The following is a 115,343-nucleotide window of genomic DNA, read 5'->3' as shown; positions in this document are numbered from 1 at the left end:
TGTCCCTGAGTTCTTATCACTGAGTTCTGAGTACAGCCAAATTAAAGTAATAGTTTGAAAAGCAAACAAAAACCCGAGATTGCCGACAATTTTACGAGTAAGAGTGAAAAACAGAGATTCTTCGATTAAATTATATATGCGCATATAAAAACTCATATTGGGCTCTTCACTGTGCCACTTTATTTGTCTCAGTATAGATGAGCGAGCTTGTTTGACAATGCTAAAGCGATCAAGCTGTTAGAGAACCTAAAATTGGCAATGTAGGTTGATATTATTGGCCAACATTGCATTTAAATACATAATGCTGTTTATGGACCTACTCTACCAAGCTTACTTCAGATTGGAAGTGATTTGCTGTAAATACATTTTGCTTTGGCACGGGTAATTGGTAAAAATCCCGTCAACACCCAATTCAACCATCCGGTCGATTTCTGATAGCTTATCGACCGTATACACAAAGACTTTCAGCCCTCTACTTTTCGCGTCATCGACGAATGCCTGATTGATAAAATTAGCATCAATGTGGATGCTATAAGCATTCAGGGTTTCTGCAAATTGAGCATACTGTAACGGAATCGATGAGGTCAGTGCGGCCACTCTGACTTGTGGGAGCGCTTGTTTAATTTGTAGGACTAAATGATGGTTGAAAGAAGATATAAGAAGTTGATCTAACTCGATGATATCTTGCTTAATATGCTTTTGCAGCTCGTGGACTAGTATTTCTACCGACTGTATGGTTTTGAGCTCAAGCTGAATACAGGTTGTTTTGCCAATCGCTGTTAAAGCTTGCGAGAGAGTTGGAACTGCTTGTCCATTCCCTGCATCCAAGGTCGCAAAGAAATCTTCTGCAAACTGCTCGACTTTTCCTGCGCCATTGGTTGTTCTTTCTAGGTAACTATCGTGAATAATGACAAATCCATTTAGACAGCTGTACACATCTAACTCAATCGCATCTACACCCACCCTCAATGCGGCTTCAATTGCTGCAATGGTATTTTCTGGGTAACTGCCACTTGCTCCACGATGTGCTATGACTTGCATTATTTGCTTTTCCTTGTAATTGACCAAGTTTCAAAACAGGCGGCACTGACGACTAAAATGCCTCCTATTAAGGTGGTGAACGAAATATCTTCTTGCAGCAGAATAAAGGCAAGTAACGTTCCATACAACGGTTGTAAACAAGATATTAACCCGACGGTGGTCGCCGAAAGGTAACGTAGACTTGACGCAAAGAGTGCATGTGGCAGTGCGGTAAATACACTACCTGCTAGCAATAGCAGCCATAAATCACGCTCTGGCACTTCGGTTAATGGGGTGTCAACAAAACACACCAACATCAAACAAGCGACCAAAGTTTGGTACAGCATCGTCTGTGGTCCGCTGTACTGAGAAAAGTACTTTTTTTGTAATAGATTACGAGTAGCAAATAATGCTCCCGATCCTATACCGGTAAGAATTCCTAGCGTTACTTGATTTCCGAGGCTAGCTTCGGGAACCAGTAGGTAAATTCCAAATAACACCAGAAATGCACTGAACAAATCTCTGATTTTTAATCTAGTACGAGTAAACAAAGGTTCTAGAAAAACGGTCATCACTGGATAGGTAAAAAAGGCGATGATACCAACCGCTACTCCTGCCATCTGCATGCTGGCGAAGTAAGTTACCCAATGCAAACCGACAATACTACCTAACATAATTGCGGTTAAGTAATCCTTTTTTCGTTTCAGTAATCTTGGCTTACTTTGTAGGGTTAAAATGAACAGTAGTACCGCAAATGCAATACCTGTGCGGTAAACCGTAATATCCAATGCAGATAAAGCGATGAGTTTAGAAAACAACGCTGTGCCGCCAAATACAATAACGGACAGATGAAGCGTTAGCAAAGCTGAGTGATTTGTTTGCATGGAAATGATGAGCGCATATATTTTTTGCTCAGTCTAGCATGCGCATGATGGAGGTTGAATTAATTTTAGTAGCGGTTGAAAGCAACAATGTATCTGTAATTTGGTCGTTCAATGACAAAGTTTTTAACCTGTGCCACAAAAATTTACCGTTTGTTCCTCTAAAATATATCGTCATTAGCTAAATCTGAACAAATAATTCGATTAATTCTTCAAAATTGGTTGATGCAATAATATACTGCGCTCACAAACTAATAATTATGTATTAATTTTCTTATAGACATGGCTGATCCGATACTTTTGATCCAAATACTCGCGTTAACAACCTGCATTTGCGCTATTTTTATGGCGGTAAACTGGATCATTAACAAGGGATTGGCAGGTACACAACAATGGTCTTTGTTTGCTCTGCTTATGGCTTTAGCCTGTATTGCTCATGCCGCTGTCCATCTACCGATTACGATTTCTATTTATTTTCCTAACATAATCTTTGGGGTGGGATTATTTTTGCTAGTCAGAGGTTGTGATGCCTTTTTCGAAGTAAAGAGTATTACTTGGCCGTGGTACCTTATTGTTAGCCTAGGTGGCAGCGTTTTCACTTATTTTTTGTATGTGGATTTTAATTTTATCGCTCGGGTGATAGTGAATTACAGTATTTGGTCCTTGGCGATGCTAATGTGCTTACGTGCGCTATATCTTGGCAAAGATAGAAATACCAAACGGTTCAGTGCTGCCCATTGGGCGTTTGCGCTGTCATGTATCAGTCTATTAAGTGTGTTTACTTTCAGGCTTTTCATGCTCGGAAGCTACGCTGTAGACGATAGCCTAGTGAGTATGCATTGGGTCAACCTGTTCTTTTCTATTTCACTCATAATCATGCCATTATTGCTTTGTTTTTCACTTTGCCTACTGTGTAGTTGTAGAAAGGAGCAGGAATTACTGGGATTAAAACAGCAAGCGGAACAAAGCTCTCAGATTAAAGGACGCTATCTAACTTTATTGAGTCACGAGCTGAGAACTCCATTGAATGCCATAGTTGGGAATGCTGAGTCGTTGAAACGGATCCCTAGGGAACCTGCTAAACATGGTCAACTATGTGATGTTATCGTCAATGCTGCGATGTCTTTGGCTAACCTTGCAAATCAAGTGTTGTTACAAGCAAAAGGGGAGCATTGTGTGCAAACTCCCTCGCGAATATCAATTAGTCAACATACACAAGAACTTATCCGCTTAATGCAGCCATTGGCACAGGCCAAGGCGCTTGATTTACGTCTATCTCTGAAAGGGATTGCACCGGATGAACAGCATCTGCTTGAACAAGATACCTTGAGTTTGGTGCTAAGAAATCTGTTATCTAATGCGATAAAGTATACCGATAAGGGGGGCGTTACATTATCGGCTGAAGTGATAGCGCAGCAAGGTGATCAACAACAATTGCGATTTGCCGTGACGGATACCGGTCGAGGGTTAACTGGGGCGCAAAAAGAGGCAATTTTCCAGCCTTTTATGAGTTTCTCAGATGATGACTCTATTGCCAAAAGTGGTGGTATGGGTCTGGCACTGTGTAAACAGCTATTAGATGACGTTGGCTCTGAACTTAAGATAGACAGTGAATTGGATAAAGGGACTTGTTTTAGCTTTGTAATGTCGGCCAAAAAGTGCCAAAAAGTGGTGTTCACTTCACCTAAGCGAATGATTGAATTACCTTTGACTGTATTAGTGGTTGAGGATAACCAGATGAACCTTGAAGTGATTTCTGGTTATCTTGAAGATATGACTCTGGACCATCTTGTTGCTCAGAGTCTTTCTGAGGCCGAACAGTGCTTATCTTCACAGCACATCGATGTGATTTTGCTCGATATGAATTTACCTGATGGTAATGGCCTAACATGGTATCGCGAGAAGTTACCTAACCTGACTCTAAACCGCATACCAAGCGTGATAGCCTTGACAGGCGATGCGGATCCTCAACTTAAAGAACAGTGCATTAACGTAGGGATGTTTGCCTGCCTGACCAAGCCAATTACGGCAGAGCAGCTGTATTCTATTATTGAAAAAACGCCCATGCACCAAGCTGAAGTCATCACTGAGATGGACTTGGTCAATGAGTCTATTTATCTAGACTATCAACGGCATAATGAGCTGCAAACAATTAATACTAAGCTTATGAATTTATCGGATCATTTTGATTATGAGCTTGCTCAAATCAAAGGGTTGGTTGCGCTTTCAGTGATCCCTTTAGCGCAAGATAAACTGGAGTACTTAGTTGAAGAAGCGCATAGGATGGGAATGACAATGCTGTACACAAAGCTACAACAAACCAAAAAGCGCATTGCACAGCAACCGGAAAATGTAGAGTGGGAGCAGGTATCTGCGCTAGCAAGACGCTCAGTAGAGAAAGCACGGGAACTCAGTGATTCAAACTCGCGTCAAGCTGCAATCAAAGCGCTGGATAGTGAAACGTCTTAGAAGTTTCACTAACAGTCCCTAGGTCATCGCTCTGTTTTGGGTTAAAATAACAACATAACTTATTTGATAAGAAAGTGATGTCAAAACAGGATCCTTATCTCGATAGAGAGCAACAAAAATACGACAATCCAGTGCCTAGTCGTGAATTCATTTTACAACATATAAAAAATGCCGCGAAATCAACGTCCTTCAGTCAACTTTGCAGCGCATTAAACGTTTTTGAAGAAGAGCGACAAATCGCTTTCAAACGTCGTCTGCGCGCAATGGAACGCGATGGGCAGTTACACTTCAACAAATTCAAATGTTACGTGATCCCAACCGACGATGGCCTAGTTAAAGGTCGAGTTATCGGGCATCGTGATGGATTCGGCTTTTTGGAAGTTGAAGGCGAAGCCAAAGATTGGTTTATCGCTAAACACCAGATGGATAAAGCCCTACATGGCGATTGGGTGCTTGCAAAGGCAGCCAGCAGAGGCTCAGGTGGTAAAGTTGAAGCGCGCATTGTTAAAGTCTTGGAAAGTGAACGTCCACCAATCGTAGGCCGATTTTTTGTTGAGCATGGCATGTCTGTTGTAGTGCCTGAAGATCCTAGAATTACCCAAGACATCATTATCTTGCCGGGCCAAGAAAACGGTGCTCGTCATAACCAGATGGTGCAAATCGAGATCACACAAAGCCCATCCAAACAGATGAATGCGGTGGGAAGAGTGCTTGAAGTGCTTGGCGAGCATATGGCCCCGGGTATGGAAATCGAAGTAGCATTGCGCAACCATGAAATTCCCCATGTTTGGCCTGAAGCGGTTGAAAAGCAAGTTAGTCATCTTGGCGAAGAAGTTGAGGAGTCAGCCAAACAAGGGCGTATTGATCTTCGCGATTTGCCGTTAGTAACCATTGATGGAGAAGACGCACGAGACTTCGATGATGCGGTGTACTGTGAACGCAAAAAGTCTGGTGGCTGGCGTTTATGGGTAGCCATTGCGGATGTATCGCACTATGTCCCTAAGGGGTCAGCATTAGATAAAGAGGCGATTGAGCGCGGAAACTCGGTATATTTTCCAGAGCAAGTGATCCCCATGTTGCCAAAGGTGCTGTCAAATGGGCTCTGCTCACTGAATCCAAACGTAGATCGTTTGTGTATGGTTGCCGAAATGACGGTGTCCGACGCCGGCAATTTATCTGGCTACCGTTTTTACCAAGCGGTGATGAATTCCCATGCTCGTCTGACGTATACCAAAGTGCATGCAATGCTGCAGGGGGACGAAAAGCTGTGTAAAGAATATCAGCATTTGTTGCCACATCTAACCGATTTACAGCAAATGTATATGGCTTTGAAGTCAGCACGCAGAGAGCGTGGTGCCATTGAGTTTGAAACCACAGAAACCCGTTTTGTATTTAATGCCCATAGAAAAATAGAGTCTATCGTGCCGTTAATACGAAATGACGCCCATAAGCTGATTGAAGAATGTATGATCTTGGCAAATGTGGCAGCGGCAAGGTTGCTAGAAAAGCACGAAGCTCCGGCGTTATATCGTGTGCATGATGAACCGGACCCAGAAAAGCTCAGTCATTTTCGACAGTTTTTGCAGGATATCGGAATCGAGAGCCGATTACCTAACAATCCAACACCGGTAGAATTGACCCAAGCGCTGAATGCGTTAGGTGAGCGACCTGAGCTAGACCTGATCCAAACGATGTTGCTTAGATCAATGAAACAAGCGGTATATCAACCGGACAATATTGGCCACTATGGTCTGGCGTTAAATGCCTATGCCCACTTTACTTCGCCGATCCGCCGTTATCCTGATTTAGTGGTACACCGCGCCATAAAAGCGATTTTGGCTCGCCAAGGTCAGCAGGTAAGTGGTGAATATAGTTATGATATGGATGAAGTTGATCGTTTAGGTGAACAGTGCTCAATGACTGAGCGCCGTGCTGATGATGCCACTCGTGAAGTAGCAGATTGGCTGAAATGTGAATTTATGCAAGATCATGTTGGCGATGAGTTTAAAGGCGTTATCTCTTCGGTAACCAACTTTGGCTTGTTTGTCAGACTAGAAGACTTGCAAATAGACGGCATGATCCATATTAGTAATCTTGGCCAAGAGTATTATCATTACGACGGTGCTAAACAATGCTTGATTGGTGAGCATAGTCGCAATGTTTTCCGCCTAGGTGATGAACTAAGCGTCGCCGTTGCCTCGGTCAGTTTAGATGAGCGCCGTATCAATCTCGCGTTGGCCGGTGAAGTGACACCAGATCGCTATGCGCGTCGCAGACAAGCTGCAAAACGCGGTGAAAGCGGCAGTGTTAGAGAGCAATTAAGGGCCGGAAAAATCCCTTCAGAAAAAGACCGCGAGTCTGAAGGAAGTTCGGTTCGTAAACCTAAAAAAGATGGTAAACCTAGCGCAAAAACAGGCAGGCATGGACCTGCCAGTAAAGGTAAGAAAAAGACGGTTGCTAAAAAGGTAAAAAGCGGCAAAAAAACCAAAGCAAAACGTCCAGGTAAGAACGCAAGAAAACAGAAAAAGTCATAAAGCGGGAGCTTTACAAAGTGAGCAATGAGTTAATTTTTGGCTTTCATTCCGTGGAAGCCATATTACAAAACGCGCCAGAGCGTTTTTTAGAGATCTACGCCCTAAAAGGTCGTGATGACAAGCGTTTAACTGAAGTTGTCAACGAAGCAAGAAAGTTTGGCATCTCAGTACAATTTATGCAGCGCAAAGCCTTAGACAACAAAGCCAATGGTGAACAGCACCAAGGGATCATTGCCAATGTGAAGGCGGCTCGCGCATACAGTGAAAAAGATTTAGATGAAATTATTGCCAGAGAAACCACACCGTTTTTCTTGGTACTTGATGGCGTGACAGACCCGCACAATCTGGGTGCTTGTTTACGTAGCGCTGATGCGGCAGGTGTGCATGGTGTGATTGTACCAAAAGATAAATCCGCAAAGTTAAATGGCACAGCCAGAAAAGTAGCTTGTGGTGCGGCTGAAACCGTACCTCTTATCCAAGTTACTAACCTCGCCCGAACGTTACGTGAAATCAAAGAAGCTGGTGTTTGGGTAGTAGGCACCGCGGGTGAAACCGACACCACATTATTTGAAGCAAATCTGACTGGTCCAATGGCGGTGGTGATGGGCGCCGAAGGCGACGGTATGCGACGCTTAACCCGTGAACACTGTGATGCGTTAGTCAAAATCCCAATGGTTGGTACTGTTTCTAGCTTGAATGTCTCTGTCGCGACAGGGATCTGCTTATTTGAGGTATTGAGACAGCGCAGTACTGTGGGTTAAGTCGATAGTATTAATCAATATATAAACGTTGCTTCCTACTAGATTTAATTGTTAGGAAGTAACGACTTTCTTATATCTCGTCCACTTCTAATTTCTCGGTTGTCGCTTATTTTTAGTGTTATGTACGATGTCCTATCAAATTTTTACTATGGTCAGTTGAAAGTCTGGCTAGAAGCAAATGAAAACGTCTCAATGAGTGACTTGCAGTTAGTATTCAACTCTCTACACCACCTCTACGCTTTAGTGCTACAGTTGAGAATCAGTTAATTCACATCGTAAAGCAATCACAATAGTAACGGAGGCCCCAATATGAAGAGATATTGGGGCATCAATATAATGAAGTCATTATTATTTAAATTCAGCATCAGAAAAAATTGTAGCGATATATTATTCTTTTGTTCTTTATTGATGTTAGCAGGGGCAGGGGTTTTATTTAATGAGCAAGTTTCGGGATGGAGTAATGAAGAGAGGCTTTTGAGTGATCCTAAACTTATGCTTGCCTTTAGTGGCTTAATGCTTATCGCTTTATTATTTTTGACCATTCCTTTTTTTCCAGTATCACTACAAAGCTAATTTTAGATGTTGAAAATACCAACCTAAAAATTAAATATTTATTTACCTCAAGAATGAAGATAATTCACTTCGCCTCTTTTGATAACTTAAGAGTGTATCAAGACCCCACAGAGGAAGAATCATTTGGTATTGTCTGCCTAAAAGATGTTGATGGGGAGATTGACCCTCATGACAGCAAAGGATATCACTGGGAACTTCCTTCTGAGCAGGTTGATGAACTGATGCAAATGATTGCAAAATACAAGTTAGATCAAGGAGTACCACATTGGGAAAAATGATTGCTTGGATACAAATAGACCTTCACCGCAAAGAGAAGGTCTATTTATATCCGAGAAGCGAAATATGCGCGATCAAACAACCGAATGCTGGGGTTCACTCAAGATAATTGCTTGCAATTCGCTTAAATGTTTTATGGTATAAGTTGGCTTGATATGGGCTGGGCAGGCTTGACCCGGATGTTTGAGCCAACAGCTGTCGATACCAAAGTTATTGGCACCTAAAATATCGCTCGATGCGGTATCGCCTACCATCAACACTTTTGATTTATCTGGGTTACCAAGCAACTTAAGTGTATGGGCAAAAATCGCGGGATCCGGCTTTGCGGTTCCTAATTGCTCAGATATTACCACTTCCTGAAAGCGATCAACTAAACCAGTATATTCTAAGCGACGTTGTTGCAGCTCTGTAAAGCCGTTGGTGATGATAGCCAATGTGCAATAAGGTTGTAGTGCATCGAGCAACGCTCGGGCACCAGGAAGAGGCTGGCAAACTTCCGCCATCGCGTGTAAGAAGCCGGTATTGAGGGTTTCTGCTGAAACATTCAGGCGTTCAGCCCACAGTTTAAAGCGTGTCACTTGCAATGTTTTAGCGTCTATTTCGCCACTTTGGTAAGCAGGCCAAAGAGGCGCGTTTATTGCCTGGTACTCAGTATAATCGGCATCACTAAATGTTACGCCGTAGTGAGCAAACAGTTTTTGTAGTCCTTTTTGTGCGTCAAAACTAAACAGGGTTTCGTCAGCGTCAAATAAAATGTGGCTATAGTTCATCGTTAACCTTGTACAACTCAGGATAATTAAAAGGGGCCATTGCCAGCAACAAGGCTTGGGTGTAGCTACTTTCGCGGGTCGCGAGATGATTAGTTAATAAGCCTATGGCGCCACCTTGTTGCTTAATGTTGTTGGTGTTAAATAGCTCATCCATCACATGACCTAGCTCTTTGCCTTGTTCAAGTTGTTGATAAACTTGAACTGGCAACGGTAGGTTGCAGCTGCGGCCAACACTGGTTCTGTGAGCATTGGCGATAACAACGTAGGCAAACGTGGCGGCACCATATTCAAAGTGAGCTGCTCCGCCTTCCATTGCACAGTAATAATCAGCGTCAAACTGTTGTTGTAAGTAGGTTACACGGTTTTGTGCACCTAGACGGGTTTCAGTTTCCCCAAGCGGTTGCGCTGGTACTAAACTCGGCGCATCTACGCCTTCACATTGAATTTCTGAATCAGGAAAGTAACGCGTAAATATTTCCTTAGCAGCATTGATTTTTACAGGGTTTTTGGAGCCAACCAGAATGCGTAGCTTGTTCATACAGTATACTTCCACTGTCATCTAAAAGGTGACAGTGTAATGAGCAGCGAAACGGGTTGCAAGTGAGTACGTTGTTCAGATTAGAGTAGTGACTCTTCTAATCCTCGCTTTTTCTGTAGTAGCTCTTTGATCAGTGGAGTGAGTACTAATTCCATTGCCAGTGCCATTTTGCCACCAGGAACAACCAAAGTATTCATGCGTGACATAAAGCTGCCGTCAATCATCTGCAAATAGTATGGGAAATCGACGTCTTCAATACCGCGAAAGCGGATCACCACAAAACTTTCATCCAGCGATGGAATGTCTTTGGCACTAAATGGATTCGAAGTGTCGACGGTGGGGACGCGTTGAAAGTTAATATGGGTGCGCGAGAACTGTGGCGTTATATGATTAATATAATCATCCATAGAGCGCACAATTGAAGTCATAACGGCTTCATGAGAGTGACCGCGCTCGTTGGTGTCTCGGATCAACTTTTGGATCCACTCAAGGTTTATGATCGGCACCATGCCTATTAGCAAATCAACGTGTTGTGCGACGTTGTGCTCTGGTGTGACGACACCACCGTGTAACCCTTCATAAAAAAGCACTTCGGTGTTTTCTTCAAGCTCTTGGTAGGGAGTAAAGGTTCCGGGTAACTGGTTGTATGGCACTGCGTCATCAAAAGTATGCAAATAGCGTCTAATCTTTCCTGCACCGGTATTTCCATACTCTGAAAATAAAGACTCTAGTGCACCAAAGTCATTGGCTTCTTGACCAAAATAGCTTATGTGTTTGCCTTCTTGTAGTGCTTCACGTTTGAGCTTATCCATTTCAGGACGCGTATAGCGATGAAAACTATCACCTTCGACAAAAGCCGCCTTAGCGTTGAGGCTACGAAAAATGTGTTTGATGGCACCGGTTGTAGTAGTGGTGCCAGCACCGGAACTACCTGTAATCGCAATGATCGGATGCTTTTGTGACATATAGGTTAGCCTCAATAACTGGTTATATTTCTTCTATGAAGGTACTTCGATGTTACTTGAGGAAAATTATTTGGCAAGCGCATGGCATCATTAAGAGCTTTTTATGAGTCAAGATAACGACACAGAGATGAGGAACAAAGTCAAAAAATGGGACTTTTTTAGGCTACTCACAAGTTGCTACGCTTGGTATCATAAAAGAAAAAGGGAAAAAACATGATAGCACTTGCTCGTTCGTTGTTTTGCTTTGTATCGCTTGGAATTATTGTCAACACAGCGCAGGCTGCGATGCCAAAAAGTCAAATTTGGCTTGCAAATTGGCAGGACGAGTTCACTGCTCGTTCGTTAACACCAGATGATGCTTATTATAATCAGCCGTTGGTCACTGAAAAAGGGGTGTACTTTACTCAGGAAGTTAAACAACAGGCACAAAGTCAAACCGATATTTTCTTTTATGATTATCAGACTCAGCAGGCGATTAATTTAACTGAAAGCGACACTTCTGAGTATTCTCCGACATTGCACCCAAGTGGCAAAGGTTTGTCGTTGATTGTAGTGGAAGCCGATGGAGCACAAAAACTATGGTTTTATCCGTTTGATAAGTCTCAGCCACGACAGCGTGTATTTGATCATATTGCGCCGGTAGGTTATCACGCTTGGGGTCAAGCTAATGATATCATTATGTTTATTCTTGGCGCTAATGAGTACTCACCGCACACGCTCCAATATACAAAACTATCTGGCCATTTACCGCAAGTGATCGCTGAGGATATTGGTAGAACATTGGCATTTAATCCGAGCCTTTCTGCATACTCGTTCACTTATAAAGTCAGTGACAAAACGTGGTTTGCGACTTATGACCCTAAAAAGGACCTGATCCAGCGACATTTTGCACTACCTGAAGGGGTTCAGGACTACGTGTGGTTAGATGATTCTAAGGTGCTGTATGCATTAGACAATCGCGTGTATTACCGTGAAATTGACTCACCAAAACAAGTGCACCTGTTTCGCAATTTGAAAAGTTACTGCCAGACCAAAATCACCCGTTTGAGCGTACAAGGCGACTCCATGGCATTTGTTTGCCAAGTGAAAGACTGAGCATCTGTTCATTGCCATAAGTAATGCGTAAAATAGAGATAATTTCAGAAAGATAAAATAAGGGAACTCATGGCAGTCTTAGTGACCGGCGGCGCTGGATATATCGGGTCTCATACAGTTGTTGAATTACTTAATCAAGGGCATCAGGTGGTCGTGGTAGATAACCTCAGTAATTCACAACAAATATCCTTGCAGCGCGTCGCTGAAATTACTGGTAAACAAGTACACTTTCATCAAGGTGATATTCTTGATAAGCCATTTCTTGACTCTGTATTTCAACAGCACAACATCAGCGAAGTGATCCACTTTGCGGGTCTCAAGGCTGTCGGCGAGTCAGTAGTCAAACCGATCGAATATTATCAAAACAATGTACAAGGTACGTTAACTTTGCTTGATGCGATGCGTGATGCTGGTGTATTTAAATTGGTTTTTAGTTCATCAGCAACGGTTTACGGTGATCCAAGCAGCTTACCAATACGGGAAGATTTTCCGGTGGGGGGAACCACCAACCCTTATGGTACTTCTAAGTTGATGGTAGAGATGCTGTTGCAAGATGTGGCAAAATCTGATCCGCGCTGGGGCTTTGCGATTTTACGCTACTTCAATCCAGTCGGAGCCCATGAATCAGGGAAAATCGGCGAAGATCCCAACGGTATTCCAAATAACCTACTCCCATATATTTCTCAGGTCGCAGTCGGTAAGCTGGAAAGCTTAGGCGTGTTTGGTGACGATTACCAGACTATAGATGGAACGGGTGTGAGAGATTACATTCATGTTGTGGATTTAGCATTGGGTCACTTAAAAGCCTTGGATAAGCTGAATGCACAAAATGGTACCCATATTTATAATCTAGGGACCGGAAATGGTTATTCGGTTTTAGAAATGATCCGTGCGTTTGAAAAAGCGTCGTCCGTTACTATTCCATACCAAATCAAGCCGCGACGCAGCGGCGATATTGCAGCCTGCTATGCTGCACCAGAAAAAGCCATGAAGGAGTTAGGTTGGCAAGCCCAACGTGGCATTGATGAAATGATGGTAGATACATGGCGTTGGCAAAGGAATAACCCCAACGGCTACCGGTAAGCTTCAGAAAAATATTTAAAAAAGCCTCAATACGAGGCTTTTTTGCTTTTTAGGGCAGATGCTTGAATACTTGGTTATATCATCAGTTAAGTGTGTGGCATAAGGACAGTCAGTGATTTATACATTTTTGGCTTTTACAGGGTTATCCATTTTTATCTACTCCATCAGTGCCAGACAACTTGACCGCGCTGAGTTAACTGCGCCTATGTGGTTTGTGGTCACTGGGGCTATCATTGGTTTGCTGTTTCCAAAAATGGCTAATGGTGATGGTGCTATGTTGACCTTGAGTAACTTACAAAATTTACTGCCCGTCATTGAATTAGTGTTAGCTATTTACCTTTTTTCCGATGCAGCCAAAACGCGCCTAAGAGTGTTGGCACATAGTTTTTCTTTGCCGGTTGTGCTGTTGTTGGGACTACCGTTTACTTTGCTACTAGCTGCAGTGAGTGCTCACTTTATGTTTGAGCTAAGTTGGTTATCGTGCTTTTTAATTGCTGCTGTGATCACGCCGACGGATGCGACTTTATGTAAGACTTTTATTCGTGATAAACAAGTACCTTCTCGATTGCGTGAAGCCATCAATGTTGAAAGTGGATTAAACGATGGATTGTGTGTTCCCGTGTTTTTATTTTTCTTAGGCGCCGTAAGTCACCGCTTGGATGCAACCACAGGCTCTCTTATAAAAGTGTTTATTACCGAGATAGGTGTGGCATTGCTACTCTCGGTGGTGCTGACATTTACGGTAATTGGTGTGCTTAAAAAAGCCTATGAGCATCACTTATTTGCACTAAAAAGTAGCCCGTATTTATTTGTTGGAATTGCAATATTGGTATTTTCTGTGACACAGGTATTACATGGTAGTGGTTTTGTAGCTGCGTTTATTAGTGGTCTTATTTTTGACAAGTATTACCAAGATCCATTTAAAGATCAGCTTATTGAAGAAGGGGAGCATTTAGCTGAATTTTCTGCCTATTTGATTTGGGTGGTGTTTGGTGTCGCGACAATTACGGTGTTTTCTTCAGGCACATCTTGGAGTGTATGGTTGTATGCGCTGTTGGCTACTACTTGCTTTCGACTCATCCCCGTTTTTATTTTACTCTTTGATAAAAAATTGACGGTAAAAGAAAGGTTTACACTCTCTTGGTTTGGCCCTAAAGGGCTAGCTTCTGTGGTGCTTATTTTACTTTTATTGAGTGAAGTAATGGCCGAAGGGCGGTTAATGACACAAATAGCAGTGGCTACCGTGCTGTTAAGTATTTTTGTTTTTGGTTTCTCTAGTCGACCAATTTCTCGACTTTTCTCTCATGTTAAAGACAGTTAGCGACATGATGTTGAATTAAATCTGTCATGTTCCTGAAATGAATTATTCATCTTTAGCTCCTATTATGGGGCCCGATTTTGAATATATATTACAATTTAGGAACAATCTCATGAATAAGAAATTGCTATCTATTGCTGTTTCAGCAATTTTACTGTCAGCGTGTAATGACAACGACAAGACTGTTGAAGTGATAAAAGAAGTTGAAGTTATCAAAGAAGTCCCAGTTGAAGTCGAACAGATCACAAAAGTGAAAAATGTAATTCTTATGATTGGGGATGGCATGGGTCCACAGCAAGTCGGTTTACTCGAAGAGTATGCGCAGCGTGCACCAAATTCGACCTACAAATCAAAAGGTTCTCAAACAGCACTGTCTAAGCTAGCAAATCAAGGTCACCTTGGTCTTTCTCTAAACGCGCCTCATGGTGCATCAGGCAGTTTGGTGGTTGATTCCGCTTGTTCTGCTACTCAGCTTGCAACGGGTATCGCAGCTGGTTCTGAAATGATTGGTCTAGACGTAGATGGTAATAAAATTGAAACTATCCTTGAGAAAGCAAAAGCTGCTGGTAAAGCGACAGGTCTAGTTTCTGATACGCGTATTACCCACGCAACACCAGCGGCGTTTGCTGCGCACCTTCCGCATCGTTCATACGAAGCTGAAATCGCAGAAGAGCTGATCAGTAGTGGTAATGTTGATGTGATGCTTTCTGGTGGTGCACGTGTATTTGTTCCTAAGGATATCGCTGATGATACAGCAGCTAGAGAGAAGCTAGCAGCACTAGGTATGCCTGAAAGTTCATTCGGCAGCTCAAAACGTGGCGACAACAAAAACCTAATCGTTGAAGCGAAAGAAACGCATGGCTATGCCTTAGCGTTTGATAACACGCAACTAAGTGCGCTTGAAGGTGACAAGGTGCTTGGTCTATTCGCAAGTTCAGGTATGAATGATGCAATCGCTCAGAAGAACTGTGAGAAAGCAGGTACTTGTACTCAGCCCACATTAAAAGAAATGACTGTGAAAGCGTTAGATATTTTGTCTAAAGACGAAGATGGCTTCTTCTTGATGATTGAAGGTGGCCAAATTGACTGGGCAGGTCACGCTAATGACGCTGGTTGGATGCTAAATGAATTGCTTAAGTTTGATGAAGCAGTAGAAGCAGTGCACGAGTGGGTAAAAGATCGTAACGACACACTAGTTGTGGTAACCGCTGACCATGAAACAGGTAGTTTTGGCTTTAGTTATTCAAAGCACGAGCGTCCTTCACAAGGAGAAGCGTTATCTGGTGATGGTATGTACGTCAATAATGAAGCGGTATTGTACAAGCCTAAGTTCAACTTTGGTTCTCTTAATCACTTAGACAAGCTTTATAACCAAACGGGTACTTTCTTCGATGTAATGTCTACAGCGTCTAAAAATGTTGAGAAAAAACACTACCATGCTGTTGACGGAGCGGATTGGAAGAAAGCAATTGATGAGTTGACCTCTTACACAGTAACAGAAGCACAAGCGGGTAAAATTAGTCAGAGTATTTATGACGATAGTGCTGCAACTGAAATTCCAGCATTTGAAGATTTTTCTGATTTCTATGTATATGGCAAAGATGATTACACAGGTAAAATTGCTCGCGCTCTAGCTTCACAACAAAATGTGGTTTGGGGAACTGGTACTCATACAGCTGCACCTGTACCGGTATATGCATTTGGCCCAGAAGGGGTTACTAAGCAATTCTCAACAATGCAGCATCATGTTGATATTGCGACTAAGATGATCACGGCACTTGATTTAGACAATTAAGCTGGGTTTATTTTTCAATAAAAGCCACGCTAGGTCGTGGCTTTTTTACGTTCAATATCCACAATCCTTAAAATAAGAATAATAGCGTCACTCACCGTTTTACCACCAAAATATTTGAACGCTTTTTAAACACTTTTGAGCTATTAATATAGCGAAAATGTATGGATTTTTAAGCGTAAACATAAACCTTATTAGTAGGTTGGGAGAACGCAAATGATTAAAATTTTTCATCCCTGTCGTGCGAAATAAACGTCATATTTCTTCCGTAATTTTAATCAATTTTATCTTTCCCACTTTTTTCCACCAAATTCAGGATCTTCCGTAAATCCCGCGTTTTTTCTGGCTTTCAAAGGCGTGAATGCGTTCGACTATGCTTGACAAAAGTGCTTGTCAAGCCCTAGACTGTACTACTGTGGTAAAAAGTGGGTTTTAGTGGATCTAACTGGATCAGTAACCCAATAATGGGGTTGGTAGATAGGATCGCAGATGTTTAGAGGTGCAAGTTCGCTAGCTTTGGACGACAAAGGGCGTTTTGCGGTACCCACTAAGTACCGCCAACCGCTGCTGTCTGAAGAACAGGGAACAGTGATTTGTACTATTGCTATTAACGAGCCTTGTCTGTGGCTTTATCCACTCTCCGAATGGCGAGATATTGAGTCTCGTTTAAGTCGGCTCTCCAATACCAATCCCAGAGTACGACGTTGGCAACGTATGTTGCTGGGTCATGCTACAGAATATCAACTAGACAAAAATGGCCGAATTTTACTCGCACCTGCTCTCAGAGCACACGCAAATTTGGATAAAAAAGTGATGTTGATTGGTCTTTTGAACAAATTTGAAATTTGGGATGAAGCGCGCTGGTATCAGCAAATGCAACAAGATACCGAAATTGAACATACAGGCAATTTTGAGGAAAGTCCTGAATTAGAGAATTTCTCTTTGTAACGGGGCAAATAAGATAATGAGCGAAGAGTTTAAGCATATTTCGGTTTTAATGACCGAGACACTTGATGCCTTAGCAATCAAACCAGATGGTATCTATATCGATGGCACATTTGGTCGTGGGGGCCATTCAGGTGAAATCCTCAAAAGACTAACGTCTGGGAAATTGCAGGCCATTGATCAGGACCCGCAGGCGATAGCTGCCGCACAGCGCTTTGCCGATGACCCGCGCTTTGCCATTGCTCATAGCCGTTTCTCCAACTTGAAAGAAGTTGCTGAGCAAGCGGAAATATTAGGCCAAGTAGATGGCATTCTATTGGATATTGGCGTTTCCTCACCACAGTTGGATGACGCGGACCGTGGTTTTAGTTTTATGAAAGACGGTCCCTTAGATATGCGCATGAATCCAGAGGCTGGACGGAGTGCAGCGCAATGGCTGGCTGAGGCTGAACTCGAAGACATGATCTTTGTGATCAAGAAATACGGCGAAGAAAAGTTTGCAACGCGTATTGCACGTAAAATTGTTGAAGTTCGGGAACACACCCCAATTTTAACGACTGCACAGCTTGCGACGTTAGTTGATGAAGCGGTACCCGTAAAAGACAAACACAAGCATCCCGCGACACGTACTTTCCAAGCGATCCGAATTTATATTAACAGTGAATTAGAAGAGATCCAAACGGCCTTACAAGCTTCCATTGACGTGCTAAAACCTGGTGGACGCTTGGTGGTTATTTCTTTCCATTCTTTAGAAGATAGAATTGTTAAACAGTTTATTAAAAAGCAGAGTAAGGGAGAAGCTTTACCCAGAGGTCTGCCTTTAACGGATGAACAACTTAAACAAAATCTCACCCTAAAGGCAGTGGGTAAAGCTATTAAACCAAGTGAGCAAGAAATCGCACTTAACCCGAGGTCGCGAAGCTCAGTGTTGCGAGTGGCGGAGAAGCTGTAATGAATGCCAAAGTGCAACGCCAGCCCAATTTATTTTTCGAAATTGTTCGAGTGCTACTGAACAACAAACTGACGGCGTTGTTACTGTTGATCATCCTTTTTTCTTCATTATCGGTGGTGCAAGTGACTCATTCCACTCGGCAACAGCTCATTTTACAAGACGAGTTGCTACAACAGCGTGATGAATTAGATCTGCAATGGCGATATCTAGTGGTCGAGGAGGAGTTTTATTCTCAACACGCACGTATTGAAGAAATTGCCAAAATGCAGCTGAAAATGAAACGTCCCACCAGTAAAGATGAGCAGGTCATTGTACTCCCATGACTAACGGCAAGCCAAAAACACAAACCATGATCACTTGGCGTTTTGCTTTAGTCTGCGTCGTGATGGTATTGGTTTTTATGACACTGGTTGCGCGAGCCGCCTTTTTACAAGTTATTGAACCAGACAAAGCGATTCAAGAAAACAACAAGCGAACCGTGCGAGTTGAAACGCTTAACGTTCAGCGCGGCATGATTTTTGACCGTAATGGCAAAGAACTCGCGGTCAGTGTTCCTGTTGTCAGCGTATATGCCGATCCACTGGCCGTAGATAAAGCCCTTAGAAGTAAAGTGCTTAAACAAGCTAAAAAGCAGGGTGAAGATCACCTGGCATTAGCCAATAACAGTGCCGAATTAGACAAGCGAAAACAAATACTCTACGAGCAAGAGCCGAGGTGGCGAGAACTCGCAGATGTGTTGCAGATTGAGACCAGAAAAATCAATGGACGGCTAAGGGATGACCCAAGCCGTCGATTTGTCTATTTAAAGCGTCAAGTTACGTCAGTTGTTGCCAAATATATCAAGCAGATGAGACTTCCTGGAGTACATTTGCTGGATGAATCGAAACGCTTCTATCCCAGTGGTGAAGTGACAGCGCACCTAATCGGTGTCACCAATATCGATGGACAAGGTATTGAAGGCATTGAAGCGATGTACGATAAGGCGCTGACGGGAACCGCTGGTAAGCGCACTATTCGTAAAGATGCCCAAGGACGTGAAGTACAGGTGCTGTCGGAAGAACAGCGGGTAGAACCTGAAGATGTTCATCTAAGTATTGATCTGAGAATTCAAGCCATTGCTTATCGTGCCTTAAAGTCAGCGGTGCTGAGTTATAAGGCAACGTCTGGCTCCGCTATGGTCGTCGATGTGCACTCTGGAGAGATCCTTGCACTGGTTAATAGTCCCAGCTTCAATCCCAATGACTTAAGTACGGCTGCGCCTTACAAACGCAGAAATCGTGCCATGACGGATTTATTTGAACCTGGTTCAACCGTAAAACCACTGGCTATTTTGGCAGGTCTTGATTACGGCGCAATCCAAACATCAGACACGATCAATACCTATCCAGGGTGGATGCGGTTAAGTGGTGGCTTAGTAAAAGATCCCAGAAATAACGGTGAAATGTCCCTTCGAGAAGTCATTAAACGTTCAAGTAACATGGGTGTGTCAAAAATTTCTCAGATGCTGCCAAAAGAATATTTTGTTGGTCTTTATCAAAAAGTCGGTTTTGGTGATACCACAGGTTCAATGATGATCGGTGAGAGTCCAGGGTTATTCTATCCAAATCGTCGCTGGTCTGACTTTGAGATTGCCACATTAGCTTATGGTTATGCGGTATCAGTAAGTACAGCCCAAGTTGCGCGAATGTACGCGATGCTTGGAGCTGGAGGAATACTTCGTCCGCTAACCATTATGAAACAACAAGAACCACAAGAAGGCGAACGAGTTTTTCAAGAACACGACGTCAAGGCGGTTGTTGAAATGATGGAATCGGTTTTTGAACGCGGTGGTACGGCACACAGCATAACGGTGGATGGTTACCGAGCCGCAGGAAAAACGGGTACCTCTAAAAAAGCCGTTGCAGGTGGCTATGGTGATGAATATGTTGGCTATTTTGCGGGCATTGCACCGGTTAGCAATCCTCGTCTTGCGGTGGTCGTGATGGTAAATGAACCGGGTGGTGACGTTTATTACGGAGGGGAGACTTCAGGCCCAGCTTTTGCTGAAATTATGTCTAATGCGCTGCGTATATTAAATGTTGCACCTGATAAAGAGCGTGTCGCTTATCTTTCAAGTGGTGATGATGATGCGTGATTTAAGCCTCGTTCTCAATCAATATGGAGTCTTAGCGACCCCATTACTCGTCAATGACCTTAGAATTGATAGTCGAGAAGTTGTCGAGGGGGATTGCTTTATCGCAATTAAAGGGCATCAGCTGGATGGAACCCAATTTGCCGAAAAAGCGATTGCAGCTGGTGCCAGCTATGTACTGGCTGAGACTGGCAGTACGCTGAATATAGCTCCAGAGAAAGCAATTTTTATCGATGGGTTAACGAATAAAATTGCGCACATAGCCAGTCAGTTTTATCAACAGCCCAGTGAGCGTTTGAAACTTATTGGTGTCACAGGAACCAATGGTAAGTCTACCACTACTGCGATGATTGCAGATTTGGTCACGCTTTGCGGCCAGAACGGGGCAGTAATTGGTACATTGGGATATGGTAAACCTCAGGCGTTAACGCCACTTGTCAATACAACACCATCTAATGTCGATTTGCAACGCATCTTAGATCATCTCAGCGATGACTTTAACTATGTTGCAATGGAAGTGTCTTCTCATGGTTTGGTACAAGGTCGAGTTGCGCATTGTCATTTTGATGTCGCCGTGTTCACTAACTTAACGCGAGATCATTTAGATTATCACGGTGATATGAGCGCTTATGCAGAAGCTAAGAAGATGCTTTTTAGTCACTGCCAGCCCAACTATCGAGTAATCAATGTGGACGATCCAATCGGTGCTCAATGGGCTGCGGAATTTAATAACGCCTCTTTGGTGGTATACGGAAAACAGCCAGCATCACATAACTTCGAAAAGTTTGTTTTTATCTCTTCTGTTGAGCCTTATCCGCTGGGTACACGAGCCGTGTTTAACACCAGCTGGGGAAAGGTAAAGATTGATGTGCCTTTATACGGTGTGTTTAATCTCTATAACCTTGCTGGTGCGTTCGCCTCACTCCTAATAGAAGACTTTGAGCTACAGCTCCTTGCCAAAAGTGCATCTCAATTAAAACCAGTGCCGGGTCGAATGCAGGCGTTTTCAGAACCACAAAAACCGACCTGTATTGTAGATTATGCTCATACACCAGATGCCTTAGCGCTTGCGCTGCAGGCGCTTCGAGCACATGTACCTGGAAAGCTTGTATGTGTCTTTGGTTGCGGTGGTGATCGAGATGTTGGAAAGCGTCCAGAAATGGCGCAGGCTGCAGAACAATATGCAGATAAAATCATCATTACTAGCGACAATCCAAGAACAGAAGATCCGTTAAAAATCATTGCCGATGTTAAGGCTGGACTCATCCATCCTGAGTATGCTGTGTGCCAGCCAGACCGAGGGAGCGCAATTCGGCAGGCAATTGAAGAGGCTGATCCTCAAAGTGTTATCTTAATTGCCGGCAAGGGACACGAAGATTATCAAATTATTGGAAATGAGCGCATCGCCTTTTGTGATAGACAATGCGTTGAACAGGTTTTAAGGGGAGAAAGAGCATGATCAAGATAGACTTTTCTTGGCTTGCGTCAGTACTAAAGACCCCTTTTAGTGGGGATAATTTGGCTGTAAACAATATCAATACGGATACTAGAACAATCCAGCCAAATGAGGTTTTCCTTGCGTTGCGAGGACCAAATTTTAATGGTCACGAGTTTTTGCAAGCAGCCAAAGATAAAGGCGCGATAGCGGCGATTGTGGATACTCAATGTGATGTTGATATTCCCCAGTTTGTTGTTGAAGACACTCGCCTGGCCTTAGGGCTGATAGGTAAAACTATCATGGAGCAAGTCTCACCGAAGACCATCGCGATTACGGGTAGTGTTGGAAAAACCACTGTCAAAGAGATGTGTGCTGCGATTTTAAAGCAAAAAGGCAACGTGTTAGCGACCAATGGCAATTTTAATAATGACATAGGTGTGCCTTTAACATTACTCCGCCTTAGTGAAACTGATGAGTATGCCGTTATCGAGCTTGGGGCTAATCATATAGGTGAAATTGCCTATACCACGAGTTTAGTTTGTCCTGACGTTGCAACGGTTTGCAATGTTGCCCCTGCGCATATTGAAGGTTTTGGCTCAATCGATGGCGTTGGGCAGGCTAAAGGCGAAATTTATTCTGGTCTTAAAAAGAATGGCACTGCGTTGATAAACCGTGATTGTGATTACGCTAACATGTGGCTTGAATCGTTAGATGTTGCCAATACGAAACAGTATTCTATGACACAAAAGCTGGATATCTGGATCGAAGATGTACGGCTTGATGAGTTAGCTCGTCCCAGCTTTAAGCTGATCACCACTAATGATGCAGTTTGTGTCAGCTTGCCGTTAAGCGGTGAACACAATGTAATGAATGCGCTTATTGCTGCTGCATTAACAACGCAAGTTGGTGCGACCTTACAAGAGGTTGCAAATGGCCTTGAGGCAATGACAGAAGTCAAAGGTCGCGTCAATATGATTGAAGTGACAGAGCAACTACGGATCGTTGATGACACCTACAATGCCAATGTGAAATCGGTGAAGGCTGGCATTGATCTACTTGCAAACATGGCTGGATATAAGATCCTTGCGCTCGGAGATATGGGAGAGCTTGGCGAAGAGGCGAGAGCCTATCACCAAGAAGTAGGTGAGTACGCAAAATACAAAGGTATTGATGAATTGTTTTCATTGGGCGTGCTCAGCAGCAGTGCCAGTGATGTGTACGACAAACCAAAGCGACACTTTTCAACCCGAGAAAGCTTACTCTCGGAATTACAAGCTGTATTAGCAAAACAAACAGGCCAATGCACAGTATTGGTTAAAGGATCGCGCAGTGCTCGAATGGAACTATTAGTTGAAGAATTAGTAAACGCTGGCCGTTCGGATAGCGCGATAGGAGAACAGTCATGTTAGTTTGGCTAGCTGAATATTTAACCCAGTACTACAGCGGATTTCATGTTTTTTCATATCTGACTTTACGTGCCATTTTGGGCATATTAACGGCTTTGATGATCTCATTATACTTCGGCCCAAAACTTATCTCTGGCCTGCAGAGAATGCAAATTGGCCAGACGGTTCGTGATGATGGTCCAGAATCGCACCTTGCAAAGTCGGGTACACCTACGATGGGAGGCATTCTCATTCTTGGTGCTATTTTTATCAGCAGCTTACTTTGGGGAGATCTCAGCAACAAATATGTGTGGGTCACCTTGTTTGTGATTGGAAGTTTGGGGATTGTTGGTTTTGTCGATGATTACCGTAAGGTGATCCGCAAGGACTCCAAAGGTCTGATTGCGAAATGGAAGTACTTTTGGCAATCCGTAATAGCAATAGCTACCGCTGCATTTTTATATTTCACGTCAACGAATGCGGCAGAAACGACCTTGATTGTGCCTTTTTTCAAAGATGTACTACCACAATTAGGGATGTTCTATTTGGTAATGAGCTACTTTGTTTTAGTTGGAACATCCAATGCGGTTAATTTAACAGATGGTTTGGATGGACTCGCAATTGTGCCAACGATTTTGGTGGCTTCTGCGCTTGCTATTATTGCCTACGTAACTGGCAATGCAAACTTTTCTAGCTATTTGCACCTTCCACATTTGCCACTAACCAGTGAGTTGGTGGTGGTTTGTACTGCAATCGTAGGCGCTGGGCTCGGTTTCTTATGGTTTAACACGTATCCCGCACAAGTATTTATGGGTGATGTAGGTTCGCTGGCATTAGGCGGGGCACTTGGCATTATTGCGATCTTAGTTCGTCAAGAATTAGTGTTGGTGATCATGGGAGGTGTATTTGTAATGGAAGCCCTTTCCGTAATTTTACAAGTTGGCTCCTACAAACTTCGGGGCCAACGTATTTTCCGTATGGCACCAATTCATCACCATTACGAGCTTAAAGGGTGGCCAGAACCTCGAGTGATTGTGCGTTTTTGGATCATCTCAATTATTTTGGTGCTGGCCGGCTTAGCAACGCTGAAGATTAGATAATGAAGTACTTAGAAACACTCAGAGGCAAACATATCACGGTATTGGGTCTTGGCATTACAGGCCAAGGTATTGTGCGGTTTTTACTTTCTCATGGAATCACGCCAAAGATTGTAGATAGTCGCCCTGTACCACCTGGTGCTGATTGGCTAAATCACAATGCTCCAGATTGTGAAGCGGTGTTTGGTAGTCTTGCTGATGCTGCTCTTGCGCATACCGATATGATCATTATCAGTCCTGGGATCCCATTGTTTGATGCCTCGGTTGCTCAGGCAATTTCTCAAGGTGTTGAGGTGATTGGAGATATTGAGTTGTTTGCTCGCCTCAATGATAAACCCGTGGTTGCAGTGACTGGTTCTAATGGTAAATCGACGGTCGTGACACTAACAGCAGAGGTGCTGCAAGCTGCTGGAATGCGGGTAGGCCTTGGAGGGAACATAGGTACTTCGGTGTTGAGCTTACTTGAGTCAGAATACGATGTGTATGTTCTAGAGCTTTCAAGTTTTCAACTTGAGACAACGTCAAGCCTACAGTGTACGTCTGCAATGATCTTGAATATCACTGAAGATCACATGGATCGTTATCCAGACTTTGCGGCTTATTGTGAAGCAAAGCACCGGATATACTGCAACGTGCAAAATATTGTGTTTAATGGTGAAGATGTGAAAACATTCGCCAAAGCGAAATCCGGTGTGAGTGTGGCTTTAACTGGCGGGGATTATCACGTTTGTGAGAAAGACGGTGACATGTTTTTTGCGCATCACAATCAAGCACTACTGCCTGTAAAAGACCTGATTTTACCAGGTAAGCACAATCAATTTAATGCACTAGCGGTATTGGCGCTGCTTGCACCATTCAAGTTACCTATCGCAGCATTTACGAAAGCGTTCGGGGCCTTTGCAGGATTACCACATCGTTGTCAGTTAGTGGCTGATGTAAATGGTGTACGTTATTTCAATGATTCAAAAGCGACCAATGTCGGAGCGACTGTCGCGGCTATCGAATCTTTGTGTGCAGTAGAGCAGCGTAACATCATTCTACTGGTAGGTGGTGATGCTAAAGGAGCTGATATTTCCTCGTTAAAGCAGCCTATTCAACAACACTGTAAGGCATTGTTCTGTTTTGGTAAAGACGGTGAAAAGTTTTTGCCTTTGCACCGTAATAGTCATGTAGTAAGTGACTTATCAGCTGCTGTAAAAGCGGCAACAAGTATTTCTACCGTTGGAGATATTGTGCTGTTAGCACCGGCCTGTGCAAGTTTGGATATGTATCCAAACTACATGGCGCGAGGTGACGAATTTATCCGTTTAGTTGAGGATTTATTGTGATAGCCCTTGCTCAGCTAAAAGAAACACTGACGCCAAAAGCTTCGAATAGTTTGTTCGATGTACCCTTGATGTATGCCATGCTAATGCTGATCGGTGTAGGTTTTGTGATGGTAACCAGTGCTTCTATGCCCGTAGCTGAGCGACTGTTTGATAACCCGTATCATTTTACTATTCGACATACGATTTTTTTGGTTGGTTCTTTTATTCTATTCTGGTTTGCCACAAGTGTTCCTATGAGCTGGTGGAAACGAAGCAATCCATATTTACTACTTTTTGGGCTGGTATTATTGGTTGTCGTGTTATTCATTGGACGTGAAGTCAATGGTGCTAAACGCTGGATCCCATTAGGTCCATTTGGTTTGCAAGTTGCGGAAGCTTCGAAGCTTTACTTTTTTAGCTACATTGCGGGTTATTTAGTGCGTAAGCGTGATGAAGTTCAAGAAAACATCAAAGGCTTCGCGAAACCGATAATGGTCTTTGCAGTGTATGCATTTTTAATATTGATGCAACCAGATTTAGGCACCGTGGTGGTGATGTTTGTAACAACAGTCGGTTTGTTGTTTTTAGCTGGCGCTAAACTGTGGCAGTTTTTTGCGTTAATGCTGACAGGCGTTTCATTGGTTGTGCTGCTTATTATTGTAGAGCCTTACCGAATGGCTAGGGTTGTTGGTTTTCTTGAACCTTGGGAAGACCCATTTGGTAAAGGGTATCAATTAGTACAGTCTTTAATGGCCTACGGACAAGGTGGTTGGTTTGGACAAGGCTTGGGTAATAGTATTCAAAAATTACAGTATTTGCCCGAAGCACATAACGACTTTATTTTTGCGGTAATTGCAGAGGAACTCGGCTTTGTTGGCGTATTCAGCATAATTTTATTGCTCGGTTGTTTAGTTTCTCGTGCTCTATTGATAGGTCAGCGTGCATTAAAAGCGAGCAAAGAATATGAAGGTTATTTTGCATTAGGTATTGGTATCTGGTTTGCTTTCCAGGCGGTTGTTAACATTGGGGCCAGTGCCGGCATTTTACCAACCAAAGGTCTCACTTTACCGTTTGTGTCTTATGGTGGATCAAGTTTATGGGTTATGACTATTGCCGCAGGTATATTACAGCGAATTGATTTTGAAACAAAAATGTCAACTAGGCAGGCAACTTCCCGTGGAGGTAGACGATGAGTAAGCGTTTGCTTGTAGTTGCAGGTGGTACTGGTGGACACATTTTTCCAGGCATTGCGGTTGCGCAGTTTTTACAGGCCCAAGCGTGGCAGGTCAGTTGGGTTGGAACCGCAGATAGAATGGAAGCCGAGGTCGTGCCTCGCCATGGCATTGAAATAGATTTTATTAATGTCAAAGGAGTACGAGGCAACGGAATAACAAGGTTGTTAAAAGCACCATTTATGGTGTTGTCAGCGATTGTAAGTGCCATTAAAGTGCTTAAAAATAGACGTCCTGATGTGGTGTTAGCGATGGGCGGGTATGTTACGGGTCCTGTTGGAATTGCAGCAAGAATATTAGGGATCCCTTTGGTGATCCACGAACAAAATGCGGTGGCTGGATTAAGTAACAAATTACTTGCCAAAGTAGCAAACCGAGTGCTTGCGGGCTTTCCGGGGGCATTTCCAGAGCAGCGTGCGGAAATTGTTGGCAACCCAGTAAGAGAAAGTGTTTCTGTGATACAGAGTAAAGCCGTTTCTGTGCCACTGAATGTGCTTGTGGTTGGTGGTTCGCTGGGAGCCAAAGCGCTTAATGAGATTGTACCGGCAGCAGTTCGGTTACTACAGCAGGAAAATCAGTCAAACAGCATATCTGTAAAGCATCAATCAGGAAAAAACAATCGTCAGCAAGTTGCTTTAGATTATCAACAGGCAGGGGTCGATGCTGAAATCATAGAGTTTATCCATGATATGGATACAGCGTACGCTTGGGCAGACATTGTAATCTGTCGGGCTGGTGCTTTGACGGTAAGTGAACTGGCGGCAGCGGGGAAAGCGGCAATTTTTGTACCTTTTCCTCATGCAGTGGATGATCACCAAACGGCCAATGCCAAGGTATTGGTCGATGCTAACGCAGCGCTATTGATCCAACAGCAAGACCTGACAGCACAGAAATTGGCGCAACTGTTGTCACCACTGATTGCAGTGCCAAAAACAGTGATGGAAATGGCCGAAAACGCAAAGCGTTGTGGCAAGCTAAACGCAACTAAAGCAGTTGCAGATATTTGTACAGAATTAACCAAGTAGGACAGCAGATGGAAACTTCAACCAGAAGAGCAATGCGCCGTATCAACACCATCCATTTTATTGGTATAGGTGGGGCTGGTATGGGTGGAATTGCTGAAGTACTGGCGTATGAAGGGTATCGTATTACCGGTTCAGATATTGCTAAAAGTGCAATGACTCAACGACTAGAGTCAGCTGGAGCAACGGTATTTATCGGTCACGCTGAAGCTAATGTTGCTACTGCTGATGTGGTGGTGGTTTCCAGTGCTATTGATGAAAGCAACCCAGAAATTATCGCGGCAAAAGCAAACCGGATCCCCGTCGTTCGACGTGCAGAGATGTTGGCTGAGTTAATGCGATTCAGGCACGGTATCGCGATAGCGGGGACTCATGGCAAAACCACCACTACCAGTTTAATCGCGAGTATTTTTGCGCAAGCACAATTAGATCCAACATTTATTATTGGTGGCTTGCTCAATAGTGCAGGTAGTAATGCCAAAGTGGGGAGTAGTGAATATCTAATCGCTGAAGCTGACGAAAGTGATGCATCATTTTTACACTTGCAGCCGATGGTGTCTGTGATCACCAATATTGAAGCCGATCACATGGATACCTATGATGGCGACTTAGAAAAAATGAAAGACACCTATGTTGAATTTATACACAATTTACCCTTTTATGGCTTAGCTGTGGTATGCATAGATTCGCCTGTTGTGAGCGCTTTACTACCGAGGTTTGCTCGTCCAATTATCACCTATGGTGAAAGTGTGGATGCTGACTACCAATTGCTGGATTTTAAGCAAACCAAAAGTACATCAAGCTTTAAGGTCAAAACTAAATCTGGTGAACTACTCAACGTAAATCTCAATATGCCGGGTAAACATAACGCCTTGAATGCAACCGCTGCGATTGCTGTGGCAAAAGACCATGACATTGACAATCAAGCCATTTATCAAGCGTTGACACAATTTGAAGGGGTTGGTCGTCGTTTCCAACATTACGGTACCTTTAACAATGAGGTTGGGGAAGTGATGCTAGTGGACGATTATGGACATCACCCATCCGAAGTGGCTGTGACAATTCAAGCTGCTAAAACAGGGTGGCCCGATAAACGCCTAGTGATGATTTACCAGCCTCACCGTTACTCTCGAACCCGAGATCTATATGAAGATTTCGTTAAAGTACTCTGCGATGTGGATAAACTGCTGCTGTTGGATGTATACAGTGCCGGAGAATCGCCCATTGTTGGTGCAGACAGCAAAAGTTTGTGTCGAAGTTTACGCCAAAGAGGCATTGAACCGATCCATGTTAGTGATACCAGTGAGTTGGCAAAAGTACTGGCTGAAACTATGCAAGATGGAGACTTAATACTGACTCAAGGTGCAGGAAACATTGGTAAAATTGTCGCTAAACTCGCAGAAACACAGTTATCGATTGAACAATTACAGCAGAGTGAATTATGAGTAAGCAATTCTCAAAAGTAGCAGTATTACTGGGTGGTAGCTCTGCAGAGCGAGAAGTATCGTTGAAATCTGGTGCTGCAGTGTTAAAAGCTTTACTACAGCAAGGTATTGATGCCATCGCTTTCGATCCCGCAGAGCGTAATCTGATGGAATTGAAAACCTTAGGTGTTAAACGCGTGTTTATCGCCCTGCATGGTCGCGGTGGTGAAGACGGCACGATCCAAGGGGCATTGGAGTACATGGGGATCCCGTACACAGGAAGTGGTGTACTCGGTAGTGCCTTGGCGATGGATAAAGCGCGGTGCAAACATTTGTTTGAGTCAGCTAAATTGAGCACAGCTAAATATGCTGTGGTTGATAAGCACACTGGTTTTGACGCCGAAGCGTTGATCGCTGAGTTTGGTAAAGTCATGGTAAAGCCGAGCCACGAAGGGTCGAGTATTGGCATGGCGCAGGCTCATGATGTGACTAGTTTAAATCAGGCTTTGCAAGAAGCGTTTAAGTTTGACGATCAAGTATTGGTTGAACAGTGGATCACGGGGCGAGAGTTTACAGTCGCTATGTTAGGTGGTGAACCTTTGCCTGTCATCGAAATGAAAACGCCTCGTGGGTTTTACGATTATGAAGCCAAGTACAAGGTAAACAGCACAGAATATTATTGTCCGGCAGATATTAGCGCGGCACACACACAACAACTGCAAGTGATGGCCAAACATGCTTTTGAGCTAGTGGGAGCTTCAGGCTGGGGTCGTGTTGATGCGATGCAAGACGAGCAAGGTCACTTTTACTTGCTTGAAGTAAACACAGTCCCAGGTATGACGGAAAAGTCTCTTGTTCCTATGGCTGCAAAAGCGCAAGGCATAACATTTGAACAATTAGTTGTTCGCATTTTGGAGCAAACGCTTTAATATGCGAGCTTTTTGGAGCAAATTAAAGCAGTTCAATGCGGCGCTGAATTGGTCGTTAATCTCTGGACTTGGCTTTTTTTTGTTGGTGGTAGTAAGTCTGGTGAAGGGCACTTATTGGGTAAGTGATTGGCTGACAGAGCATCACGATGCGCAAATAAAGACGCTTAAAGTACTGGGCAAACCTTACTACACCAATGAGCAACAAATTGTCGATGCCATTAAAAAGGCAGATTTAACCAGCTTCTTTGAATTAGAAGTAGATGAAGTACATAAAGCGGTAAAGGAGTTACCGTGGATCGCATCGGTTTCTGTTCGTAAACAGTGGCCTGATACCTTACAGGTCTATGTAGTAGAGCACCAACCTGTTGCACATTGGAACAGTGACTTGTTACTCAATGCACAAGGGGAAGTATTCCAGGCGAGAAGTAATAAAGTCCCAGCAGGGCTGCCGGAGCTTTACGGCCCTGAAGGGAGCGAACAAGAAGCTTGGCAGGTATTTTTGCAGTTTCATGATTTGCTGGAGGTTAACCAGTTTAAATTAGTGAGTTTAGCGCTGTCAGAAAGATTTGCTTGGCAACTATGGCTAGATAATGACATACAGCTTAATCTAGGCCGAGAAGACAAAGCTAAGCGGGTACAGCGGTTTATTGATGTGTATCCGCGCATGGAAAGACCTGAAGGCAAGGTCATTGATGTAATTGATTTACGCTACGACACGGGACTTGCTGTGAGCTGGAAAGCGGCAGCAAGCGAACAGCAACAGAATAATAAGAGTGAAGCATGACAAAGTCGGCAGAAAGAAACTTAGTGATAGGATTGGATGTAGGCACATCGAAAGTGGTGGCTACGGTTGGTGAGATCACCGCTGACAATCAGCTGAGTATTGTCGGCGTGGGACGCCAAGACTCACACGGGATGGACAAAGGTGGTGTCAACGACCTCGATCTGGTTTCTGAGTCAATAAAACGCGCTGTTGATGAGGCTGAACTGATGGCAGATTGTCGGATCAGCTCAGTGTATTTAGGGATTTCAGGAAAACATATCCAGTGTCAAAACGAAACCGGTGTAGTGGCTATTAATAATGCTGAAGTAACCGATGATGATATTGCAAATGTTATTCATATTGCGCGCTCAGTGCCGATGTCGGCAGAGCGTAAAATGTTACATTCATTGCCTCAAGAATACAGCATTGATATGCAAGAAGGGATTAAAAACCCACTGGGTATGAGTGGGGTAAGAATGGAAGCGAAAGCACATATCATTACCTGCTCTAATGATATGGCTAAAAACATTGAAAAGTGCGTAGAGCGCTGTGGATTACAAGTTGACCAGCTAACGTTTAATGCCTTGGCATCTTGTTATTCAGTGTTGACAGAGGATGAAAAAGAGCTAGGTGTTGCCGTGATAGATATTGGTGGTGGTACCATGGATATCGCCATATACGTCAATGGGGCATTGCGTCACACTGCGGTGATCCCTGTTGCTGGAAATCAAGTCACAGGTGATATTGCGAAAATTTTTCGAACACCTATCTCACATGCCGAGTCACTTAAAGTACAATATGCATTCGCAGCGAGTCAGATGGCGTCATCTGAAGAAACTATTGAAGTGCCGAGTGTTGGCGGAAGGCCTGCTCGTGTGATGTCTCGCCATACACTTTCAGAAGTGGTTGAACCAAGGTTTAGAGAACTGTTCGAACTGGCACAAGACGAAATACGTCGCTCAGGCTTTGAAGACCAGATAGCAGCAGGGTTAGTTCTAACAGGCGGTAGTGCGAAAATGAAAGGCGCACAAGAGGTTGCTGAAGAAATATTCCAGATGCCAGTAAGAGTAGGAAAGCCCATTGGCATTAAAGGGTTAACAGATTATGTTGATGACCCAGCATATGCGACAGCGGTCGGTTTATTACAGTATGGCCGAACGTTGCAATCGATGAATGCACAGAAATCGAAAGCAGATGCTGAGGGAAATTGGTGGAACCGAGTCACTAAATGGTTCCAAGGTGAGTTTTAACGCTCAAGTCGGAGAGTGAAAGATGTTTGATATTATGGAACAACACAGCGAAGAAGCTGTAATTAAAGTCATCGGTGTGGGTGGTGGCGGTGGTAATGCCGTTGAACACATGGTGAGTCAAGAAATTGAAGGCGTACGTTTTATTGTTGCCAACACAGATGCTCAAGCATTACGTCGTTCGTCAGCAGATGTTACGGTACAATTGGGTACGCAGATCACTTCAGGTCTGGGCGCTGGGGCTAACCCAGAGGTGGGCCGCAATGCTGCTGAAGAAGATATTGAAGCTATCAAAAGCAGTTTACAAGGCGCTGATATGGTGTTTATCGCCGCAGGTATGGGCGGTGGCACAGGTACTGGTGCTGCACCTGTTGTTGCAAGAGTCGCCAAAGAGTTGGGGATTTTAACCGTAGCAGTTGTTACGCGCCCATTTGACCTTGAAGGCAAAAAGCGTATGGCGGCTGCAGAGCAAGGCATTTCAGAGCTATCGGAAATTGTAGATTCACTTATTACAATTCCTAACAACAAATTGCTTAAGGTTTTAGGTAAAGGTACTACACTGCTAGATGCATTCGCTAAGGCTAATGATGTTTTATATGGTGCAGTACAAGGTATCGCTGAACTAATTACTCGCTCTGGTTTAATCAATGTTGACTTTGCAGACGTAAGAACTGTTATGTCAGCAATGGGTACAGCTATGATGGGAACCGCAGCGGCAACCGGCCCTGACAGAGCGCAAGAGGCTGCTGAAGCAGCGATTTCAAGTCCTTTGTTGGAAGATGTTGATTTAACTGGTGCGAAAGGTATTCTAGTTAATATTACGGCGGGCATGGATATTACCATCGAAGAATTTGAAATTGTTGGGAACCATGTGAAAGCTTTGGCGTCTGAGAATGCAACGGTTGTTGTTGGTGCTGTTATCGATCCAGAGATGAGCGAAGAATTGCGTGTCACAGTGGTAGCAACAGGTCTAGGTAGTGATCGTCGCCCTCAGTTTGGTATCGTTAATAATGGCTTGAAGCAAGCGTCTGGTTCAGATGCTGGTACTAGTGCACAGACAAGTGCGCAAACAGATATGTATGTACCAAGCTTTACACAGCCACATGAAACAATCGATCCGGAACCGATGGTGCATGCGCAAGTGACGAAAAGAAGAGAGCCTGCTGCGCAGGAATCATCACAAACCGCACCAGCTACTGGGAAAACAGATAACAAGGAAAAAGGCGACTTTTTCGATATCCCAGCGTTTTTACGTAAGCAGTCTGATTAAGACTACGACTAAAGTTGGTTTAAAAAATAAACAAAGATTGGCATTTCCGAGTGTTTGTGATACACTCCGCCGCCATTCTGAAATTTAAGTAGGCGATTATATGATTAGACAACGTACGATTGCACAGGTCGTTAAAGCCACGGGTGTAGGATTACACAAAGGGGAAAAGGTCACGATCACTCTCCGACCTGCCGGTGTGAACACAGGTGTTGTGTTTCGCCGCGTAGATCTTGACCCAGTTGTTGATTTTGAAACAACACCTGAAGCCGTTGGTGATACGCAACTTTGTACATGTCTAACTAATAAAGATGGTGTTCGTTTATCTACCACAGAACACTTGATCGCTGCTGTTGCCGCGCTTGGCATCGACAATCTAATTGTTGAGCTTGATAGTGCAGAAGTACCAATTATGGATGGCAGTGCATTGCCATTCATTTACCTAATCCAAAAAGGTGGTATTGAAGAGCAAAATGCAGCGAAACGCTTTATTCGTCTAAAAGAAAAAGTACGTGTAGAAGACGGTGATAAGTGGGCTGAAATCGAGCCATACGACGGCTTCCATATCGACTTTGAAATTGACTTTAATCATCCAGCGATCAACGAAAGCCGTCAACGCATTGGTTTAGACATCACAGCAAAAAGTTTTACTGAGGAAATCAGTCGAGCTCGCACGTTTGGTTTTATGCGTGATATTGAATATATGCATGCGAATAACTTGGCGTTGGGTGGCAGCATGGATAACGCTGTAGTACTGGATGAATTTAAAGTACTCAATCCTGATGGCCTACGCTACAGCGATGAGTTTGTGAAACACAAAATTCTTGATTGTGTTGGCGATATGTTTATGGCTGGTCACAACATTCTTGGCAAGATAACCTGTTATAAATCAGGGCATGGATTAAACAACAAGTTGCTTAGAGAAATAATAGCGACTGAGTCAGCTTGGGAATGGGCGACGTTTGAGACTCCAGTTACGATGCCTGCACCGGGGTTAGAAGCCAGTGGCAAAACTGTCACTGCATGAGCTGATAAGTCAAAGAGATAAAAAAGTGACGCTGTAGCGTCATTTTTTTTGTTTGTTTTTCGCATGTTCAGCCAGCTTTTCTAACTTGGCTTTCAATCCCGGCGGCGCATTTTCAGCAAGCTCCATTAATTGATTTGCAGTCTGCTCACTCATTGTTCTACTCGTTTTGTAGTTCTGTTTAGGCTGCTCAATGCGGTTGGCAAGGCGCTGCTGTGCCTCAGGATTTGTGGTGATCTTTATTTGAATACAGTCGTGCAGCCCAGCTTTTCGAAACGTGCTTAACATATCCATTTTTAAGAAATTTAAGCGGGTTGCTAATGTCGCAGAGGCTGCTTCAATAACTAAAATTCCATCACGATAATGGCCAACACGACATTTTTTACTAAGAACCGGGCCAAGGCTTTGTTCTAGGCAGGTTTGTAACTCTGCAACTTGCTCCGACTTCTCGCCATACTGAGACAATTTATCGGACCAACGGCCCATTAGCTCGTTGAGCGGTTTTGGGTTATAGCGATTCTTTACCATGGTTCAATACCTCAGCGCTTGAAAAAAACAAAATGATCACCATATCAAACCTAGTTCTAAGTATCTTCGACAAGTATAACAGACCGATGTGCGAAAACGCCTACCTTTTAGATTAAATGGTATGATGACATCAATCAGCAAAGAGTTTTTGCACTCAGGACCTGCTTTGTAATAGAGTAGAACGAGAATGACCCCGGATTAGGGAAAGAATTCTTGCAATTGGCGCTGTTATAATTTGCGCAAAAGGTTTGCATGAACTGACAGTCTGGTATGATAGGGCATTATTTTAATTTCGGCAGTCACACAAAAGCAAACTCCTAAATTAGCAAACCATTGAACCGTAATTTAGGAACGCCTTTGTCGCCATTTTGGACAAGTGCGACCCAGTATAATTGAACTGGCTTTGCAGTTTGGGTCAGCCAACACAAGAGTGAAACGGTTTAAACATGTTAGCTAATATTTTTACCAAGATTTTTGGTAGTCGTAATGACCGAACCATTAAAAACTTAAGAAAAACGGTCGCTTTAATCAATGCGTTGGAAGAGCAATATAGCAATCTAAGTGATGACGAGCTAAAAGCAAAAACAGCAGAGTTCAGACAAAGAATTGAGCAAGGTAGTTCGGTCGATGACCTACTTCCAGAAGCGTTTGCTACGGTCCGTGAAGCGTCAAAGCGCGTGTTTGGTATGCGTCACTTCGATGTACAAATGATTGGTGGTATGGTGTTGCACCAAGGCCGTATTTCAGAAATGAGAACGGGTGAAGGTAAAACGTTAACAGCAACATTGCCTGCATATTTAAATGCGATATCAGGTCAGGGTGTACACGTGATTACCGTGAATGATTACTTAGCGCAACGTGATGCGGAAAACAACCGTCCTTTATTTGAGTTCTTAGGTTTAACCGTCGGCTGTAATATTCCGGGTATGATGCCACAGCAGAAGAAACAAGCTTATGCTGCCGATATTACTTACGGTACCAACAACGAGTTTGGTTTTGACTACCTTCGTGACAATATGGCATTCAGTATAGAAGAACGTGTACAACGCCCGCTTCACTATGCCATTGTGGATGAAGTTGATTCGATCTTAATCGATGAGGCGCGTACACCGCTGATCATCTCAGGACCAGCTGAAGATAGTTCACAGCTTTATGCTGAGATTAATAAAATTGTTCCTGAGTTAGTGCAACAAGAAAAAGAAGACGAAGAAGGTGTTGAAGGCGATGGTGACTACACTATCGACGAAAAAGCCAAGCAAGTGCATCTAACCGAGCGCGGTCAAATTAAAGTTGAGGAACTTCTCATTGAGCGCGGCTTGATTGAAGAAGGTGACTCACTGTATTCAGCTAATAACATCACTCTACTAAGTCATGTATATGCTGCACTTAGAGCAAACAAGTTATACCAAAAAGATGTTGATTATGTCGTCAAAGATAATGAAGTTATCATCGTTGATGAACATACCGGGCGTACAATGGAAGGCCGTCGCTGGTCAGAAGGATTGCACCAGGCTGTTGAAGCAAAAGAAGGGGTTCGTATTCAAAATGAAAACCAGACTTTGGCATCAATCACGTTCCAAAACTACTTCCGTCTATACGACAAGCTCGCGGGTATGACTGGTACAGCAGATACCGAAGCGTTTGAATTTCAGTCAATCTACGGTCTCGATACTGTTGTTATCCCAACTAACAAGCCGATGATCCGTGACGACAGAGCCGATTTAGTTTACCTAACTCAAGAAGAAAAATTTGAAGCTATTCTTGAAGATATTCGTGATTGTCAGAAACGTGGACAGCCAGTTCTAGTCGGTACCATTTCGATTGAAAGTTCAGAATACCTTTCACACTTCTTACGCAAAGAAAAAATTGATCACAACGTTCTAAACGCGAAATTCCACGCTCAAGAAGCCGATATTATCGCGGATGCGGGTCTTCCGGGTAAGGTGACGATTGCAACTAACATGGCTGGTCGTGGTACGGATATTGTACTAGGTGGTAACTGGCAATCAGAAGTTGAAAAGCTCGACAATCCATCTGAACAACAAATCGCAGATATCAAAACTGAGTGGCAAAAGCGTCATGATGCTGTTTTAGAGTCAGGTGGTTTACACATTATTGGTACTGAACGCCATGAGTCTCGTCGTATCGATAATCAGCTGCGTGGTCGTGCTGGTCGTCAAGGTGATGCAGGTTCAAGCCGTTTTTACCTGTCTATGGATGATGCACTGATGCGCATTTTTGCTGGCGAGCGTATGACCAACATGATGCGTAAGCTTGGTATGCAACGCGGTGAAGCAATCGAACATCCTTGGGTCAACCGAGCTATCGAAAATGCACAGCGTAAAGTTGAAGCACGTAACTTCGACATTCGTAAACAGCTGCTAGAGTATGACGATGTTGCTAATGACCAGCGTAAAGTTGTTTATGAGCAACGTAACGAATTGCTTGAAGAAGGCGATATTTCAGAAACAATCACCGCGATCCGCGAAGATGTATTAAATGGCACAATCGATCAATATATTCCGCCACAAAGCTTAGCCGAAATGTGGGACATCTCAGGTCTAGAAGAACGCCTGAAAAATGATTTCCATGTTGAGCTTCCAATAGCTGCTTGGCTTGCTGAAGACAACAAACTATACGAAGAAATGCTACGTGACCGTATCGTTGAAGAAGTCGCAAAGTCATATAAGCACAAAGAAGAAATGGTGGGTGCCGATGTACTTCGCCATTTCGAAAAAGCGGTTATGCTACAAAGTTTGGACCAACATTGGAAAGATCACTTGGCGGCAATGGATCACTTACGTCAGGGTATTCACCTGCGTGGTTATGCACAAAAGAATCCAAAGCAAGAATATAAGCGTGAATCGTTCGAGTTGTTCTCGCAAATGCTTGAAAACCTAAAAGCAGACGTGGTGAGTATTTTAAGTAAAGTACAAGTGCGCGCTGAAGAAGATGTAGAGAAAGTTGAAGAGCAACACCGTAAGAGCGAACAAGCTCCGCGTCAATATCAGCATGAAGAAACTCAGCAAATAGGAGGTGAAACACCTGAAGACGCTATGGTCGTTTCTCGCGTTGAACCTAAAGTCGGTCGTAATGAGCCTTGTCCTTGTCAATCGGGTAAAAAGTTTAAGCAATGCTGTGGTAAGCTTAAATAGCTGCTTAAAGTAATTAAAAAAAGCGACCGAGTGTCGCTTTTTTTAATTCTGTCTCTGTCAACTATCCAAGTAATGTCCGGGGGGGAAATGAACAAAAAAGTTGTGGAAGTGGTCGTTGGTGTGATCAAGCGAAATGATGAAGTATTTGTGTGCAAGCGTGCAGACAATCAACACCAAGGTGGGCTTTGGGAATTTCCGGGAGGAAAGGTTGAAAGCGGTGAAAGCGTTTTTGCAGCACTTTATCGAGAACTCGAAGAAGAAATCGCAATTCAGATTGCAGACTCACAAGAGCTAATGCAAATTGAACATGACTATGGTGATAAATGCGTACGCCTGTTGATCCATGTGGTGGAAACATTCAAGGGGGAACCTCATGGCGCGGAAGGGCAGCCTTCGCAGTGGGTAAAAATCCAAAAACTCGATGAGCTTGCTTTCCCTGCTGCAAACAAAATGATTATTGAGAGATTACAACAGTTCGGCGAATGACAAACTTTGTTACTAATTTTTAGGTCGGATACATAGGCATGCCTATGTTGAATTAGTACACTGATTAAGCAAAAATTCAGGGGAATTACATGAAGAAAATAACACTAACAGCGGCGAGTGTGGCTCTAGCACTTGGTTTGATCGGTTGTAGTGAGCAACCAAATACTGCTCAATCGGCTTCAAGTACTGCAAGCGACACCACAGAACACAGTCAAATCAGCCAGCCAAGCTCTGGTATTGAACTAGATAACATGGACAAATCTGTCCGTGCTCAAGATGATTTTTACTATCACGTGAATGGCAAATGGCTTGCCGAAACAAAAATTCCAGGTGATAAATCTAACTATGGTTCTTTTACTCAGCTATATGAACAATCGCAAAAAGCACTAAAAGAAGTATTAGAAAGTGCAGCACAGAATAGCGATGTAAAACCTGGAACAGAAGAACAAAAATTAGGTGCATTTTACCGCAGTTACATGAATGAATCTGCCCGTAATGAATCGGGTGTGACGCCACTTTTACCGTATCTAAAAGCAATCTCTGAAGTGAATAGCAAAGCGCAGTTGCCTGCATTATTTGCTCAGGTAAGACTGCAGGGTGGGGCTTCTCCATTTGGCTGGTATGTGAACAACGATGCCAAAAACTCAAGTGAAAATGCGTTGTATATATATCAATCCGGGTTGGGTCTTCCTGATAGAGATTTTTACCTACAGGACACTGAAAAGTTCAACACCATTCGCGGTAAATACCAAACGTATATCGAGCAGTTGTTGGTTAAACTGGGTCATGAGAATCCAGCACAAGCATCTGCCAATATTCTATCAATCGAGACACAAATTGCTGAAGCACAATGGACGCGTGTTGAGAGTCGAGATGCAACGAAGACCTATAACAAGCTCACAGTATCTCAATTCAATGAGCTAATCCCTAGTTTTGACACTGACGCTTACCTTAAAGCACTTGGTATTAACATCTCTGACTTAGTCGTTAGTCAGCCAAGTTTCTTCGAAAAGTTATCGAAAGTCATTGCAGAACACGATGTGCAAGCTTGGAAGGACTACCTAACTTTCCACTTCGCGAGTAACTATGCCGAGTTGCTAAATAAAGATTTGGTTGATTTACATTTTGATTTCTACAGCAAAACATTGCGTGGTGTAGAAGAACAAGCGCCAACTTGGAAAAAGGCAGTTGATGCCACCAATGGTGTGTTAGGTGAAATGCTCGGCAAAATCTACGTAAAAGAGTATTTCCCACCAGAAGCTAAAGCTCGCATGAAAGAGTTAGTAGACAACTTAATTAAAGGCTTTGAACTTTCTATTGACGACCTTGAGTGGATGAGCGCTGAAACCAAGGTGGCTGCAAAAGAGAAGTTAAGTAAGTTCACGCCTAAAATTGGCTATCCAGACAAATGGAAAGACTACTCAGCGTTAACGATTGACTCGGATGATCTCGTTGGAAATTATGTGCGTTACTCACGTTGGGCAAACCAAGATATGATTAATAAGCTGGGTAAGCCTGTCGATCGTTCTGAATGGTTCATGACGCCGCAGACCGTCAATGCTTACTATAATCCGGTAAATAACGAAATTGTTTTCCCAGCTGCAATTTTACAGCCGCCATTTTTTAATCTAGAAGCAGATGATGCCGTGAATTATGGTGCTATCGGCGCTGTGATTGGGCATGAATTGGGACATGGCTTTGATGATCAAGGTGCTAAATATGATGGTGATGGTAACCTACGAAACTGGTGGAGTGAGTCAGATTTACAGCAATTTGAAACGCGCGGTCAGAAGTTAGTTGAGCAATTCAATCAATTCAAGCCGTTTGAAGATGCCGCGGTTAATGGTGAGCTAACACTGGGTGAGAACATCGGTGATTTAGGTGGTCTAACCGTGGCATTCAGAGCCTATCAACTATCATTGCAAGGTGAGAAAGCACCAGTGCTTGATGGTTATACTGGTGAGCAACGCTTCTTTATGGGCTGGTCTCAAATCTGGCGCCGCAAATACCGCGATGAAGAATTACGTAATCGACTAATGACGGATTCGCATTCACCAAGTCACTATCGAGTTATTGGCGTGCTACCTAATATGCCAGAGTTTTATAAAGCCTTTGACGTGAAAGAAGGTGACAAAATGTATCTTAAGCCAGAAGACAGAGTGAAAATCTGGTAATTTTCTTCCCTCTAGAGCCTGTATTAATGTCATATGACTTAGTACAGGCTTTTTATTTTTCTGCCTCTACCCTTACCTTATTATATAGCCACTAACTACCGACACACACCAAGCTCGCCCTTTATAGCAATTGACAGGTTTACGCTGGCGCTAACCGTGTTAAAGCTTCTCATTGAGAAAATTAACTATAGGCCTAGCAGAGTTAGGTTACAGAAAAGCGGATTGGTCCCACTTTAGTGATATGCTGCGTAAATTCTAGCTGGAAATGAAACAAATTTTAACGTAGAGTTAAATGTCAGCGCTGTCATTTTGTGCTGTACTAAAACAACAATCCTAAATAATTTCGTACTTGATTGATTATTTAATGCAAAGTTCAGTTCAGGTACCCTAAGCAACAAGAAGAGTTTTATGGAAGCTACAGTGGATAAAGACCAACTCGCAAAACAAAGTGTTTGGCTCCCCATGTCACTTGCAGGCTCAATGTTTTTTATATTGGGCTGTATTACTTGGCTGAACGGAGCAATTACGCCATTTCTACAACAAATGCTGGAGCTGTCTCCGCTACAGGCATCGTTTATCATTTCTTCATTTTATATAGCGGTTACAATCGCGGGCATTCCCTCAGCAATGTTGATTAAAAGAGTCGGCTATAAGAATGGAATGGCGATTGGCTGTCTGATTATGGCGGTTTCTGCGCTGCTTTACATTCCCGCTGCGAATATGCAAATGATTGAGATATTTCTATTTGCACAATTAATGATTGGTGTTGGACAAACTGTGCTACAAACTGCGGTAAATCCTTACGTTGTAAAAATGGGATCGGAAGAGTCAGCAGCCGTTCGCGTATGTATCATGGGTTTGCTAAATAAGTCTGCTGGCGTGATTGTTCCAGTCGTATTTGCAGCGGTGGTCGTAAGTGGCGTTGTTAATGATGGCGAAGCGTTATCACAAGCACAAAAAGATGCCATGGCTGGCAGCTTGATCACACCTTACATGACAATTGCAGGCCTTATTTTCGTTTTTGCCTTGTTTGCCAAGTTCTCGCCTTTACCTGATCTCGTATTCGAAGAAGAAGCATCAACGAGTAAAGGGGAAGTTAAAGAAGCATTACGTCACCCCCATCTCGCGCTTGGCGTTATCGGTATAGCGCTTTACGTTGCTGTTGAAGTGATAGCAGCAGACACCATCGGCTCTTACGCATTGCAGTTAGGCATTGCTGATTACTCAGTAATGACCTCTTATACGATGGCTTGTATGCTTATTGGTTATGCCATTGGTATTGCACTTATCCCACGCTTTATGTCTCAACAAAATGCTTTAGTAATGTCAGCAATCGCAGGTATCATTACTGTTATGGCCGTTATCTCAGGTAGCAATGATTCGTATATCTTGTCCAACCTGTTATTAACACCTTTTGGTGGACCTGAGCTTCCAGATCCGCTATTGTGTATCGCGCTGCTGGGCTTTGCTAATGCAATGGTATGGCCTGCAATTTGGCCTTTGGCACTAGACGGACTTGGTCGTTTGACTGGTACCGCTTCAGGGTTACTTATTATGGGTATCGCAGGTGGAGCGCTAGGTCCACTGTTGATAGGTCTGGGTAATGTAGCCGGACTAGGTGCTCAAGGCGCTTACAGTTTAATGCTACCTAGCTATCTGTTTATTCTATTTTATGCATTGAAAGGGCATAAAATGAGAAGCTGGTAGTAATATAGAATTTCTATGTATGTAGAAATAATCCCGTGTGTGATGCCACCTGAATAAGGTGGCATTTTTTTTACTTTATACCAATCCGCTTAAATGTCTGATCAATTTGAGAGATAAAATCTGCTGCTAACTGAGTTAAAAGTTTCTTATATAGAACAACTAAATAGCAAAATTTTTGCTTTGCCTACACGGATGGAGGTACCTAAGCGATAGCGGTGTTATCAGCTAGCTTTTCTCGATTCGAAGTTGAACAACTAATTAGAGAATTGGTATTAAAGTTCAGTCAACGCGAATATTTTCAAGCGTTTTGCTTGGTGATGATTTTGATTTTTAATCGAGAATGATGTTTGAAACGAATAGGGGAAAAGTGGGGCGACTGATGGGACTTGAACCCACGACAACCGGAATCACAATCCAGGGCTCTACCAACTGAGCTACAGCCGCCACAATATGAGTTGCACACCTCGTTCGGTGTGGCGCGCATAATACAAAAGTTTTCGTAAAATGCAAAGCGAAAAATGAATAAATTGCCAAAAAACAAAATATTCATATAAAATTCCAGCATAAAGCGCAGGTTCATATATCCTATGTACGATCCGCTTGGCAAAATGCGCTGATATTAATGAGTTTTTGGTGGTAGCGAAGAAGTATCCGGCGCAAATTTTTCGTTGCGGTGGTGTAAAGTGTGGCCGAACTGGTTTGAATTTAGACAAATAAAATTAGAAAGTAGGGGATGAGTATGGAAGCGGTAATGAATTGGTTGTCAGATAACTCAGATTTGATAATGCATTATGGTTTACAAGGCCTTATTGCACTTGTGATTTTTTTCGTGGGCATCAAAGTCTCACGCCTATGTTCGAAATTGACAGAAAAGGCATTCGCCAAAAGACAAGTGGATAAAGCGGTTGGCGCTTTTGTTGCGAATATCATTTACGCCATTGTATTTGCCGCGACTTTACTCATGGCGCTTTCTCAAGTTGGAATTGAAACCACCTCATTTATCGCCATTTTGGGTGCTGCCGGTTTGGCAGTAGGTCTTGCGCTACAGGGCTCGCTGTCTAATTTTGCTTCGGGTGTTTTAATCATCATACTGCGTCCATTTAAGTCTGGTGACTATATCGAGGCAGGTGGACGAGCAGGCAGTGTTCAAAAAATCGAGATCTTCTCTACCGAATTAAAGACTCCAGATAACAAAGTAATTATCATGCCTAATTCTGCGATTATGTCTGGCGCGATAGTTAACTATTCTCGTGAGAAAACACGCCGTATTGACTTAGTGATTGGTGTATCATACGAGGCAGACCTCCGAGAAGCCAAAGAAGTGTTAAAGTCGGTGCTGGATAATGAATCTAGAATTTTAAAAGATCCAAGCTACACAGTGGCGGTTCTTGAACTAGCAGACTCTAGTGTCAACTTTGTGGTTCGCCCTTGGGTCAATACATCAGAATACTGGCCGACTTACTTTGCCTTAGTTGAAAACATCAAGATTGCTCTAGATGATGCTGGTATTGGTATTCCATTCCCGCAAATGGATGTTCATCTTCACAAAGATTAAAACTCAGTTTATTAAAATATAGGTTCAAATGTAATGAAACTTAAGCTTTTAGCCATCAGTGTGTTAGCCACTTTGAGTACGGTTGCGATTGCTGATGAAGCACAGTCATCAAAGGTAAAAAAAACTTGGGATGTAACCAGTGAGTTAGGTGCGATTATCACCAGTGGTAATACAGAAACTACGACTTTAAAAGGTGGTATCAAAGCCAAACATAACCTGACCAGCTGGCATAATGAATATAAGCTAGACGGTATCTTCAAAGAAGATGAAATTGAAAATGATGCAGGTCAGCGTATAAAAGAGCGTACCAACGAGAAATACTCAGCATCGGTGCAAGGCAATTACAAAATTAATGAGGATCATAGCCACCTATTTGTGTTCGGCTCTTATGTTTCTGATTATTTTGGTGCGTACCGCAGTGAAACGGTACTTTCAGTTGGTTATGGGCGTCGTTTGCTTGAACGTGAAAATATGTACTTGAATGCGCAAATCGGTCCTGGTGTGAAACGTTTTGAGCATCAAAATGATAGTACAGCTGTCGACGACAATGGTAACCCGCTTGCAGGCGAATCAGAAAACGAAGTGATCGGTGTTGGTAAACTGGATTTTGAGTGGCAAATATCAGACAACGCTCGTTTTACACAACTTGTTGCGGTTGAATATGGTGATACAAACACTAAAACCACTTCTGAGTCAGCTCTGCTCACCAAGATAAACGGTTCCTTACAGATGAAAGTAGCTTATAACATAATCCATAACTCTGAAGTAGCTGATGGCAAGGAAAACACAGATACAGAAACAGCACTGACCCTAGTTTACAGTTTCTAACATCTTTCCTCTTAAGGGCGTGTTTACGCCCTTTTATTTCATACAAACTCAGGTAGAATGCTTGCTGGTTTATAAAATCTATAACGGAAGAGATTTACGTGAAGTTCTTTAGATTACTGCTCCTTTCAATACTCATATTAACATCCCATCAGTCGTATTCGGTTACGCCTAGCAAACAGCAGATGGAACAATTTAAAAAGCTTCCTAAAGCGCAACAAGAGGCGCTTGCCAAACGTTACGGTATTGATTTGAAGTCTTTGGAAGGTAATTCAGAAGACCTTGACGATGAAGGCCTGATGGAACAAACCATTTTTCCTCGAGATAAGAAAAACAAAGAAGATGGAGAGGAAGAAACACTCGAAGATAAATTCAAGCCAAAGTTAGAAGAACTTGAGCCTTTCGGGTACGAATTATTTGCAGGTGAACCCACCACTTTCAATCCGACAGAGTTGGCTGCTATTCCAGACACTTATTTGCTAGGTATAGGCGATAAAGTAAAAATAAACCTATACGGTAAAACCAACGAAGAACATGAAGTACAAATCGACCGTCAAGGTCGTCTTGCCATCCCAAACCTTTCACCAATCCATGTGATCGGCCTGTCATTCAAAGAGTTAAAAGCGCTTGTTAGCGCAAAAATTTCGGAAGAAATGATAGGTGTTCAAGCCTTTGTTTCTATGGGGGAGTTGAACCCAATTAGAATTATGGTTGTGGGTGAGGCTTATAAACCAGGTAGTTACACTGTTTCACCACTAGCGACGGTTACACATGCGCTGTTTGCATCGGGTGGCGTCAGTGATAACGGCTCGTTAAGACGTATCCAAGTTAAGCGTGCGGGTGAGTTAGTAACCACATTTGATTTATATGATTTACTGCTATTTGGTGATAGCTCTAATGACGTGGTATTAAAGCCTGGGGATGTCGTATTTATTCCCCCTGCTGAGAAAAAAATAACGGTTGCTGGTGAGGTCAATCGTAAAGCTATCTTTGAGTTAAAAGATTCTGACTCTCTAGAAAGCGTTTTGGCAATGAGCGGTGGTTTTAAGGCAAACGCGAATAAAAATAAAGTAGTCGTGTCTCGTTATAATGGGGATGGAAGACGTATTACGCTTAACTTTAATTTTGCTGGAAATAGTAAATATCAACCTCAAAACGGTGATGAGATCACAGTTAACGCGGCATCGACACGTTTACAAAATACGGTGACGGTGATTGGGGCGGTTACCAACCCAGGTCACTACGAGTGGCAGCAAGGTAAAAAACTAACTGATGTGTTCAGTGCACCAAGAGAAGATTTATTATCCATTGCCGACTTTGGCTATTCCCTTATCATTCGCGAAGTAAATTTTGAGGGCGATATAGAAATTCACCAGTTTTCTCTTGAAGATATTTTTAATAAGAAATCAGCAGATATAGAGCTGCAATCAAATGATACTATTGTAGTTTTCAGTCGTTACCAGCTACATAAAGAAGAAACCCAACTACTTGAAGACATGGCTTATAGCGAAGAACAACTGAAGCTGCGTGAGAATGTGAAGCTGTGGGAAAATTTTGAGCGTGATGAGTTTCTGAAATTTATCGGGTTAAAGGAATACGATTTTTTTGAAGTTGAAGAAGAGGAAGAAGTCGAGCTTATTACCAGTATCGATGCCCTTTTTGAAGCGCAAGAAGAAGCGGAAGAAGATGACTATGCCGTCTTTAGCCGCCATAAATTGTTGGCTCCAATATTGGCAAAGCTGAAAAGGCAAGCAACCCCTACCAACCCAGCAAAGCTTTTTGCCGTAAACGGGCAGATTAAATTCCCTGGTGTTTATCCATTACCAGAAAATTCAAACTTTAAAGATGCTGTTAAGGCGGGCGGTGGCTTTCTAGAAGCAGCTTTCATCGAACAAGTTGAACTGACCCGTGTGGTTTATGATGGTGGGAAGCAAGTTGAGCATATTCAGTTCAATGGTTTGAATGAATTGCAAACACCCACTATCGAGTTAACTAGTAAAGACACGGTGAACATTTTCCCTAAACCAAATTGGCAAGAGCGTTTGCAAGTGAAAGTGGTTGGTGAAGTTAAGTTTCCTGGTACTTACATCATAAGACGTGGTGAAACGCTTGAAAGTTTGCTTGAAAGGGTTGGAGGATTAAATACGTTTGCTCATAAAGATGCTGCGATTTTTACGCGTGAATCCATTAGACGTAAAGAAACTTCTCAAATTCAGCGCCTTACTCAGGATTTAAGAAGAGAAATTATCACCAACAGCTTCCAAAAAAGTGAGACTTCTAACACTAGCTTACCATATGAAGATATGGATAAAATCTTAAAAGACTTATCTCGTGTTGAAGCCCTTGGTCGTTTGGTTATTGACTTAGATAAGCGCTCGACTTTGACAATGCAGCTCGAAGATGGAGATGCGTTGTACATCCCAGCATTGCAAGATTCGGTCAGTGTTATCGGTGAAGTTAACCTTGCAGCTACGCATTTGTATGATCCTGCAAAGTCAGTAGATGATTACATCAAAGCGAGCGGTGGGCTTAAACAAAAAGCCGATGATGAGCGGATTTATGTTATTAAGGCAAATGGTTCGGTTGAACTGCCAACTTCAGGTTCTTGGTTTGCTGTGCAGCAGTCAACGCAGCTTGAGCCCGGTGACACCGTTGTAGTACCGCTGGACTCTCAGCATATTGATACATTGACCTTGTGGAGCACCGCAACTCAAATCATGTATCAGCTCGGTTTAACAGCCGCTTCTATTGCTAAAGTTATTGAGTAAGGGTGACACAATGCAGTTAAGTGAAACCGACATCATCAAAAAAAATGAAATAGAACTGACCGAAGTGCTTTCAGCACTTTGGAAAGGTAAATGGATAATAGTCTTGCTCTCTGCCATATTTGCAGTTGCGAGTGTCTTTATTGCTTTATCAATACCGAATACCTACAAAGCATCGGTAATGCTCTCACCCGTAGAGGATACTGATGGCGGGATGTTGTCTAATCTTAAATCAGAATTTGGTGGTTTGGCTGCGATGGCGGGTGTAAACCTCGGTGGAGCCAAAAGCAACAAGTCAGCGCTGGCGCTTCAGGTGATGCAGAGTAGAGCTTTCTTAAATGGCTTTATTGAAAAATATAACTTGAAGCCGCAAATAATGGCTACTGAGGGCTGGGATTTAGCAACTAATACGCTAATCTATAAACCGAATGTCTATGATACTCAACAGAAAAAGTGGATTCGTGATGTTGACGTACCGTTTAAACCAGAGCCAGACGTACAAGAAGTGTACGAGTTTTTCACCTCAAATAATCTAACCGTTGTTGAGGAAAAAGAGAAAGGCTTGGTAACGGTACTGATCACTCACTACTCGCCACATCTTGCGAAACAAATGGCAGATAATATTGTTAGCGAAATCAATGACTATATGAAATCGGAAGCAATTACAGAAGCTGAGGTAAAAATTGAATATTTAAAGCAAGCCTTGGCGGAGACGTCGGTCGCGGATATGCAGAAGATATTTTATCAGCTGATTGAGCAGCAAGAGCAAAACAAAATGCTAGCACAAACTCAATCTCAGTATGTTTTTAAAATTATCGACCCAGCAATTCTGCCAATTAAGAAGGCTGGACCGAAAAGAGCTTTGATATGTTTGGGGATCACCTTTTTAGGAGCCCTACTGGCAATGGGATTCGTGTTGTTCCGCTACTTTGTTCTTAACAGGCGCTAAGTTTTATAGCAAAGAAGTTGTTAAATAGTGTTATTGCTAATTTAGTTTCAGTAAGAATTTAAGTACAATGGCGCGTTGATTTAGGTAATAGATGGAATCATGTGGATCTTTATGGTCATTTTCTTTGCATTTTTAGCATCGTATTGTTCGATTTTTATGATTAAGCCCGTTGCTGAGCACTTTGGTTTAGTCGATGTACCATGTAGTCGAAAAAAGCATGTAGGGTCTATTCCACTGATTGGCGGTGTTTCAATTTTCGTTGCCGTCTTAGTCTCAATAATTATATTTATTCCGCTAGAAAAGCGTTTGGTCGTGTACTTAATTTGTGCAGCCGCCATAGTGTTACTTGGTGTTATAGATGACTATAAGCAATTGGGTGTAAAAATACGCTTATGTGTTCAAACCGTAGTTGCACTCATTATGATGTGGGGATCAGACGCGTATATCCATAATTTGGGTAATTTATTTGGGCTCGGTGAAATTGAGCTAGGATTGTTCGGTATTCCTTTTACTATTATTGCTGTGATAGCTGCGATTAACGCTTTCAATATGATCGATGGTATTGACGGATTAGCAGGGGCTATGAGTATTACCACATTTGCTGCCATTTTGTCGCTAATGGCAATCAATGGTGGTCAACTAACGGTTCTTCCTCTAATCATTATCGCAACAATAGTACCTTATTTGGCATTTAATCTAGGTGTGTTAGGGCACAAGAATAAGAAGATTTTTATGGGAGATGCTGGCTCAATGTTTATCGGATTGAGCGTGATCTGGTTATTGATGATTTCAACTCAATCAGATTTAAACAACGCGTTTAGTCCAGTAACTGCGCTGTGGATCATAGCAATTCCGTTGATGGATATGATGGCAATCATCATTCGCCGAATCAAAAAAGGCCAGTCGCCATTTACAGCAGACAGAGACCATCTACATCATGTATTTATGCGTATCGGATTTAGCTCAAGAAAAGCGCTTATCAGCATAACTATTTTTTCAATCATTCTCGCCGCAATAGGTGTATCAGGAGAGTTGCTCGGTATCCCTGAGTGGTTTATGCTAGTTTCATTTATAGGTATTTTTATTGTCTATTCCATGTGTATTCAACATGCTTGGAAAGTGGCCAGATTTTTAAGAAGATACGTGTTTAACAAAAAAAGAATTCAAGAGAAAACTAATTATGAGTTGTAATATCAATAGGAAAACCGTAAGACATAACCAACAAGGCTTTACCATGATGGAGCTGTTGATAGTTATTGTTATTTTGGGGTTACTTATGTCCCTGGTTGCACCTGACTTTTTTAAAAAGTTAAGTTCTTCAGAAAGAAAAATTGCCGCTGGACAGATGTCGTCGTTTGAAACTGCTATTGATATGTATCGACTTGATGTGGGTAATTATCCTAAAACTCTCCAAGAGCTTAGAGTCAGTGATATTGCTCGCTGGGATGGCCCGTATTTACCAAAAGATTTACCGATGGATCCATGGGGAAATGCCTATGTTTATAAAGTACCAGGGGAAAATGGCGCTCCATATCTTTTAAAGTCTCTAGGAGCGGACGGCAAAGAAGGCGGTGAAGAAGCTAACGCAGACATAGTGCATAAGTAGTTTATGGAAATGAATCAATTATTGCTTGAGCGCTTTGATGTTAGCTCAGCAGACTTAGATAAGGCTTTATCTTATCAATCTAGATTCGGTGGTCGAATAGAGCAAGTTTTGGTTAATATGGGGAGTTTACCAGAAGACCAGCTTATCGATTTATATGCTGAGTATTTGGATTTACCTCTATTGACCAGCGAAATGCTCGATGAGTTTGATTTAGAGTCTGTTGTTAGCTTTCCGAGTTTAGATGAATGTGTAGAACATAGCTGGATACCATTGCGTAGAGCTAATGATTGCTGGATTTTTGCTGTTGCAGATCCATTACATCCCTCGATGAACGATTTTCTATGCTCAAACAATATTAAGTCACGGATAGTCTTAGCTTCGCCCGCTGATATTGCTTTACTTGCCTCAAAGCTCGGTAGTTCGCAAGAATTTGAGGAAAGCCACTTTGATGATGAAGAAGAAAAACTGAAGGAACTGGCGACAGAAGCACCCACTGTAAACCTTTTAAACTCATTAATCAGTAGAGCCTTGCGAGCTGGTGCTTCGGACATGCACTTAGAACCATACGAAGGGCGATATAGGGCTAGGTTTAGGGTAGATGGTGTATTACATGACGTTGAATCTATACCTGCGAATAAACAGCTCCCAATTGTTACTAGATTAAAAATTCTTTCAGGTATGGATATAGCTGAGAGAAGACGACCTCAAGATGGCAAAATTGAAATGAAAATTGCTAATCAAGAGGTCGATATTCGAGTCTCAGCCCTTCCATTAAATGATGGCGAATCTATCGTAATGCGCTTTCTCAGAAAGGAAAGTGTTCGATACGAAATGTCGGTACTTGGCTTATCGGAAGATATAGAAAGTTGTATACGGCAAGATATTAAGAAAACCGCTGGAGTCGTTTTACTTACTGGTCCAACAGGTTCGGGTAAAACAACCACACTTTATACTTTTTTAAACGCGTTGAATAATGATGATGTCAAAATTATAACGCTAGAAGATCCTGTTGAGTACCAATTAGAGGGGATCAACCAAGTTCAAGTGAACAGTGAGATTGGTTTCGATTTTGCTGCGGGTTTAAGATCTGTAGTACGTCAAGATCCTGATGTGATTATGTTGGGTGAAATACGTGATAAAGAAACCGCGCAAATAGCACTACAGTCAGCGTTGACTGGGCATCTCGTTTTTTCGACAGTGCATACCAACGATGCAGCAAGCGCGTACACTCGATTACTGGATTTAGGTGTTGAAGAGTTTTTATTGAATGCGGCTTTAGTTTCGGTTGTAGCTCAACGATTGGCCAGAAAAGTATGTAGCAAATGCTCGCAGCCCCACCCAAATAGTGATGAACTCATTAGGCAGTATGATCTCCAAAATATTGCTAAGAAATTTGCTGTTAAAAATATTAACCTACAGCAGGGCCACGGATGTGAAGCGTGTACACATTCTGGTTTTAAAGGCAGGTTAGCTATCACAGAATATTTGGCATGTGATGATGCAATAAAAGCGATACCTAAAGATGCTGAGTTCATTCAAAAGGCTAAAGCGCATAATACAGACATTAACCGTCGTACATTGCTCGAAGACGGCCTATACAAAGCAATCCTCGGCCAGACAACAATTGATGAAGTTATGAGGGTAGCGGGTTAATATGCCAACCTTTAACTATAAAGCTTATGACTCTGCTGGAGGAAAATGCGATGGACAGATTGATGCAGAGGATGTGAGTGCCGCACATAGCATGCTAGAAAAGCAAGGTTTGCTGCCTATCCAGTTGCTTGAAATAAAGACCAGTAAAAACCGAGTGAGTTTGTTTTCTGACCAAATCAGTTTGGCTGACCTTGAATTCGTAACATCAGAGTTAAGCTTATTGCTAGCCACAGGGATTCGAATTGACAAAGGGTTAGACATAATTCGCAAGTCTAAAGCCAAACCTGCTTTAGCCAAATTGCTCGGTGATTTGAGTCAAAGCTTAAAAAAAGGTAGCAGTTTGTCTCAAGCTTGCAGACAACATCCAAAAGTATTTGATGATTTGTACTGTAATCTTATTGAATTAGGCGAAGCTTCAGGCGATCTTGCCGGTACCTTTTCAGGTTTATCTGAAGATTTAAAATTTAAGCGGGACTTGATTAAAAGAGTGGTAAGTGCAGTCACTTACCCTCTTGTTATCTTCTTTGTTTGTCTGCTTAGTATCATTTTTATTTTTAACGTCATTATTCCAAAAATGGCGGACATGTTTGCAAATATAGAACAACTGCCTTGGTATACACAAGCTATGCTAGGGGTCAGCAGCTGGTTTAATGATAACCAGAATATATTACTGTTGGCACTAGTATCTAGCTTGGTAATAGGTGTAGTTGCAAGTAGGAATGACTCAGTCAGATCTTGGTGGCACCGTGTTGTGCTGCGACTTCCTGTAATGGGAACGGCAGTTAGGACAGTAGAGCGTATCAGGTTCAACACCGGATTGAGCTTAATGCTCAAAGCCGGGGTTCCAATTGACCGAGCTTTAGAGCTTGCGGCAGGAAATGTCCGTAACCAGCAGCTTTTTTCTGAACTAGAGATCGCTCGAAAAAAAGTAAAACGTGGTAGCCAATTGACTCCGGCATTAAAGCAATCTTCCATATATCCCTCTTTTTATATTTCCTTACTTGAGGTGGGCGAAGAATCTGGAAAATTAGAAATAGTATTTAATGAAGTGGCTAGTCGCTCTAGGCAAGATTTTGAAACTTGGACCACCCGCATTACTTCATTACTTGAACCTCTTATGATACTTTTTATGGGGGTTTTTGTAGGGGGAGTCGTGGTTGTTATGATGCTGAGTATGATTTCCCTCAATGATGTGGGCTTTTAATGGTTAAACAGGTTAAAGCCTTTACTATGATTGAATTGTTAATTGTATTGACGATTATGGGCCTGATCATGTCATTAGTTGCCCCTTTGTCTCTAAAAGCAATTAATCGTTCGGACGCTAAAATGGAATTGGTTGAAGCAAAAAACTGGGTTAGAAATCAGGCTAACCGTGCATTCACCCAACAACGCGACTACTTGGTAGTATTTGACAAAAATAAAGGAAGTATCTTCCATAATCAGGCTGAAGTTGCAACGATGCACTTTGACTATTTAACATTTCCACACCAGCAGCTAATAATAAACAGATTTGGTGTTTCATCGCAAAATACAATTTCAGCCAACTACCAACAGCAATCGTTAAACATTGAGTTACAAAGCGATGACGCGCTCTAAAAAAGGCTTTACACTGGTTGAGTTACTGGTTTCAGTAGTCATATTGTTAACGGTAATAACAACTGTTTCAATGATCTATAGAGGTGCTTTCATCAGTTCAGAAAAAGCCTCTACGTATATTCAATTTTCTTCATCGATGACAGGAATACTTGATTTAGTTAGGTATGATATCCGTAACTCTCCATTTGAACGCTCGGCCTTGCAGGGCAGCGGCACTAATGGCAAAGTTTCATACTCATGGAGCGCATCTCAAATCAAAGAGAAAAGCTATCCGGCTCCTGTTGTACCTGGTGAATTTGGCTTTGCGCAAGGTGCACTTAATAGGTACAAGTTATGGCTTGTCACGCTCAACGTTGAAGCGCAAGGTATTACACGTCAATATCAGTTTAGAGAGGTAAATTGGCGTGATAGGTAAACAGCAGGGTTTTACACTAGTTGAATTATTAATTGCTTTAACACTTTTGAGTTTGGTAATGACGACTGGCACTTATGCTTACTTCCAGTTTGCCAGCCGCTGGGATAAGGAGTTGGGAGATTTCCAACAGCAAGCCAAACTAGCTAAAGCGACCGCTCAGCTCGATCAAGTTCTTAAAGGTATCGTGCCTTATGTCGTTCGAAACGCACAAGGAGAACCTAGTTTTATGTTTACAGGATCAGAATCCAGATTGTTAGGTGTGACAAAAAATGGTCTCAACCACGGTGGCCCAGAAGTATTTCGACTGGTCATCCAGGTTCAAGGAGAGCGCTCAAGATTAGTCTATCAATCTGCTGCATTGTCTACATTGATGCTCACCTCTACTGAACAAAATATAGATTTCGGTACTAGCAAAGTCATCTTGAACGATATAAAAGAAGCATCTTTTAGTTATTTAGGCTGGCGAGACTTAACGTTAAAATCTAGCCGCATACCGGGTTCTAAACCACAATGGTTTGCGCAATATAATGCACTTGAAAGGAAACTGACACCAGAACACATTAAACTGCAAATTGACAACTCATCTTTGCTGGCGACGTTGGATAAAGAACCAGAGCGTTGGAGAAGTCACTTTATTGAGGGTGGGAGCCTTTGATGCAAAAGGGGATTGCGTTATTGCAGGTGTTGTTGATTACCGCGGTGTTAAGCTTATTGGCCTTGTTCATTACAAAAACAGCAAGGCAGCAAGTGGCGATTGCGAGTGCGTTTGACGATAGAGCACTTGCATTAGTGAAAAGCTATGATGCAGAAGCATCGGTACTATTCGCGTTGCTGACAGAGTTTAAATTACCAACAACTTCAATTACAGAAGCATCATCTGATCTGGTTAGCAATTGGAACTTTTATGGTAAGCCAATTTCACTCTCTGAAGACACCCAGATCACACTACAAGATCTAAGAGGGCTGTTGAATTTAAAGTACCCAAATGAGACACTGTGGCATGATGTATTGACGCGGCAAGGTCTTAGCGACTATGATTCCCGGCTGTTATTAAGTCAATTGCAAGATTGGCAAGACACGGACCATATATCGAGGCACTCGATGACAGAGCCTGAATACAAAAATGGAGTGATTCAAGTGTGGTCTGAGCTAGAACATTTAAACTTGGATGAGCCAATCAGGCGTTTTATAGAAATGAATAGCACCATGTTCAGGCTGAGTATTTTTAACCCTATGACATCACCGGATACGCTTATTAGAGCGATGTATGAGCCAAGTATTGCAGAAGAAATAATTAGAATGCGTGACACAAATACATTAACCCCCAAACTTTTTTCGGCTTATACAGGTGTGAAAGAAAGTACCAGTCTTTTTTTGTTTCCGTCTAACAATTTTAAAATGACACTTGAAACACAGGTCGGCGAAGCTCGGATACATCGAACACTACATTATCTGCTCAAGCCCAGAAACTCACAACCTGTCAACTTAGTAGCTTCTGAAGGTTAATAATAAAATGAGTGACAAAAACGTGCCAAAATGGCAACGAACGCTACTGTGTAAACTGGTTAGCTATTACAAAAACAATCAAAACTACAGTTTTGTTTTTCGTGACAATAAATGGTGCCTGCAACCTAGCGACAAAGCTAAGCTAATTCAAGTGGTAGCAAAAACAGCGTATAAAGAACAAGTCGAAAAGTTACCTATCACCGATCAAAAAGCGTTGCAAAGTTTATTGAAACTTCGTAAGCAGAAGAATCCTCTGGCCCGTTTTATTTCACTGTCTCGTTATAAGGATGACAGCTCAGTAATGCTAAATAACTGGGAATTTGATGCTGAGGTGCCTGATGCACCCATTCTAATTCCCGAAACAGCCTTACTTGCAAACGCCGCTAGTGATCAAGAGTTAATATTGGTTAACGATGAATACTTCCTCGCGAAGCGCAATAATATTATCTATTCGACGGCAAAGTATGGGCTAGTAAATAGCCCAGAGCGATTTGCAAACACAGTTGGGGTTGGTTTTAATTCAACGACATCTTTGCAATCTGAGCATGATCTACTTAGCCGCATAGCCCATGCACTGATCTCCACGCTACTAACCACAAGCATTGCATTTTATCAGCCCAAGGCATGGCGAGCCTATGGGGATAAAATCAAAAAGGCTGCCTTGTTTACTTCGCTTTCTTGTGCTGCTTATCTGGCGCTTAGTAGTGCTTATCTGGTTATTAAAAAAGAATTTCTACAGACTCAGTTGGCAGAAAATCAGACACAGATAAATGAAGCTTTGCTCGCCTTTTCTGGCTTCGAAACGGGAAAACAACGTGTCGAAAACTGGCAAAGCATATTTAATAACACGCCAAAATTGTCTCCCAGTTTATTGGTGCTGGAAAAGTTACGCTATCAAGCGACCATTGAACGGATTAATTACAAAGGCGATCGTTTTGTTATTCGTGGAAAAAGTAAAAACTCTATTCAGGTGCTTGAGTCTCTGAATCAATTTGACTGGATTGTTGACCCAAAATTCGATTTCCCAGTTCGAACTTATCAGGGGCTTGAAGAGTTCGTTATTAGCTACGACACACAAAAAGATGCGTACAAAGAGACCATTAACTTAGCTAGCGTAGAGCCAAACATGAGAGAAGAGAGTAATGATTGAGCAACTAAAACAGCATAAACTGTTGTTAGCTATTGTGTTGATCTTAGTTTCCTTAAAGTTTGTCATTGTTCCATTATTTACATGGCAAAACAAACAACTGGATGAAATAGCAAAAGTACAACTGCGTTTGACTAAAGCTGAGCGCATCATGATGCAGCAGCAAGAAATAGACAGTGCCAAGCAATTAGTAGAGACGCAGCAGGAACAATATCAAACTCTTTTTTCAGATTGGCAGGCCCCATCGACATTTAAAATTGACGCTCAAAAAAGTATAAATCAGTGGCTAGATAATTTTAATCTCAATACCAATAGTGTTGGTTGGCAGCCCGCACTGAAGTTTTCAGGTGCTCAGCTGCATCGAGAGCAAATGCGTCTAAACATTTCAGGAGAACTCTCTAATCTTGGTCAATTTTTGGTGGCACTTGAAAAAAACAAACCATTAATTGCTGTAGAGTATCTCGATCTGAGTGTACGGGGCCTATCACCCGAAGAAGGCGGAAATGGTGAAGCAAGTTTATTGTTATCGTTTTACATGAATGAGGGAGTGAAGAGTGAGTAAGGGATATTGGTACTTATTATTAGCTCTTTTTATGATATTTGTATTTGACGCTTTAGGGCGACTTACAACGAATGTGGATAACAATGAACAGCCATTTGATGTATCAGATGCTCAGACGCTCGTATTACCTTCGTTGGCACCAGCGAGTGAAGAGTCAATTACAGCTGCTTTGTCTCAGCTGTCATTAAAAGCAACGCAGGCACCAGAACCAGAAACTAATGGGATGAGCCCAGAACAACAGGCTTTGCAAAGTGGCGAGTTGGAGTCTGTTTACGCGAAGGATAAAATTCTCACCTTAAAAGCCGTGGTTCAGTCAGATCAAGTCACTTATGCGTTAATTCAAGTAACGCCTGTCAATGGTGGAATGAGTAAACTACAACGTTTTAACCAAGACTCGCGCATAGAGGGGTTTACCATCAAAATTAACTCAAACACCAAAGTTGAGTTAGTGCAAGGTGAGCAAAAGATCACACTGATTATGTATCAAACTACTAAAAATTAAAGACGACGGAAAATCTATGAAACAAGCACAGAAAATCTTACTTGGTTTTATTGTCACAGCGGGTCTGTCGGCATGTAGTTCGGTATCGAATTCAGTGTCAGTGGATAACTCGTATCTACAAAAAAATAAAGCCACTTCAGAGTCTAAAAATACAGTTGACGTGGCTGAAGAAAAGGCAGCAACACCGACAAAGCCATCAGGTTTGAAATACATACCAGCTTTGCTCTCGGATGAAGTAATGCAATCTCAGCAGGCTGATTTGGCTCTACAGTTCAGTGATTCTGAGCAAGTAAAACTTACCGCAGATAGCTTAAAAGTGAAAGACTATCTTCATTACGTGTTTGGTGAGGTGTTGGGCTTAAACTATATCATTAGCGATGAATTAGCTAATAGCGATGATGCGATCACCATCAATTTAAAAGAACAGCTAAGCAAACGCAAGCTATACAATATTAGCCAAGAACTTCTAACAGAGCGTGGTATTGTTATTCGTGAGAAAGATGGTGTTTTTTACATTCACCTGTCAGAGAATGGCTCGAGTGGCAACGTGGTTTATGGCTATGGCAGAGATATAGAAGATGTGCCGCAAGGGACAGGAAGTGTTATACAGCTGGTACCTTTCAAAAGTGGCATGCAGAATATGCTTGCTAACACTATCTCGCAAATGACTGGTGTGACAGCCAAACCGTTGTTTGAACAACATGCAATTTTGTTTAGAGGTAGTAGAGCTGAAGTCGTTAAAGCACTTGAGTTTATGAAAGTGATGGACAAGCCCGCTTTTAGAGATCGACACATAGGCCTATATAAGTCGACCTTTATACCAGCAAATGAATTATCGATGAAACTGGTAGAGATTTTAAAGCAAGAGGGAATTTCAAGTAGCCATAGTGGAAGTACAGACCAAGCACTAACAATAGTAAAAATAGAAAGAACCAATACGCTAATATTTTTCAGTAATAATGATGATTACCTGAAAAGGGTAGAGTTTTGGTCACAACGCCTTGACCAGCCAGCTGATGGTGATGAAAAGCAATATTTTGTTTTTGAACCGGAATTTGCACGCGCAGTTGATTTAGGGCAAAGCCTACAAAATCTATTGGGGAGTGGCTCAAGTAATGCGCTTCGGCAGAGCACATCGGCAAGCGCAGAAGCTCAGCAACAATCTAGCAAAAAGAGTAGTCTCAACATTGGAGTCACTAGTGATAATCTTCGAATGGTAGTGGATGAACGCTCTAATGCCATTATTTTTCATACATCGGGTTCTGAATATCGTAATTTATTGCCTTTGGTCAAGAGGCTTGATGTCATGCCTAAACAAGTTGTGCTAGAAGTTTTGATTGCAGAAGTGTCGCTAACCGACGAGTTTAGTCAAGGCGTAAAATTTGCGCTTTCCAATAACAGAACGGCACGCACCGGGTATTACAGTTTAGGAGGTGACGCTGCAACGGGCCTTAATTATGTTCTTGAGGGCTTAACGGGTAAATTGGATGTACAGTTATTCGAAAAAAACCAAAATGTTAATGTATTATCAAGACCAACCATTGCGGTAAGAGACGGTGTCGAAGCGAATATTGCAGTAGGGGATGAAATACCCACAACCGGGGAGATTGTCACGGACCCGGTAAATGGCGCAAGAGCTTCAGTGGTTTACCGTAAAGTGGGTATCGATTTAAATGTGACCCCAACGGTAAACGCTCAAGGAGTAATCCTGATGGAAATCGAACAAGAAATCAGTAATGATGCTTCTGGGGATGATGCGGTAGAAGGAAAGCCTACTATTTTTAAACGCAAGTTTAAAACAGAAGTAATCGCAGCTGATGGTCAGACTATTATGTTGGGTGGCTTGATCAGCCAGAATAACAGTTTAACCAATACTGGTGTGCCGTTTTTCTCTGATTTGCCGATTCTAGGACGTCTTTTTGATGGCAAAAAAGACACTAACACCAAAACCGAACTAGTGGTGATGGTGACACCGCGTGTTATTCAGGCTGCAGAACAGTGGCAGGGCGTGATGGACGCATTTCAAAAGAACCTAAATAACCTAGATTTTAGTGATAAAAATACTAACTAGATTGGTAAAAGTGAGCTAGGATAGTCATAAAAGTGACAAAATTTTCACTTATCTTAAAATGTAAATGTGAGTGAAAACACCTAGAAGTACTTTTTCACATTATTTAAAAGTGGGTGTTTAATAAACGATTTTAACTGTGGTGTAAGTTATCTCTCTGATTATTATAGTTTTTTTAATTTGATTGGATATTTTGCACTTTAGTATTAACGCTTAGTTTTTGCATAGTTAACTGCTTGACAATACAGAGACAATGGTTAGACTAAGCATGGATTTGATCGGATGTCACTTGGGTGACGGCCTAAATGAATGATCAAATAAAAAGAAAAATAGGAACACACTATTGTTCTTGTTTCATGAAACTTTGGAGAATGGAAAACATGTTCAAAAAATCTCTACTAGCGCTAGCTCTAGCTGGTCTAGCTACATCTGCAGTAGCTACTGAAGTAGTTGTAACTAACGTAGACATTAACGTAGAAGGCGTATCTCTTGCGTCTAACGGTCTGACTGTAGCAGGCGGTGCGAGCCAAATTTAATTAGGTTCTGGTTACACAATCAACGATACTATTACTATCACAGTTGCAGGTGCTACAATTGACAACACTGCAGACTACCGTTTAACTGTTGACGACGGCACTGGCTTTAGAGTAGTGACATTCGACCCGATCGATAACACCGCTAACTCTTTAACATTCCGTGTAATTAGTGTTGCTGATGGTACTGATCCAATTAAAGGTGCTGTTTATAACCTTGAGCAAACTGTTAACGGTACTGATTGGACAAACTTGTCTTATAAAGTGACTTCAATTACAGATAAAGGCGTTGTTACTTTAACCGCTAAGTCTGAGCTATCAACTGGTAAACCTTTTGACTCTCAGGGTACAAAAGACAAAGGTATAGCAATCACTGCAGCTACACAGTTTACAGGTACAGTGACAGGTGTTGATGCGGTTGTTGATGTTGAAAAACTGCGTAAAGGTTTCTCTGGAACAGCTCCTTCAGTTAAGATGACTTTTGCTGAAAATGAATTAGTTGGTAATGTTACAGAAACTGGCTATGTTGCAACTCTTGCTGGTGACTTCACTGGTATTGATGCAATTTATGAGCTTGGTGCTGACAAAGCAATCGGCGGTGGTGACGATACTAAACTGACAATTGCAGACGGCAAAGCAACATTAGATAAAACTGTTACTGAAATTCCTGCAGAATTGAACTTCGGTTTTGTTCTTCCTGCAGCAGACAAAGCAGTTGCACTTACGGCTCCACAAAGCATCTCTGGAACGCTAGTAGCTAAAGTAAGTACAAACAACTTAACAGTAGCAACTAAAGCTGATGCTTCAAAGTGGACACTAAATGGTGACTCTGAGTTCGTTGAGTTTGTACCTTTCCAAGATGTTTATGCTCGTGCTATCACAGTAACAAACAACGGTACTGTTGAAGGTGAAATCCTAGTTGAACTATTTGCTGATGGCAAAATGGTTGCTGCTAAGAAAGTTGGTACAGTAGCTAAGTACGGCGTTACAGATATCTCTGCAGCTGTTGATGCACTAGCTGCTGAAAACGAAGTTACTGGTTTCGCTGGTATTCGTGTAACAACTAACGCACCAGCAACTCAAATCGAAGTTTCTGCTGTTTACTACCACAAAGATGACAAAGATCGCGTAAAAGTTAACTAATACGGTTCTTAAGAATGATCTTAAAGCGAGCTCTATAGCTCGCTTTTTATTTAGCATACATATTTCAATCAATACCTATCTCGTTTAATCTACCACTTCTAATAAGCTTCTGTGTTCGGTAAACTAGCCTACAGTAGCAATCTAGAGAGTCTGTAGTGATTTACCCTATCGCAAAGCCATTCCTACCTGAGTTGGATTTATATCAACAGAAAATAGCAGATATCTTTGCTAGAAACAGGTTAACAAACAGCGGCCCTTATGAAAAAGCTCTCACAGAGGCTCTGCAAAAATATTTGGGTGTTGAGTACTTGCTTTTAGTGGCTAATGGTACTGTAGCATTACAGGTTGCATACCAAGTTTTTGGGGTTAAGAAAGCGATAACTACACCCTTCACTTTTGCTGCAACACCGGGTTCGTTGAGTTCACAGAACATTGAAACCAGATTTGCTGATATATGCCCAAAGACATTTAATTTAGATCCACAAACAATTAGTAATAAAGAGCTTCAGTGGGCTGATGCATTGGTTCCTGTACATGTTTTTGGCAACCCTTGCAAGGTTGATCAGATTGATGCGTTGGCAAAAAAACACCAACTTAAGGTGATATATGATGCTGCCCATTGTTTTGCAAGTAAGTATAGAAATAAATCGCTACTTAACTTTGGCGACTGTGCAACGCTTAGCTTACATGCTACTAAGCTGTTTCATACTGTGGAAGGCGGAGCTATCATATTTAAGCGTAAATCTGATTATGAAAATGCAAAGAAGATCATTAACTTTGGATTAAACATAGAACAAATCCCAGAATTTATTGGTACCAACGCTAAAATGAGTGAGATGCATGCTGCTATGGGCTTATGTGTATTTGAACATATCGACTATATTACAGCCCATCGCTCAGGGCTTTTCAATCGATACCAGAGCCTACTGTATAAGGACGTCGGGTTTCAGCATTGGCCGGAACATACCGTAAGTAATGGTGCTTATATGCCCATTTTATTAAAGAATGAGTTAGAGTTGCTTTATTTGAGTAAGTGGTTAGAGAAATTTGATATCCAGACTCGTCGTTACTTTTATCCGAGCTTGGACAGTCTAGGTTTATATTCATCTAAAGTTGAGAGTTCAGTTTCGCAATCAGTTTCAAATAGAGTGCTTTGTTTACCTATGTATTCCGATTTGAGTTATGATGATGTGGATTATATCTGTGGCAGAGTGTTGGATGGGCTAAATGATTATCGGCAAAACACATGATACAAGATCAGCACTATAGTAAAACAGAGTTAATCGCTATGGGGTTCAAGGGTGTAGGTAATGACTGTCTTATATCACGCAAAGCCTCGTTTTATGGCATTAAACGAATCTCGCTCGGAGATAATGTACGAATAGATGACTTTGCAGTATTGTCTGCTGGAACTGAAGGGATTTCGATAGGTAATTATATTCATATAGCTGTGTACACCTCATTGATTGGAGCTTCGCATATCAAGCTCGATGATTTTGTAAATCTGTCCTCCAGAGTTAGTATTTACTCAAGCAGCGATGATTATAGTGGTGAGTGGTTGACTAACCCGACCATTGATCCCAAGTTCACTAATGTTATCAGCAAACCGGTGCATTTAGCGGAACACTGCATTGTTGGCTCTGGTAGTGTCATATTACCAGGCGTTCAACTGGGAGTGGGCGTTGCTGTTGGCGCGTTAAGCTTGGTTACTCGCTCAGTAGAACCATTTAAAATTGTGGCAGGTTCACCCGCTCGATTCGTAAAGAAAAGAAGTACAGCACTACTTGATAAAGCTGAAGAGTTCAAAAGCACGCTGTAATGATAGTTCACATTTTTCCTGATACTCCACATCATTATGTTGCTATGCAAGGCTTTTTTGAGTGTTTGCCATTACACCTAGAGCAGCGGTATTGGATATTAGGAAAAGAAATCGCTACCAGACAAGAGTTTCGATTTTTTAGCTCAGAACAAGTTTTGCTCGCCGGACTTCGCGAGCTTCCCTCGTCAGTTAGCTTGGTTTTTCATGGTTTGTTTTCACCTGTTTTAATTCGAAATTTGGCATTTAGCGGTTATTTAAAGCGCTCAGCCTGTATTTTATGGGGGGCTGAAATTTATCGCTACCAAAATACCTGCGACATAAAGGGGTGGCTCAATAAACTGGCGCATGGTGTTTTACTGGGCCGAGTTAAGCATGTTTTTGCGCTAAACGAAGGTGATGCGAAGCTGACTAAAGCTACTATGCGACTTTGGCGGGACGTTCAGGTACTGCCCTATCCATTGATTGATTTTCGGTTAAGTCAAAACCGTCTAACTGATGACAAGTTAAGAGTCTTGTTAGGCAACTCAGCCGATCCGAGTAATCGGCATTTATATTTGCTGGATTTGATAAACAAAGCTCAATTAGACGATGTTGAAATCTATGTGCCACTTAACTATGGTGGTTCAAGTCCCTATGTCGATGAAGTGATTGCATACGGAAAATCAACTTTAGGAGAGCGATTCAAGCCCATCACAGAGATGTTGAGTAAACAGCAATATGATGAGTTGCTTTGTTCGGTTGATCTCAGCTTGTTTGGACAGCAACGACAACAAGGTCTGTATGTGGTGTATGCCATGCTCTTGCAAGGTAAACCCATGTTTTTAAATAAACATACTTCGACCTATCAGAACTTAACTGCTCAAGGCTTCCATTTATTTGATACTGGCGACTTTACTGAATGGTCGAACAATTCGAAATGCGATACACATTCCAAGCTTATGCAAGAAAATAGGGAGCTCATGCAAAACAAATTCACTGAGTCAGCTTTAGCTCCTAACTGGTTGTCAATGTTGAAAATGTTGAATGCTTAATGGTCAATTTTAAAGCAGTAGCTAAAGGGGTGTCATGGTCGGCAATGGCGACTGTGGTCAAAGCGATAGCTCAGTTGGCGATATTTATTATTCTTGCTCGTTACCTATCGTTAACGGAATTAGGATTGATTGCCTTTATTACCTTGCTCGTTAGTATCTCACAGTTATTGAGTGATGCTGGCATATCAAACGCGCTGATATTTTATGAAAACCTAAGCCTACATCTTAAAAAGCAATTATATATTGTCGGACTAGCGTTAATTGCGATAGTGACGCTAATTGTTGTTAGTGTATTACCGCTTTTGGGTGATTTTTTTAATCTGCATGCACTTGAAGAGCACCAAACTCTAATCGCTGTGATTTTGCTATTGCGAGGGATGAGCGCCCAACCGTTAGCCCTACTACAAAAGCAACTAATGTTCAAAAAAATAGCATTAATCGAAGTCGTCGCCTCAGTAATATCTCTTTTGGTGCTGCTTTATGTAATGTGGTTGGAGCTTGGTGTACAAGGTGCGCTACTTGTACATTTTACAAATGCTTTGCTCATCGCTATTTATTGTACTTACTCGTGTAGAAGCGAGCTTGGATTTGCTTTACCTCGCTACAGAGAGTTATCAGAACCACTTCATTATGGGTTATATCAAAGCGCAGAGGCGGTTATTAGCTTTTTTAGTCGACAGCTAGATCAACTGGTCATCACAAAAGTAATGGGAGCAGAAGTGTTGGGTGCTTATGCTTATCTCAAAGAGTTGATTGCAAAGCCTGCGCTTCAGTTTATTAACCCCGTTGTTAACAGGGTTGCGTTTCCGTCATTGGTTAAACTCGATAAAGCGTCAAGGGCAGTCCTTTACTTAAAGATCATGTTTGCTGTTAGCTTAATTCACGTACCGCTTTATACTGGTTTGTTCTGGTATATTGAACCAACAATTTACGTGGTATTTGGAAGTGACTGGTTAAAATACAGCGAGGTAGCAGCGATTATAGCCATCACAATGTTGATGACTGCTTTAATAAATCCTTGCGGACCTTTATTACAAGCTGCTGGTGCTGTGAAGCGCTCATTTGTTTGGAATACAGCCATAACCTTGGCACGTGTTGCTGTTGTTGTAATAACCGCATCAGAAGGCTTGTACACGTTAGTATTAGGCTTGGCATTGTTACAGAGCGTTGTCTTTGCTCTGCATTGGTTTATTCTTGTCGAGCCGTACATTGACAAAAAAGTGACCTCATTTTTCATTTCCTTACTTCCAGCCTTATTTGTAACACTAGTGTCTTTGACGCTATTGTCTGCACTAGGCGAGTACTTAAAACTTTCTTCGGCACTTTCGCTGTTTAGTTACGTATTAGTAGTCACTATATGTATAGCTATTTTATTGTTTTTGTTAAAATCAAAAAAAATCAATGTGTTTAACGAGACGTAGCCCACATACATGAGAAATAAAGAATTCTGGTCGCCAAGCAAATTTGTTCACCGTAACGGTAAACTGAGAGTTAATAATGACTTGAAAGAAGTGAGTTTATCGTCGCGATTAGCTGCAGACTTGGTTGCTGCTCACTACCAGCAACATTTAAGTTCATTTGCAACCGGCAAGCTACTTGACCTCGGATGTGGAAAGGTTCCTTTTTATGGTGCATATTCGAACTTTGTAAGCGAAGTGACTTGCGTAGACTGGGGGCAGTCTTTACATGACAACCAATATGTTGATCATCTTTGTGATTTAAATCAGCCTTTACCTTTTCAGGATCAAGAGTTTAACACTGTTCTATGTTCGGATGTACTAGAACATTTGACCAATCCAGAGAGCACACTTAAAGAGGTTGCCCGTCTTTTAAAGCCAAATGGAGCACTTATTATTAATACGCCTTTTATGTATTGGCTCCATGAACAGCCGTACGATTACTTCCGTTACACTAGGTATGCACTACAAAGAATGGCCAAACAAGCCAACTTAGAAGTCGCTGTGTTAGAAGATGTGGGTGGAGCATTAGAAATAATGGCAGATGTGTTCAGTAAATTTGCAATCAAAATCCCAGTGGTTGGTAAGATACTTGCTTGGACGGTTCAAACATGCGCTCTGTTTCTTTCTCGAACAAGTGTTGGTAAAAAGCTAATGAAAAAGACCAGTAGTACAATGCCTATGGGATATTTCTGTGTGTTTGTTAAGAGGTCATCGTGAGTAGCTCGTGCGGTAGTCAGTTCCCAAAAGTAATCATTGGGATCCCGACCTATAAACGCCCAAAGGGCCTAGCAAGATTGTTAAACTCCATCGCTAAGCTCAGTATAGCGGAAATGAACGTCTCTGTATTGGTTGCTGATAATGATCAAGCTGAGCAAGCAGGTATCCACCTAGTCGAGCAGTTGAGAGCTGAATATCCACTACGTATAGATACTGTGGTTGTTGAGAACCGAGGTATCTCGTTTGTAAGAAACGCAATGCTAGAAATTGCATTTGGTAAGAATGCAGCTGACTATTTCGCGATGGTTGACGACGATGAGTGGGTAGAGCCAAACTGGTTGTATGAACTTATAGCAATGCACAAAGCAAGTGGCTGTGAAGTCGTTGGTGGTGTTGCACTCGCAGAATTTGAATCTGACAAGGTACCAGAATGGACAAAAGAGCTGTCAATATACTTTCCGGAACAGGTTTTTGAGTCTAGAGAAATTGATTTATTAGAAAGCTCAGCCAATGCACTGTTACATAAATCGGTTTATTTTGGTTTTAATCAACAGCGCTTTAATCCCTTCTACTCAGTCTATGGTGGTGGAGATAAAGAATATTTTACTAGGTTAAAAGCACAGGGAGTCAGGTTTGCAGTTGCACACAAAGCTGTTTCCCATGAAGTGTATGGTCGTTCTAGAACTTGCAAAAGTTGGGCTGCTGAACGAGCGTTCAGAATAGGAGCTGCGGACATGAGGATCATTATGCTTCATCATTGCTCTTGGACTAAGGTATCAAAAGAGTTGGTCAAGCTGGTTATGGCATTATTTTTTGGGATGTTCAGCTATTTATTCTCATTCACTTCACAAAGTAAAAGAATGAAAGGAAAGCTACTTATACTGCGCCAGATAGGTAAAATTAACGGGCTGTTAAACAAACATAAACCCGTCTACAAAAAAGTCCATGGGGAATGAATATGCTTCCAAAGTACCGTGAATTAAACTGCGCAAGAATATTTGTTACAGGTGGAGCTGGATTTATTGGTAGCGCAGTCATCCGCAGACTGTTAAAAACAACCGAAGCAACCATTCTTAACTTTGATAAGTTGACCTATGCTTCGAATGAGCTTGCGTTGAACAAGTTTACTCAGTTCAAGCAGTATCAATTTATTAAGGGCGATATATGTGATTCCCAAATGCTTGAAAATGCAATTTTCAGGTTTAAGCCAACGTATATTTTGCACTTAGCCGCTGAGAGTCACGTTGATCGCTCTATTACTGGCCCTGCCGAGTTTATTACAACTAATATTGTCGGCACCTATGAATTATTAGAGGTTGTTCGAAAGTATTACGCACAACTTTCACTTGAAGAACAAGCGAAATTTAAGCTTCACCACATATCAACCGATGAGGTATATGGTGATCTTGATGCGACTGAACCTCCGTTTACCGAGGAAAACACTTATAAACCTAGTTCACCCTATGCTGCTTCCAAAGCGAGTAGTGATCACCTGATTAGAGCTTGGGGAAGAACCTATGCTCTGCCAATAATTATTACCAATTGCTCTAATAACTATGGACCCTATCAGTATCCTGAAAAGCTGATACCTCTGATGATAAAAAATGCAATTGAAGGACAACCAATGCCAGTTTATGGTGATGGCTCTCAGGTTAGAGATTGGTTACATGTTGACGACCACGCGAGTGCCTTATGCACAGTATTGAACTCTGCTAATGTAGGCAGTACTTATAATATCGGTGGTAAAAATGAAATTAGAAATATCGATTTGGTGAATATGATATGCACATATTTAGAAGAGTTATTGCCTAATCACCCTTTGTCATTGGCTTCAAATGGTCCCGGTTTTCAATCTTTAATACAATTTGTAAATGACAGAGCAGGGCATGACAAAAGATACGCTATAGATAACAGCAAGATCCAATCAGAATTGAGCTGGTATCCGAGTTATCAGTTCGAAGAAGGTCTCTTCCAAACAGTAAAGTGGTACGTTGCTTTCTATACCGAGAAAAGTGCTGAGGCAAACTTATGAAAGGAATCGTTTTAGCGGGGGGCAGTGGAACACGCTTGTATCCTGTGACGCAAGGCGTCTCGAAGCAATTATTACCAATTTACAATAAACCCATGATTTATTATCCCTTATCCGTTTTAATGTTATCTGGGATCCGCGATATCTTAATAATCACCAGCGAGCACGAGCAAGACGCTTTTAAGCGCTTATTAGGTGATGGAAGTCAGTTCGGAATAAGTTTGCAATACGCGGTTCAGAAGTCACCCGATGGCCTAGCGCAGGCTTTCTTAATCGCGGAATCATTTATTGGCACTGATCCTGTTTGCTTGGTGTTGGGCGACAATGTTTTTTATGGGCAGGCTTTTTCTCCATACCTTTATGAGGCTTCAAAACTAAATGCTGGAGCAATGGTATTTGGTTATCCAGTTGCAGATCCTGAACGGTTCGGTGTAGTTGAATTTGATAGTAATAATAAAGCGGTTTCAATAGAAGAAAAACCCAAAGCACCTAAGTCAAACTTTGCCGTGACTGGCTTGTATTTTTACGATAACAACGTGATAAATATTGCTAAGTCAGTAAAACCCTCAATGAGGGGAGAATTAGAAATCACCTGCATTAATAAAGAGTACCTTCGTCGAGGGGAACTTAAAGTTAGCGTGTTAGGACGAGGGTTTGCATGGCTGGATACGGGAACTCATGATAGTTTGTTAGAAGCGAGTCATTTCGTACAAACGATTGAGCGACGTCAAGGGCTAATGGTTGCTTGTTTAGAAGAAATAGCTTGGAATAAAGGTTGGATAACAATGGAACGCTTAGCATCACAAGCGAGTACTCTGGCTAAAACAACTTATGGCGAATATTTAATGGGTCTTGTTAATAAAGTACAAAGCTAGGCGATGTATCTGAAAATTAGGACGTAAGATTAATGAGATGATGGTTTGAGCATGATAAGATCACCCCTTTAAACTTAGTCTTAGTAGTTTTGATACTGGTGATTACTCACAATACGCCTCTTTGTAACTAACCCTTAATCAAAAATTTTAAAAGAAACGAGTTTGGCAAAAAGTACCTTTTTCAACAATATACTGACGCTGGTGTCTGGTACCGCGTCCGCACAGCTTGTTTTACTGCTGATTTCGCCTATTTTGACTCGTCTATATAGTGCTGAGCAGTTTGGCAACTTTGGTGTATTTGTAAGTATTGTGACTATCTTATTGGTTTTGGCTAGTTTGAAGTACGAGCTTGCATTGCCTTTGATAAAGCAGGCATCTATTGCCAAGCCTCTGTTTCACCTTTGCTTCTTACTGATAATTGTAGTGTGTAGTGTGGTTGGTATTATTGTTTATTGCTTTGATCGGGTTTTAATCGAGCAATTAAACTTATCGTTAAATGATACCGAGCTGTACTTAATACCATTGGCATTGTTTGTGTGTGGTAGTTATCAGTTACTACATTTTTATGCCATCAAAACAGGCGCTTTTAAAGCGCTTAGTATTTCGAAAGTGGTTCAAGCAATCGTTATTGCTGTTACCCAAATTACACTATCTTTCTATAGTGTGTTTGGCTTATTACTTGGTCACATTGCTGGCTTTTTAGCCTCTAGCTTTATATTTTTAGTGCAGCAACGTAGCGTACTTAAATCTGTACCATACAGGGCTTGTCGCTTGCTTGCTGTAGCTAAGCGCTATCAAAATTTTCCTAAGTTTACACTTTGGGCTTCTCTTGCAAACACCTCTAGTACCATGATGCCAGTGGTGTTGTTTTCAGGTTTTTACTCCCCAGCATTGGTTGGACTTTATATTTTGGCGCATAGAATGTTATTTGCGCCTGTCACCTTAGTGGGAAATGCGGTGGGCAATGTGTTTATGTCGAATGCTAAACACTATTTGTTAGAAGGCAATTTAGCGCTGAAAACACAAGACATCCATACCCGTTTGATTTTATTAGCCATGCCAATAATGGCTGTTACTTGGCCATTTTTACCAGAGATATTTTTGTTAGTATTTGGTGATGGCTGGTATGCGGCAGGAGAAATAGCACAGTACATTGCGATATGGATTTATTTTGTGTTTACCGCTTCTCCTATTAGCACTGTGTTAGTGGCGATGGAAAAACAAAAGCTAGCAGCAGGCTTCGATTTTATTGCATGTATTATTCGCGTTGGTAGTGTTTTCGCGCTTTCATTTTTACCTTTTGAACATGCGATTATGTTCTTTTCGCTGATCAACGCAGTGGTGGTTTGTGCTTTTATTACCTTGGTTTTTTCACAACTACAAATCTCTTTTATAAACACTTTTAAGTACCATATCAAAGCATTCGTTCTATTGGGCATACCCAGTTTTATCATTAATAGTTTATTGGTAACAGATAACCTGCTTGTAGGTTTCTTAGTAACTGTCTTAGTGATTTTTCCGGTTGCGTTGTTACTATTTAGGAAAAAGATTTGAAGATTCTAGTTTTACCTTCTTGGTATCCCCCTCACAAGGGGGAATTTGTGCAACAGCAGGCTGACGCGCTAGTAGACTTAGGCCATGATGTTACTGTACTGAGTATTGAACGCGTTTCACCTAGAAATGCTATTCAATGGGTTTGGGCTTGGCTGTCACTATGTTTAAGCGCTTTTTCTGTGACACAAGAAGGCAAGCTCAGAGTTTGCCGAGCTTCTGTTCCTGGTATGCCTAAATTTTATTCTTTGTATGCTGAACTGTTTGCGTTTAAGACCAAACGGGTTTTTGCTAAATTACGCCGTAGTTTGAATTATCACCCTGATGTGATCCATGCACATAGCCTGATTTGGGCGGGATATGCAGCAAGCAAGCTATCAACGCAGTACAAAATCGCTTATCTCATTACTGAACATCGAGGGCGATTTATCAACAATGAGTTTGTGAATCGCGCTGAAAAAAAGGAAATGATGCTTCCTCAAGTGAGAGCGGGGTTATTAGGTGCGAGCAAAGTACTATGCGTATCCTCAAAACTAGTCCCTTATCTGGCATCTCTCAGTTCTGAAACACCAATAGATGTATTAGCCAATATGGTTGATGTTGACCGTTTTACCCTCAAAAACAAGCATGGAAATGATGCGCATTGTCGGTTTATTTGTGTTGCACATGTAACGCCACTAAAAGGTCATGAAACATTAATACAAGCATTTGCAAAATTACAGGCAGCGGGAGAGAGCGCATCGTTAACCATAGTTGGTGATGGTTGGTATTTGCAAACCATCAAAGCACTGGTGTCAGATCTGGAAGTCGAAAAACAGGTTGTATTTAAAGGGCACCTAACTCAAGCACAGGTGCAGACCGAACTACAACAAGCGGATGTTTTTGTGCTTCCGAGCCAGTATGAAGCCTTTGGACTTGTGTATATAGAAGCAATGAGCGTAGGCTTACCCGTTATCGCAACGAATACCGGTGGAGCGATTGATTTTGTCAATCAAAAAAACGGCATGCTGATCGAACCAAATAACGCTGATGTTTTGTATCAGGCTATGCAAACGATGTGCAATAAACGAGAAGAATTTGATAGTGAGAGTATTGCAAGCTCCATTAAAACGCGATTTTCTACCCAAGCTATAGTCACGCAACTAGACGCTCAGTTAGCACAAATATCAGGAAAAATTGATGTATCAAGTCGTTAAAAAGCAACAGGCTAATTTTATTCAATTCGGTTATGCGTACTTTGAGCAACAGCTTGCCAAAGCTGAAGCTATTATCGCCAAGGTTGTCTCAGGCTTCTCACTTTCCGATTTTGCTGGATTTTTTGCTTTTTTATACGAAAACGAAAGTGCAGTTTACTTAGTTGCTGATAGAGCGAGATCAATCCCATTATTTTATGCGGTTGTTGATGAGTGTATTTATTACTCTGAGGAGTATAACTGGTTAAATGCTCAGCTAGTATCTCGAGAGTATAGTAATTTAAGTGAAAGTGAGTTTTTACTAACTGGGTATGTTTGTGGCTCAAATACGCTTCATCCTCAAATTCACCAAGTAGAAGCGGGGCAGCGAGTCGTAATATGCAAAACTACAGGTAAAGTAACTAAACAGGATTGCTTTGTTTTTCATCATCATGAACCAGCTGACTTTGATGAAGCTCTGCTCAGGCAGAAGTTAGATTTAGCCGTTGAAACGGTGTTTAAGCGCTTAACAACAGTCGCGAACGGACGCCAAATTGTATTACCACTTTCCGGTGGGTTTGATTCAAGACTGATCGCCTCAACGATTAAGCGGTTAGGTTACGATAATGTGGTTTGCTTTTCGTATGGTTTGGCAGGCAATCATGAAGCATCATTGAGTAAACAAATTGCAGATGGGCTCGGCTTTCCTTGGCATTTTATCGAATATACCAAAGAAAAATGGAAAAAAGCATGGTTTTCTAAAAAATCTACTGAGTTTCAGGCAATGGCATCCCAGGGGAGTTCACTTCCTCATATTCAAGACTGGCTTGCGGTAAAGGAGCTGAAGGAAAACAACCTTATTGAAAGTGACGCTATCTTTGTGCCGGGGCATAGCGGTGATTTTGTCGCGGGTTCTCATATTCCAAGTAAGGTTTTTGAGCGAAAGCAATTTTCTGGCGCCGACTTAGTAACACAAATTTTGCAGGACCATTACGATAAACAGCCACTAGAAGAGCTATCGCAACAGCATTATCAATCGGTAAAAGCAAGCCTAGATGCCCAGCTATCACCTTCACCTTCAATGAGCGATGTTGAATTTGCCAATGCTTACGAGTTGTGGGACTGGCGAGAGCGGCAAAGCAAATACATTATTAATTCGGTCCGCGTATATGAGTTTTTTGGTCTACAGTGGTGGTTGCCTTTATGGGATAAGGAATTTGTCGAATTTTGGTGTGAGGTACCGCTAAAACTGCGAGAGCAAAGGCTTTGGTACAATGCCTATGTTGCCCAAAAGTTCACCGATGTTGTTGGCAAGCACAGTAACATTGCAGATAAAAACGCGGCTGATTTCAGCCTTGCAAGGAAGCTAGCGCATACCGTGTATGCTTATCTGCCTAAGAGCATAAAGCGGATCATCTATCGCCGAAAATTACGTAGTGATTTTGACAATCACTTCCTCGCTTTTGGCGCCCTTTTATCTGAACAGCAAAAAGCAGAATACAATAAGTTTGGCTACACCATCATCGGAATATATTGCCAGCTATTCTTAAAGTCACAGTGGGGAAAAATTTCGTAAAAGTAGCGTGATTGCAATATTTAACAGTTTTATATATTCATCGTGGTATATTCGCCCAACTTTGCGCAAAGAGTGTCATCTTAACAGGGAATTAAAGGACTATCGGTTGTGTCTAGGTATGGTAATAAGGTAAAATTCGTCGGTTCACGGATTGTGTTTATTCACACATTTATTTTTAAAGTAGTAATTTGCGCTACTAGGTATATTCTCAACTAAATTGGCTACATATTTATGAAAGTTGTAACAGTAATTGGGGCGAGGCCACAATTTGTCAAAGCCGCTACATTCAGTCGCGCTGTCAGAGAACACAATAAACACAATGAGAATACCGTAAAAGAGATCATTATTCATACTGGGCAGCACTATGATGCCAATATGAGCGATGTGTTTTTTCAAGAAATGCAAATTCCTAAACCCGATTACAGCCTAGGTATTGGTGGGGGTACTCATGGTCAAATGACGGGCCGCCAGCTTGAACAGATTGAAAAAGTTCTGTTAGATGAGAAGCCTGACTGGGTATTGGTTTATGGTGATACTAACTCAACACTTGCAGGCGCATTAGCTGCAGCAAAATTACATATTCCAGTCGCGCACGTGGAAGCCGGATTGCGTAGTTTTAATATGCGAATGCCAGAAGAAGTTAACCGCATTCTTACCGACCAAATTAGTGAAATTCTTTTTTGCCCTACCCAGGCCGCAGTAAACAACCTTCATAATGAAGGCTTTGCTAGCAAAAGTTGTCAGGTACTGAATGTGGGTGATGTGATGCTTGATGCCGCTAGCTTTTATGCCAAGGATGCAAAGCGTCCAAATATTTCCGACTACAAAGAGTTTCATCTTTGTACTATTCATCGTGCAGAAAACACCGACGATGCAAGCCGTTTAAAAAGCATAATTACAGCATTAAATGCGTTGTCCAAAACGACCCCTATAATTTGTCCAATCCACCCAAGAACAAAAAAGCTCATCGAAGGATTGGGTCTAGAAGTTAATTTTGATGTGATACCGCCTGTTAGCTACTTTGAAATGGTTTGGCTGCTGGAAAATTGCGAGCTGGTACTTACGGATAGCGGTGGTTTACAAAAAGAAGCGTATTTTTTCAACAAACCATGTATTACAATGCGTGACCAAACAGAGTGGGTTGAGCTGGTCGAAGCTGGCATGAATCAGCTTGTTGGTGCGGATACGAATGCGATTCTTGACGCGGTTGTTAATGCGAAAACTACAAACTTAGACAACGCAGTAAGTTTATATGGCTCAGGTCAGGCCGCAAACGATATATTGGATGCATTATTGAAAGCAGAAAAGGCGTAATGAAGCAGCAATTTGAATATATTGCTTTCGTCGACACTGAAAAAACTCCAGGTGTCGCAAAGAAGATTGAAAGCACCGTTGCTTCGGCCAAAAAACTGGGACTAAGTGCCAAGTCAACGCTATTTTCGCCAAATTTATCTGGTGCTTGGGGTTTTATCAAGGCATTGTTCAACACAAAGACCGAAGTCGTATTTGTGCGTTTTTCTAGTTTGTTGTTTCCATTTTTATTTTTTCCTCTTTTAGTCGCTAGATTAAAAGGAGCAAAAATAGTCGTAGACGTGCCGACACCAAGAAAGTCTGTACTTGTTGAGCTTAAAACCGCAGAGCCTCGGCTTGTTGTGCGCATTTTTAAACAGCTGATATCATTGTTGTCGGCCAGTTGGGTGTTATTGCCGGCTAATTTGATCGTGCAATATGCGCAAGAATCAGCGTGGTATTTATTCGGCGTTAAGCATAAGACACTTAAAATTGGCAATGGTATTAATATTCCAAACAATTTGCCTATTGCAAACGCAGCATGGTGTTCTGGCGATACATTGAATTTAATTGCCGTTGCACAGCTTGCTCAATGGCATGGCTATGACCGACTGTTGAAAGCGATAGCTAAGCTTGAGCAGCAGCCAAGTGCACCGCAGTTACAATTGACCATTGTAGGTGAAGGAGAAGCACTAGAGCCGCTTAAATCACTGGCGAAAGCGCTTAATATTGACAATAAGGTCGTATTTACGGGGTTTCTCTCTGGCGCTAAATTAGATGCGCAGTTTAGCCATGCGCACATTGGTGTGGCCAGCCTTGGACTTTATCGTATCGGCTTAGAAGAAGCATCGGTACTTAAAACGCGTGAATATGTTGCTCGTGGTCTAAGTGTGATTGGTGCAGCTCACGATCCTGATTTTCCAGAAAACTCAGAGATCCGCTTAATGGTGAGTAATAGTGATTCAGTAGATGACATCGCAGAATTGCTTGCCACGTTGCCTGAGCGTAAACTAATGTCGCCTGTTAAGCTCAGAGCGTACGCAGAGCAAAACTTAAGCATGGAAAGTAAGCTTAAAAGCATTTTAGATAAGTTAAATTAATAAACACGGTGTATAGATAGTTTGATTCATTCAAGAGTGTTAGACACAAAGTTGTCTTCTAAAACAGCCTTCGACAATTTACTAGGTGAGAGTATAAATGGACTCACTCGCAGTATTGCAGTGACGTTTGTGAACCCTTTCTCTTATTCGTTGTTGAGTAAAAATGCGCGATTATTATCTGGGCTTGATGTTGTTTTCTCGGACGGTTCGCTGCATACCAAGCTGCATAACACTTTTAACCACAATAAAATCCAGCGTCTAAGTTTTGACTTCTCATCTATTGCCGTCGATGTACTGAAGTTTGCCAACGAAACCGGCAAGTCTATTGCATTTATTGGTGCAAAGCCGGGGTTGGTCGATACTGCAGTAAAAAATTATCAATCAATGTTCCCAAATCTCAACGTTGTTTATCAACATCATGGCTATTTAAACAGCAGTGAATTAAAACAACAAGTCGTGGCTGAGTTAAACATCAAGCAGCCTGAAATCATTGTTTGCGGAATGGGTACGCCAAGGCAAGATGAGTTCATTGTCGAATTAAAATCTGAATTGAAAACACCGGCCTTGTTGTTTACCTGTGGCGGTTTTATCGAACAGTCGGCGATAAAAGCGGACTATTATCACCCATTAATCAAAAAGCTTGGATTACGTTGGTTACAAAGAGCGGTGCTACATAAACACGTTCGCAGACGCTTGGTAAAAGAATATCCTAAGTTTGTTTTCAGTTATCTACGAGTACAGATGAAAAACAAACGCATTCAATCCGTTCAACAAGCTAACCCTCGCGAGAAATAGGAAAGGTATGTTTTCTCCTTCACCATCAAAAAAAATAGGCATTATTGGCCTTGGATATGTTGGCCTACCACTGGCAGCTGAGTTTGGTAAGCATTTTGACGTTTTGGGCTTTGATATAAATGAGCGCCGAGTTGAACAATTGCAAAATGGGTTCGATGCCACATTAGAAGTAAACGAAGCGCAGTTAGCGGAAGCGACAAAATTATCTTACTCGTTCAACGAAAACGACTTGGCTGATTGCAATATTTATATTGTCACGGTGCCGACGCCTATTGACGATACCCATGCGCCAGATTTAACACCATTAAAAAAAGCGTCGGAATTGGTAGGCAGACACATCAACAATAATGATATTGTTGTTTTTGAAAGTACGGTTTATCCCGGTGCAACGGAAGAAGTCTGTATTCCAATTATCGAGAAGGTATCCGGACTTACGTTTAATCAAGATTTTTATGCAGGTTATTCACCGGAGCGGATTAATCCGGGAGATAAAGTTAATACCCTGACCAAGATCACTAAAATCACCTCGGGCTCAACCGCAGAAGTGGCTGATTATATCGATGAGATGTATAGAACCATTATCACGGTTGGTACTCATAAAGCTTCGTCAATTAAAGTGGCTGAAGCCGCTAAGGTCATCGAAAATACTCAGCGAGATCTTAATATTGCGGTGATTAATGAATTTGCAAAAATCTTTAACCGATTAAATATCGATACCGAAGAAGTGCTTAATGCGGCAGGTACCAAGTGGAACTTCTTGAAGTTCAAACCCGGATTAGTGGGCGGTCATTGTATTAGTGTCGATCCTTACTATTTAACTTATAAAGCTGAAGAAGTCGGGTATCGTCCTGAGGTTATTCTTGCGGGTCGTCGTATTAACGATGGTATGGGCGAATACGTTGCTACGCAATTGGTTAAAAAGCTGTCGAGCAGAAAAATTCATATCGATGAAGCCAAAGTCTTGGTTTTAGGCTTTACGTTTAAAGGTGATTGCCCAGATGTCAGAAATACCAAAATCATCGATGTGGTGAGAGAACTTAACGACTTTAATATGTCAGTCGATGTTTATGACGGCTGGGCAAGTAGTGATGAGGTTGAAAAGGAATATGGTATTTCACTCATTGAGCAAATTCAGCTAGGCCAATATGACGGTATTGTATTGGCTGTCGACCACTCTGAATTTAAAGAGTGGGGAGTTGAGAAGATTAGAGCCTATGGTAAAGCTGAACACGTTTTATATGACGTGAAACATGTTTTAAATCCTCAAGATGCAGATATAAGGTTGTAACTGAGTAATGGATAAAGTAAAAAACTTCGCGTTAATTGGTGCGGCAGGCTACATTGCACCACGTCATATGAAAGCGATTAAAGAGACGGGTAATTTTTTGTCCGTGGCGTATGACATCAACGACTCAGTAGGAATAATCGACAGTATTTCACCTCAAAGTGAATTCTTTACTGAATTTGAGTGCTTTTACGATCATGCTTATAAGTTAAAACGAGACGATACAACTCGTCTTGATTATGTTTCAGTGTGCTCTCCCAACTACTTGCATCATGCTCACATTACCGCAGGACTACGTTTAGGCTGCGACGTAATTTGTGAAAAGCCCTTGGTACCGACGTTGGCGGAATTGGATGATCTTATTCAAGTTGAACAAGAGACAGGCCAAAAAGTTTATAACATTCTGCAATTGAGACATCACCAAGCTATTCTTGACTTAAAAGACAAAGTTGCAAATTCCACAGCTGAGCAAAAGCATGAGGTTGAGCTGACTTACATTACTTCACGTGGTAAGTGGTATATGCAAAGCTGGAAAGGCGACCCTCGCAAGTCGTTTGGTGTTGCAACTAACATTGGCGTACATTTTTTCGATATGTTGCACTTCATTTTCGGAAACTTGCAGCGTAATGATTTGCACTTTATGAATAACGATAAAGCGGCAGGGTATTTAGAGTATGAAAATGCCAGAGTTAAATGGTTTTTATCAATAGATGCCAATGACTTACCAGAGTCTGTCAAAGGTAAGCAACCTACCTATCGCTCCATCACCTGTGATGGTGACGAGTTAGAGTTTTCTGGTGGCTTCACAAATTTACACACCGTTTCATATCAAGAGATCCTTACTGGTAGAGGATATGGCTTAGATGACGCTCGTCACTGCATAGAGACTGTCAACGCAATTCGACAGGGCACAGTACATATCGAGTCACAAACTGAGCTACATCCATTTATACAAGGCAAGATATAATGGCCTACCAAAAGCATGATAGCGCTATTATTGATGAAGGCGCTCAAATCGGAGAAGGCTCTCGAGTTTGGCACTTTGCCCATGTGTGTGGCGGTGCCAAGATTGGTGCTGACTGCTCTCTTGGCCAGAATGTGTTCGTCGGTAACAAAGTGACTATTGGTAATAACGTTAAAATCCAAAATAACGTGTCGGTTTACGACAATGTTTATTTGGAAGACGACGTTTTTTGTGGTCCCAGTATGGTGTTTACCAATGTGTATAACCCAAGATCTTTTATCGAGCGTAAAACTGAATACAGAGACACGTTAGTAAAAAAAGGTGCAACGCTTGGGGCTAACTGCACAATTGTGTGTGGTGTCACGATTGGTGAGTATGCGCTCATCGGTGCGGGCGCGGTGATTAACAAAGACGTAAAGCCATTTGCACTGATGGTGGGTGTACCAGCAAAGCAAATTGGTTGGATCAGCAAATATGGTGAGCAATTAGATTTGCCACTCACTGGTGAAGGTGAAGCAACTTGTCCGCACACTGGGGATAAGTATGTCCTTAAGGGCAACTTAGTTGAGCTAGTAAAGTAACGGAATTTTTATGCAGTTTATTGATTTAGCAGCGCAGTACCAAGAACTAAAAAGTAAAATTGATGCGCGCATTCAAAATGTTTTAGATCACGGTCAATACATCATGGGCCCTGAAGTTAAAGAACTAGAGCAAAAGCTAGCCAGCTATGTGGGTGTTAAACATGCAATTACCTGTGCTAATGGCACAGATGCGCTGTCGTTAGCGCTGATGGCATTGGATGTAAGACCCGGAGACGCGGTTTTTTGCCCAACATTTACCTTCTTCGCTTCGGCGGAAACCATCGCATTTGCAGGAGCAACCCCGGTTTTCGTCGAATCAAATGAAGATACCTTTAATATTTGCCCGCTCGATTTAGAAAAGCGCATAAAAGCAGTGATAGCTGAAGGTAAGCTCAATCCAAAAGTGATTATGGCGGTGGACTTATTTGGCTTACCGGCAGATTACCCGGCATTAACGACATTAGCTAAAAAGTACGATTTAAAAATCATCGAAGATGCGGCCCAAGGCTTTGGTGGAGAAATCAATGGTAAGCGAGCAGGTTCTTTTGCGGATATTGCGACCACGAGCTTTTTCCCCGCTAAACCATTAGGTTGCTACGGTGACGGTGGCGCATTATTTACTGATAATGATGAATACGCAGCCTTGATAGAATCACTGAGAGTGCACGGCAAAGGAAAAGATAAATACGACAACGTACGCATTGGGATGAACAGTCGTCTAGATACCATTCAAGCCGCGATATTACTTGAAAAGCTTGCTGCTTTTCCCCAAGAGCTGATAAATCGTAATAAAGCCGCTGAAAAATACAATCTTGAGTTAGCCAGTAAACACAAAATACCAATGGTGCCAAATGGATATCTGAGCTCTTGGGCGCAATACACGATTCAGGTTGAAGACCGAGACAGTGTAATGCAAGAATATAAGGCTAAAGACATTCCGACCATGATTTATTATGGCACTTGCATGCATTTACAGACCGCCTTTAAGGATTTGGGTTATCAACGTGGGGATTTTCCCATAGCTGAAAAACTGGCAAACAGTGTGTTGAGTCTACCTATGCACGGATATTTATGCCGGGATTAACCTTGATTTCTTTTTATCTGAGCGCTTATTAGCATGGATATATCTGTTGTTATTCCGCTTTATAACAAAGCCGAATTTATAGAAAGAGCTATCCGCTCGGTGTTAAGCCAGTCGCATTCTGCTGCAGAAATCATTGTTGTTGATGATGGCTCAACGGATGACGGCGCAAAATTGGTATCGATGTTTTCTGACCAAGGTGTTCGCTTGATCTCGCAAGCTAATCAAGGGGTCTCTGCGGCACGAAACCGTGGAGTCGATGCCGCGAAATCGGAGTTTATCGCCTTTTTAGATGCTGATGATTACTGGCACCAAGATTTTCTATCTGTTATTGCCTCGCTAAATAGCCAATACCCAGAAGCCAAGCTACTTTGTACTGGCTATGAGTTTAAAACAGATACAGGACTTAGGGTGGCTAAAAACCACCATTTAAACCAACAAAATGGGGTTATGGAAGACTACTTTTTGGCTTGTTGTAACGCAGATTTACCGATCACGTCTTCTTCTGTTTGTGTATCAAAAGCTAGTTTGCAGCAAGTTGGTGGATTTAATCAACAGCTTAAACTGGGGGAAGATCAGGCTGTTTGGGCAAGAATTGCTTGTCAACGGCCTATCGCCTATAGCAAATCAGTCTCAGTCGTTTACGACTTAACCGCATCAACCGTTGGTCATTCGCCAGTGGATTTTGAACAACCCTCCCCGCATATTTTTGAGTTTCAAAAGTTGTTGGATGAGAAAATAGTTCCTAAACATCTGGTATCAAGTGTTAAGTACCTTCAACATCTTACGGTAATGAGTAGTATCAAGAGTAATCTATTGATGGGTAAGCGTACACAAGCTTTTAAGCTGCTTATCTCCCATCCATTATTAAAATGGGATAGATATCGTGCTGCAGCATTTTTATTATTGCTGTTACCGAAGTCTTGGGTTGCTCGTAGTTATATGGCATTGAAAGAGCGGAGATAGTTTCATGGTTAGAAAGCAGTTTCTCTTTTTCTTTCTAACACTGGCGTTTATCAGTTTGGCGGTAGTTGGTCAGTATCATATCCTGCCTACTAATGCGTTGTTTGAGTTACTTGTGTTATGCACATTTTTGTTTGTCGCGAAACGTATGTGCCCAAGTGCTTGGCTAATTTTTTGCTGTTGTATTGTTTATCTGATCGTTACGCTAGCTCTAGCTAAGGTGCGTGGCGTTCACCCAGTTGATTATTTTATTGCATATAAAGCCTTTTTTTATATAGCGATCCTGTGCTTTTTTTCTTCTAAGGTGTTATTTCAAGAAACACTGTTACGTCGTTTTTGGTATGTACTGCTGGCCCTATTTTTTATCAAGTATGTAATCTGGATTGCATTGAGGCAAGAAGGGCGCCCAGGGATTTTTACCGAGAATAATTACGAAATCATGTTTTTATTATTGCTCGGCTGTGCCATTTGGAGCTTTACGCGCTCATTAAAAATGACTGACTGGATGGCGCTAGCAACGGTTACCTTTTTGTCCGGCTCTCGTTCCGGTGTTATTTGTTTTCTAGCTATGTTTACCGTTTTCTATATTAAAGACTTTGGCTGGAAAACAGTGTTAAAGCTGTTAGTTGTCGCAATTATTGCTGCTGGTGTAGTGGCAACCTTTATTTCCCGGTTGTCTGGTGGTGATTTAGAAGCCATCGACAGAGTGGTTTTCTTCCAAGGCTTTTTGCAAGCTATCTCAGACTGGGGATGGCAAGAATACTTAATTGGCTCACAAACACTTACACCTATGCCCGAAAGTGTCTGTAATCGACTACAATATTATCAATCGCTGTTTAGTGCGGGTAAACCGGGAGTCTGTTATTCCCTGGTATTACACACCTATTTAACTCGGGTTGTTTTCGACCATGGCTTTCTTGGATTGATTTTTATTTTTGTGAGTATCAATCAGCTGCTAAAACTCAGTGACATAGCACCAAGAGCTAGGTTGGCCGCATTTAGTATTGTATTTTTAAATGGTGCATCGGTAAGTTCGATAAATAGTGTTTATGCGGTTGTTGGATTGATCATTTTAATGACAGGCTTGTACCCTGAACGGTTGGTAGCTAGTAGACTCACTAGTAATAGTGAAGAAAAAATTAAATAGGAATTTGTAATGAAAATAGTGGTTGTTGGAACCGGCTATGTAGGGCTTTCTAACTCTGTACTTTTAGCTCAACACAATGAAGTTGTTGCGTTAGATATCGACCAGCAGAAAGTTGAGTTAATCAATGATAAGCAGTCCCCAATTGTTGACAAAGAAATCAGTGAGTTTTTAACAACCAAAAAGCTTAATTTAACTGCAACCACAGATCGAAAGCTGGCTTATCAAAACGCTGAGTTTGTTATTATTGCAACACCTACAGACTACGATCCTGAAACCAATTACTTCAACACAAAGTCGGTAGAGTCAGTGATTGAAGATGTGCAACATTATAATAAGAATGCAGTTATCGTGATCAAATCTACAGTGCCGGTAGGGTTTACCAGAAAGGTAAAAGCATTATTTGATAACGACAATATTATCTTTTCTCCAGAGTTCTTGAGAGAAGGTAAAGCACTCTACGACAACTTATATCCATCAAGAATTATTGTTGGTGAACAATCTGATAGAGCTGAGCTGTTTGCTGGGTTATTGCAACAAGGTGCGACAAAGCAAGATGTGGATGTTTTGTTCACTAACTCGACTGAAGCTGAAGCGATCAAACTATTCTCTAATACTTATTTAGCAATGCGCGTCGCTTATTTTAATGAATTGGACAGCTATGCAGAATCACATGGTTTAGATTCAAAGCAAATTATTGAGGGAGTGTGTTTAGACCCCCGCATTGGTAATCATTACAATAACCCTTCGTTTGGTTATGGTGGTTACTGTTTACCAAAAGACACTAAGCAACTACTCGCCAATTACCAAGATGTGCCGAATAATATAATCAAAGCAATCGTGGATGCTAACACCACCAGAAAAGACTTTATTGCGGAATCTATTTTAAAGCGCAAACCTAAAGTGGTTGGTATATATAGACTGATTATGAAGTCGGGTTCCGATAACTTTAGAGCATCTGCAATTCAAGGTGTAATGAAGCGGATTAAGGCGAAAGGGGTTGAGGTTGTTGTTTATGAACCGGTATTAACTGATGATACCTTTTATAACTCCAAAGTGATCCGTGATTTAAGAGAGTTCAAATCAGTGAGTGATGTAATTGTTTCAAATCGTATGGTTGAAGCATTGTCAGATGTAGAAGACAAGGTTTATACAAGAGATCTATTTGGCAGCGACTAGGGTTGGCAGCCCAATGAGATCACTGTTCAGTAACCTTAGACACCTTTATAAGAGTGGAGCCAAAGGTTAAGGCTTTGCGGGTGCTATTGTTTTTAATTATTCAATAAAGTTGTTCGTACATCTTGGTTTTTGCTATAATGGGAACAGTTAAAAGTGTTGCGGTACTCTTGGATACGCTAGAGTATAAGAGTACAATAGCAACTTATCCTTATTGTATATATCGATTATTGCATGGAACGCTGGTACTTAGTCTATTGTAAGCCAAAACAAGAACAACGAGCTCAACAAAACCTTCAACAGCAAGGGATCACAGCTTGTTTCCCTACTATGTTTGCTCGAAAAACAGCGAGCTCTCCTGTAAAGCCAGTTCCACTGTTCCCTCGTTATCTATTTGTTCGCTTAGATCCACATTCTGGACACTTTTCTGCGGTAAAAAATACTCGCGGTATAAGTGACTTTATTCGCTACGGAACTCAGCTGCAGCTTGTTCCAGAAGAGATCGTACATCACTTTATGCAACAAGAGTCAGCAACAGAACAAACAGAGTTTAACCAAGGTGATGTCGTCGTTTTGAACGATGCGTGCTACAGGGATATTGATGCAATCTATCAGCAGCCCGATGGTGAGTTCAGGAGTATTCTGCTGATCAATATGCTGAATAAATCAGTCAGTATTGTTGTAGATAATCAATCGATTAAAAGGAAAGAGTAAATTTTAATACTTTACGACTACATGTTGTAAAATTTAAGTCGTATTCTATTTAGTTGTTTCCATTGCTCAATTAGATGAATTATCACTAGAAGCCGTTTTAAAAATCAGTATCTAGGAGCTGTAACCTAGTGGCGGAAGCGTGCCTTAAGCCAAGTTGAAAAGAACCGACATAAAACTTCCGAGTAGCAATGTCACTAGAACAAAAAGAGGTTGTCGCTAACATCGCCATAGCGATATCTTGAATCCCGAGTCTCTAAAAGCTAAGCGAGATGCAGGATTTAAGACTTTTATGCAACCTACTCAACTTGCGATTAACAACCACGCGTGCTTTAATTAGCGCTCAGGAATGTATTGCCCAATTGCTGTTTCGTAACGAGCAATAAAAGCAATAAAAAGAAAAGATTACAATAATATTGGGAAACTACAATGGTATTTCGTTGTAAAACTTTCATTGCATCAGCTGTTCTTCTTGCAATGGGTGGCTGTACTATCATCCCCGGTGGCCATTTTGAAGGAATAAGCTCTGGCGAGCAAACCGCCAATCTAGAGAGAGACCTAGAAAAAGTAAACATTCACATCATCGACTCGCAACTTGTTCAAGAGCACAAAATCAAAAAAGCCAAAGAAATAGACCGTTCGGCGCTCTCTGGCATTGATGTGTCAAATTACGAGTATAGACTTGGCGTGGGAGATGTGATCACCATTGGTGTGTGGGATCATCCTGAATTAACTATTCCAGCAGCTGTACAAAGAACTGCGGAATTTGACGGCTTCCGCGTGCAAGCGGATGGCACTGTTAATTTTGCTTACGCCCCAAAAGTGCCTGCAGCAGGTAGAACCGTCACAGAACTGCGTGAAGACTTAACTAAACGCTTAAGCCGTGTAATTGAAGAGCCACAGATAGATGTAAAAGTGGTTGGTTTTAGAAGCCAAAAGGCCTACGTAACCGGTGAAGTAACTAAACCGGGTGTTTATCCAATCACAGAAACGCCCGTAACCTTGATCGATGCTATCAACCAAGCGGGTGGTTTAACAGAAAGTGCGGATTGGGAAACGGTATCCTTTACTCGCGGCGATAAAACAGAAGTCATCCAATTAGACGATTTTTACGCCCAAGGCGATATTTCACAAAATCGATTATTACAACATGGTGATATCATCCACATCAGCCGTAATGACAAACGTAATGTATACGTACTAGGTGACGTAATTAAAGCTGGTAAGGTTGATGTAAATCGCTATGGACTCAGCCTTGCGGAAGCGTTGACTGATGTAGGTGGTTTCAACGAACGTACCGCAGATGCTAACGGCGTGTTTGTACTACGCAAACGCGACCTACAAAAAGACGGCGTATTAGCTGATGTATACCAGCTACACGCAAAAAATGTAGCGTCGTTGGTACTAGCAGAACAATTTGAGCTCCAACCACAAGATATTGTGTATGTTACTAGTGCGCCTCTAGCCCGTTGGAACAAGGTTATCAGCTTGTTATTGCCGTCACTTTCAACAGTTGATGCAATACAAGATATAGAAAATCAATAACTGTGAGTACTCATGTTTGATAGTGTTTTAATGGTATGTGCGGGAAATATTTGCCGCAGTCCAACTGCTGAATATGTATTAAAAAGCAAATTAGTTGGGAAAAATGTACAAATTTCTTCAGCGGGATTAACCGCTTTAGAAGGCAAAGCTGCAGATTCCACAGCTCTAGAGCTTGCCAGTGAGCAAGGTATCGACATGAGTGAGCACCAAGGACGCCAGTTAACAGGCACCTTGGTGGCACAAAATAGCCTGATTTTGGTAATGGAGCAAAGGCACCTAACCGATCTTTGCAGCCGCTACCCACAAGCTCGTGGCAAAACCTTTTTGTTGGGCAAATGGATTGGTGATAAAGAAGTATCAGACCCTTATCGTCAATCGCGCGAAGCCTTTCAACATGTTTATGAAATTATCGATAGCGCCTGCAGCGCTTGGCAAAAGTATTTATAAGGAACTGCGAGTATATGAATGCTCAGCCAAATCTAATTACCCCACAAAAATCACAAAAAGAAGATAGTCAAGAAATTGACTTGATGGCGCTTTTTGGCGCGTTACTGGATGCAAAATGGTTTATTGTTGGTGTCACGGCTCTATTTATGCTGTTGGGCGTTGCCTATGCCATATTCAGCACGCCTATTTACCAAGCAACAGCGATGGTGCAAGTTGAAGAAAAAGGTGGTTCGGTTCCTGGCTTTGATGATATGTCGGGCATGTTCGAAAGCACCTCTGCAGCGGTGACTGAAATTGAACTGCTCAAATCAAGGAGTGTCATAGGCGAAGCGGTAGACACACTAAATTTAGATACCGTAGTTGAACCAAAATTATTCCCGCTTATTGGAGGCCGTAGCTTCCGTAAGTTTGTACCACAAAGCGAAGGTGAGGTGGCAGAACCAAGCTTTGGAGCAAGTTCTTATGCATGGGGTGGTGAAAAGGTAGAGATCCACCGCTTTAGGGTCCCTAAAAGTGCAGAAGGGCTAGAGTTTACTTTGTTAGCACAAGCTAATGATAGTTTTTCTTTGCATGGTGAAGACGGTAATGAGGTGCTGTCTGGCAAGGTGGGGCAAGAGATTAAATCTGGGAAGTTTGAATTAACCATCAAAACACTTATTGCACGACCCAATACTGAATTCTTAATCGTAAAACGTAATAGACTGCAAACCATCCTAGATTTACAAAGTGCAATTTCCGCCTTTGAAAAAGGTAAAGATTCTGGGATTATTAACTTAGCTTTACAAGACAAAAACCCAGCTTATGCTGAAAAAGTCCTAGATAAAGTAGCAAGTATATATGTGCGCCGAAATGTAGAGCGCAACAGCGCTGAAGCACAACAATCGTTAGAATTTTTAGAAGTCCAACTTCCTGAAGTAAAGCGTAACTTAGAACGTGCGGAGAAAGCCTTTAATGACTATCAAATTCGTCAAGAATCAATCGATATTAGCTTAGAAACACAGGGCGTTTTGGAGCAGATTGTAGCATTAGAAACTAAGCTGCAAGAACTAGAATTAAAGCGCCTAGAGCGAGGTCGTAAATTTAAACGTGAGCACCCATCATACCGTGGGGTAGTGGAACAAATTGATACGGTTAAACGTCAAAGAAATGAACTGGCAGGTGAAGTACAAGGCCTTCCTGAAACTCAACGTGAGCTATTGCGCTTAAAGCGCGATGTAGAGGTCAATAACGAGATTTATACGCTGCTCTTAGGTAAAACTCAGGAATTAGACATAGTGCGTGCGGGTACCGTAGGCAATGTTCGCATTGTCGATTATGCAGAGGTAAATACAACCCAGCCAGTAAAACCTAAAAAGGCACTAGTTGTTGCGATGGCAACTTTGTTGGGTAGCATGTTAGCTGTGGCGATTGTACTTATTCAAAAAGCGTTGCATAAAGGGATAGAAGACCCAGCAGATATTGAAGCATTAGGTTTACCTGTTTATGCTAGTGTTCCATTCTCTGACTATCAGGTAAAACTGACTGGCTTTGCCACGGCACGTAAAGGTAAAACCGCCAAAGCTAAGTCTATTTTGGCGATTGATAATCCAGCAGACCTATCAGTTGAAGCACTTAGAAGCCTGCGTACTAGCTTGCATTTTGCAATGCTAGAGGCAAAAAACAATGTAATTGCGATTTCAGGGCCAAGCCCAGGGGTGGGTAAATCATTTATTACCGTCAACTTAGCTACTGTATTAGCACAAAGCGGCAAAAAAGTGTTGGTCATTGATGGCGATATGCGTAAAGGCTATTTACAAACCCAGTTTGGCATGAAATGGGATAACGGTTTAAGTGACTACTTATCTGGCCAGTTAGATTTGGCTCAAACAATAAAGAATACACAGGTCGAAAGGCTTGATGTAATGACGCGAGGCCAAATACCGCCAAACCCCTCTGAACTATTGATGCATGAAAACTTTAGTAAATTAATTAGTGAAGTGAGTAAAATGTACGACCTAGTAATAGTGGATACACCACCAATTCTAGCAGTAACGGATCCTGCAATTGTTGGGGCGCATGCTGGAACAACCCTGCTCGTAACCCGCTTCGGTCAAAACCATATCAAAGAGCTAGAAATTACTCGAAACCGCTTTGAGCAAAATGGGATAGACATAAAAGGGGTGGTATTTAATGGTGTCGTCCGTAAGTCAGCCAGCGCCTATGGCTATTACGGGTACTACAACTACGAGTATAAATCTGAGGGGAGTAAGTGAACAATTTACTTTCAGTCATAATGCTTGGATTTTTTTTATTTTCAATGTTTTCTTTTACTATGAGGTAGTGGATGAAAGGAATTATTTTAGCTGGTGGTAGTGGAACGCGTTTGTACCCATTAACTAAAGTGGTCAGTAAGCAACTAATGTCAGTTTATGATAAGCCGATGATTTACTACCCGATTGCTACTTTAATGAATTCGGGAATTAAAGATATTCTAATTATTACAGCACCACACGAGCAATCAAGGTTTCAAGCGTTATTAGGTAACGGAAGTGATTGGGGGGTTACCATACAGTATGTAATTCAGCCTTCTCCTGATGGCTTAGCTCAAGCGTTTTTGCTTGGCGAAAAATTTATTGGAACTTCAAATGTTGCATTGATTTTAGGTGATAATCTTTTTTATGGTCATAATTTAGTTAAATCTTTAAAAGCAGCGGCTAACCGACCTGACGGTAGTACTATATTTGGTTATCATGTTGCAAACCCAAAAGCCTACGGTGTCGTTGAGTTTGATGATTCTGGCAGAGCTATTTCGATTGAAGAAAAGCCAGAGACGCCTAAATCAAACTATGCAGTGCCAGGTTTATACTTTTTTGATAATAAAGTTGTTGAGTACGCTAAAAACGTAGCGCCATCAGCGCGTGGTGAATTGGAAATTACTGATGTAATTGGGCAATATCTAGAAGCTGGCACGCTGAATGTAGAAATTATGGGGCGTGGTACTGCGTGGTTAGATACGGGCACTCATGACAGTTTATTACAAGCTGCTCAATTCATTGAAACAATAGAGAAACGCCAAGGTCTAAAAGTTAATTGCCCAGAAGAGGTTGCTTACCGAATGGGTTATATTACAGAGCAAGAGCTCCGGGATTTAGCTGAGCCTTTGAGAAAAAGCGGTTATGGTGAATATCTGTTGGGTTTACTGACGCAGAAGGTGTTTTCATGAAAGTAGTTGAAACAGCTATCCCAGATGTAAAAATTCTTGAGCCAAAAGTATTTGGTGATGAGAGAGGTTTCTTCATGGAAACTTTCAGAGAAGAATGGTTCAAAAAAGATGTTGCTGACGTCACATTTGTACAAGACAACCACAGTAAATCTTCACAAGGTATTTTACGTGGCCTGCATTATCAAACCGAACAGACTCAAGGTAAGTTAGTTCGAGTCATACAGGGCGAAGTCTACGATGTTGCTGTTGATTTGCGAAAAAATAGCCCAACTTTTGGTAGACATGTAGGTATTTTATTAAGTGATGAAAACAAGCTTCAACTATGGGTGCCGGAAGGTTTTGCTCATGGTTTTTACGTTACAACCGAATTAGCAGAATTTGTATACAAGTGCACAGACTATTACGCTCCTCAGTTTGAACAAAGAGTATTGTGGAATGACCCCGCATTAGATATTCAATGGCCCTTAGTTAATGGCCAAGCACCGATCTTATCTGAAAAAGATAAAGCGGGTATTTTGCTAATTGATGCTCCTGTATTTTAGGGGAAGCGAAGTAATAATGAGTAAAACAATTTTTGTAACAGGTGGTGCAGGTTTCATTGGCTCCGCATTGGTACGTTTCTTAATTAACGAAACAAAGCACATAGTAATTAACTTCGATAAATTAACTTACGCAGGTAACTTAGAATCGTTATACTCAATTGAAAAAAATGAGCGATATAACTTTATTAAAGGTGATATCTGTGACAGAACAAAACTATTAGCTGCCTTTGAACAATATCAACCTGACTTTATTATGCACTTAGCTGCAGAGAGTCATGTTGACCGTTCGATTGATAGTCCTGGTGAGTTTATTCAAACGAATGTTGTCGGTACTTATGAGTTGCTTGAGGCAACTCGTAGTTACTACAGTGAATTAGTAGGTGACAAGAAAGTTAATTTCCGTTTTCACCACATTTCAACAGATGAAGTGTATGGTGATTTAGGTGAAACGGGTCTATTTACCGAAGAAACGCCCTATGAGCCAAGTTCACCTTATTCAGCATCAAAGGCGGCGGCTGACCACTTAGTAAGAGCATGGCATCGCACGTATGGTTTACCTGTTGTTTTAACGAACTGTTCAAATAATTATGGTCCATGTCATTTTCCTGAAAAACTAATTCCATTAGTTATTCTTAAAGCAATAGCGGGGGAGCAATTACCGGTCTATGGTGACGGTAAGCAGGTAAGGGATTGGCTATTTGTAGAAGACCATGTGCGAGCACTTTATAAAGTAGTAACAGATGGTAAATTAGGTGAAACCTATAATATTGGAGGCTTTAATGAAAAGCAAAACATTGAAGTTGTCACCACGATTTGTAACCACTTAAATAACTTAATTGAAGTTAAACCAGCGAATTTTTCCGACTTCAAAGACCTAATCACTTTTGTTGCTGATAGACCTGGCCATGATATGCGTTACGCCATTGATGCGACAAAGATAAATAAAGAGTTAGGCTGGCAACCAAAAGAGACATTTGAAACAGGTATCCTAAAAACAATTCAGTGGTATTTAAATAATCAAGAATGGTGTAAAAACGTTCAAAGCGGCTCTTATCAAAGAGAGCGCTTAGGTACAAACTAAATGAATGCTTTAATCGTAGGTAAAAATGGTCAGGTTGCATGGGAGCTCGTGCAAACCTGCCCAGAAAATATTAAAGCCGTAGCGCTCGGTCGTGACGATATTGATATTACGTCACAAGAGAGTATAGAGAATGCAATATCTGCTCACATGCCAAACATTATCATTAATGCATCGGCCTATACCGCTGTTGATAAAGCAGAGTCTGATCAAGAAAACGCTTATTTAATTAATGCAACAGCAACAGAGTTACTGGCTAAATCTGCCTGTAAACACAACATTCGTTTGCTACATATCTCGACAGATTTTGTGTTTAATGGTAACAAAAGCATGCCTTATCGGGTCAATGATTCTGCAAGTCCTATCAATGTTTATGGTGCTTCAAAGTTAGCTGGTGAAGAAGCCATAAAGCGGAATTATCCAGAAAACTCGTCGATAGTGAGAACCTCTTGGGTTTATTCAAGTCATGGTAATAACTTTGTAAAGACCATGCTACGTTTAATGTCAGAGAAAGCAGAACTAAATGTAGTGAGCGACCAAATAGGTTGTCCGACAAATGCAAAAGGGCTTGCAAAGTATCTTTGGCAATTGGCTGAACAAGAAAGTTTAGAGCAGGTTTATCACTATAGTGATTTAGGTGTTGCTAGTTGGTACGACTTTGCTGTTGCTATTCAAGACATCGCGTTTGGTGAGGGGTTATTAGATAAGAAAATTCCAATAAAGCCGATACCAGCAAGTGCATATTCAACTCCTGCTAGAAGACCGCAATTCAGTCTTCTTTTTTTGGGTTTTAATGGTGCAAAAAGTGTGCATTGGGTCCATCATTTAAATGATATGCTAACGAGTTTAAAATAGTAAATCACTAACCTAACTAGATTTAAACTGAAGTTTTAGGTAGCTAACATTAAATGAATTTAATTTGAAATCCAAAATTTTAATTTTTGGGGTTTTGTTCTTAACTGATTTAATTAATCTTTTTTCAAAAGATTGTAGTGGCTTTTTTCGGAAATAGTAACAAACTTGGATTGATCAAAGCCGGTAAGCTGGTTCAGTAAAGCTGATAAATGCAAAAATAGGAATAAATTATATTTTTAATTGCAGGCCCTAGTGTTATTGAGTCTGAGCTGCTTGTTTTAGACACTTTTGGAACATTAAAGGAGATTACGGATAAATTTGGTATTGACTATATTGCTAAGTCATAAGTTACGAAAGCTAATCGTTCTTCAGTCTCACCTTTTAAAGGGTCTGGAGTAGAGCATGGTTAAAGGTACTTCAAAAAGCAAAGGCAGAGCTGGGGGGAGAAGGTAATTACAGATGTGCATGAGGATACTCCGTGGTGGAGGTATTACATAAACCAGCTTTCTTAGTCAACCAAACGAACTTTATTCAACGCGTAGCTTCAATTGGTAAGCCTGTTAATATAAAAAAGGTCAGTGGTGCATCCATGTGACATGCAGCCAGTTATTGAAAAGTGCAAATGGGTCGGTAACGGAGATATTTGTCCCTGCGAACGAGGCACAAGTTTCGGTTTCGGGCAATTAATAAACTATATGACTGGTTTGGCGATTATGAAAGAAACAGGGAGAAAAGTCGTAATGGATGCGACTCATAGCTTACAAATGCCTGGAACTATCAATGGCTCTTGGCGGAAATCGTTATCATGTACCTTCGAGTACAAGGGCTGCTGTAGCGGTACGTATCGACGGGTTGTTCATGGAAACCCATCCTGAGCCAGATAAAGCTCTATGTGATGGCCCTAATATGTTAGAACTCAAACACATGGAAGAGTTGCTCGAGACACTCCTTGAGCTCGATGACGTTGTTCATCGCCGACTATTTATTGAAGCTAGTTTTAGATAACTTGTAAAAAGGGATAGATTTATTTTTATTAAATATCTTTCTTCAGGCCCAAATTCAGATAATAAGTGCACCACTCATGGTTAAACGGTGAGAAGAGATCAACTGCCTGTTGGTGGTACTCTATCGTCGCCAAACAAACAGAAGCATTTACCATGAGTTACAAGCAGTTGATCGAAGGACAAAGATACCAGATAGAAGCCTACTTACGCGAGGGTTTTAGTTATCGTGAGATAGGCAAACGCCTGAAAGTTAGTCATACCACTATTAGCCGAGAAGTCAGACGAAATAGGATCCGGGAAAATCACTATCTACCCGAAGTCGCTCAGGCAAAGACACTCAAAAGGCGTGTTGAAGCCGCAAAGTCGTGTCTATCTAAGCTGACCATCACCTTTGTTGAGTTCGGATTAGAACAAAAGTGGAGTCCCGAGCAAATTGCAGGCGTGGGCCGGATTATTGGGCTTTCAGTGAGTCACGCGTGGATTTACGGCTATGTGCAACGGGATAAATTGAGCGGCGGCAAGTTGTTTAGGCACTTGCGACAAGGCCATCGACGATATCGCAAAGGTCGTCGTGCGAAGCGTGTCATTATCCCGAACCGGGTGGGCATTGAGCACCGCCCAGCGATTGTTGACAAGAAAAGGCGGTTCGGTGACTGGGAAGCTGATACCGTACTGGGTAAGCATGGAACGGGTGCAATAGTCAGCCTAGTTGAACGCCAAAGCAAGCTTTATTTAATACGTAAAGTGCCAGCAAAGAGCGCGGCAGAAGTCAGCAGAGCCATGATAGGCATGCTGTGGCGATATCGCCGTCATGTGCATACGATAACCGCTGATAATGGCAGCGAGTTCTGTGACCACGAGCTAGTTGCAGATAAGCTCAACACTGATATTTATTTTGCGAATCCGTATTCCTCATGGGAGCGCGGGTTGAATGAAAACTTCAACGGTTTATTGCGCCAGTACATACGTAAAGGCACGGATTTAAGAACGGTAACGGATAAGCAGGTGTCCGATGTTGAACGTGCGCTAAACGCCAGACCTAGAAAGTGCCTAGGTTACAAACAGCCTGTCGTTGTGTTTAATGAATTACGCAATGCGGCCTAATTTAGCGAGTGGTGCACTTCGGGGTTGAATTCGCGGCTTTTAAAAAATAAAATTTTCTTTTAATTAAATTTTATTTTTTAAATATAAATGTAAAGGAAGGTTATGATAAAGCAATATAAAGTTAGGAAAAGTTCCTAGTTTACGATTTTTTGTATCCCATCATTAAATAGGATGTTGTTGTAAGATGAATTATATTTTGGAAGCAAAATCGGTAATAAGAAATGAGATTGAAGGTATACTTGAAGTGGAGTCTAAACTTGATCATACATTTGAGAAGCTTATTTCATGTATTTCTAAATCAGCAGGCCGAGTAGTGATGTGTGGAATGGGAAAGTCTGGACATATAGCAAAAAAAATCTTTGCAACTCTTGTCAGTACAGGAACTCCGTCAATGTATATGCACCCAGCTGAGGCATATCATGGTGATTTAGGGATGATCAAAGAAGAAGATATCTTCTTTGCTATATCAAACTCAGGTGAAACATCAGAGGTTACTCAGTTACTACCGTTTATTAAGAATAATGGTAATACACTCATATCAATGACAGGTAACCCAGCATCAACTCTAGCTTCAGTATCAGACTTTCATTTAGATATAGGAGTTAAAAAAGAAGCATGTCCGCTGAATCTTGCACCAACAACCTCTACAACAGTGTCCCTTGTTCTGGGTGATGCGATAGCTATTTCACTTATGAAAGCTAGATCCTTTAAAGAAGAGAACTTTGCCAAATACCACCCAGGTGGAAGTTTAGGTCGAAAACTTTTAATGACGGTTCAAGACTGTATGTTAACAGGAACATTCGTTAAAAGTAATGACTCATTTATTGATGTAATCAGCACAATGAGCACGAGCAAAACAGGAGTAGTTTTAGTTGGTGATACCAATAATTTGCAAGGAGTTATAACTGATGGTGATATAAGGAAATATTTAACCAGATATGACATCAGTAGTTATAAAACAGCTGAGGCTAGTGATTTAATGACAACTTCACCTAAAACTATATCACCTAATACTAAGTGTTCAGATGCTGATAATAAAATGCGTGATGAAGGGGTCAATTCACTTATTGTGAAACAAGGTAATCAAGTTCTTGGAATATACGATAATTTAAATAGGAAGTAGTAATGAAAGTAGTAGCATTTTTGCCAGCTAAAGGTTCGAGCTCTAGAATTGAAAGTAAAAATATGAAGCTATTAGATGGTAAGCCTCTCTTTCTCCATACACTTGAAAAACTAGCAAGCTCAGGTTTATTTGATGAGGTTTACCTTGATACAGAATCTGAAGATGTTATTAATGCAGCATCGGAAGTAAACTGTAAAATTATGAGGCGAGATCCTGAGCTCGCAAGTAATAAAGTAGATGGCAATCGAATGTTTTATAATGAGGTTTTGCATACGGATGCGGATATATATGTTCAAATACTTTGTACAAGCCCATTTATTGAAATGGAAACTGTGAAGTTAGGAATTGATAAGTTAAAGTCCTCAAGTGAGTACGATTCTGTAGTTCTTGTGAGAAAAGAAAGACTATATACGTGGGACGATAATGGACCTGAATATGACATTAATTCAATACCTAATAGTGTTGATTTGGGTGATACAATAATTGAAACCATGGGGTTGTATATTGTAAAAAGGGAGGCTGCGATTAGTTTAAAAAGGCGAATAGGTAATGCACCTTTCTTGCTAGAATCTTCACCACTTGAAGCCATAGATGTAAATTGGCCTGAGGACTTTCAACTAGCAGAACTAATTGCAGCTGGCAGAAGGGAGAAAAGTAGAAAATTGTTAGGGAATATAAAAAATCATCTTACAAGTTGTATACTTTCTGATTTACTTGATGACTTAGGTTACCCAGATCAAGTGCTAAAGGGTTTGACTCCGAATATAAGTGGAGTCAAACTTTTAGGCAGAGCTAAAACATTAAAGCTAAGAAAGCTAAATGATGGTGAGTGCTTTAAAGGGATATATGATGCACTGTACAGCTACGATACTATTATTCCAGATGATATTATTCTTGTGGAGAATGAAAGTCCTGAGTATGCCTATTTTGGTGAGTTAAATGCAAATTTAGCCATTCGTTCTGGAGCTTCAGGGGTGATTGTGAATGGTATGACAAGAGATAATGAAGAAGTTATAGGTACTGGCTTACCTGTTTTTTCAAAAGGCTATACTTGCCAAGATGTAAGAAAGAGAGCTACAACAGAATCATTTAATAAAACAATTTGCTTGAACGGTATTAAAGTTGAGCCAGAATGCTTGGTTTTTGCCGATAGTGAAGGTGTTATAATTATTCCAAAACATATCGAGCAGGTAGTAATTAATGAAGTTTACAAAAGAGCTGCTAATGAAAAGAAAATTCTTGCGGAAATTTCGGAAGGTGTTGATGTTGATACTTTAACTAAAAAGTATGGTTTTTTCTAGTTGTCAGCTCAGAATAATAAAATGTTAACGGGGTTTTATTTAAATGGTTTGGTGGCCTTCTTGCTGCCAAATTTAGGAGCTGTCGATGAAAAAAATTAATGTCAATATTTTTTTTAATATCGTATCCACAATGTTCACAACTCTTTCTCCCTTGATAGTGATACCCATTATTACAAATGCCATCGGGCTTGATTTATACGGAGAATTTGTTGCTATATTATCATTATGCGCAGTCTGTGTGGTTTTGTGTGATTTAGGTTTTGGTATGTTCATACCAAAATATATGAATGAGAGAAAGCTGGTTTCATACGTAAGCTCAGATTTGTTAGTTATTTTTATTGTAGTGAAAGTAGTAATCTCTCTACTGGCATTAATGATTCTTTATTTTCTTTTTAGCTACAGTAACGGTGTTTTCTTAACAATTTCTTTGTTTGTTTTTGTGTCAAATTTAAATCCAACACCATTGGTTGCTGGGATTGAAAACTATAAGTTGCTGGCAATTGCAAGTTTAATTTCTAAATCTACCTTGGTTTTGGTGGCATTTCTAATTGATTATGAAGAATATCCAGTAGAAGCAGCAATGCTGGTCCAGGTATCGATGGTTTTTATCACCAATTTTATACTTTACTTGTTCCTTTTTAGGGTTGTTAAAAGTGAGCGCCTAAGTTTCGGGATGAGGGATGTGCTGATTTTTATAAAGGATGCGCTGGGTTTTTATTTCGCTAGATTGGCTGTGAATATTCTTAATCAAGGTAGTACATATTTAGTTTCTAAATTTGTTTCTAATGAACAAACTGCTATATATTCATTTCTTAATCAGTTATATAAAGTAGGGCAAGCATTGCTGGGGGCTGTTTCTAGAGTTTTATATACCCATACACTAAAAACCAAGTGTTTTAATGCATTGCATCGCTCTACAGTCTATGCTGTATGTGTTATATTTTTACTTGCACCGATAGTCTACGGCTTTTCTGATAATGTTGGTAAGTTAGTTCTTTCCAGCTCAAATGTTGAACTAAGTGAATATACACTACTGGTGCTTTTTTCTCTTGTATTTGTGGCCTTTAGTAGCAGCTATGGCTATCCGGCATTGGTCTCGATTGGGAAAGAAAGTTATGCTCATGTAGGGATATTCATATCTTCATTGTCTTATTATTTTGCGTTCGTCTTGGTGGTTTATACGACAGAGATGACCTTGTTTCTGGCGTTGCTTTGCGTTCTTTTTTCGGACTTTTTATCTATGTCTATAAGGTTCTTCTTTGCTGTTAAATTCGGTATTATCAATTGCTTTAAACGTTTTTAAAATTTAGAACCTAACTTTTTATAATGAAGTGTTGTGTGTTATTTCTAATTTGTTGCAATATGGTGGTTTTGTTGTGGGTGAATATGTTAGGTATAAAAAATTAAAATCTTACCTTAGCGGTTGCGAATATAGGGGGTACCCTTTAGAACTTGTTTTGGGGAGTTATTTAGGGATGATGACCTGGAAGCCATCAGGTTTTGTTTATATTAATTATCTATTCCTGAATGTTAATTTCTTTAATTTTCCTAGTTCGCAAAGCGTAATAAATACTTGTTCAACATCGAGGGAGGGTTATATTTCATTGATTAAAGGTTATTTCCCTGATGCGGATTTGCAATGTGTTAGGCTTGTTAACTCTAAATGGGAGTTTTTTTTGGGGGTTCCCCACTCAATATACTACTTTCTAAAAGCGGTTCTTTTTTCTGTCAATATTAGGTGTTCGATAGGTGAGCGGGTAAAGCTAGTTGTGGCTTTATCATTGGGGTTTAAGGTGATAGATAAATTGGAGCAGCAAGTAATAGAGTGTGATAAATACATAGCCTTTAATAGTTCCTACTTGTTAGAGTCTTTTCTTTCATACTACTTTAGGCTTCGGAATGTGGATACGTACAGTTTGCAGCATGGTATGTATTTTAGTTACTGTAACGAAATACCATATGATGTGATTAATTATGAAAATGTTTGTGCTGAAAAGCTTCTAGTATGGGGGCGGTACTCTATTAATGAAATTCAAGATAAAATCCCGCTATCTTCTCGGTGTTTATTGTTTGGTTATCCAGAAAGTTATTATCCTAAAGATTTAACGCAGAAAAAATCTGAAAAAATACTTGTTTTATTGCCAAGGGATATTTACTTAAGTGATATTAGAGTGTTGCTAGAGTATCTAGGGGAGTGTCAATTCAATTTTTTAATTCGACCACATCCTTCCGTTGCTGAAGAGGTGGAGGTATTAATTTCAACTAAAGATAATTTTCGATTAGATAAGTCACCTCTGTTGCATTCAACGCTTAAAAGCGAATTGTTTAAGGGGGTGATTGCATTTAACTCGACCGCAGTTTTTGAAGCTAAGTTATATAATCAAAAAGTACTAATGTTTAAGTCAAGCTCTACGGAGTTTATAAATCCGGGGTTTGTTGAGTTTTGTATTGGTGAGGATTTGGCGGATGTTTTAGTTAAGGAAAGTAGTTTGGTCAAAGATGATTTTTTTGTTCCGCAAGTGTTTTCTATTCAATAGAATGGCTTTAATGTAATTGAGGTGGGTGTGTTTGATAGTGCAATATTAGTCTTGTTATATAATAAAGAGTTAATGGAAAGTAGCACGGTTACTTCTTTAATTTCATCGGATTTGCAATTCAGTAATGCTAGGTTGGTCCTTTGGAATAATGGGCCAGAGAGTTTAGGTGATACTGATTTCTTGGTTTTTCAACAGCTGGGTTATGATGTGCAGGTAATGGAAACATTGTATAATGAATCACTTGCTGTTATTTATAATTCATTCATAAGAAATAACAAAGCAAAAAAGTATATCTTTTTAGATGATGATTCTAATTTGAATTCGGAATATATAAAATTTGCGGATATTAGCTCTCAAAATAAAGTTGCGATGCCTATAATTACTACAAGTGGGAGGGTTGAAAATCCTAAAGTAAATTCTGTTGCTTATAGTTTTGGTCAAAAAATTGACTCTAATGATAGAGTAACCACGATTGGAAGTGGTCTTGTAGTTGGTGATGGGGTTATAATAAGTTTGCTAAAGGAATTTGGGGCAGTCTTTGATGAGCGTTTTTATTTTTATGGAGTAGATACAAGTTTTTGTTTTAGGCTTAACCTCAATAACTTAAATGATGCGATAGAGTTTATACATGGCTTTGAACATTCTCTTTCGCGGCTTAAGGTTGAGGACCCAAGTTTTACAGGTTTTAGAGTTTTAGAGCATAGTTACAGTTTGGGGTTGATGGTCCGATATTATCATTCTTTCCCAAAAAACGTATTAATTGTAGTAAAGGTGTTTTTAAATGCTTTTTTTCAAGTTGTGTTTAAGAAAAAAGGCTTGTATAAAATAACGCCTTTTATTAAGGCTGTCATTGCAGGGAAACACTATCGAGCTTTTGATTAACGACAGCTTTATCATTGAGGAAATTATATATGACTCTTTTGCTCAATATCACTATGCTGGCTATTCTATTTCCATGGGTTTCTTTTGGGTTATTAGATGTGGATACTCAGCCTTGGTTTATTTTGTTTTCAAGTGTTTTTTTTGTTTTTAACTTGAACAAGAAGCTGCACTTTGTAATTCTATTTCCATTGTTATTGTTTTTCTTTTCTGTTTTGGTTGGTCTTTATTATGGTTTTATAGATTTCCTCTTCGTTAGAGCGGTTTTAGGTAGCTACTCTTTTTTCGTGGTTTTTGCTTTTTTTTATTTGGTGAAGCGCTTCTATGTCTTACCAATAAAGGTTGTTTTGTTTTCAAATGCATTGTGGCTTTTAGCAGGCGCAATTCAATCAATTTGGGGGAAAGGTGTTTTATCTTTTTTAGTCACAGTAAGAACAACTGAGGACCGTGGTGTTACAGGCTTAGCTCCTGAACCAACATATTTTGCGATATTTTTATTTTTCTTGTCATGGGTTTTGTTTCTTGAAAAAAACAATATAAATGATAAAGTTTATAAAGCACTAATGGTTTTAAATTTTTTATTTATTGTTTTTGTTGCAAAGTCAACAATGGTGATACTGTTTTTTGCTGTTCTGTTTATGCTGTACTTTTCTTTTTATATATTAAATTTAAGGGTGCTACTTGGCTTGTTTGTTTGCTTAACCTTTACTGTTGTTGCTCTTCCTTATGTTGCTATTTTACTGGATGGTACCCGTGTTCAAGGTTTGTTAAATTTTGCTTTAACAGAACCTGAATCCCTTATTAGGTTAGATGCAAGTATAAACGAGCGGTTATCGCATCTTTATTTTTCATTTAAGGGTTTTTTCAATGACTATGGATTTCCCCACGGCTTTCACCAGTTTGGTAGTGAGTTACTTGAAGGTCGGTCATTATCTAATGGGGTCTTTTGGTGGGGCAATAATGATAATAAAATTATGTCTGGTACTGGTGCGCTTTTATACGAACTTGGTTGGCTGTCTCTTCCTTTCTTTATAACCGTTGGCTATATGTCTGTCAGTAGGGATTGCTTCAAAGAAAGTATGTTATTTTTATTGCTTTTTTTAATCCTTTTTTCTTCTGCGATACCGCTTTCTTTTTCTTTGTTGCCTATGGTATTGGTCCTGTTGTTTTTTTACTTTAATGGGGAGTTAAGTAATGAATTTGCTAGCCATAATTGAAAATATTTCTGATGAGTACGGTGGACCAGCCAACTCATTGCCTAATTTGCTTTACTTTTTGTTTAAGAATGAAAGCATCAAGTCTCAAATTGTAACCGTGTGCGCAACTAATAAAGAAAGTAATGTTTTAATTGATAAATACTCATTATCATGGCGTAAATGTGAAAGAGTGGGCTTAAAAAAGGTGCAGTATGCTAAAGAATTGAAAATTGAGTTAAGTAAAATCATCAGCAAAGATACTGTATTATTTTCAAATAATTTATGGAATTATCCAGCCTATATCTCTTACCGGTTATCGAAGAAAAAAAATATTCCCCATGTTATTTCCGTCAGAGGTTCGCTATATCCGTGGTCATTGAAGCAAAGTAAAGTATTAAAAAAAGTAGCTTGGGTGCTTTTTCAAAGGAAAGCACTAACAGATGCTAGTCTCATACATGTTACTTGCAAGGATGAATTAGAAGCTGTTCGTGATTTAGGCATTAATACCCCAGTTGCTTTATGCCCACATGGAATAGATTACGCAGCATATCAAACCTTGCCAAGTAGAGTTGAATCTCTTGAAAAAATGGGGTTAGATCCTAACAAAAAATATATACTTTTTATGTCTAGGCTCCACAAAAAGAAAGGTCTTGACTTTCTTTTAAATGTTTGGCCTGCACTTTCAAAAAAATATTCAGATTGGTGTCTTTTGATTGTTGGTCCGGATTATGATGGTTACAAACAAAAAATTGAAGACTTAAGACGTGAAAGTAGCCTTCATAAAAACCTAATGCAATTAGGTATGCTTAAAGGTGAGGCGAAAGAGCAAGTCCTTGCCCTAAGTAGCTTTTTTATCTTACCAAGTTACAGTGAAAACTTTGGCGTTGTAATAGGTGAAGCACTAGCAGCAGGCCTTCCAGTTGTCACAACGAAAGGCGTGCCATGGTCTGAAATTGAAAGCTTTTCGTGTGGTAAGCAGATTGAATTGACAGAAGAAAATTTGATGTTTTCAATGGAAGAAATGATGCTTTTGAGCGACAGAGAACTTAAAGAAATGGGCAGACGTGGTAAGAAGTTGATCTTAAATAATTACTCATGGGAAGCCCAAGCTTCTAAGTTTGCAAAGGCTTTAGATTTTATAAGCAACGGGAAGCCAGTTCCTGATATTATATTTCAATAAAATTAAGTGTTTGTTATGGAAAAGAAGATGAAAAGAGCTTTAATTACCGGCGTAACTGGACAGGATGGCTCTTACTTAGCTGAGTTTCTACTTGAAAAAGGCTATGAAGTTCATGGCATCAAGCGGCGAGCATCAAGTTTTAATACCGAGCGTGTAGACCATATTTATCAAGATAGGCATGAGGAAAACCCTAAGTTTTTTTTACACTACGGTGATCTAACGGATACGTCTAATTTAACTCGTATTCTTAAAGAAGTACAACCTGATGAGGTTTACAATTTAGGTGCCCAAAGCCACGTAGCTGTATCGTTTGAAGCACCAGAATATACTGCTGATGTAGATGCAATTGGTACTTTGCGTTTATTAGAAGCAATTCGTTTTCTTGGGTTAGAGAAAAAGACTAAGTTCTATCAAGCGTCAACCTCTGAGCTTTATGGTGAGGTACAAGAGATTCCTCAGAAGGAAACAACGCCTTTCCACCCTCGCTCACCTTACGCTGTCGCGAAAATGTATGCGTACTGGATTGCGGTAAATTACCGAGAGTCTTATGGTATGTATGCATGTAATGGTATTTTATTCAACCACGAATCTCCACGTCGTGGTGAAACGTTTGTAACGCGTAAAATTACACGCGGTCTTGCGAATATCTCGCAAGGTTTAGAGAAGTGTTTATATTTAGGTAATATGGATGCGTTACGAGACTGGGGGCATGCAAAAGATTATGTTCGTATGCAGTGGATGATGCTTCAGCAAGATACACCGGAAGATTTTGTAATCGCGACAGGTAAACAAATCTCAGTAAGAGAGTTTGTGTCGTTATCAGCAAAAGAGCTGGGTGTTACGCTTGAGTTCAGTGGTGAAGGTGTTTATGAAATAGCGACAGTGGTTGCGATAGAAGGTGATAACGCACAGGCACTAGCAGTAGGTGATGTAATCGTGCGAGTTGACCCGCGTTATTTCCGTCCAGCAGAAGTTGAAACATTACTGGGTGACCCAACTAAAGCGAAAGAGAAGTTAGGTTGGGAGCCAGAGATTACTGTAGAAGAAATGTGTGTAGAAATGGTGCAACATGATTTAGCTAAAGCGAAGCAGCATGCACTATTGAAATCCCATGGCTATGATGTGAGTGTTTCAGTAGAATAGTCTCTGCGCAGAGAGTAAGAAATATAAAGATAACCCAGCTTATGCTGGGTTTTATAATGGATAAATAAATGAGTTCTAAAACAGTTTTTGTCGCAGGCCATAATGGTATGGTCGGCAGTGCGATAGTCAGAAAGTTAAAGCAATCAGAAGATGTTCAGGTTGTTACAAAAAGCAGAACTGAATTAAACCTATTGGAGCAACCGGCTGTTCGCACGTTTTTTGAAGAGAATCAAATAGACCAAGTGTATCTTGCGGCGGCAAAAGTAGGTGGGATTGTTGCGAACAATACTTACCCTGCAGAATTCATTTATGAGAATTTAATGATTCAAAATAATATTATCCATAGTGCGCATTTATCAGGCGTTAATGATTTACTATTTTTAGGGTCAAGTTGTATTTATCCAAAGTTTGCAGAGCAACCAATGACAGAGACTGCGTTGTTAACCGGGGTGTTAGAGCCAACCAATGAACCTTATGCGATTGCTAAAATTGCAGGTATCAAGCTGTGTGAATCTTACAATCGGCAATATGGTCGTAACTATCGCTCTGTCATGCCAACTAACTTGTATGGTGAAAATGACAATTTTCACCCAGAAAACTCCCATGTTATCCCAGCTTTAATACGCCGCTTTCATGAAGCCAAATCAGCAGGCGATGACAAAGTAGTCGCTTGGGGTACAGGCAAGCCGATGCGTGAGTTTTTACATGTAGATGACATGGCTGCAGCCTCAATTCATGTTATGAATTTAGATGCAGAAACATATAATGTAAATACACAAGAGATGTTAAGCCACATAAATGTAGGTACAGGTGTCGATTGTACAATTAGAGAACTTGTTGAAACGGTTGCAAAAGTAGTTGGTTTTGAAGGTCAAATTGAATTTGATGCAACAAAGCCTGATGGTACGCCACGTAAACTTATGGATGTTTCACGTCTTAAGTCGTTGGGATGGGAGTACAGCATTTCTCTAGAGGCAGGTCTAAAAAATACATATGAGTGGTTTTTAGCTAATCAAGATAGTTTCAGAAAATAGAGAACATAGGATGTTTCTTGATAAAAGCACGTTTTCGACGGTGATTGAAAGCAGTCCGCTCGTTTCAATAGATTTAGTAATATTGAATCAAAACAATCAAGCTCTATTAGGTGAGCGATTAAATAAGCCTGCACAAGGGAGTTGGTTTGTTCCTGGTGGGCGAGTTTTAAAAAATGAGTCGCTTGCAGAGGCATTCAAAAGGCTAACCAAAGAAGAGCTTGGAGAAGCGTTTTCAATATCAGAAGCGAACCTCTTAGGTCCTTATGACCACTTTTATGACGACAATGTTTTTGGAGATAGCTTTGGCACGCATTACGTTGCAATCGCTTATGTTTTAAAATTGAGCAAACCACTTAATGATTTACCTCATAATATTCAGCATGGTAAATATCAATGGTTTGATCCAAGTAGTCTACTAAGAGATAACAAAGTCCATAAACATACAAAATGGTACTTTGAAGCACTACAGAATACACAGGGATAACAATTATGATACTTCCTATCATTATGGCAGGCGGCTCAGGCACGCGTTTATGGCCATTATCACGCAGTAACTACCCAAAACAATTTTTAAAATTACATGGTGAAAACACCATGTTACAAGAAACAATTTTAAGATTAAATGGTCTTGAGCACACACCTGCGATGTTAATTTGTAACGAAGAACATCGCTTTATTGCGGCTGAGCAAGTTCGTCAAATAGGCGTAGCGCACAGTGGTATTTTTTTAGAGCCTGTAGGCCGCAATACAGCTCCTGCTATTGCATTGGCTGCATTTAAAGCGGTTGAAAACAATCAAGATCCATTACTGCTTGTGTTGGCAGCGGATCATGTCATTGAAAATCATGCAGCTTTTCAGGAAAGTGTTAATCGAGCAAAGCTGCTAGCAGAGCAGGGTAAACTGGTCACCTTCGGTATAGTTGGTAATACACCAGAGACAGGTTATGGTTACATTAAGCGAGGTGCAGAAGTCGAACATGGCTTTGTTGTTGAGAGCTTTGTCGAGAAGCCAAACTTAGAAACAGCTCAAGAATACATCGCAAGCGGTGACTACTACTGGAATAGTGGTATGTTCTTATACAAAGCAAGTCGCTACCTTGAAGAGCTAAAGGTATTTCGTCCAGATATTTACGAAGCGTGTGAAAAAGCAATTCAAGTACAAAACAATGACATGGACTTTATACGTGTGGATAAAGAAGCGTTTGAAGGATGCCCAGATGAATCCGTTGACTATGCTGTGATGGAGCACACGAAAGATGCAGCCGTGGTACCAATGGATGCAAACTGGAGTGATGTAGGAGGCTTCGCAGCGCTATGGGAAGTGTCTAAGCAAGATGAGAACGGTAATGCCTTCATCGGTGATGTTAAATCAGTAGATACAAAAAACACGTTAGTGTTTGGTGAAGACAAATTGGTTACTACTGTGGGTGTTGAAGACTTGGTAATCGTCAATACAAAAGATGCTGTGTTAGTTGCGCATAAAGACGAGTCTCAAAAAGTAAAACAAATTGTTAGCCAGCTCAAAGCTGATGAGCGCTCAGAAGTAACATTCCATCGAGAAGTCTATCGTCCTTGGGGCAAATACGACTCAGTAGATAATGGCGAGCGTTTCCAAGTAAAAAGAATCACAGTTAAGCCTGGTGCCAAACTGTCGGTTCAAATGCACCACCACAGAGCTGAGCACTGGATTGTGGTTTCAGGCACTGCTAAGGTGCAAATCGATAACACCGAGCAATTTGTTACAGAAAATGAGTCGGTCTACATTCCAATTACAGCTGTTCATGCATTAGAAAACCCAGGTAAAGTGGATTTAGAGCTTATTGAAGTGCAGTCTGGTTCGTATTTAGGTGAAGATGATATTGTGCGCTTTGAAGACCGCTATGGTCGAGTGAATAAGGTAATTCACAAAGAGGTTTAAAGGCGCAAGCTGCACTTATGAGGGAAAAGGTACTCGGCCTTTAGGTAAGTCACTATGGATTGGGTGTATTTACAGTTCGTCACCTTAAGCTTGCAACTCGTAGTTGTTACTTCCTCCTTGTACGACTTTTTAAAAGGTTTTATATGGAAAATAAATTAATTTGTGCCGAAGTTATCACAGAAAGTGGTATTGCTTTTGGTACTAGTGGCGCACGTGGGCTTGTTGAAGACTTCACTCCAGATGTGAGTGCAGCCTTTGCTATAGCCTTTATTACAGCGATAGAAAATGCATTTACCTTTGATACAGTGGCAATTGCGATAGATAACCGTCCTAGTAGTTATACTATAGCTCAGGCGTGTGCAACTGTATTAAAACAACGTGATTTACGGGTTGTATATTATGGCGTTATTCCAACGCCAGCTCTTGCTTATAAAGCCATACAAGATGGTATGCCCTGTATTATGGTAACAGGTAGTCATATTCCATTTGATCGAAATGGGCTTAAATTTTATCGCCCAGATGGTGAAATTACAAAAGCAGATGAGCAAGCTATTTTAGCTAGTAATGCTTCATTCGAAGCTCTGCCACAATATTTATCAGAATTACACGATAATCCAGATGCAAAAACGGCATATAGCCAGCGCTATTTATCACTCTTTAAAACAGATGCTCTAAAAGGTAAAAAAATAGGTATTTATGAGCACTCAAGCGCAGGGCGAGATATTTATAAAGCTTTATTTGAATTGCTTGGTGCGAATGTTTTCAGTTTAGGCCGAAGCGATGAGTTTATTCCGATAGATACAGAAGCGGTATCAGATGAAGACAAACAACGCGCATTAAACTGGTCAAAAGAGTATAACTTTGATGCTATTTTATCAACAGATGGTGATGGAGATCGCCCACTAATTGCAGATGAACACGGCAATTGGCTAAGAGGTGATATATTAGGTTTATTGTGTAGCCAGTTACTCAACATTGAAGCGCTCGCAATACCTGTAAGTTGTAACACTGCAATCGAACTGTCTAAAAGCTTTAAACAAGTTAAGCGCACAAAGATTGGTTCACCTTATGTTATTGCTGAGTTTGAACAGTTAGGCGAACAATACTCTTCGATTGCGGGTTTTGAAGCGAATGGCGGTTATATTTTAGGGTCTTCTATAGATGTTAACGGTAAAAAACTAGCTGCTCTTCCTACCCGGGATGCTTTATTACCAGCAATTTTATTATTAGCTGAACAAGAACCCATATCAAAACAGTTAACTAAGTTACCAAACCGCTTTACGGCAAGCGATAGATTACAAAATTTTGCCAAAGAAAAAAGCCTTGATTTGATTGCTGAGTTAGAAAAAGACGCGAGCTCTTTTTTAGTTAAATTAGGGTACGAGTTAGAATATACAGTTGATTTAACCGATGGCTTACGCATAACAATTGAGAATGGAGATATTGTGCATTTAAGGCCTTCGGGCAATGCGCCTGAATTACGTTGTTACGCTGAATCGAGCTCTGAAGAGGTTGCTAAAAGCTTAGTCATGGCCACTTTTAGTATAATTAAAGCTTAGGAAACAAATGAAAGTTTCAATAATTACAGTTTGTTACAATAGTGCAAAAACAATTGAAGATACGGTAAAGTCAGTGTTGTCTCAGGATTATCAAGAGATAGAATATATAGTCATCGATGGTGGCTCAAGTGATGGGACGTTAGGTATAATTGATAAATATCGAGAGCGAATAGCTACTATTGTTAGTGAACCTGACAAAGGCATCTATGATGCCATGAATAAAGGGGTTAAAAAATCTACTGGTGATATTGTGGGTATTTTAAATTCTGATGACTTTTATGAATCCGAAGACGTAATTTCTAAAACTGTATGCCACTTTGATTCAGAAACGGATGTTGTGTTTGGAGATCTTATATTTGTTAAATCAGACAATTTAGAAAAGGTAACTCGTTTTTATTCATTGCCTAATTTTAAACCATGGAAGTTGAGGTTTGGTTGGATGCCGCCGCATCCCGCTACATTTATTAAAAAGTCTGTTTACGATAGATGTGGCTTATATAAAATTAACTATAAAATATCAGCAGACTATGAAGTTTTTGTTAGGTTTTTACTCATTCACAAAGTTAGTTATAAGCACATAAGTAAAATTCTGGTGCGCATGCGTGATGGGGGAGTAAGTACTTCAGGACTAAAAAGTTCAATTACTTTGAATAAAGAAATTGTGAATGCATGTGGAGAAAATGGCGTTTACACCAATTTATTCTTTTTAACTTTGAAGTTACCCTTTAAGTTACTAGAGCTTTTAAAGAGACCCAAAGTTAATGACTAATGTATTAGTTACTGGTGCTACAGGTTTTATTGGTAAGCATTTGACAGAAATAATTAAAGATAGCTATTCTTTAAAATTACTGAGTCGCTCAGGTTTGCAGTGTGAGAATCACTATAATGCAGATATAGCTAAGGATACTGATTACTTAAATTTATTGAATAACGTTGAAGTTGTTATACATTGTGCTGCTAGAGCCCATGTTATGGATGATTTGGCAAGGGATCCGTTAAGTGAATTTAGAGCAGTTAATACTGCCGGTACACTTAATTTAGCAAAACAATCAGCTCAAGTTGGCGTGAAGCGTTTTATTTTTATTAGTTCAATAAAAGTGAATGGTGAAAGTACAACTTCTACAAGACCTTTCACAGCTGATAAAATACCGGCCCCTGAAGACCCTTATGGTATTTCTAAAGCTGAAGCTGAAGAGCAGTTACTAGAATTGGGTAAGCAAACTGGTATGGAGGTTGTTATCATTAGGCCCCCACTTGTTTATGGTGAAGGTGTTAAGGCTAACTTTGCATCACTAATGAAGCTTGTTGGTAAAGGTTTACCACTGCCTTTTAGAGCAATTAAAAATAACAAACGTAGCTTAGTATCGGTTTATAATTTAGTTGATTTGATTAAAGTATGCATTGAGCACCCGAAAGCTGCAAATCAAATATTTTTAGTAAGTGATGGTCATGATTTATCTATCGCAGAAATAGTTGCATTGATGGCTAAGGTGCAAAATAAAAAAAACCTAGCTTTACCAGTCCCGGTATGGTGCTTTAATTTAGCTGGGATGTTGTTAAATAAGCAAACTATCATTGATAGGCTTACAGGTTCACTTCAGTTAGATATAACTCATACTAAAAATACACTTAACTGGTCGCCCCCTTATTCTATTGAGCATGGCTTCAAGCTTGCAACAAAGAAATAACATATGGGTTGTAATATGATACGTTTACTCGACTTTTTGTTTGCCTTGTTTGGCCTTTTATTCGCATTTCCGTTCTTGGTTATTTTATACGTTATTGGTTTATTCGATACCGGCTCACCAATCTTTACTCAGGAGCGAGTGGGTCGATATAAAAAGCCCTTTACACTAGTTAAGTTCAGAACAATGAAATTAGACACGGCATCTGTTGCGAGCCATCTTGCTAGCTCTTCTTCTATAACACCATTTGGTCACTTTCTTCGTAAAACAAAGCTGGACGAGCTTCCCCAGCTATGGAATGTATTAAAAGGTGAAATGAGCCTAGTAGGTCCACGCCCAGGTCTTTACAACCAAGAAGAACTAACTAAAGCACGAGAATCTAAAGAAATATACACTGTGAGACCAGGTATTACTGGCCTTGCACAGGTAAACGAAATTGATATGTCTACTCCTGAGTTACTCGCAAAAACAGATAAACAAATGATTGATACATTATCAGTGGTTAATTATTTCAAGTATATCGTTATGACTGTAACTGGTAGTGGTTCTGGAGATAGAGTAGGCAGGCACTGATTTAAAAGGTTCTTTCATCAAGAGCCTTTTTACTTTTCCACATATATTTTGACTATTTTTGTATATACTACAGCTTGTACTACGCTTTTATTCTGTCTGCGTTTTTTAATTCTCGATAGGAACAATAAGGGAACACAATGGATAGTTGGTTTGTGGCTTTACTAGGTGCTTCTCGCAGTCAAAAGCGCCTTATTACGTTGGCTTTAGATTCCATTTTTATTTTCTCAGCTTTTTGGCTTGCACTTATTGTGCGCTTAGATAGCCTAGCCCCGTTAAGTAACTATAAAAACTGGCTTGTATTGGGGTTGTTGTTACCGGCAAGTTTGTTTGTGTTTGTGCGCTTAGGGTTGTATCGAGCGGTGCTTAGGTATGTGGGCGCAAATGCAGTGGGTGCTGTGGTGCTCGGTACCGTGATAAGTACTGTGATATTGGTTATGGCGTCATTTTTTACCCAAACAGCCATACCTCGTACCATGCCGTTTATTTATGCTTGGTTGATGATTCTCTCTCTCGGTGGTTCACGTATTTTAGTGCGTGCACTTATATGGCGCTTAACTTCCTTTACCAAAACACCAGTGGTTATCTACGGTGCTGGAGATGCTGGTCGGCAATTAGCTACTGCACTTGCGACGGGGCCTGATTATTATGTAACAGCTTATATTGATGATGATCAAAATAAGCATAATGCGATAATACAAGGGATCCCAGTTGTCGCCTTTGAAGAAATTTACAACTTAATAGATAAAAAACGGGTTAAAAAAGTACTGTTGGCACTACCAAGCGCCTCTCGCTCTCGTCGTAAAGAAATTCTCACTAAGCTTGAAAAGTTACCGCTTGAGGTTATGACTGTGCCGGGCATGGCCGATGTTATCGATGGCAAAGCGCTGCTTAGTGAAGTAAAAGAAGTTGAAGTAGAAGACTTGTTAGGTCGTGATCCAGTAGCACCTCGACCCGAACTCTTGGCAGCAAATATTAAAAATAAAGTGGTTATGGTCACGGGAGCCGGTGGCTCTATTGGTTCTGAGCTATGCCGGCAAATTGTTTTAAATGAGCCTGCCAAGTTAGTGTTATTTGAAGTGTCCGAATATGCTTTATACAGTATAGAAAAAGAGCTCAATCAGTTAGCGCTATCTAAAAATAGCTTAACTGAAATTGTGCCAGTTATGGGGTCTGTACAGCGCATTAATCGTATTGAAACCTGTATGAAGGCCTTTGGTGTGCAAACGGTTTATCATGCCGCAGCCTATAAACATGTACCTTTAGTTGAGCAAAATGTTGTAGAAGGTGTACGCAATAATGTGTTTGGTACTTACTATACTGCTAAGGCTGCTATTAATGCTGGGGTGGAGACCTTTGTTCTAATTTCAACTGACAAAGCGGTTCGCCCAACCAATGTAATGGGGGCGACAAAGCGAATGGCTGAATTGGTTTTGCAGGCGTTTGCAAGTAGTAAAACAGTTGCTAAAAATACCCGTTTTTGTATGGTACGTTTTGGTAACGTGCTGGGCTCAAGTGGCTCTGTTGTCCCATTATTTCGTAAACAAATAAAAGAAGGTGGCCCTATCACGCTCACACATAAAGATATCACACGCTTTTTTATGACAATTCCAGAAGCTGCTCAGTTAGTGATACAAGCTGGTGCAATGGGGAAAGGCGGTGATGTGTTTGTACTCGATATGGGCGACTCTGTGAAAATTAAGGATTTAGCAACCAAGATGGTGCATTTGTCTGGTCTAGAGGTTAAGTCAGAGTCTAATCCGCACGGAGATATAGAAATACAATGTACTGGTTTGCGCCCAGGGGAAAAGCTTTTTGAAGAGTTACTTATTGGTGACAACGTTGAGCAAACTTCACATCCTCGTATTATGACCGCGAATGAAGCAAAACTTCCTATAACTGAACTAGAAGCGTTCATAAAAGCAATGGATAATGCATGTCATAACTTTGATCATGAAGAAATTCGAAACCTGTTATTGGAAGCGCCTACGGGCTTTAATCCAACCGATGGAATTTGCGATCTTGTATGGAATGAAAAACAAAGCACTATTGAACTTGAGCAAGAACCAAGAAATGTTGTTCATCTCAGAAGCCAGTAAGCGATGTCTTTGCTATTGGTAATTGAGTTGGGTTAATCTGGGCGTGGTACTCTGTTTTTGCATTACTTATTTATATGATTTTATAAATTAGAGAGAATAGCCGCATTTGCTTGATGAAAAGCATTTTACTATAAAATAAACAACAAATATTGGTCTGCGTTGATGTCAAAAATAAATAATGTTTTAGCTGGTGGTATTGTACTTTTAAGTACCCCAGTATTCTCCAATACAGTAGTTAACAATTACACTTCTTTTTCAGGTTACACAGGTCTGTTAAACACTCCTAATGCTGAAACCTTAGAAAAAGGCACTGTTGATTTCGCTTACAATAATCAGCTCGATTTACGCGGTCAGCAATACATTGATGGACATAACTTTGTATTCTCTGCAGGTGTGTTTGATGGGCTAGAAATCAACGGCATGATTGCCTCTAGTACGATGCACGACAACCTTATTTTGGAGCCTGATGCAGAGCAAACTCGCGATTTATCTCTCAATGCCAAGTACCAAATACCTTTGATACCCAAAGATTGGTTTAACTTGGCTATCGGCGCAAAAGATATTGGTGGTGCAGCTAATAATTATGAAACCTATTATATTGTCGGTTCTAAAGAGTGGAATGACTTTAGGTTTTCCGCGGGGGTTGCTGTGAGTGACCGACTAACAGGTCAGATGGATGGTGCTTTTGCTGGTATCGAGTGGCAGCCTTTGGACTGGTTAGCGTTGCAGGTTGAACATGATGCCGAGGCGGCGAATGCTGGTATACGTGTGACTGTACCAAAAGAATGGATTTATGATGTGGGTACATTAACATTTAGTGGCAAGCTGTACAGTAATACCGATTATGCTGAAAAAGACACCTTCTGGGGTGTGAACTTTTCTATGCCGTTGTTTGAGCAAGCAAAGCTCAACGACCCGGCTGAAGCAGCACCTACTCCTATTTTAAATAATCATAAAAAACGCGAAGCTGCTTTTAAAGCGCACTATCAAAAGCAGCGTGAATTAGCACAAAAGCCTTTGGAACAAGCTAAACAAGAAGTTTCAGAGCGAGATGCTTTCAGCAAGTCGCTTACACTCCAAACTAGAGAATTAAAAAACGCCCTAGTTGATGATGGCTTTGAAGCAGTCAGCGTTGGGTTTAATCGTGACCCACATATTGTGGTCAGCTTTGAAAACTATATATTTAATCGTAACGATATTGATGCTATCGGTGTGGTGCTTGGTCGTATCGCTGAACATGTGGATGAACCTAATGCAAAATATAGCGTTCAGCTATTAAATCGCGGCATTCCCATGTTGTCGGTACGCGGTAGTGTAGATAACTATCGTGAGTTTATTAATAACAGTGTAACGCCGGATATGGATATACGCCATGGTGAAATGGACCCAATCGGTAGCGTGTCATGGGTAGGTATGCCAAAAGCCAATAGTCCTTACTTTAAGCCCAGATTATCAGTTGGACCAGCTCTTGAAAAGCGAGTAGCTACTGAATTAGGTGTGCTGGACTACTCTCTTGCTGCAAAAGTCGACTTAGACTTACCTATGTGGTACGGCGCCGGGTTAAGTGTTAGTGCGCAGTCAGAGATCACCAAAACGAGTGATTTTGAAAAAGGCCGTCCATTTGCGCGTTCTGCGAAGAAGGACGGTTTAACGCGTGCTACTTTATATCAAACGTTTGCGCTGCCATACGGAGTTTATAACCAAACACATATTGGCTTTTTTAGAGAGTACGATCTAGATTACACGGGCTTTAAAAACGAAACGACTTGGTTGAGTGAAAATGGTCGTCACCAGTTAGGCGCTGAAATTAGCTATCTTGAGTATGAAGATTACGATACGGATAGAGATTATCAAACCCTGTCTTACCGCTATAACTGGGTAGAAAAAGACGTGTCTTTTCATGCGACAGCGGGTAAGTTTTTTTACGATGATAAAGGTGTACAGCTAGAAAGCCGATTCTGGTTTGGTGACAGTTATATCTCGGTGTTTGTACAAGATACAACCGATGCGCAAAAAGCGGGAATAGCCTTTAGTATTCCGCTGACACCGCGTAAGGATTTACCAGCAATCAAATACGGGCAAATAAAAGGCAACCATGCTTGGCGTCAATCGGTGAGTACTTTAATTGGCGAGTCACACAACAACATTACGTTGGGTAAGGCTCAGCTACTAGATACTGATATTAGCCTTAACAGAACTTACTTAAACCAAGGTCGGCTATCGAGCAGCTATATTTATGCTAACCTTGCTAGGCTCAGAGAGGCCTATATTAATTATAAGTAGTGGTAATGCCAATTCACATTAATATCTGATCAACTAATTAAGAGAATTGGTATAAGAAGTCAGTATTGTATGTGTGATTAAGGGCTTAACTTTAATTGCTCACAGCTTTTCAGATATTGGCTCGAGCACAGTGTTGGAAATTAGGGACTTGTGATTGTGACTTTCTGTAATCTTTTATTGCATATCCTAAGTACCTTTTATCGCACACTTTTTTATTGCCACTAAGTAAGAAAAACTTTGGAGAATAGGTGGAAATTTCTACATTTTTCTCTATTATTTACACTCTGACTAATCTAACGCGCGTATGTACCTGAAAAGGTATATCAAAATGGAACAAGGACTAATTATGCTTGCTAATAAAAAATCACTTTTAGCGCTTTCAATTGCCTCGGTATTGACGTTATCAGGCTGCTTCAGCGATGACGACAATAATGTAGTTGTAGAGCCACCAACAAAGACAGAACCTGAGGTGGAAATTGTTGCTCCTGAAGTTGACACTGAGCAGCCATCAAAAGTATTTTCAGTGAACGTCATCGATATTACCAATGATGAAGTAAGAGGTAATGTTTTAGAGGGTGCCACAGTTAGCTTCTTGGTTAACGGAGAGCCAGCAACTACACTAACAAA

General features: G+C 41.1%; 103 protein-coding genes and 1 tRNA gene (2 of these 104 only partly in view). 96 read left to right on the top strand and 8 right to left on the bottom strand.

What is annotated here, in order from left to right; genetic code table 11:
- The 3 genes from ACSLBF_RS15390 to ACSLBF_RS15380 all read right to left on the bottom strand — a co-directional run.
- A protein-coding gene (locus tag ACSLBF_RS15390; protein WP_440054239.1) for a methyl-accepting chemotaxis protein crosses the window boundary here: on the bottom strand, positions 1 to 144 show its 5' portion. It extends 1,071 nt beyond the left edge of the window; only the first 144 of its 1,215 coding nucleotides appear in the window; the start codon lies at positions 142 to 144; its stop codon lies beyond the left edge, outside the window.
- Between the two features lie 186 nt (positions 145 to 330).
- On the bottom strand, positions 331 to 1,044 hold the full coding sequence (locus ACSLBF_RS15385; RefSeq protein WP_440056248.1) for a glycerophosphodiester phosphodiesterase: 714 nt from the start codon (positions 1,042 to 1,044) through the stop codon (positions 331 to 333).
- The gene (locus tag ACSLBF_RS15380; RefSeq protein WP_440054238.1) at positions 1,041 to 1,904 is read right to left on the bottom strand and encodes a DMT family transporter; all 864 of its coding nucleotides are present in this window, start codon (positions 1,902 to 1,904) and stop codon (positions 1,041 to 1,043) included. Before ACSLBF_RS15380 ends, ACSLBF_RS15385 begins: the two co-directional genes overlap by 4 nt.
- A gap of 342 nt (positions 1,905 to 2,246) precedes the next feature.
- Here ACSLBF_RS15380 and ACSLBF_RS15375 point away from each other — a divergent pair, with 342 nt between their 5' ends.
- The 5 genes from ACSLBF_RS15375 (at position 2,247) to ACSLBF_RS15355 (ending at position 8,516) form a co-directional block, all read left to right on the top strand.
- Complete coding sequence (locus ACSLBF_RS15375) at positions 2,247 to 4,370, top strand: ATP-binding protein (RefSeq protein WP_440054237.1); 2,124 nt, start codon at positions 2,247 to 2,249, stop codon at positions 4,368 to 4,370.
- Positions 4,371 to 4,447: 77 nt separating this feature from the next.
- Complete coding sequence (gene rnr, locus ACSLBF_RS15370) at positions 4,448 to 6,904, top strand: ribonuclease R (protein ID WP_440054236.1); 2,457 nt, start codon at positions 4,448 to 4,450, stop codon at positions 6,902 to 6,904.
- Positions 6,905 to 6,921: 17 nt separating this feature from the next.
- Positions 6,922 to 7,665, top strand: coding sequence for a 23S rRNA (guanosine(2251)-2'-O)-methyltransferase RlmB (gene rlmB / locus ACSLBF_RS15365; protein ID WP_440054235.1), 744 nt, complete (start codon positions 6,922 to 6,924; stop codon positions 7,663 to 7,665).
- Positions 7,666 to 8,001: 336 nt separating this feature from the next.
- Complete coding sequence (locus ACSLBF_RS15360) at positions 8,002 to 8,238, top strand: hypothetical protein (RefSeq protein WP_440054234.1); 237 nt, start codon at positions 8,002 to 8,004, stop codon at positions 8,236 to 8,238.
- 53 nt (positions 8,239 to 8,291) lie between these two features.
- Positions 8,292 to 8,516 carry a hypothetical protein gene (locus ACSLBF_RS15355; RefSeq protein ID WP_440054233.1) on the top strand — a complete coding sequence of 75 codons (225 nt, stop codon included), beginning with the start codon at positions 8,292 to 8,294 and terminating at the stop codon, positions 8,514 to 8,516.
- A 72-nt stretch (positions 8,517 to 8,588) separates the two neighbouring features.
- Here ACSLBF_RS15355 and yjjG read toward each other — a convergent pair whose 3' ends face one another.
- The 3 genes from yjjG to ACSLBF_RS15340 form a co-directional block, all read right to left on the bottom strand.
- Complete coding sequence (yjjG, locus tag ACSLBF_RS15350; RefSeq protein WP_440054232.1) at positions 8,589 to 9,284, bottom strand: pyrimidine 5'-nucleotidase; 696 nt, start codon at positions 9,282 to 9,284, stop codon at positions 8,589 to 8,591.
- Positions 9,274 to 9,822, bottom strand: a complete 549-nt coding sequence (yjjX, locus tag ACSLBF_RS15345; RefSeq protein ID WP_440054231.1) for an inosine/xanthosine triphosphatase — start codon at positions 9,820 to 9,822, stop codon at positions 9,274 to 9,276. Before yjjX ends, yjjG begins: the two co-directional genes overlap by 11 nt.
- 80 nt (positions 9,823 to 9,902) lie before the next feature.
- Positions 9,903 to 10,787, bottom strand: a complete 885-nt coding sequence (locus tag ACSLBF_RS15340; protein ID WP_440054230.1) for a phosphoribulokinase — start codon at positions 10,785 to 10,787, stop codon at positions 9,903 to 9,905.
- A gap of 213 nt (positions 10,788 to 11,000) precedes the next feature.
- Here ACSLBF_RS15340 and ACSLBF_RS15335 point away from each other — a divergent pair, with 213 nt between their 5' ends.
- The 20 genes from ACSLBF_RS15335 (at position 11,001) to lpxC (ending at position 34,241) form a co-directional block, all read left to right on the top strand.
- Entirely contained in the window at positions 11,001 to 11,882 is an 882-nt protein-coding gene (locus tag ACSLBF_RS15335; RefSeq protein ID WP_440054229.1) for a hypothetical protein, read from the top strand.
- A 69-nt stretch (positions 11,883 to 11,951) separates the two neighbouring features.
- A complete protein-coding gene (gene galE, locus ACSLBF_RS15330) occupies positions 11,952 to 12,965 on the top strand; it encodes a UDP-glucose 4-epimerase GalE (RefSeq protein WP_440054228.1) in 1,014 nt (337 codons plus the stop codon).
- Positions 12,966 to 13,077: 112 nt separating this feature from the next.
- A complete protein-coding gene (locus ACSLBF_RS15325) occupies positions 13,078 to 14,286 on the top strand; it encodes a cation:proton antiporter (RefSeq protein WP_440054227.1) in 1,209 nt (402 codons plus the stop codon).
- A 109-nt stretch (positions 14,287 to 14,395) separates the two neighbouring features.
- Positions 14,396 to 16,078 carry an alkaline phosphatase gene (locus ACSLBF_RS15320; RefSeq protein WP_440054226.1) on the top strand — a complete coding sequence of 561 codons (1,683 nt, stop codon included), beginning with the start codon at positions 14,396 to 14,398 and terminating at the stop codon, positions 16,076 to 16,078.
- A 486-nt stretch (positions 16,079 to 16,564) separates the two neighbouring features.
- Positions 16,565 to 17,023, top strand: coding sequence for a division/cell wall cluster transcriptional repressor MraZ (gene mraZ / locus ACSLBF_RS15315; RefSeq protein WP_440054225.1), 459 nt, complete (start codon positions 16,565 to 16,567; stop codon positions 17,021 to 17,023).
- 16 nt (positions 17,024 to 17,039) lie between these two features.
- A complete protein-coding gene (rsmH, locus tag ACSLBF_RS15310; RefSeq protein ID WP_440054224.1) occupies positions 17,040 to 17,972 on the top strand; it encodes a 16S rRNA (cytosine(1402)-N(4))-methyltransferase RsmH in 933 nt (310 codons plus the stop codon).
- Entirely contained in the window at positions 17,972 to 18,295 is a 324-nt protein-coding gene (gene ftsL / locus ACSLBF_RS15305; protein WP_440054223.1) for a cell division protein FtsL, read from the top strand. Before rsmH ends, ftsL begins: the two co-directional genes overlap by 1 nt.
- Positions 18,292 to 20,106 carry a penicillin-binding transpeptidase domain-containing protein gene (locus ACSLBF_RS15300; RefSeq protein WP_440054222.1) on the top strand — a complete coding sequence of 605 codons (1,815 nt, stop codon included), beginning with the start codon at positions 18,292 to 18,294 and terminating at the stop codon, positions 20,104 to 20,106. Before ftsL ends, ACSLBF_RS15300 begins: the two co-directional genes overlap by 4 nt.
- Positions 20,099 to 21,562, top strand: coding sequence for a UDP-N-acetylmuramoyl-L-alanyl-D-glutamate--2,6-diaminopimelate ligase (locus tag ACSLBF_RS15295; RefSeq protein ID WP_440056247.1), 1,464 nt, complete (start codon positions 20,099 to 20,101; stop codon positions 21,560 to 21,562). Before ACSLBF_RS15300 ends, ACSLBF_RS15295 begins: the two co-directional genes overlap by 8 nt.
- Positions 21,559 to 22,950: a UDP-N-acetylmuramoyl-tripeptide--D-alanyl-D-alanine ligase gene (locus tag ACSLBF_RS15290; protein WP_440054221.1), complete on the top strand. Its 1,392-nt coding sequence runs from the start codon at positions 21,559 to 21,561 to the stop codon at positions 22,948 to 22,950. The genes ACSLBF_RS15295 and ACSLBF_RS15290 overlap by 4 nt, the downstream gene beginning before the upstream one ends.
- Positions 22,944 to 24,026, top strand: a complete 1,083-nt coding sequence (gene mraY / locus ACSLBF_RS15285; protein WP_440054220.1) for a phospho-N-acetylmuramoyl-pentapeptide-transferase — start codon at positions 22,944 to 22,946, stop codon at positions 24,024 to 24,026. The genes ACSLBF_RS15290 and mraY overlap by 7 nt, the downstream gene beginning before the upstream one ends.
- Complete coding sequence (gene murD, locus ACSLBF_RS15280) at positions 24,026 to 25,351, top strand: UDP-N-acetylmuramoyl-L-alanine--D-glutamate ligase (RefSeq protein ID WP_440054219.1); 1,326 nt, start codon at positions 24,026 to 24,028, stop codon at positions 25,349 to 25,351. Before mraY ends, murD begins: the two co-directional genes overlap by 1 nt.
- Positions 25,348 to 26,523: a cell division protein FtsW gene (gene ftsW / locus ACSLBF_RS15275; RefSeq protein WP_440054218.1), complete on the top strand. Its 1,176-nt coding sequence runs from the start codon at positions 25,348 to 25,350 to the stop codon at positions 26,521 to 26,523. The genes murD and ftsW overlap by 4 nt, the downstream gene beginning before the upstream one ends.
- Positions 26,520 to 27,587 carry an undecaprenyldiphospho-muramoylpentapeptide beta-N-acetylglucosaminyltransferase gene (murG, locus tag ACSLBF_RS15270; protein ID WP_440054217.1) on the top strand — a complete coding sequence of 356 codons (1,068 nt, stop codon included), beginning with the start codon at positions 26,520 to 26,522 and terminating at the stop codon, positions 27,585 to 27,587. The genes ftsW and murG overlap by 4 nt, the downstream gene beginning before the upstream one ends.
- Positions 27,588 to 27,595: 8 nt before the next feature.
- Positions 27,596 to 29,029, top strand: a complete 1,434-nt coding sequence (murC, locus tag ACSLBF_RS15265) for a UDP-N-acetylmuramate--L-alanine ligase (protein WP_440054216.1) — start codon at positions 27,596 to 27,598, stop codon at positions 29,027 to 29,029.
- Positions 29,026 to 29,937, top strand: a complete 912-nt coding sequence (locus ACSLBF_RS15260; RefSeq protein ID WP_440054215.1) for a D-alanine--D-alanine ligase — start codon at positions 29,026 to 29,028, stop codon at positions 29,935 to 29,937. Before murC ends, ACSLBF_RS15260 begins: the two co-directional genes overlap by 4 nt.
- 1 nt (position 29,938) lies before the next feature.
- Positions 29,939 to 30,721 carry a cell division protein FtsQ/DivIB gene (locus tag ACSLBF_RS15255; protein WP_440054214.1) on the top strand — a complete coding sequence of 261 codons (783 nt, stop codon included), beginning with the start codon at positions 29,939 to 29,941 and terminating at the stop codon, positions 30,719 to 30,721.
- The gene (gene ftsA, locus ACSLBF_RS15250) at positions 30,718 to 31,950 is read left to right on the top strand and encodes a cell division protein FtsA (RefSeq protein ID WP_440054213.1); all 1,233 of its coding nucleotides are present in this window, start codon (positions 30,718 to 30,720) and stop codon (positions 31,948 to 31,950) included. Before ACSLBF_RS15255 ends, ftsA begins: the two co-directional genes overlap by 4 nt.
- 22 nt (positions 31,951 to 31,972) lie before the next feature.
- On the top strand, positions 31,973 to 33,217 hold the full coding sequence (gene ftsZ / locus ACSLBF_RS15245) for a cell division protein FtsZ (protein WP_440054212.1): 1,245 nt from the start codon (positions 31,973 to 31,975) through the stop codon (positions 33,215 to 33,217).
- Positions 33,218 to 33,317: 100 nt separating this feature from the next.
- Entirely contained in the window at positions 33,318 to 34,241 is a 924-nt protein-coding gene (lpxC, locus tag ACSLBF_RS15240) for a UDP-3-O-acyl-N-acetylglucosamine deacetylase (RefSeq protein WP_440054211.1), read from the top strand.
- Positions 34,242 to 34,280: 39 nt separating this feature from the next.
- Here lpxC and ACSLBF_RS15235 read toward each other — a convergent pair whose 3' ends face one another.
- On the bottom strand, positions 34,281 to 34,766 hold the full coding sequence (locus ACSLBF_RS15235; RefSeq protein ID WP_440054210.1) for a DUF721 domain-containing protein: 486 nt from the start codon (positions 34,764 to 34,766) through the stop codon (positions 34,281 to 34,283).
- 446 nt (positions 34,767 to 35,212) lie between these two features.
- Between ACSLBF_RS15235 and secA the strand changes: the two genes are divergently transcribed.
- The 4 genes from secA (at position 35,213) to nagP (ending at position 42,288) form a co-directional block, all read left to right on the top strand.
- Positions 35,213 to 37,921 carry a preprotein translocase subunit SecA gene (gene secA, locus ACSLBF_RS15230; protein ID WP_440054209.1) on the top strand — a complete coding sequence of 903 codons (2,709 nt, stop codon included), beginning with the start codon at positions 35,213 to 35,215 and terminating at the stop codon, positions 37,919 to 37,921.
- Between the two features lie 87 nt (positions 37,922 to 38,008).
- Positions 38,009 to 38,407: an 8-oxo-dGTP diphosphatase MutT gene (mutT, locus tag ACSLBF_RS15225; RefSeq protein ID WP_440054208.1), complete on the top strand. Its 399-nt coding sequence runs from the start codon at positions 38,009 to 38,011 to the stop codon at positions 38,405 to 38,407.
- An 89-nt stretch (positions 38,408 to 38,496) separates the two neighbouring features.
- Entirely contained in the window at positions 38,497 to 40,581 is a 2,085-nt protein-coding gene (locus ACSLBF_RS15220) for a M13 family metallopeptidase (RefSeq protein WP_440054207.1), read from the top strand.
- Positions 40,582 to 40,989: 408 nt separating this feature from the next.
- On the top strand, positions 40,990 to 42,288 hold the full coding sequence (gene nagP / locus ACSLBF_RS15215) for an N-acetylglucosamine MFS transporter NagP (RefSeq protein WP_440054206.1): 1,299 nt from the start codon (positions 40,990 to 40,992) through the stop codon (positions 42,286 to 42,288).
- 368 nt (positions 42,289 to 42,656) lie between these two features.
- Here nagP and ACSLBF_RS15210 read toward each other — a convergent pair.
- Positions 42,657 to 42,732, bottom strand: a tRNA-His gene (locus tag ACSLBF_RS15210).
- Between the two features lie 295 nt (positions 42,733 to 43,027).
- On the opposite strand from ACSLBF_RS15210, the gene ACSLBF_RS15205 reads away from it, so the two are divergent.
- The 67 genes from ACSLBF_RS15205 to ACSLBF_RS14875 form a co-directional block, all read left to right on the top strand.
- Positions 43,028 to 43,843, top strand: coding sequence for a mechanosensitive ion channel family protein (locus tag ACSLBF_RS15205; protein ID WP_440054205.1), 816 nt, complete (start codon positions 43,028 to 43,030; stop codon positions 43,841 to 43,843).
- A 33-nt stretch (positions 43,844 to 43,876) separates the two neighbouring features.
- The gene (locus ACSLBF_RS15200; protein WP_440054204.1) at positions 43,877 to 44,671 is read left to right on the top strand and encodes a DUF481 domain-containing protein; all 795 of its coding nucleotides are present in this window, start codon (positions 43,877 to 43,879) and stop codon (positions 44,669 to 44,671) included.
- Between the two features lie 98 nt (positions 44,672 to 44,769).
- Positions 44,770 to 47,436 carry an SLBB domain-containing protein gene (locus ACSLBF_RS15195; protein WP_440054203.1) on the top strand — a complete coding sequence of 889 codons (2,667 nt, stop codon included), beginning with the start codon at positions 44,770 to 44,772 and terminating at the stop codon, positions 47,434 to 47,436.
- A gap of 10 nt (positions 47,437 to 47,446) precedes the next feature.
- Positions 47,447 to 48,382, top strand: coding sequence for a Wzz/FepE/Etk N-terminal domain-containing protein (locus ACSLBF_RS15190; RefSeq protein WP_440054202.1), 936 nt, complete (start codon positions 47,447 to 47,449; stop codon positions 48,380 to 48,382).
- A gap of 111 nt (positions 48,383 to 48,493) precedes the next feature.
- Complete coding sequence (gene wecA, locus ACSLBF_RS15185) at positions 48,494 to 49,573, top strand: UDP-N-acetylglucosamine--undecaprenyl-phosphate N-acetylglucosaminephosphotransferase (RefSeq protein WP_440054201.1); 1,080 nt, start codon at positions 48,494 to 48,496, stop codon at positions 49,571 to 49,573.
- Positions 49,563 to 49,988 (top strand): type II secretion system major pseudopilin GspG, encoded by a 426-nt coding sequence (gene gspG, locus ACSLBF_RS15180; RefSeq protein ID WP_440054200.1) that lies wholly within the window; start codon positions 49,563 to 49,565, stop codon positions 49,986 to 49,988. Before wecA ends, gspG begins: the two co-directional genes overlap by 11 nt.
- Positions 49,989 to 49,991: 3 nt before the next feature.
- Entirely contained in the window at positions 49,992 to 51,641 is a 1,650-nt protein-coding gene (locus tag ACSLBF_RS15175; RefSeq protein ID WP_440054199.1) for a GspE/PulE family protein, read from the top strand.
- Between the two features lies 1 nt (position 51,642).
- Positions 51,643 to 52,845, top strand: coding sequence for a type II secretion system F family protein (locus ACSLBF_RS15170; RefSeq protein WP_440054198.1), 1,203 nt, complete (start codon positions 51,643 to 51,645; stop codon positions 52,843 to 52,845).
- A 26-nt stretch (positions 52,846 to 52,871) separates the two neighbouring features.
- Complete coding sequence (locus ACSLBF_RS15165; RefSeq protein WP_440054197.1) at positions 52,872 to 53,237, top strand: type II secretion system protein; 366 nt, start codon at positions 52,872 to 52,874, stop codon at positions 53,235 to 53,237.
- On the top strand, positions 53,224 to 53,652 hold the full coding sequence (locus ACSLBF_RS15160; RefSeq protein WP_440054196.1) for a PilW family protein: 429 nt from the start codon (positions 53,224 to 53,226) through the stop codon (positions 53,650 to 53,652). The genes ACSLBF_RS15165 and ACSLBF_RS15160 overlap by 14 nt, the downstream gene beginning before the upstream one ends.
- Complete coding sequence (locus tag ACSLBF_RS15155; RefSeq protein WP_440054195.1) at positions 53,642 to 54,307, top strand: prepilin-type N-terminal cleavage/methylation domain-containing protein; 666 nt, start codon at positions 53,642 to 53,644, stop codon at positions 54,305 to 54,307. Before ACSLBF_RS15160 ends, ACSLBF_RS15155 begins: the two co-directional genes overlap by 11 nt.
- On the top strand, positions 54,307 to 55,158 hold the full coding sequence (locus ACSLBF_RS15150) for a hypothetical protein (protein WP_440054194.1): 852 nt from the start codon (positions 54,307 to 54,309) through the stop codon (positions 55,156 to 55,158). Before ACSLBF_RS15155 ends, ACSLBF_RS15150 begins: the two co-directional genes overlap by 1 nt.
- Before the next feature lie 7 nt (positions 55,159 to 55,165).
- Entirely contained in the window at positions 55,166 to 56,308 is a 1,143-nt protein-coding gene (locus ACSLBF_RS15145; RefSeq protein ID WP_440054193.1) for a hypothetical protein, read from the top strand.
- On the top strand, positions 56,301 to 56,867 hold the full coding sequence (locus tag ACSLBF_RS15140; RefSeq protein WP_440054192.1) for a GspMb/PilO family protein: 567 nt from the start codon (positions 56,301 to 56,303) through the stop codon (positions 56,865 to 56,867). Before ACSLBF_RS15145 ends, ACSLBF_RS15140 begins: the two co-directional genes overlap by 8 nt.
- Entirely contained in the window at positions 56,860 to 57,369 is a 510-nt protein-coding gene (locus ACSLBF_RS15135) for a hypothetical protein (protein ID WP_440054191.1), read from the top strand. The genes ACSLBF_RS15140 and ACSLBF_RS15135 overlap by 8 nt, the downstream gene beginning before the upstream one ends.
- A gap of 16 nt (positions 57,370 to 57,385) precedes the next feature.
- Positions 57,386 to 59,440: a type II secretion system protein GspD gene (locus tag ACSLBF_RS15130; RefSeq protein WP_440054190.1), complete on the top strand. Its 2,055-nt coding sequence runs from the start codon at positions 57,386 to 57,388 to the stop codon at positions 59,438 to 59,440.
- Between the two features lie 377 nt (positions 59,441 to 59,817).
- Positions 59,818 to 59,973 (top strand): hypothetical protein, encoded by a 156-nt coding sequence (locus tag ACSLBF_RS15125; RefSeq protein ID WP_440054189.1) that lies wholly within the window; start codon positions 59,818 to 59,820, stop codon positions 59,971 to 59,973.
- Positions 59,974 to 59,991: 18 nt separating this feature from the next.
- Positions 59,992 to 61,113: a hypothetical protein gene (locus ACSLBF_RS15120; protein WP_440056246.1), complete on the top strand. Its 1,122-nt coding sequence runs from the start codon at positions 59,992 to 59,994 to the stop codon at positions 61,111 to 61,113.
- 191 nt (positions 61,114 to 61,304) lie between these two features.
- Complete coding sequence (locus ACSLBF_RS15115) at positions 61,305 to 62,363, top strand: DegT/DnrJ/EryC1/StrS family aminotransferase (protein ID WP_440054188.1); 1,059 nt, start codon at positions 61,305 to 61,307, stop codon at positions 62,361 to 62,363.
- Entirely contained in the window at positions 62,360 to 62,932 is a 573-nt protein-coding gene (locus ACSLBF_RS15110; protein ID WP_440054187.1) for an acyltransferase, read from the top strand. Before ACSLBF_RS15115 ends, ACSLBF_RS15110 begins: the two co-directional genes overlap by 4 nt.
- Positions 62,932 to 63,963 carry a TDP-N-acetylfucosamine:lipid II N-acetylfucosaminyltransferase gene (locus tag ACSLBF_RS15105; protein ID WP_440054186.1) on the top strand — a complete coding sequence of 344 codons (1,032 nt, stop codon included), beginning with the start codon at positions 62,932 to 62,934 and terminating at the stop codon, positions 63,961 to 63,963. Before ACSLBF_RS15110 ends, ACSLBF_RS15105 begins: the two co-directional genes overlap by 1 nt.
- The gene (locus ACSLBF_RS15100; RefSeq protein ID WP_440054185.1) at positions 63,963 to 65,384 is read left to right on the top strand and encodes an oligosaccharide flippase family protein; all 1,422 of its coding nucleotides are present in this window, start codon (positions 63,963 to 63,965) and stop codon (positions 65,382 to 65,384) included. Before ACSLBF_RS15105 ends, ACSLBF_RS15100 begins: the two co-directional genes overlap by 1 nt.
- A gap of 9 nt (positions 65,385 to 65,393) precedes the next feature.
- The gene (locus tag ACSLBF_RS15095; protein WP_440054184.1) at positions 65,394 to 66,140 is read left to right on the top strand and encodes a class I SAM-dependent methyltransferase; all 747 of its coding nucleotides are present in this window, start codon (positions 65,394 to 65,396) and stop codon (positions 66,138 to 66,140) included.
- Complete coding sequence (locus ACSLBF_RS15090; RefSeq protein ID WP_440054183.1) at positions 66,137 to 67,096, top strand: glycosyltransferase; 960 nt, start codon at positions 66,137 to 66,139, stop codon at positions 67,094 to 67,096. Before ACSLBF_RS15095 ends, ACSLBF_RS15090 begins: the two co-directional genes overlap by 4 nt.
- A gap of 2 nt (positions 67,097 to 67,098) precedes the next feature.
- A complete protein-coding gene (rfbB, locus tag ACSLBF_RS15085) occupies positions 67,099 to 68,172 on the top strand; it encodes a dTDP-glucose 4,6-dehydratase (RefSeq protein ID WP_440054182.1) in 1,074 nt (357 codons plus the stop codon).
- Positions 68,169 to 69,044 (top strand): glucose-1-phosphate thymidylyltransferase RfbA, encoded by an 876-nt coding sequence (gene rfbA / locus ACSLBF_RS15080; protein ID WP_440054181.1) that lies wholly within the window; start codon positions 68,169 to 68,171, stop codon positions 69,042 to 69,044. Before rfbB (ACSLBF_RS15085) ends, rfbA (ACSLBF_RS15080) begins: the two co-directional genes overlap by 4 nt.
- Positions 69,045 to 69,206: 162 nt before the next feature.
- The gene (locus ACSLBF_RS15075) at positions 69,207 to 70,598 is read left to right on the top strand and encodes a lipopolysaccharide biosynthesis protein (protein WP_440054180.1); all 1,392 of its coding nucleotides are present in this window, start codon (positions 69,207 to 69,209) and stop codon (positions 70,596 to 70,598) included.
- Positions 70,595 to 71,791 carry a glycosyltransferase gene (locus tag ACSLBF_RS15070; RefSeq protein WP_440054179.1) on the top strand — a complete coding sequence of 399 codons (1,197 nt, stop codon included), beginning with the start codon at positions 70,595 to 70,597 and terminating at the stop codon, positions 71,789 to 71,791. Before ACSLBF_RS15075 ends, ACSLBF_RS15070 begins: the two co-directional genes overlap by 4 nt.
- Complete coding sequence (locus tag ACSLBF_RS15065; RefSeq protein WP_440054178.1) at positions 71,775 to 73,343, top strand: asparagine synthase-related protein; 1,569 nt, start codon at positions 71,775 to 71,777, stop codon at positions 73,341 to 73,343. The genes ACSLBF_RS15070 and ACSLBF_RS15065 overlap by 17 nt, the downstream gene beginning before the upstream one ends.
- A gap of 231 nt (positions 73,344 to 73,574) precedes the next feature.
- Positions 73,575 to 74,657, top strand: coding sequence for a non-hydrolyzing UDP-N-acetylglucosamine 2-epimerase (gene wecB / locus ACSLBF_RS15060; protein WP_440054177.1), 1,083 nt, complete (start codon positions 73,575 to 73,577; stop codon positions 74,655 to 74,657).
- The gene (locus ACSLBF_RS15055; protein WP_440054176.1) at positions 74,657 to 75,733 is read left to right on the top strand and encodes a glycosyltransferase; all 1,077 of its coding nucleotides are present in this window, start codon (positions 74,657 to 74,659) and stop codon (positions 75,731 to 75,733) included. The genes wecB and ACSLBF_RS15055 overlap by 1 nt, the downstream gene beginning before the upstream one ends.
- A 51-nt stretch (positions 75,734 to 75,784) precedes the next feature.
- The gene (locus tag ACSLBF_RS15050) at positions 75,785 to 76,528 is read left to right on the top strand and encodes a WecB/TagA/CpsF family glycosyltransferase (protein WP_440054175.1); all 744 of its coding nucleotides are present in this window, start codon (positions 75,785 to 75,787) and stop codon (positions 76,526 to 76,528) included.
- 7 nt (positions 76,529 to 76,535) lie between these two features.
- A complete protein-coding gene (gene tviB / locus ACSLBF_RS15045) occupies positions 76,536 to 77,816 on the top strand; it encodes a Vi polysaccharide biosynthesis UDP-N-acetylglucosamine C-6 dehydrogenase TviB (RefSeq protein WP_440054174.1) in 1,281 nt (426 codons plus the stop codon).
- 7 nt (positions 77,817 to 77,823) lie between these two features.
- Positions 77,824 to 78,780 (top strand): Gfo/Idh/MocA family oxidoreductase, encoded by a 957-nt coding sequence (locus ACSLBF_RS15040; RefSeq protein ID WP_440054173.1) that lies wholly within the window; start codon positions 77,824 to 77,826, stop codon positions 78,778 to 78,780.
- Entirely contained in the window at positions 78,780 to 79,358 is a 579-nt protein-coding gene (locus ACSLBF_RS15035) for an acyltransferase (RefSeq protein ID WP_440054172.1), read from the top strand. The genes ACSLBF_RS15040 and ACSLBF_RS15035 overlap by 1 nt, the downstream gene beginning before the upstream one ends.
- A gap of 10 nt (positions 79,359 to 79,368) precedes the next feature.
- Positions 79,369 to 80,442: a DegT/DnrJ/EryC1/StrS family aminotransferase gene (locus ACSLBF_RS15030; protein WP_440054171.1), complete on the top strand. Its 1,074-nt coding sequence runs from the start codon at positions 79,369 to 79,371 to the stop codon at positions 80,440 to 80,442.
- A 33-nt stretch (positions 80,443 to 80,475) separates the two neighbouring features.
- Positions 80,476 to 81,405 carry a glycosyltransferase family 2 protein gene (locus tag ACSLBF_RS15025; RefSeq protein ID WP_440054170.1) on the top strand — a complete coding sequence of 310 codons (930 nt, stop codon included), beginning with the start codon at positions 80,476 to 80,478 and terminating at the stop codon, positions 81,403 to 81,405.
- Positions 81,406 to 81,409: 4 nt separating this feature from the next.
- Positions 81,410 to 82,549, top strand: a complete 1,140-nt coding sequence (locus ACSLBF_RS15020; protein ID WP_440054169.1) for a hypothetical protein — start codon at positions 81,410 to 81,412, stop codon at positions 82,547 to 82,549.
- A 9-nt stretch (positions 82,550 to 82,558) separates the two neighbouring features.
- Positions 82,559 to 83,725, top strand: a complete 1,167-nt coding sequence (locus tag ACSLBF_RS15015; RefSeq protein WP_440054168.1) for a nucleotide sugar dehydrogenase — start codon at positions 82,559 to 82,561, stop codon at positions 83,723 to 83,725.
- 231 nt (positions 83,726 to 83,956) lie between these two features.
- On the top strand, positions 83,957 to 84,436 hold the full coding sequence (rfaH, locus tag ACSLBF_RS15010) for a transcription/translation regulatory transformer protein RfaH (protein WP_440054167.1): 480 nt from the start codon (positions 83,957 to 83,959) through the stop codon (positions 84,434 to 84,436).
- A 426-nt stretch (positions 84,437 to 84,862) separates the two neighbouring features.
- Complete coding sequence (locus ACSLBF_RS15005) at positions 84,863 to 85,978, top strand: polysaccharide export protein (RefSeq protein ID WP_440054166.1); 1,116 nt, start codon at positions 84,863 to 84,865, stop codon at positions 85,976 to 85,978.
- Positions 85,979 to 85,990: 12 nt separating this feature from the next.
- Positions 85,991 to 86,425 carry a low molecular weight protein-tyrosine-phosphatase gene (locus tag ACSLBF_RS15000; protein ID WP_440054165.1) on the top strand — a complete coding sequence of 145 codons (435 nt, stop codon included), beginning with the start codon at positions 85,991 to 85,993 and terminating at the stop codon, positions 86,423 to 86,425.
- A gap of 14 nt (positions 86,426 to 86,439) precedes the next feature.
- Positions 86,440 to 88,677, top strand: a complete 2,238-nt coding sequence (locus tag ACSLBF_RS14995) for a polysaccharide biosynthesis tyrosine autokinase (RefSeq protein ID WP_440054164.1) — start codon at positions 86,440 to 86,442, stop codon at positions 88,675 to 88,677.
- 71 nt (positions 88,678 to 88,748) lie between these two features.
- On the top strand, positions 88,749 to 89,627 hold the full coding sequence (gene rfbA, locus ACSLBF_RS14990) for a glucose-1-phosphate thymidylyltransferase RfbA (protein WP_440054163.1): 879 nt from the start codon (positions 88,749 to 88,751) through the stop codon (positions 89,625 to 89,627).
- Positions 89,624 to 90,169 (top strand): dTDP-4-dehydrorhamnose 3,5-epimerase, encoded by a 546-nt coding sequence (gene rfbC / locus ACSLBF_RS14985; protein ID WP_440054162.1) that lies wholly within the window; start codon positions 89,624 to 89,626, stop codon positions 90,167 to 90,169. The genes rfbA (ACSLBF_RS14990) and rfbC overlap by 4 nt, the downstream gene beginning before the upstream one ends.
- Before the next feature lie 16 nt (positions 90,170 to 90,185).
- Positions 90,186 to 91,250: a dTDP-glucose 4,6-dehydratase gene (rfbB, locus tag ACSLBF_RS14980; RefSeq protein WP_440054161.1), complete on the top strand. Its 1,065-nt coding sequence runs from the start codon at positions 90,186 to 90,188 to the stop codon at positions 91,248 to 91,250.
- A complete protein-coding gene (gene rfbD / locus ACSLBF_RS14975) occupies positions 91,251 to 92,102 on the top strand; it encodes a dTDP-4-dehydrorhamnose reductase (protein ID WP_440054160.1) in 852 nt (283 codons plus the stop codon).
- Between the two features lie 780 nt (positions 92,103 to 92,882).
- Positions 92,883 to 93,107 (top strand): hypothetical protein, encoded by a 225-nt coding sequence (locus tag ACSLBF_RS14970; protein WP_440054159.1) that lies wholly within the window; start codon positions 92,883 to 92,885, stop codon positions 93,105 to 93,107.
- Positions 93,108 to 93,259: 152 nt separating this feature from the next.
- On the top strand, positions 93,260 to 94,210 hold the full coding sequence (locus ACSLBF_RS14965; RefSeq protein WP_440054158.1) for an IS30 family transposase: 951 nt from the start codon (positions 93,260 to 93,262) through the stop codon (positions 94,208 to 94,210).
- A 184-nt stretch (positions 94,211 to 94,394) separates the two neighbouring features.
- On the top strand, positions 94,395 to 95,333 hold the full coding sequence (locus ACSLBF_RS14960; RefSeq protein ID WP_440054157.1) for a KpsF/GutQ family sugar-phosphate isomerase: 939 nt from the start codon (positions 94,395 to 94,397) through the stop codon (positions 95,331 to 95,333).
- Positions 95,334 to 95,335: 2 nt separating this feature from the next.
- Positions 95,336 to 96,634, top strand: a complete 1,299-nt coding sequence (locus ACSLBF_RS14955) for a cytidylyltransferase domain-containing protein (protein WP_440054156.1) — start codon at positions 95,336 to 95,338, stop codon at positions 96,632 to 96,634.
- 85 nt (positions 96,635 to 96,719) lie between these two features.
- Positions 96,720 to 97,937 (top strand): oligosaccharide flippase family protein, encoded by a 1,218-nt coding sequence (locus ACSLBF_RS14950; protein ID WP_440054155.1) that lies wholly within the window; start codon positions 96,720 to 96,722, stop codon positions 97,935 to 97,937.
- 73 nt (positions 97,938 to 98,010) lie between these two features.
- Positions 98,011 to 99,171: a hypothetical protein gene (locus ACSLBF_RS14945; RefSeq protein ID WP_440054154.1), complete on the top strand. Its 1,161-nt coding sequence runs from the start codon at positions 98,011 to 98,013 to the stop codon at positions 99,169 to 99,171.
- Positions 99,172 to 99,198: 27 nt separating this feature from the next.
- Positions 99,199 to 100,053 carry a hypothetical protein gene (locus ACSLBF_RS14940; protein WP_440054153.1) on the top strand — a complete coding sequence of 285 codons (855 nt, stop codon included), beginning with the start codon at positions 99,199 to 99,201 and terminating at the stop codon, positions 100,051 to 100,053.
- A gap of 29 nt (positions 100,054 to 100,082) precedes the next feature.
- A complete protein-coding gene (locus ACSLBF_RS14935; RefSeq protein WP_440054152.1) occupies positions 100,083 to 101,267 on the top strand; it encodes a hypothetical protein in 1,185 nt (394 codons plus the stop codon).
- Complete coding sequence (locus tag ACSLBF_RS14930) at positions 101,245 to 102,426, top strand: glycosyltransferase (RefSeq protein ID WP_440054151.1); 1,182 nt, start codon at positions 101,245 to 101,247, stop codon at positions 102,424 to 102,426. Before ACSLBF_RS14935 ends, ACSLBF_RS14930 begins: the two co-directional genes overlap by 23 nt.
- A 27-nt stretch (positions 102,427 to 102,453) precedes the next feature.
- Positions 102,454 to 103,569, top strand: coding sequence for a GDP-mannose 4,6-dehydratase (gene gmd / locus ACSLBF_RS14925; protein WP_440054150.1), 1,116 nt, complete (start codon positions 102,454 to 102,456; stop codon positions 103,567 to 103,569).
- Positions 103,570 to 103,637: 68 nt separating this feature from the next.
- Positions 103,638 to 104,603 carry a GDP-L-fucose synthase gene (fcl, locus tag ACSLBF_RS14920; protein WP_440054149.1) on the top strand — a complete coding sequence of 322 codons (966 nt, stop codon included), beginning with the start codon at positions 103,638 to 103,640 and terminating at the stop codon, positions 104,601 to 104,603.
- Between the two features lie 10 nt (positions 104,604 to 104,613).
- Positions 104,614 to 105,087, top strand: a complete 474-nt coding sequence (locus ACSLBF_RS14915; RefSeq protein ID WP_440054148.1) for a GDP-mannose mannosyl hydrolase — start codon at positions 104,614 to 104,616, stop codon at positions 105,085 to 105,087.
- A 5-nt stretch (positions 105,088 to 105,092) separates the two neighbouring features.
- Complete coding sequence (locus ACSLBF_RS14910) at positions 105,093 to 106,520, top strand: mannose-1-phosphate guanylyltransferase/mannose-6-phosphate isomerase (RefSeq protein ID WP_440054147.1); 1,428 nt, start codon at positions 105,093 to 105,095, stop codon at positions 106,518 to 106,520.
- Positions 106,521 to 106,663: 143 nt separating this feature from the next.
- The gene (locus ACSLBF_RS14905; protein WP_440054146.1) at positions 106,664 to 108,079 is read left to right on the top strand and encodes a phosphomannomutase; all 1,416 of its coding nucleotides are present in this window, start codon (positions 106,664 to 106,666) and stop codon (positions 108,077 to 108,079) included.
- A gap of 7 nt (positions 108,080 to 108,086) precedes the next feature.
- Entirely contained in the window at positions 108,087 to 108,848 is a 762-nt protein-coding gene (locus ACSLBF_RS14900) for a glycosyltransferase family 2 protein (protein ID WP_440054145.1), read from the top strand.
- Positions 108,841 to 109,767, top strand: coding sequence for a UDP-glucose 4-epimerase family protein (locus ACSLBF_RS14895; RefSeq protein WP_440054144.1), 927 nt, complete (start codon positions 108,841 to 108,843; stop codon positions 109,765 to 109,767). Before ACSLBF_RS14900 ends, ACSLBF_RS14895 begins: the two co-directional genes overlap by 8 nt.
- A gap of 15 nt (positions 109,768 to 109,782) precedes the next feature.
- Complete coding sequence (locus tag ACSLBF_RS14890) at positions 109,783 to 110,337, top strand: sugar transferase (RefSeq protein WP_440054143.1); 555 nt, start codon at positions 109,783 to 109,785, stop codon at positions 110,335 to 110,337.
- Positions 110,338 to 110,474: 137 nt separating this feature from the next.
- Positions 110,475 to 112,433, top strand: a complete 1,959-nt coding sequence (locus ACSLBF_RS14885) for a polysaccharide biosynthesis protein (RefSeq protein ID WP_440054142.1) — start codon at positions 110,475 to 110,477, stop codon at positions 112,431 to 112,433.
- A gap of 162 nt (positions 112,434 to 112,595) precedes the next feature.
- A complete protein-coding gene (locus tag ACSLBF_RS14880; RefSeq protein ID WP_440054141.1) occupies positions 112,596 to 114,716 on the top strand; it encodes a YjbH domain-containing protein in 2,121 nt (706 codons plus the stop codon).
- A 328-nt stretch (positions 114,717 to 115,044) separates the two neighbouring features.
- Positions 115,045 to 115,343, top strand: the beginning of a protein-coding gene (locus ACSLBF_RS14875; protein ID WP_440054140.1) for a hypothetical protein. The gene runs 1,336 nt beyond the window's last position; 299 of the gene's 1,635 nt are visible here — the first part of the coding sequence; the start codon lies at positions 115,045 to 115,047; its stop codon lies off the right edge, out of view.

The organism is Pseudoalteromonas sp. T1lg65, from assembly GCF_051930985.1.
Taxonomy (GTDB): domain Bacteria; phylum Pseudomonadota; class Gammaproteobacteria; order Enterobacterales; family Alteromonadaceae; genus Pseudoalteromonas.
This window is presented reverse-complemented; position numbering and strand designations above follow the sequence as displayed.

What these genes read in the sequence shown, in the direction of transcription:
- ACSLBF_RS14915 (WP_440054148.1), top strand. Translation starts at nt 104,614, where the DNA reads ATGTTTCTTGATAAAAGCACGTTTTCGACGGTGATTGAAAGCAGTCCG.
- ACSLBF_RS15000 (WP_440054165.1), top strand. Translation starts at nt 85,991, where the DNA reads ATGTTTGATAGTGTTTTAATGGTATGTGCGGGAAATATTTGCCGCAGT.
- gspG (WP_440054200.1), top strand. Translation starts at nt 49,563, where the DNA reads ATGAGTTGTAATATCAATAGGAAAACCGTAAGACATAACCAACAAGGC.
- murD (WP_440054219.1), top strand. Translation starts at nt 24,026, where the DNA reads ATGAAGTACTTAGAAACACTCAGAGGCAAACATATCACGGTATTGGGT.
- ACSLBF_RS15170 (WP_440054198.1), top strand. Translation starts at nt 51,643, where the DNA reads ATGCCAACCTTTAACTATAAAGCTTATGACTCTGCTGGAGGAAAATGC.
- ACSLBF_RS14955 (WP_440054156.1), top strand. Translation starts at nt 95,336, where the DNA reads ATGAAAGTAGTAGCATTTTTGCCAGCTAAAGGTTCGAGCTCTAGAATT.
- ACSLBF_RS15055 (WP_440054176.1), top strand. Translation starts at nt 74,657, where the DNA reads ATGAAGCAGCAATTTGAATATATTGCTTTCGTCGACACTGAAAAAACT.
- ACSLBF_RS15200 (WP_440054204.1), top strand. Translation starts at nt 43,877, where the DNA reads ATGAAACTTAAGCTTTTAGCCATCAGTGTGTTAGCCACTTTGAGTACG.
- ACSLBF_RS15025 (WP_440054170.1), top strand. Translation starts at nt 80,476, where the DNA reads ATGGATATATCTGTTGTTATTCCGCTTTATAACAAAGCCGAATTTATA.
- ACSLBF_RS14970 (WP_440054159.1), top strand. Translation starts at nt 92,883, where the DNA reads ATGGCTCTTGGCGGAAATCGTTATCATGTACCTTCGAGTACAAGGGCT.
- ACSLBF_RS14935 (WP_440054152.1), top strand. Translation starts at nt 100,083, where the DNA reads ATGACTCTTTTGCTCAATATCACTATGCTGGCTATTCTATTTCCATGG.
- ACSLBF_RS14900 (WP_440054145.1), top strand. Translation starts at nt 108,087, where the DNA reads ATGAAAGTTTCAATAATTACAGTTTGTTACAATAGTGCAAAAACAATT.
- ACSLBF_RS15125 (WP_440054189.1), top strand. Translation starts at nt 59,818, where the DNA reads ATGTTCAAAAAATCTCTACTAGCGCTAGCTCTAGCTGGTCTAGCTACA.
- ACSLBF_RS14885 (WP_440054142.1), top strand. Translation starts at nt 110,475, where the DNA reads ATGGATAGTTGGTTTGTGGCTTTACTAGGTGCTTCTCGCAGTCAAAAG.
- ACSLBF_RS15065 (WP_440054178.1), top strand. Translation starts at nt 71,775, where the DNA reads ATGTATCAAGTCGTTAAAAAGCAACAGGCTAATTTTATTCAATTCGGT.
- ftsA (WP_440054213.1), top strand. Translation starts at nt 30,718, where the DNA reads ATGACAAAGTCGGCAGAAAGAAACTTAGTGATAGGATTGGATGTAGGC.
- ACSLBF_RS15030 (WP_440054171.1), top strand. Translation starts at nt 79,369, where the DNA reads ATGCAGTTTATTGATTTAGCAGCGCAGTACCAAGAACTAAAAAGTAAA.
- rfbC (WP_440054162.1), top strand. Translation starts at nt 89,624, where the DNA reads ATGAAAGTAGTTGAAACAGCTATCCCAGATGTAAAAATTCTTGAGCCA.
- ACSLBF_RS15020 (WP_440054169.1), top strand. Translation starts at nt 81,410, where the DNA reads ATGGTTAGAAAGCAGTTTCTCTTTTTCTTTCTAACACTGGCGTTTATC.
- ftsZ (WP_440054212.1), top strand. Translation starts at nt 31,973, where the DNA reads ATGTTTGATATTATGGAACAACACAGCGAAGAAGCTGTAATTAAAGTC.
- ACSLBF_RS15355 (WP_440054233.1), top strand. Translation starts at nt 8,292, where the DNA reads ATGAAGATAATTCACTTCGCCTCTTTTGATAACTTAAGAGTGTATCAA.
- ACSLBF_RS15040 (WP_440054173.1), top strand. Translation starts at nt 77,824, where the DNA reads ATGGATAAAGTAAAAAACTTCGCGTTAATTGGTGCGGCAGGCTACATT.
- ACSLBF_RS15015 (WP_440054168.1), top strand. Translation starts at nt 82,559, where the DNA reads ATGAAAATAGTGGTTGTTGGAACCGGCTATGTAGGGCTTTCTAACTCT.
- wecA (WP_440054201.1), top strand. Translation starts at nt 48,494, where the DNA reads ATGGTCATTTTCTTTGCATTTTTAGCATCGTATTGTTCGATTTTTATG.
- ACSLBF_RS15110 (WP_440054187.1), top strand. Translation starts at nt 62,360, where the DNA reads ATGATACAAGATCAGCACTATAGTAAAACAGAGTTAATCGCTATGGGG.
- ACSLBF_RS15190 (WP_440054202.1), top strand. Translation starts at nt 47,447, where the DNA reads ATGCAGTTAAGTGAAACCGACATCATCAAAAAAAATGAAATAGAACTG.
- rfbA (WP_440054163.1), top strand. Translation starts at nt 88,749, where the DNA reads ATGAAAGGAATTATTTTAGCTGGTGGTAGTGGAACGCGTTTGTACCCA.
- murG (WP_440054217.1), top strand. Translation starts at nt 26,520, where the DNA reads ATGAGTAAGCGTTTGCTTGTAGTTGCAGGTGGTACTGGTGGACACATT.
- ACSLBF_RS15380 (WP_440054238.1), bottom strand. Translation starts at nt 1,904, where the DNA reads ATGCAAACAAATCACTCAGCTTTGCTAACGCTTCATCTGTCCGTTATT.
- rfbB (WP_440054182.1), top strand. Translation starts at nt 67,099, where the DNA reads ATGCTTCCAAAGTACCGTGAATTAAACTGCGCAAGAATATTTGTTACA.
- fcl (WP_440054149.1), top strand. Translation starts at nt 103,638, where the DNA reads ATGAGTTCTAAAACAGTTTTTGTCGCAGGCCATAATGGTATGGTCGGC.
- nagP (WP_440054206.1), top strand. Translation starts at nt 40,990, where the DNA reads ATGGAAGCTACAGTGGATAAAGACCAACTCGCAAAACAAAGTGTTTGG.
- ACSLBF_RS15140 (WP_440054192.1), top strand. Translation starts at nt 56,301, where the DNA reads ATGATTGAGCAACTAAAACAGCATAAACTGTTGTTAGCTATTGTGTTG.
- ACSLBF_RS14905 (WP_440054146.1), top strand. Translation starts at nt 106,664, where the DNA reads ATGGAAAATAAATTAATTTGTGCCGAAGTTATCACAGAAAGTGGTATT.
- galE (WP_440054228.1), top strand. Translation starts at nt 11,952, where the DNA reads ATGGCAGTCTTAGTGACCGGCGGCGCTGGATATATCGGGTCTCATACA.
- ACSLBF_RS15105 (WP_440054186.1), top strand. Translation starts at nt 62,932, where the DNA reads ATGATAGTTCACATTTTTCCTGATACTCCACATCATTATGTTGCTATG.
- ACSLBF_RS15290 (WP_440054221.1), top strand. Translation starts at nt 21,559, where the DNA reads ATGATCAAGATAGACTTTTCTTGGCTTGCGTCAGTACTAAAGACCCCT.
- ACSLBF_RS15100 (WP_440054185.1), top strand. Translation starts at nt 63,963, where the DNA reads ATGGTCAATTTTAAAGCAGTAGCTAAAGGGGTGTCATGGTCGGCAATG.
- rnr (WP_440054236.1), top strand. Translation starts at nt 4,448, where the DNA reads ATGTCAAAACAGGATCCTTATCTCGATAGAGAGCAACAAAAATACGAC.
- ACSLBF_RS14930 (WP_440054151.1), top strand. Translation starts at nt 101,245, where the DNA reads ATGAATTTGCTAGCCATAATTGAAAATATTTCTGATGAGTACGGTGGA.
- ACSLBF_RS15205 (WP_440054205.1), top strand. Translation starts at nt 43,028, where the DNA reads ATGGAAGCGGTAATGAATTGGTTGTCAGATAACTCAGATTTGATAATG.
- tviB (WP_440054174.1), top strand. Translation starts at nt 76,536, where the DNA reads ATGTTTTCTCCTTCACCATCAAAAAAAATAGGCATTATTGGCCTTGGA.
- ACSLBF_RS14890 (WP_440054143.1), top strand. Translation starts at nt 109,783, where the DNA reads ATGATACGTTTACTCGACTTTTTGTTTGCCTTGTTTGGCCTTTTATTC.
- ACSLBF_RS15165 (WP_440054197.1), top strand. Translation starts at nt 52,872, where the DNA reads ATGATTGAATTGTTAATTGTATTGACGATTATGGGCCTGATCATGTCA.
- ACSLBF_RS15260 (WP_440054215.1), top strand. Translation starts at nt 29,026, where the DNA reads ATGAGTAAGCAATTCTCAAAAGTAGCAGTATTACTGGGTGGTAGCTCT.
- ACSLBF_RS14960 (WP_440054157.1), top strand. Translation starts at nt 94,395, where the DNA reads ATGAATTATATTTTGGAAGCAAAATCGGTAATAAGAAATGAGATTGAA.
- ACSLBF_RS15160 (WP_440054196.1), top strand. Translation starts at nt 53,224, where the DNA reads ATGACGCGCTCTAAAAAAGGCTTTACACTGGTTGAGTTACTGGTTTCA.
- rsmH (WP_440054224.1), top strand. Translation starts at nt 17,040, where the DNA reads ATGAGCGAAGAGTTTAAGCATATTTCGGTTTTAATGACCGAGACACTT.
- ACSLBF_RS14895 (WP_440054144.1), top strand. Translation starts at nt 108,841, where the DNA reads ATGACTAATGTATTAGTTACTGGTGCTACAGGTTTTATTGGTAAGCAT.
- ACSLBF_RS15145 (WP_440054193.1), top strand. Translation starts at nt 55,166, where the DNA reads ATGAGTGACAAAAACGTGCCAAAATGGCAACGAACGCTACTGTGTAAA.
- ACSLBF_RS15005 (WP_440054166.1), top strand. Translation starts at nt 84,863, where the DNA reads ATGGTATTTCGTTGTAAAACTTTCATTGCATCAGCTGTTCTTCTTGCA.
- ACSLBF_RS15375 (WP_440054237.1), top strand. Translation starts at nt 2,247, where the DNA reads ATGGCGGTAAACTGGATCATTAACAAGGGATTGGCAGGTACACAACAA.
- ACSLBF_RS15255 (WP_440054214.1), top strand. Translation starts at nt 29,939, where the DNA reads ATGCGAGCTTTTTGGAGCAAATTAAAGCAGTTCAATGCGGCGCTGAAT.
- ftsL (WP_440054223.1), top strand. Translation starts at nt 17,972, where the DNA reads ATGAATGCCAAAGTGCAACGCCAGCCCAATTTATTTTTCGAAATTGTT.
- ACSLBF_RS14880 (WP_440054141.1), top strand. Translation starts at nt 112,596, where the DNA reads ATGTCAAAAATAAATAATGTTTTAGCTGGTGGTATTGTACTTTTAAGT.
- ACSLBF_RS15340 (WP_440054230.1), bottom strand. Translation starts at nt 10,787, where the DNA reads ATGTCACAAAAGCATCCGATCATTGCGATTACAGGTAGTTCCGGTGCT.
- ACSLBF_RS14965 (WP_440054158.1), top strand. Translation starts at nt 93,260, where the DNA reads ATGAGTTACAAGCAGTTGATCGAAGGACAAAGATACCAGATAGAAGCC.
- ACSLBF_RS14910 (WP_440054147.1), top strand. Translation starts at nt 105,093, where the DNA reads ATGATACTTCCTATCATTATGGCAGGCGGCTCAGGCACGCGTTTATGG.
- ACSLBF_RS15035 (WP_440054172.1), top strand. Translation starts at nt 78,780, where the DNA reads ATGGCCTACCAAAAGCATGATAGCGCTATTATTGATGAAGGCGCTCAA.
- mutT (WP_440054208.1), top strand. Translation starts at nt 38,009, where the DNA reads ATGAACAAAAAAGTTGTGGAAGTGGTCGTTGGTGTGATCAAGCGAAAT.
- ACSLBF_RS14950 (WP_440054155.1), top strand. Translation starts at nt 96,720, where the DNA reads ATGAAAAAAATTAATGTCAATATTTTTTTTAATATCGTATCCACAATG.
- ACSLBF_RS15220 (WP_440054207.1), top strand. Translation starts at nt 38,497, where the DNA reads ATGAAGAAAATAACACTAACAGCGGCGAGTGTGGCTCTAGCACTTGGT.
- ACSLBF_RS15320 (WP_440054226.1), top strand. Translation starts at nt 14,396, where the DNA reads ATGAATAAGAAATTGCTATCTATTGCTGTTTCAGCAATTTTACTGTCA.
- ACSLBF_RS14995 (WP_440054164.1), top strand. Translation starts at nt 86,440, where the DNA reads ATGAATGCTCAGCCAAATCTAATTACCCCACAAAAATCACAAAAAGAA.
- ACSLBF_RS15335 (WP_440054229.1), top strand. Translation starts at nt 11,001, where the DNA reads ATGATAGCACTTGCTCGTTCGTTGTTTTGCTTTGTATCGCTTGGAATT.
- mraZ (WP_440054225.1), top strand. Translation starts at nt 16,565, where the DNA reads ATGTTTAGAGGTGCAAGTTCGCTAGCTTTGGACGACAAAGGGCGTTTT.
- rfaH (WP_440054167.1), top strand. Translation starts at nt 83,957, where the DNA reads ATGGAACGCTGGTACTTAGTCTATTGTAAGCCAAAACAAGAACAACGA.
- wecB (WP_440054177.1), top strand. Translation starts at nt 73,575, where the DNA reads ATGAAAGTTGTAACAGTAATTGGGGCGAGGCCACAATTTGTCAAAGCC.
- rfbD (WP_440054160.1), top strand. Translation starts at nt 91,251, where the DNA reads ATGAATGCTTTAATCGTAGGTAAAAATGGTCAGGTTGCATGGGAGCTC.
- ACSLBF_RS15175 (WP_440054199.1), top strand. Translation starts at nt 49,992, where the DNA reads ATGGAAATGAATCAATTATTGCTTGAGCGCTTTGATGTTAGCTCAGCA.
- mraY (WP_440054220.1), top strand. Translation starts at nt 22,944, where the DNA reads ATGTTAGTTTGGCTAGCTGAATATTTAACCCAGTACTACAGCGGATTT.
- secA (WP_440054209.1), top strand. Translation starts at nt 35,213, where the DNA reads ATGTTAGCTAATATTTTTACCAAGATTTTTGGTAGTCGTAATGACCGA.
- rfbB (WP_440054161.1), top strand. Translation starts at nt 90,186, where the DNA reads ATGAGTAAAACAATTTTTGTAACAGGTGGTGCAGGTTTCATTGGCTCC.
- ACSLBF_RS15235 (WP_440054210.1), bottom strand. Translation starts at nt 34,766, where the DNA reads ATGGTAAAGAATCGCTATAACCCAAAACCGCTCAACGAGCTAATGGGC.
- ACSLBF_RS15300 (WP_440054222.1), top strand. Translation starts at nt 18,292, where the DNA reads ATGACTAACGGCAAGCCAAAAACACAAACCATGATCACTTGGCGTTTT.
- yjjX (WP_440054231.1), bottom strand. Translation starts at nt 9,822, where the DNA reads ATGAACAAGCTACGCATTCTGGTTGGCTCCAAAAACCCTGTAAAAATC.
- ACSLBF_RS15360 (WP_440054234.1), top strand. Translation starts at nt 8,002, where the DNA reads ATGAAGTCATTATTATTTAAATTCAGCATCAGAAAAAATTGTAGCGAT.
- murC (WP_440054216.1), top strand. Translation starts at nt 27,596, where the DNA reads ATGGAAACTTCAACCAGAAGAGCAATGCGCCGTATCAACACCATCCAT.
- yjjG (WP_440054232.1), bottom strand. Translation starts at nt 9,284, where the DNA reads ATGAACTATAGCCACATTTTATTTGACGCTGACGAAACCCTGTTTAGT.
- rfbA (WP_440054181.1), top strand. Translation starts at nt 68,169, where the DNA reads ATGAAAGGAATCGTTTTAGCGGGGGGCAGTGGAACACGCTTGTATCCT.
- ACSLBF_RS15095 (WP_440054184.1), top strand. Translation starts at nt 65,394, where the DNA reads ATGAGAAATAAAGAATTCTGGTCGCCAAGCAAATTTGTTCACCGTAAC.
- ACSLBF_RS15295 (WP_440056247.1), top strand. Translation starts at nt 20,099, where the DNA reads ATGCGTGATTTAAGCCTCGTTCTCAATCAATATGGAGTCTTAGCGACC.
- ACSLBF_RS15150 (WP_440054194.1), top strand. Translation starts at nt 54,307, where the DNA reads ATGCAAAAGGGGATTGCGTTATTGCAGGTGTTGTTGATTACCGCGGTG.
- lpxC (WP_440054211.1), top strand. Translation starts at nt 33,318, where the DNA reads ATGATTAGACAACGTACGATTGCACAGGTCGTTAAAGCCACGGGTGTA.
- ACSLBF_RS15130 (WP_440054190.1), top strand. Translation starts at nt 57,386, where the DNA reads ATGAAACAAGCACAGAAAATCTTACTTGGTTTTATTGTCACAGCGGGT.
- gmd (WP_440054150.1), top strand. Translation starts at nt 102,454, where the DNA reads ATGAAAAGAGCTTTAATTACCGGCGTAACTGGACAGGATGGCTCTTAC.